The sequence below is a fragment of the Streptomyces sp. NPDC048172 genome, from assembly GCF_043202595.1.
Lineage (GTDB): Bacteria > Actinomycetota > Actinomycetes > Streptomycetales > Streptomycetaceae > Streptomyces.
In genome coordinates this window covers 319,515-418,895 of the sequence record NZ_JBIDAT010000008.1, presented here as the reverse complement: position 1 = coordinate 418,895, position 99,381 = coordinate 319,515, and the positions used below count along the sequence as shown (strand labels likewise).

Here is a 99,381-nt window from a genome sequence, read left to right as displayed (position 1 = left end):
AGGCGCGTAGCCCGCCGCAGGCGCGTAGCCCGCCGCAGGCGCGTAGCCCGCCGCAGGCGCGTAGCCCGCCGCAGGCGCGTAGCCCGCCGCAGGCGCGTAGCCCGCCGCAGGCGCGCCGGTGGCGCTTCGCGCCTGGGCGCGCCTGCTTACGGCCGTCGTCATGGCAGCTCCTTCAGGCCGAGGTCGGTGAGCATGTCGCGGGCTACTGCGAGTTCGGCGGCGAGGCCGTCGGCGAGGCGGGCGCGGGTGGTGGGGCGGAGGGTCGTGGGGAGGGCCTGCCAGGTGTAGGTCTCGACCTCCAGGTGGTGGGTCAACGGGGCCGGGCCGCCCACCAGGTGGGTGAGGGTGTCCTTCAGGACCGGGAGCGTGGCCGTGAGGGGCGGGGTCAGGGGGGCGTGGAGGGGGACGTGGAAGTGGGAGCGCCAGGGGCCGTTCCTCGGGAGGGCGCCGGGGGTGAGGGCTCGGTCCAGGTCGTCGACCGCCCGGAGCGTGCCGTCGGGGGTCAGTGCCCGCGTCTGGTGGAGGAAGCGCGGTTCGGCGAACTCCGCGAGCGCGGCCCGTACGTCCTCCCGGTCGGGGTCCTCGGCGTGCAGCGCCGCGGAGAGCTGGGACTTGACGACGGGGATGCCCGCGGCCGCGAGGGAGGCGACCGCCGTCGACGGGTCCTCGAAGGCCGTTGCCAGGTGGCAGGTGTCGAGGCAGACGCCGATGCGGTGGGGCGGGGGCGCGTCGTCGCCGGTGAGCGCCCGTACGGCGTCGGACGTCGTCTCGATCGTGCAGCCCGGCTCGGGTTCGAGGCCGACGCGCAGGGAGCGGCCCGTCAGCTCCTCCAGGGCGTCGAGGCGTTGGGCCAGGGTGTGGAGGCGGGTCAGGGCGCGGTGGCGGGCGTCCGCGTCGAAGCCGGTGCGCCAGGCGAGGGGGAGCGTGGAGACGCTGCCCTCGCGGACGTCCTCGGGGAGCATCGCCGCCAGCAGGCGGGCGAGGTCGGTGGTGTGGTCGAGGCGGGCGTCGTCGGTCCAGTCGGGCCGGTAGACGCGGTACTTGACGTGCTCGTCGCCGAAGCCCTGGTACGGGAAGCCGTTGAGCGTGACGACCTCCAGGCCCGCCCGTTCCAGCCCGGCGCGCAACCTGCGGACGGCGGCCGGGTCGTCGGTGAGGGTACGGGCGACGTCGCGGGCCAGCCACAGGCCGATGCCGAGCCGGTCGCGGTGGAGGCGGCGGCGTACGGGTTCGGCGTATTCGGTGAGCTGGGAGAGGACGCCCTCCAGCTGCTCGGCGGCGTGCACGTTGGTGCAGTACGCGAGGTGGACGGTCGAGCCGTCGGGGTGCCGGAAACGCATACGGTCCGCCTCCTCACTCGCCGCCGCGCAGGATGGAGTTGCCCTCGTGGGTGCCGTCGGTGGCGGCCACGTCGAGGGTGAGCCGTCCGCTCTGCCCGTAGAACGCGACGGGGTTGGCCCACAGGACCTGGTCGACCTCGTCGTCCGTGAACCCGGCGGCGAGCATCGCGTCCCCGACGTGCCGGGTCTTGAGCGGGTCGCTCTTCCCCCAGTCGGCGGCCGAGTTGACGAGGACGCGGTCGGTGCCGTGGACGCGCAGGATGCGGAGCATGCGGTCCGTGTCCATCTTCGTGTCGGGGTAGATGGAGAAGCCGAGCCAGCAGCCGCTGTCGGCGGCGGCGCCGAGCGTCGTCTCGTTGAGGTGGTCCAGGACGACGCGCTGCGGCGGCAGCCCGGACTCGCGCAGCACGTCGAGCGTGCGGGCGAGCCCGGCGGCCTTGTCGCGGTGCGGGGTGTGGACGAGCGCGGGCAGCTCGTGCTCGACGGCGAGCTGGAGCTGCGCGGCGAGGGCCGTGTCCTCCTCGGGCGTCATCGAGTCGTAGCCGACCTCGCCGACGGCGACGACGTTGTCCTTGAGGAGGTAGCGGGGCAGCGCGTCGAGGACGGGACGGCAGCGCGGGTCGTTCGCCTCCTTGGGGTTGAGGGCGAGGGTGCAGTGGTGGGCGATGCCGTGCTGCGCGGCGCGGAAGGGCTCCCAGCCGAGGAGGGAGTCGAAGTAGTCGTAGAAGGAGGCGGGCGAGGTGCGGGGCTGGCCGAGCCAGAAGGAGGGCTCGACGAGGGCGCGTACGCCTGCCTCGTACATCGCCGCGTAGTCGTCGGTGGTCCGGGACGTCATGTGGATGTGGGGATCGAAGATGCGCATGGCGGTCACGGCTCCTCGGGGCGGGAGGACTCGGGGGCGTCAGCGGGGGCGGCTTCGGGAGCGGTCTCGGCGGTCAGCTTCAGGGCGTGGTGCAGGTCCTCGGGGACGGTGCGGCCCGCCGCCGTACGCTCGCGGGCGTAGTCGGTGAGCATCCGGCCCAGCTCGGCGTCGCCGCGTGCCCGCCGCTCCAGTCCGGCGACGGCGCTCAGCGGCACGCCCGTGAAGAGGCACTTGAGGACCCCGTGCCGCCACTGGTGCGGATCGAGGTGCCCGGCGGCGTACGGGCCGAGCGCGGCGGCGATCAGCCGTGTGTCGTTGCTGCGCAGCGCGTCCTCGACGAGCGCGAGCGCGGCGCGGGCTTCGGGAGGCGGGTCGAGGTGCGGGAGGGCGAGCAGCACCGCGTGGCGCTCGGGCGCCGTGGCGTGCTCGTACAGCCGCGCGAGCGCGGGGCCGTCGGGCGAGGCGGCGTGCAGCAGCAGGACGCGGGCGGTCTCGGCGAGGGATCCGGGGTCCTCGCCGTGGGCGGGGACGCAGCGCCGCCCGGCGGCGGCGAAGTGCCGCTCCCAGGGCGGCACTGCCTGCCCGGCGTGGCGCGGGGTGTCGGCGGCGTCGGCGAGCGCCTGGCGCAGCCATTCCCGCGCGCCCGCTTCGAGCTGCATTTCCAGGCCGGTACGGAGCGAGGCGAGAGGGGTCAGCATGGGGTGCCGTCTCCCTTCTTCGGGGCGGCTCCCGTCGGTACGGCTCCTTCGGCGGCGCGGAGGAAGCCGATCGACGTACGGGCCCGCTCCGGGCCCGCGTGGGAGTCGCGGGGGAGTTCTACGGTGACGAGGCCGTCGTAGTCCGCGGCGCGCAGCGCGTCCAGTACGGGCGGGAAGTCGATCTCGCCCTCGCCGAAGGGGAGATGCTCGTGGACGCCGCGCCGCATGTCCTCGATCTGGACGTGGCGCAGCCAGGGCGCGGCGGCGCGTACGCAGGCGTCGGGGGGTTCGGGTTCCAGGCACTGGCAGTGGCCGATGTCGAGGGTGAGGCCGAGGAGCGGGTGGTCGCCGAGGGCGGCGCGCAGGCGGTGGAAGGCGGCGAGGTCGCCGAGGAGATGGCCGGGTTCCGGTTCGACGGCGAGGGGGACGCCCGCCGCCTCGCACGCGGTCAGTACGGCCCCGAGCGCGTCGGCGAGGCGGGGCCAGGCGTCGTGCGCGGCGGTGCCGGGCGGGAGGGTGCCGCTGAAGCAGTGCACGGCGTGGGCGCCGAGGTCGGCGGCCACGCGGACGGCCTTCAGCAGCAGCCCCGTCCGTACGGCGCGCGCGTCGGCGTCCGGGTCGAGGAGGGAGGGGCCGTGCTTGCGGCGCGGATCGAGGACGTACCGCCCGCCGGTCTCGACGGTGGCCGTCAGCCCGTACCGGTCCAGCGCGCGGGCGACCTCGGCGGTGCGGCGTCCGAGGGCGGGCGCGAGGGGGTCGAGGTGCATGTGGTCGAGGGTGAGCCCGACGCCGTCGTAGCCGAGGTCGGCGAGGAGGGGCAGGGCGTCGGTGAGCCGGAGGTCGGCGAGGCCGTTGGTGCCGTACGCGTACCGCAGGGCGCTCACGTCGGGCTCACCTTCCGGGAGAGGCGGCGGGCGAGGGGCAGCAGGCCCAGCAGCGCGGTGGCCGCCGGGCTCTTCCCCGACAGGGCCGACTGGAGCGGGATCATCGCGCGGATGCCGCCGCCGACCGCCTTCTGGAGCAGCGGCGGGGAGGGGTTGAGCGCGGCGTGGAAGAGGGGCCGGGCGGCGGTCACGGCGTACGCGGCGGCGGCGACGGGGCTCCGGCGTGCCGTCACCCCGGTGACCCCGGCGACGGCGGCCAGCCCGGCGAGCGGCGGCAGCGGACTGCCGCCCTGGACCTCTTCGCGGGAGACGCCGGTGACGGCGACGGTGTGGGCGCCCATGAGCGCGGCGGCCCCCAGCACGTTCCCGGCACGGCCACGGGCCCCGGACGCCGCCGCGCCCAGGCCGACGTTCAGGGCGCGGGCGGTGCCCATCGTGAGCGGGCCCCAGCGGGTGTTCTTCAGGTGGAGGTCGTACGCCCAGACCGCGCCCGCGAGCGCGGTGGCCGTCACCAGGGCGGGGCGCCCCGCGCGGGCGGCGAGGGCGAGGCCCGCGCCCGTCAGGAGCCCGGCGGCGCCGAGCGCGGCGGCGGGGGCGACACGGCCCGAGGGGAGCGGGCGGTCGGGGCGTTCGACGGCGTCGACGTCCCGGTCGGCCCAGTCGTTGAGAGCCATGCCCGCCTCGTAGAGGCAGAGCGAGGAGCCCGCGGCGAGCAGCGTGCCCCGCCGCACGGGCCGCCCGCCCGCGACCGTACCGGCGAGCGCGTCGCCGGGCACGGTCAGCACGGCGGAGACCCGCAGCAGCTGCGCCCATGCGCCGAGCGCGGCGGCAGGACCGGACGTACGGCTCGCGGCGGACGTGCAGCTCACGTCGGACGTGCCGCGCGGGCCGGACGTACCGCGCGCACCGGACGTGCCGTCAACCTCCGGAGCGCCGCTCGCACCGGACGAGTCGGACGAGCCGAACGTCCCGCGCGCGGCCGACGCGCTGCTCGCCTCTGGAGCGCCGCCCGCTCCGGACGTACCGCGCGCGGCCGACTCGGCCGATGCGCTGTCGGACGTCCCGCGCGCGGCCGACGCGCCCCGCGAGCCGCCCGTCCCGGACTCTCCGCCCGGGCCCGGCACACGGCCCGCACCGGAAGAGCCCGGCGTGCCGTTCGCGCTCCACGCGCCCGCGTCACTGGGCTCGCCGCCCCCGCCGGAGGCGGCCCCCTGGTGGCCGCTCACAGCCGTCCCGCCAGGGCGAGGAGGGCGTGCCACTGGTCGGGGAGGGCGCTGGGGCCGGTGTCGGGGTCCTTGAAGTAGAAGCCGAGGCCGTCGACGGGGCCGGTCAGCCCCACCTCGTGGGCGCGGGCCAGCAGGCGGGCGAGGTCGAGGACGAGGGGCGCGGCGAGGGCCGAGTCACAGCCCTGCCAGATCGTCTGGAGGACCATGCGGGAGCCGAGGAAGCCGTCGAAGGCGATGTGGTCCCAGGCGGTCTTCCAGTCGCCGAGGGCCGGTACGTCGTCGATGTGGACGTCTCCGGCGGGCAGTTCGCCGAGCGTGTCGGCGAGGACGCGTTCCTTGCCCGCGTTCTTCGCCGCCGCGGCGCCCGGGTCGGCGAGGGCGGCGCCGTCGCCGCCGCCGAGGAGGTTGGTGCCGGACCAGGCCCGTACGGCGAGGGCGCGCTCCGCGAACATCGGGGCGAGGACGGAGCGCAGCAGCGTCTGCCCGGTCTTGCCGTCGCGGCCCGCGTACGGGACGTCCGCGGTGCGCGCGGCCTCGGCGAGGCGGGGGTGGTGGAGCCCGGTGGACGGGGTGAAGTTGACGTACGGGCAGCCCGCGCGGAGGGCGGCCGCCGCGTAGAGGGAGCTGGGCGGGAGGGGGTCGTCGGGCGAGGCGGGCGCGGCTTCGGTGCTGGCGACGTTGACGACGACCGTACGGGCGAGCCCGTGCTCGCGGGTGAACGCCGTGAGGTCCGCGGCGAAGGCGGCTGTCAGCTCCTCCTCGGTGCGGGGGTCGTCGGGCCCCGGGCCTCCGGGGCGTATCGCGGCGTCGGCGGCGGCGAGTTCGGTGTGCAGCGCCGCGGGGAGGCCGTAGGGGAGGACGCCGCCCTCGGCGAGGGCCTCGGCGCGCTTGGGGAGGGGGCAGGAGGTGGTGTCGTGGCCGCCGAAGACGAGGCTGTCGAGGGGTGGGAGGGCGGTGTCGGCGAAGGGCGGCGTCTCGGTCACCATGCCGGTCGGGGGGTGGAGCCCCGCGGTGAGGGCGGCCGCGCCGGTGACGGCGGTGGTGGCGACCGATCCTCGGGCTCCTATCAGCCAGATCCCGGTTCGTGGCTTCACGGTTCCTCCCTGTCTCGTCGTGCTTGGCCCAGGCCAATCGGCCCTGCCCCGCCCTCTACCCACGTTCAGAGGGGGCGCGGCAGGGACGGAGTCGGCGTTCTCCGCCCCTGCCGCGCTGCCCGCGGGCCCGAACCCCCTCGGAACGGGCCGCGGGCGTTCCGGGGACGGGGGCGGTTACCGCTCCTTTCCTGGGGATCCGAGCGGCGCGACGCGGACGTTCCTGAAGGACACCTCGTCCTCGTCGCCGTGGTTCTGGAGGCCGATGTGGCCGTCCTTCAGGCTGCGCGCCGGATCGGTGTTGGTGTAGTCGTTGACGAGCGTGCCGTTGAGGTAGATGCGGAGGCGCTCCCCTTCGACGCGGAGCTCGTAGGTGTTCCACTCCCCCGGCGGGTTCAGCGCGGCGTCGCGCTTCTTCAGGTCGGCGGACTGGAATCCGTAGACGGACCCCGTCGTCTTGTCGGGGGTGTCGGTGGCGTCGATCTGGATCTCGTAGCCGTTGTTCACGGCCGACCAGGGATCGTCGCTGGCGGGGAAGCCGACGAAGACCCCGGAGTTGTCGTCGCCGCCCTCGCTCGCCATCCGCCAGTCAAGCTTGAGGGAGTACGAGTCGGTGAACTCCCGCCCCTCGTACCACAGGAGGCCCATGCCGCCCTTGGTGGTGAGGGTCCCGTTCCCGTCGTCCTCGAACGAGCCGGGTCCGGCCTGTTTCCAGCCGTCGAGGCCCGTCGTGGCGTCGTAGAGCGGGGTGTAGCCCTTCTCGGGGCGGCAGTCGGCCTGGGCCTGGCCCGTGGCGTAGCGGATGCCGCCGAGGAGGTGCCGCACGAAGGCGTCCTCGGTGAAGGACTCCTTGGTGTGGCCCGCGCCGGTGTAGAAGGCGCGGCCGCCCTCGTACTCCTGGCACCAGGCGAGCGGGTGGTCCCCGCCCATGTTCCCGCCCTCGTACGAGCCCTCGTCGAGGGAGGCCAGGACGCGGGCCCTGTCGCGGGGGTTGGTGCGGTAGTTGTACCACTCGTCGGTGCGCTCCCACGTCCGGCCGAGGTGGGAGGTGGCGGGGTGGGCGTGGTCCTCGGTCTTCAGGGTGGCGGGCTGGATCGCGGGGTGCGAGTCGAAGTAGGCGCCCGCGAGTCCGCCGTACCAGGGCCAGTCGTACTCGGTGTCGGCGGCGGCGTGCACGCCCACGTAGCCGCCGCCCTTCTCGATGTACCGCTCGAACGCCGACTGCTGCTTCCCGTCCAGGACGTCGCCCGTCGTGGACAGGAAGACCACGGCGTCGTAGGCGGCGAGCTTGTCCGGGGTGAACGTGGCGGCGTCCTCCGTCGCGTCCACGCCGAAGCCGTGCTCGGTGCCGAGGCGCTGGATCGCGGCGATGCCGTCGGGGATCGAGTCGTGCCGGAAGCCGGCCGTCTTGGAGAAGACGAGGACTTTCGGTTCGGCCCGGTCCCGGTGCCTGTCCGGGGTGCGGTCGTCGTCGCGCTGGGCTGCCTGGCTGCTGGGGAGCGCGAGCGCCCCCAGCAGCAGTGCCGTGGCGGCGACGGCCACGCCGCGCGTGTGTCTCGCCATCGGTCTCCCTCCCCTCATCCGGTGGTGACGCTGAAGCTGTCGACGTCGAAGAGCTTGCCGTCGCCTCCGGTGAAGACCAGGTGGAGCTTGGTCGTCCCGGCGGGCGCGTCCTTGATGTCGGTGCTCACCTCGGCCCAGTCGGACCCGGCCTTGACCTGCGCTGTGCCCAGCAGCGGGCCGTCGGGCTTGTCGGCGCGGACCTCGACGGCGCCGTCGGCTGCGGCCTTGACGCGCGCGGTGAGCTTGGTGACGTCGCCCGGCGCGTACGGGTCGAAGGCGATCCACTGGCCGTTCTGCGCCCCGGTGACGGCCTTGCCGCCCTCGGCGCCTGCCACGTCGCCCTTGGTGACGCCGTCGGCGGCCGTGGTGTAGTGCTCGGCCTGGCGGTGCTTGGGCTGGAGCTTGCTCTCGCCGTGGCTGGTCAGCGGGGGCTGGCCGTTCGCTCCGCCGTCGGTGTACTTCGCGTCGAAGACGCCGAAGATGTTGGCGTTCGGGTCGTGCTCGCCGTCGGCCTGGGTCTTGATGGTGCCCTTGCAGCCCTTAGCCGAGGTCATCGGGTGGCCGTGGCTGTCATGGCCGAGGATGTAGGTGACCTCGACCCGCGAGCAGTCGATCTCGGGGTCCTCGGGGTCGGTGACCTGGACCTCGAAGGGGATCTCGTCGCCGAACGCGAACGGCTGGCCGTCCTTCGGCAGCTTCAGCTCGACCTTGGGCGCGGTGTTGCCGACGGTCACATGAACGCTGGCGCTCCCGGAGCGGCCCGAGGGGTCGGTGGCGGTCATGGTCGCGGTGTAGGTGCCGTTGGCCTCGTAGGTGTGGGTGGGGCTGGCCTCGGTGGAGGTCTTGCCGTCGCCGAAGTCCCACTCCAGCTTGAGCTCGTCGCCGTCCTCGTCCTTGGCGGAGGAGGAGAAGGCGACCTTGAGCGGGGCCTGTCCGCTGGTCACGTCGGCCTTGGCCTCGGCGGTGGGCGTATGGCCCTCGGTGGCGTTCTCGATGCGGTAGACGGCCGAGTTCTCGTCCCCGGCGAAGTAGCCGGTGCCGTAGTCGAGGACGTAGAGGGCACCGTCGGGACCGAACTCCATGTCCATGACCTGGGTGCCGGACCACGGGAAGTCGTTGATCTTGGAGACGGTCCCGTCGCCGCCGTGCTCGATGCGCTTGATCCACTTGCGGCCGAACTCACCGGCGAAGAAGTCCCCGTCGTACTCCTTCGGGAACTTCACGACGGAGTCGAGCTTGTCGTCGTACCGGTAGACGGGGCCGCCCATCGGGGACTCGGAGCCGTCGCCGAACTCGGGCACGGACGCGCCGTCGTACGGGATCCAGGCGGGCTTGGCGGCGGGCAGCTCGGTCAGTCCGGTGTTGTGCGGCGAGGTGTTCTCCGGCTTGGCGCAGTCGAACTTCTCGCCGGACTCGCCGGAGGCGAAGTCGTAGTCGGTGTAGGCGTCGTTCTCGCCGGTGCAGTACGGCCAGCCGTAGTTGCCCGCCTCCGTGACGCGGTTGAACTCGACCTGTCCCGCCGGGCCCCGCTTGGGGTCGGCGGCACCGGCGTCGGGCCCGTAGTCACCGACGTAGACCGCGCCGCTCTTCTTGTCGACGGTCATCCGGAACGGGTTGCGGAAGCCCATGGCGTAGATCTCGGGCCGGGTCTTCTCGGTGCCGGGCTTGAAGAGGTTGCCCTGCGGCACGTCGTAGGAGCCGTCGTCCTTGACCTTGATGCGGAGGATCTTGCCGCGCAGGTCGTTGGAGTTGCCCGCCGAACGCCGGGCGTCGAAGGCGGGGTTGCGGTTCTCGCGCTCGTCGATGGGCGTGAAGCCGTCCGACTGGAACGGGTTGGAGTCGTCGCCCGTCGACAGCAGCAGGTTGCCCTTGGCGTCGAAGGCGATGTCGCCGCCGACGTGGCAGCAGGTGCCCCGGCTGGCGGGCACGTCGAGGATCTTCTTCTCGCTCTCCTTGTCGAGGGTGCCGTCCTCCTTCAGCACGAAGCGGGAGAGGCGGTTGACGCCGTCGAACTTCTTGAAGTCCTCCGCCGTGCCCTCGTCCGGCGCGTCGCCCTCGGGGGTCTCCAGCTTCGGCGCGTAGTAGAGGTAGATCTGCCGGTTCTCGGTGAAGCCCGGGTCGACGCCGACGCCCTGGAGGCCCTCCTCGTCGTGGTTGTAGACGGGCAGGGTGCCCGCGACCTTGGTGTCGCCCTTGGCGTCGGTGAGCCGCAGCGTGCCCTCGCGGGCCGTGTGCAGGACCGAGCGGTCGGGGAGCACGGCGAGCGTCATCGGCTCGCCGGTCTCCTCGACCCCCTTGGCGAGGGTGACCTGCTGGAACTCCGGCGCGGCCTTCTCCTTGGTGTCCTCCGCGCCGTCCTCCGCCTGCGAGGCCGGGACGCCGACGGCGAGGGTGCCGCCGACGAGCAGCGCCGTGGTGACGGCGACGAGTTGGGTGCGGAGCTTGCGAATCCTGCCGAATGTTCTGTGCACGCGTCTCCTCCTGTAACGGGAAGGTGCGGCGCGCGCCGTCGCGCCGGTGCCGGGGGCTCATGGAGGGGGGAAGCCCTTTGTCCGGTACGCATCAAGAACGGTAGTGCTGTTTGTCAGTAGTTGAAAGCCCTATGACAGTAAGGAAGTTGATAGAATGCTATGTGCTGACAACTCCCCACAAATAAGGGTCACTTGCCGGTCAGTTGCCGCCGAACGCCGCGTCGAACGACGCCTCCGGCGGCTCGTAGTCGTAGGCGCGCAGCCGCCGCAGCGCCTCCGGCGCGCCCTGGACGCGGTCCATCCCCGCGTCCTCCCACTCCACGGACACCGGGCCCTCGTACCCGATGGCGCGCAGCATGCGGAAGACGTCCTCCCACGCCACGTCGCCGTGCCCGGCCGAGACGAAGTCCCAGCCCCGGCGCGGGTCGCCCCAGGGAAGGTGGGACCCCAGCCGCCCGTTCCGCCCGTCGAGGCGCTTGCGGGCCTCCTTGCAGTCCACGTGGTAGATCCGGTCCCGGTAGTCGTAGAGGAAGCCCGCCGGGTCGAGGTCCTGCCACACGAAGTGGCTCGGGTCGAAGTTGAGGCCGAAGGCCGGGCGCCGCTCCACGGCCTCCAGGGCGCGCTGAGTGGTCCAGTAGTCGTACGCGATCTCGCTGGGGTGCACCTCGTGCGCGAACCGCACGCCCTCCGCGTCGAAGACGTCCAGGATCGGGTTCCAGCGCTCCGCGAAGTCCTCGTAGCCCCGCTCGACCATCGCGGGCGGCACGGGCGGGAACATCGCGACCAGGTGCCAGATGGACGAGCCCGTGAAGCCGACGACGGTACGGACGCCGAGCGCCGCCGCCGCGCGGGCCGTGTCCTTCATCTCGGCCGCCGCCCGCTGCCGTACGCCCTCCGGGTCGCCGTCGCCCCAGATCCGGGGCGCGACGATGGCCTGGTGGCGCTCGTCGATGGGGCTGTCGCAGACGGCCTGCCCGGTGAGGTGGTTGGAGACCGCCCAGCACTCCAGGCCGTACTTCTCCAGCAGCTCGCGGCGGCCCGCGACGTACCCCGGCTCGGCGAGCGCCCGGTCGACCTCGAAGTGATCGCCCCAGCAGGCGAGTTCGAGCCCGTCGTAGCCGAAGTCCTTCGCGAGGCGGCAGACCTCCTCCAGCGGAAGGTCGGCCCACTGGCCGGTGAAGAGGGTGAACTTGCGTGCCACGGTGACCTCCTAGACCGCGGTCGGGGATGCGGGTACGGGCGTGAAGACGCTGTTCTTCTCCGCGCTCTCCTCCACGGCCGCCAGCACGCGCTGGACCTGGAGCCCGTCCGCGAAGGACGGCGCGGGCTCGGTCCCGGCGGCGACGGCGCGTACGAGGTCGCGGGCCTGGTGGACGAACGTGTGCTCGTAGCCGAGGCCGTGGCCCGGCGGCCACCACGCCTCCAGGTACGGATGGTCCTGCTCGGTGACGAGGATCCGCCGGAACCCGGCCTCCGTCGCCTCGGTGGCGTGGTCGTGGAACTCCAGCTCGTTCAGCCGCTCCAGGTCGAAGGCGAGCGAGCCCGCCGTGCCGTTCAGCTCGACCCGCAGCGCGTTCTTGCGCCCGGCGGCGACCCGGCTGACCTCGAAGGACGCCAGCGCGCCCGACTCCAGCCGCCCGGTGAACAGCGCCGCGTCGTCCACGGTGACCGGCCCGAGCGCGCCGCCGTCCGGCAGCGGCCGCTCCCGTACGAACGTCTCGGTCTGCGCCGACACACCCGTCAGCGGCGCCCCCGCGAGGTGCTGCGCCAGGTCGACGGCGTGCGCGCCCAGGTCGCCGAGCGCGCCGGAGCCCGCGAGCTCCTTGCGCAGCCGCCAGGCGAGCGGGAAGGCCGGGTCGACCAGCCAGTCCTGGAGATAGGTGACCCGGACGTGCCGCAGCGTCCCGATGCGCCCCTCCCCCACCATGCGGCGGGCGAGCGCGAGCGCGGGCGTACGGCGGTAGTTGAAGCCGACCATGGCCACCTGGCCGCGCGCCCGAGCGACGCGGGCTGCCTCCGCCATGGCCTCGGCCTCGGCGACGGTGTTGGCGAGCGGCTTCTCGCACAGCACGTGCTTGCCCGCCTCCAGCGCCGCGACCGCGATCTCCGCGTGGCTGTCGCCGGGCGTGCAGATGTCCACGAGCTGGACGTCGGGCCGTGCGATCAGCGCCCGCCAGTCGGTCTCGGCCGCCGCCCAGCCCAGCTTGGCCGCCGCCGTGCGCACGGCCTCGGGGTCACGTCCGCAGACGGCGGCCATGGACGGGCTCAACGGCAGGTCGAAGACCCGGCCGACGGTGCGCCAGCCCTGGGAGTGTGCCTGTCCCATGAAGGCGTAGCCGACCATGCCCACGCCCAGTGGCGGCGCGACGGCGGGTGCGGGCGTGGTGGTGTCGTTCGACATGGAGCTCCTCCCTGTCAGGGGGTGTGCTTTACGGGTGGGACGCGTACGCGGCATGGGCCGTCCAGGTGCGCCCCGCAGGGGCGCGGGGAACTGCGCGACCAGCCACGACGTATCCGCGGACGGTCGGCGGCCGAGGCCCTACGGCGGCGCGCCCAGCGAAGCGATCAGGTGAAGCCGATGGGGAGATAGTCGTCCACGTTCTCCTTGGTCACGACCGCCGAATACAGCGTCAGGGAGGCGGGAATCTCGAACTCGGCCATCCCGCTGATGCCCTTGCCCTGCCCAAGGGCCCGCGCCAAGTCGATCGCGGAGGCGGCCATGGTCGGCGGGTAGAGCACGGTCGCCTTGATGACGCTGTCGCCGTCCTTGATCGCCTGCATGACGCGCTTGGAGCCCGCGCCGCCGACCATCAGGAACTCGTCGCGGTTCGCCTGCTTGATCGCGCGCTCCGCGCCCACGCCCTGGTCGTCGTCGTGGTTCCACAGCGCGTCGAACTTCTTCTGCGCGCGCAGCAGCTGCGACATCTTCGCCTGGCCGGACTCGACCGTGAACTCGGCGGCCTGGCGGGCGACCTTCTCGATGTTCGGGTAGCTCTTGAGGGCGTCGTCGAAGCCGTTGGTGCGCTCCCTGGTGAGCTCCAGGTTGTCGATCCCGGCCAGCTCGACGACCTTGGCGTTCTTCTTGTCCTTGAGCTGCTCGCCGATGTAGTGCCCGGCGTTCAGCCCCATGCCGTAGTTGTCGCCGCCGATCCAGCAGCGGTACGCCTTCTGCGAGGCGAAGATCCGGTCGAGGTTGACGACGGGGATCCCGGCGCGCATCGCCTTGAGCCCGACCTGCGTGAGCGCCTTCCCGTCGGCGGGCAGCACGACGAGCACGTCGACCTTCTTGTTGATCAGCGTCTCGATCTGGCCGACCTGGGTCGCGTTGTCGTTGGAGCCCTCGGTGGCCTCCAGCGTGACGTCCTTGTACTTCTTGGCCCGGGACTTGGCCTGCGTGGTGATGGCGTTGAGCCAGCCGTGGTCGGCCTGCGGCCCGGCGAAGCCGATGGTGACCTTCTTGCCGGGCTTGTCGTCGGCGACACCGGCCTGGTCGGCGGCGTTCGCCTCGTCCCCGTCGTTGTTCTCGTTGCTGGTGCAGCCCGCGGCGAAGAGCGCGGCGCCTGCGGCGGCCGTACCGAAGAGCATGCTTCTGCGGCTGGCTGGGCGTGGCTTCTCTGTCATGACGTGGTACGACCCTTCTGGACCAGGACTGCGGCGACGATGATCGCGCCCTTGGCGATCTGCTGGACGTCCGTCTGGAGGTTGTTGAGGGCGAACAGATTGGTGATCGTGGTGAAGACCAGGACCCCGAGGACGGAGCCGAGGATCGTGCCCCGGCCGCCGCTGAGGAGGGTGCCGCCGATGATCGCGGCGGCGATGGCGTCGAGCTCGTAGAGGTTGCCGTTGGTGTTCTGGCCCGAGCCGGTGAGGATGACCAGGAGGAACGCGGCGATGCCGCAGCAGAGCCCGGAGAGCAGATAGAGCAGCAGCCGCTGCCGCTTGACGGCGATGCCCGCCAGCCGCGACGCCTCCGGGTTGCCGCCGACGGCCACGGTGCGGCGGCCGAACGTCGTCCGGTTCAGCACCAGCCAGCCGATGACGCTCACGGCGGCGAAGACCAGCACGATCGGCGGGATCCCGAGCACGTACGCGTCGGAGACCCCGAGGTCCAGCACCGATTCGACGGTGACGACCTGCGTCTTGCCGTCGCTGATCTGCAGCGCGAGGCCGCGGGCCGAGGCGAGCATGGCGAGGGTCGCGATGAACGGCACCATGGGCCCGTACGCGATCAGCATCCCGTTGACCAGCCCGCAGCCGAGTCCGACGAGCAGGGTGCACAGGAGCATGCCCCACAGCCCGTACTCCTGCGTCGCCACGGTCGTCGCCCACACGGAGGCGAGCGCGACGATCGCCCCGACGGACAGGTCGATGCCGCCGCCGATGATGACGAACGTGACGCCGACGGTCACGACGCCGATGACGCTGGCCTGGGTGAGGATGAGGCGGAGGTTGTCGGTGTCGAGGAACTCGTCGGGCTTGGTGATCGCGCCGACGATCGCGAGCGCGATCAGCACGCCGATGAGGGAGAGATGCCGCACGTCGAGGGGCAACCGGCGCCTCGCCGGGACCTCTTTCGCCGGAGGCGCGGGCTTACTGGCCACGTTTGCAGGAGAGTTCACGTGAGGTCACCTCTGGCGTGGGTCAGGTGCGGGGCGGGCGTCCCGAAGCAGCCCCGAAGGGGCGCTTCAGGGGCGCGGGGAACTGCGCGAGCAACCACGACGCGCTCGCACCCGCGCGAGGACAGACAGGGGCACCCCCTGACGCGGAGGTCACGCATGACTCCCCTCCATCACAAGGTCGAGCACCCGGTGCTCGTCCAACTCACGGGCGGGCGCCGAATGGACGACGACGCCCTCCCTCAGCACGAGGACCCGGTCGGCAAGCCCCAGCACTTCAGGGACCTCGCTCGACACGAGCAGCACGCACACGCCCGAGTCCGCGAGCCGCCGGATCACGGCGTACAGCTCGGCCCGCGCACCCACGTCGACGCCCCGCGTGGGCTCGTCCAGCAGCAGCACCCGGCACTCGCGCAGCAGCCACCGCGCGAGGACGGCCTTCTGCTGATTGCCGCCGGAGAAGGTGCGGACGGGGCGCTCGGGGTCGTTCGGGGAGAGGGCCAGCTCGGTCGTACGTTCGCGCGCCGCGGCCCGTTCGCGGGCCCTGTCGAGCCAGCCGCCGCGCGAGAAGCGGGGCAGGGAGGAGACGGAGACGTTCCGCGTGACGGACTCCAGCATCAGCAGCGCCTGGGACTTGCGCTCCTCGGGCGCGAGCCCGACCCCGGCCCGTACGGCGGCGACGATGCTGCCGGGCTTCAGCGGCTTGCCGTCGACGAGGACCCGCCCCGCGGTCGGGCGGCGGGCACCGTAGAGCGTCTCCAGGATCTCGGAGCGCCCGGAGCCGACGAGCCCGGCGAGGCCCACGATCTCGCCGGGCCGCAGTTCGAGGTCGAGCGGCGCGAACTCCCCTTCTCTCGCGAGCCCTTCGGCACGCAGCACAGGCTCGGTGGGGGCCGCGTCGGCGACGGGCCGCTCGGGGAAGGCGTACTGCACGTCGCGCCCGGTCATCAGCGCCACGACCTCGTCGGTGGGCGTGCTGCGCGCGGGCAGGTCGCGCGCCGCGACCCGGCCGTCCTTGAGGACCGAGACGCGGTCGCCGATGCGCCGGATCTCCTCCAGGCGGTGCGAGATGTAGACGACGGCGACGCCGTCGGCGGTGAGGTTCTCGACGATGCGGAAGAGGTTGTCGACCTCGTCGGGGTCGAGCGCGGCGGACGGCTCGTCCATAATGATCATGCGCACGTCATGCGAGAGAGCGCGGGCCATCGACACGATCTGCGCACCGGCCGCGGAGAGCGAGCCGACGAGCGCGCCGGGGTCGATCTCGGGGTGCCCGAGCCGCGCGAGCAGCTCCGCCGTCCTCGTACGGGCCTCGCGGGGGCGGATGACGCCGCGCGTGGCGATCTCGTGGCCGAGGAAGACGTTCTCGGTGACGGAGACGTGCTCGACCAGGTCGAGTTCCTGGTAGATCGTGGCGATGCCGAGCCGCATCGCGGAGACCGGCGTCGGCAGGCGTACGGGCTCGCCCTGCCAGGTGATCTCGCCCTCGTCGGGCTGGTGGGCGCCGGAGAGCACCTTGATGAGGGTGGACTTCCCGGCCCCGTTCTGCCCCAGCAGGCAGTGGACCTCGCCCGCCTCCACGTCGAGGTCGACACCGTCGAGCGCGCGGACACCGGGGAACGACTTGGTGATTCCGGACATGGTGAGCAAGGGCATGCAGGACCTCCGTCCTGGCCGTACGTCATCGCTGTGCGGAGAAACGGTGCAGGGCGCACCGGAGGAGAGAGGAAGAGCGGCGAGCGGGTCGGAAGGACTGGCGGGGGGCGCGCTCGTGCTACGCGGGTGAGAAGAGGTGGTCGCTGGTGAGCCGGGCCGCGCCCGTCACGCCCGCGACCTGGCCCAACTCGCCCAGGACGATGGGAAGATTGCCGGTCGCCAGGGGCAGCGACTGGCGGTAGACCTGGGTGCGGATGCTGGCGAGCAGCGTGTGGCCGAGGCCGGTCACTCCGCCGCCGATCACCACCAGGCCCGGATTGAAGAAGCTGACGAGTCCCGCGATGACCTGGCCCACCCGGGCCCCGCCGTCGCGGATGAGGTCGAGCGAGGTGCCGTCGCCCGCCGAGGCGGCGGCGGCGATGTCGGCCGCGGTGAGGCGGCCACCCGCGGCGAGGCGCTGGGCCAGCTCGTCCGAACGGCCCTCCGTCGCGGCCAGTTCGGCGTCGCGGGCGAGCGCGGCGCCGCCGAAATACGCCTCCAGGCAGCCTCGGTTGCCGCAGGCGCACTGGCGGCCCTCGGGCTCGACCTGGATGTGCCCGACGTCGCCCGCGCTGCCGGTCGTGCCCCGGTGGACCTCGCCGCCGACGACGATGCCGCAGCCGATGCCCGTACCGATCTTGACGCAGAAGAAGTCCCGTACGGAACGGGCGACTCCGGCCTGCATCTCGCCCATGGCCATCAGGTTCACGTCGTTGTCCACCATCACGGGGCAGCCGAGCTCCTGGCTAAGCGCCTCCCGCACGGGGAAGCCGTCCCAGCCGGGCATGATCGGGGGCGCCACCGGGACCCCCTCGGGGAAGCGGACGGGGCCCGGCACGCCGATCCCCGCCCCGTCGAAGCCCTCCGCGACGCCGGTGTCGCGGAGCTTCGCCACCATCGCCAGCACCTGGTCGAAGACGGCGACGGGCCCTTCCCGTACGTCCATGGGCTGGTTGAGATGGCCCAGGATCTCCAGCTCGGGGTTGGTCACGGCGACGTCGATCGAGGTGGCGCCGATGTCGACGCCGAGGAAACGGAGTTGGGGCGCGAGCCGGATGTTGTGCGAGCGCCGCCCGCCGCGCGAGGCGGCGAGCCCGTCCGCGACCACGAGCCCCGTCTCCAGCAGCCGGTCGACCTCGACCGCGAGCTTCGAACGGGACAGGTCCACCCGGTCGCCCAGCTCGGCGCGGGAGCGCGGTCCGCCGTCGCGCAGCAGGCGGAGCAGGCGCGCCTGGTGCGCGTTCGCGGGCCGTGCCGTCATGCGCCTCACCGCTACCCCTCCAGCCGTTTCCAGCCTTCCCCGGATTTCACAGGGAACGTAGCAGCGGCCCCCGGGGTTGGGAAGAAGTTGTGCACGATCCCGTGCGACTTTTTCCCGACTGAGGACAAAGGGGGCCCCCGCGCTGCGGTGCGGCGGAACGGGACGGGGTACGGGGACGTGAGGGCGGGGCGCCACGACGTCGTCCCCGACTACGTGCGGCCCGTCTCCTCCTGGGCGTCGGCCAGGGTGGCGGAGGCGGTGGCCCAGGTGGCGTGGACGACCGGGAAGCGGCGGGCTCGGTAGGCGTCGCAGACCTGGCGGTCGTCGTCGACGACGACCGCGATCTCCCGCGTGCGCGCGGCGGCGGCCAGCAGCGCGGGCTTGAGGACGCGCGCCGGGCGCCGGTCGCGGTCCGGGCGCATCCACAGCGGCGCGGATGGCAGCCCGCGCGCCCGCAGCCACCGCTCGGTCGCCCGGCGGCAGCGCTCCGGGCGGCCCGTGACATAGCCCAGGTCGCACGTCTCGGCCCAGCGCAGGGCGAGCGCGAGGCCCTCGGCGAGCGGCGGGTCGGCGGACGCGGCGCGGAAGAAGCCGTTCCAGTCCGGCTTCGGCGGGTCCAGGAGACGCAGACGGTGCCGCACGTCGGCCAGCGTTCCGTCCAGGTCGAAGACGGCCAGTCGCCGTTCCTCCGGCTGCCGTTCCACCCTCGGCCTCCCGTGCCGCAGATCCGTCCGTGCCCGTCGTTCCAGCGTACGTGTCCGCCTCGTGCCCGTCCCGGGGTGATTCCGTCGCACGCCTGGTCAACCGCCGGGTGATCTTCGTAGGGTGCCTGGGCATGAGCCCTGGGATCCTTGAACGTTCACGCACCGTCGCTCCCCCGGGCTGGAGCCGATGGCTGGTGCCGCCCGCCGCGCTGTCGGTGCATCTGTCGATCGGGCAGGCGTACGCGTGGAGCGTGTTCAAACCGCCGCTCGAATCGACGCTCGGCCTGTCGGGCACCGCGAGCGCCCTCCCCTTCCAGCTCGGCATCGTGATGCTCGGCCTGTCGGCCGCCTTCGGCGGGACGCTCGTCGAACGCAAGGGCCCGCGCTGGGCGATGGCCGTCTCGCTGGTCTGCTTCTCCTCGGGCTTCCTGCTCGCCGCCCTCGGCGCGTTCACCGAGCAGTTCTGGCTGATCGTCCTCGGCTACGGCTTCGTCGGCGGCATCGGGCTCGGCATCGGCTACATCTCCCCCGTCTCGACGCTGATCAAGTGGTTCCCCGACCGCCCCGGCATGGCCACGGGCATCGCCATCATGGGCTTCGGCGGCGGCGCGCTGATCGCCTCGCCCTGGTCGGCTCGGATGCTGGAGGAGTTCGGCTCGGACAGCGGCGGGATCGCCTCCGCCTTCCTCGTGCACGGGCTGGTCTACGCCGTGTTCATGGCCCTCGGCGTGCTCCTCGTCCGGGTGCCGCCCGAGGGCTGGCGCCCCGCCGGGTGGGAGCCGCCCAAGGAGTCCCGGGCGCTGGTCACCACGGCGCAGGTGTCGGCCCGCAACGCCGTGCGGACGCCGCAGTTCTGGTGCCTGTGGGTCGTGCTGTGCATGAACGTCACGGCCGGGATCGGCATCCTGGAGAAGGCCGCGCCGATGATCACGGACTTCTTCGCGGACACCTCGACCCCGGTCAGCGCCTCAGCGGCGGCGGGCTTCGTGGCCCTGCTCTCCCTCGCGAACATGGCGGGCCGCCTGCTGTGGTCGTCCGCCTCGGACGTGATCGGGCGGAAGAACGTCTACCGCGTCTACCTCGGCGTCGGCGCGCTGATGTACCTGCTGATCTGGCAGGCGGGCGACGCCTCCAAGCCGCTCTTCGTCTGCTGCGCGCTGGTGATCCTCTCCTTCTACGGGGGCGGCTTCGCGACCGTACCCGCGTATCTGAAGGACCTGTTCGGCACGTACCAGGTCGGCGCCATCCACGGGCGGCTGCTCACGGCCTGGTCCACCGCGGGCGTGCTGGGCCCGCTGATCGTCAACTGGGTCGCGGACTCCCAGGAGGACGCGGGCCGTTCGGGCCCCGGGCTCTACGGCCTCTCGCTCGGCATCATGATCGGCCTGCTCGCCGTGGGCTTCGTCGCCAACGAGCTGGTCCGGCCCGTGCACCCGCGCCACCACGAGCCCCGGGCCGAGGAGGAGGTGACAACCGATGAACTCGACGAACGGCGCAGCGCCTGACTCCGGTGCCCCCCGCCGGATCCCGCTCACCGTCCTCGCCTGGCTCTGGGTCGGGCTGCCGCTCGCGTACGGTCTCTACGAGCTGATCAGCAAGGCGGCCAAGCTCTTCACGGGGTGAGCGCCTGGTCCGACATCGGCGAAAATGGCGGGGACGGCACCTTCGTACGCACCAGGAGACACACCATGGGACGGGTCACCGAGCGGCGCCGCGTCGTCCGTATCCGGGACGGGGTGATCTCCGAGCGCGCGGACACGCTGGTGGCCGAGGAGCCGCTGGAGATCCGGCTGAACGGGAAGGCGCTGGCCGTCACCATGCGCACACCCGGCGACGACTTCGCGCTGGCCGCCGGGTTCCTGCTCAGCGAGGGCGTCGTCCACGACCCGGAGCAGATCGCCTCGATCGTCTACTGCGCGGGCGCCACCGACGACGGCGCGAACACGTACAACGTCCTCGACGTACGTCTCGCGCCCGGCACCCCGGTCCCGGACGTGACCCTGGAGCGGAACGTCTACACGACGTCCTCCTGCGGCCTGTGCGGCAAGGCCAGCCTGGACGCCGTGCGTACGACCGCCCGCTGGGCACTCGGCGACGGGCCGGTCCTCGGCCCGGACACCCTCGCCGAGCTGCCCGGGCGGCTGCGCGCCGCGCAGCGGGTGTTCGACAAGACCGGCGGGCTGCACGCCGCCGGGCTCTTCACCCCGGAAGGCGAGCTGGTGGACGTGCGCGAGGACGTCGGGCGGCACAACGCGGTCGACAAGCTGCTGGGCCGCGCCCTCCAGCAGGGGCGGCTGCCGCTGCGCGACCATGTGCTGATGGTCTCCGGGCGGGCCTCGTTCGAGCTGGCCCAGAAGGCCGTGATGGCGGGGCTTCCGGCCCTCGCCGCGGTCTCAGCGCCCTCCTCCCTCGCCGTCGACCTGGCCCACGAGACCGGCCTCACCCTCGTCGGCTTCCTCCGCGGGACGAGCATGAACGTCTACGCCGGAGCCGAGCGGCTGGCCCTTCCCGCCGCTCTGTGAGACCGCGGGCGGCGCCCAGCGCCGCGCCAGGTACGCACAGACCATCAGCTGCATCTGGTGGAAGAGCATCAGCGGCAGCACGGCGACGCTCGCCTGCGCGCCGAAGAGCACGGAGGCCATGGGGAGCCCCGCCGCGAGGGACTTCTTGGAGCCCGCGAAGGTGATCGCGACGCGGTCGGCCCGGTCGAAGCCGAGCCTGCGCGAGCCGTACCACGTGGCGGAGAGCATCACCGCGAGCAGCACGGCCTCCACGCCCAGCAGCGCGAGCAGCCGGCCGGGGCTGACGGCGCTCCAGATGCCCTCCTCCATGCCCTGGCTGAACGCGGTGTAGACGACGAGGAGGACCGAGCTGCGGTCGACGTAGCTCAGGATCCTCTTGTGCCGGGCGAGGAATCCCCCTATCCAGCGGCGCACGAGCTGCCCGGCGACGAACGGGGCCAGGAGCTGGCTGCCTATCTCCGCGAGGCCGCCCGCCGAGAGGCCCGCCTGGCCCCCGATGAGCCAGGCGGCGAGCAGCGGCGTGGCGACCATGCCGAGAAGGCTGGAGTAGGTGCCCGCGCAGATCGCGGCGGGGACGTTGCCGCGCGCGATGGAGGTGAACGCGATCGAGGACTGGATGGTGGAGGGGACGAGGCAGAGGAAGAGCAGCCCGTCCTGGAGCTGCGGCGTCAGGACGTACGGGACGAGTCCGTACGAGGCGAGGCCGAGCAGCGGGAAGAGCGCGAAGGTGCACAGCACGACGGCGAGGTGGAGCCGCCAGTGGCGGAGCCCGTCGAGGGCCTCGCGGGTGGAGAGCCGGGCGCCGTAGAGGAAGAAGATCAGGCCGACCGCGATCTTGGTGGCCCAGGAGAAGCCGTCGGCCACGCCGCCCGAGGCGGGCAGCAGCACGGCGACGAGCACCGTGCCGAGCAGCAGCAGGATGTACGGGTCGACGAATCGGGCCAGGCGGCGCATGTGCTCCCTCGGTGCGTGCGGCAGCGCTCACCTACCGCGCTGCGGAATTGCTTTTCCGACCATTCCCCCTTCTCCCTCCTTCGCGCAAGGTCGCGCCACCCTCGCGGAGGTTCGGTGCAGATCTCACGACAACCCGGCAACCAAGGGATTGACCTGCGCGGACGCCCTCCCCATCGCGTCCCGTATCGGATACGGTCACACGCGCCGTGACTCGTGAGTAGCCACGGCATCGCATGCACGTCGAGGAGCAGGTCCTTTGCACGAGTTCACCGTCCCTGCAGTGGCGACGGAGCCCCAGGTCGGGGGGCTGGCTGACGCCGTGTTCACGCATGCCGAGGAGGATCCGGGCAGGGTCGCGCTGGCGCGCAAGGACGAGCGGGGCCGGTGGCGGGACGTGACGGCGGCGGCGTTCCGCGACGAGGTGCTCGCGCTGGCGAAGGGGCTGCTGGCGGAGGGTGTCCGGTTCGGCGACCGCGTGGCGATCATGTCCCGTACGCGCTACGAGTGGACGCTCTTCGACTTCGCGCTGTGGGCGATCGGCGCCCAGTCCGTGCCCGTCTACCCGACGTCGTCGGCCGAGCAGGTCTCCTGGATGCTCTCCGACGCGGAGGTGTCGGCGGCCGTGGTCGAGCACGAGGACCACGCGATGACCATAGGTTCCGTCATCGACCGGCTGCCCCACCTCAAGCAGCTCTGGCAGCTCGACGCGGGCGCCCTGGACGCGCTGCTCGCGGCGGGCGCCCACATCGAGGACGACGTCGTGCACCGCCACCGGTACGCCCTCACCCCCGACACCACGGCCACCGTCATCTACACCTCGGGCACCACGGGCCGCCCCAAAGGATGCGTGATCAGCCACGCCAACTTCATGGCCGAGGCCGACAACATCGTGGGGCGGTACGGGGACGTCTTCGGCCCCCGCCCCGGCGACCGGGGCTCGCTGCTGCTCTTCCTGCCCCTCGCGCACGTCTTCGGGCGGATGGTGGAGGTCGCGGCGGTGCGCGGCGGCGTCAAACTGGGCCACCAGCCCGACATGTCGGCCTCGGTGCTGCTGCCGGACCTGGCGGCGTTCCGGCCGACGTTCCTGCAAGGGGTGCCGCACCTCTTCGAGAAGATCTTCCACGCCGCGCGCCGCAAGGCCGAGCGCGACGGCAAGCTCGAACCGTTCGACAAGGCCGTCGAGATCGCCGTGAAGTACGCGGAGGCCATGGAGCAGAAGGCCTTCGGCACGGGCCCGGGCCCCAGCGCCTCGCTGCGCGTGCAGCACCAGCTCTACGACAAGGTCGTCTACAGCAAGGTGCGCGGCGCGATGGGCGGGCGCTGCCGCCACGCGATGTCCGGCGGCTCGGCGATGGAGCGCCGCCTCGGCCTCTTCTTCGACGGCGCCGGAATGCGGATCTTCGAGGGGTACGGGCTGACCGAGTCGACCGCCGCGGCCGTCGCCAACCCGCCCGAGCGCCCCCGCTTCGGCACCGTCGGCCAGCCCGTGCCCGGCACGACGGTGCGGGTCGCGGACGACGGCGAGGTCCTGCTGCACGGCGGCCAGATCTTCACCGGGTACCTGAACGAGGCGCAGGCCACCGAGGAGACCCTGCGCGACGGCTGGCTCGCCACCGGCGACCTCGGCGCCCTGGACGCGGACGGCTACCTGACGATCACCGGGCGCAAGAAGGAGATCCTGGTGACCTCCAGCGGCAAGAGCGTCTCCCCCGGGTCGCTGGAGGAGCGCGTCCGCGAGCACCCCCTCGTCGGCCAGTGCATCGTCCTCGGCAACGACCGCCCGTACGTCTCCGCGCTGGTCACCCTCGATCCGGAGGCCGTCCAGCACTGGCTGACGATGCGCGAGAAGCCCCGGATGAAACCGGCGGAGCTGCTGCACGACGCCGACCTGGAGACCGAGGTCCGGCGCGCCGTGGTCGCCGCGAACACCCAGGTCTCGCAGGCCGAGTCGATCCGTACGTTCCGCATCCTCGCCGCCCCCTTCACCGAGGAGCACGGCCTGCTGACGCCCTCGCTGAAGCTGAAGCGGAAGGCGATCGAGAAGGCGTACGCGGTCGAGATCGAGGCCCTGTACCGGTAGACGGCACCCAGCGTCGTGAAACGGAACGTACGGTCGGCACTGATCGTTCACCATGGGGGCGGCAGAGACCCGAGAGAACGACTGATTCGAACGTGAGGACCGATCGCGTGAGCAACGTTCCCACCATCACGCTCAACAACGGCGTCACGATGCCGCAGCTCGGCTTCGGCGTCTGGCAGGTGCCGGACGCCGAGGCGACGCCCGCCGTCGCCTCGGCCCTGGAGGCGGGGTACCGCAGCATCGACACGGCCGCCGTGTACGAGAACGAGAAGGGCACGGGCCGGGCCCTCGCGGACTCCGGCATCCCCCGCGACGAGCTGTTCGTCACGACGAAGCTGTGGAACGGGGACCAGGGGTACGACACGGCGCTGCGCGCCCTCGACGCCTCCCTCGACCGCCTCGGCCTCGACCACGTGGATCTCTACCTGATCCACTGGCCGATGCCGGAGGTCGACAAGTACGCCGACACCTGGCGGGCGTTCGAGAAGCTCTACGCCGACGGCCGGGCCCGCGCCATCGGCGTCTCCAACTTCCAGCCCACGCACCTCAAGCGCCTGATCGACCTGGGCGGCACCGTCCCCGCCGTCAACCAGATCGAACTGCACCCGCACCTCCAGCAGTCCATTCCGCGCGCCTTCCAGTCGGACCACCGCATCGCCACCGAGGCGTGGTCGCCGCTGGGCCAGGGCGGCGAGCTGCTGCGGGAGCCCGTGCTCGCCGAGATCGCCGCCCGGCACGGCAAGTCACCGGCCCAGGTGGTGCTGCGCTGGCACCTGCAGCTGGGCAACGTGGTCATCCCGAAGTCCGTCACCCCCGCCCGTATCCGCGAGAACATCGACGTCTTCGACTTCGAGCTGGGCCCCGACGACATGAAGGCCGTCGCCGCGCTCAACACCGACACCCGCCTGGGCGCCGACCCGGACACGATGAACTGGATGAGCTAGCGGGTGCCTAGGCCCTGTCGTCAAACTCCCGTCGTCGCCCGAAGGGCGGCCCCGCGGCGTCTGGTGCGTGCGATCGCAAGGCGCCGGGATGTCCTCGTAGTGGGCTACTCGGGCATTCCGGCAACGCCGCGAGCGTGCGTGCCAGACGTCGCGGGGCTGGGGGCACCTCCCTGCTCGAAGAGCTTGGGGGAGGGAGTTTGACGACAGGTCCTAGCTCGCCCCGTGGCCCGGTGCGATCTCCTCGATCCGCCGGGCCAGGTCGATGTCCTTCCCGGTGACCTTGCCGCCCACGCTGTGCGTGTTCACGGACACCGCCAGCGTGTTGTACCCGAGCGTCAGCTCGGCGTGGTGGTCCAGCTCGTCCTGGATCGTGGCGATGTGGACCACCATCGCGGCGGCGGGCAGATGCCCGCCGAAGGAGTAGGCCCGGGCGACGCTGTCGCCGTCCGTGGTCCAGCCCGGCAGCTCCGCCAGTGCCTTCTCGGTCTCCTGCGGGGTCAGCGGCTCGGGTGCCATGACGTGCTCCTCGCTTCCGTCCCGGTCGGTTCGGTTCCGCACATCCGAAAACACTTCCAGCCTGCCACGTTCCTTCGGTTACCGTCTGGTCCATGACGGCACCCCCGGACGACCGCCCCCTCGGTGCGCTGCTGCGCGGCTGGCGCGAGCGCGCCGGCTTCAGCCAGCTCGAACTGGCCCTGCGCGCCGACTCCTCCGCACGGCACATCAGCTTCATCGAGACCGGCCGCACCGCGCCCAGCCGCGAGATGGTGCTGCGGCTGGCCGACACCCTCGACGTCCCCGTGCGCGAGCGGAACGCGCTGCTGCTCGCGGCCGGATTCGCGCCCGCGTTCCCCGCCACTCCGCTGGACGACCCGGCGCTGGACATCCTGCGCGGGCACCTGGAGCGGATGGTCGCCGCGTACGACCCGTACCCGGCGCTCGTCGTGGACGGTGTCTACAACGTGCTCGCCGCCAACCGCGGCGTCGCCACGCTCTCCGAGGGCGTGGCCCCGCACCTGCTGGAGCCTCCGCTCAACGCGATGCGGCTCACCCTCCACCCCGAGGGCCTGGCGCCCCGGATCCGCAACCTGCCCGAGTGGCGCGGCCATCTGCTCGACCAGATGAGCCGCCAGCTCGCCCTGCACCGCTCGTCCGCACTGCGCGCGGTGTACGAGGAGGTCGAGGCGTATCCCCTGCCGCCGGGCAGCGAGGAGCGCGCGGAACGGGCGGGCGACGAGAGCCCGTTCGCGCTGCCGATGCTGGTCGAGCACGACGGGGGCGTGCTGTCGTTCCTCTCGACCATCACCACCTTCAACACCCCGGTCGACGTCACGGTCTCCGAACTGGCCGTGGAGACCCTGCTCCCCGCCGACCCGGCCACGGCCAAGGCGCTCCAGGAGGCGGTGGGCGTCTGACCTGCACTCATCCCAAAGCCCTAGGTAAAAAGGACTAGACAGGGGGTGTACCTAGCACCACCCCCTTGGCCGTACCAGCCCCACCCCCACAGGCGTGCTGCGCGGCTGTCAGCGGCCCCGGTGGTGCCGGAAGGCTCGTGCGCATGACGACAGCGATCGAGGCACCACCGTCCCGCACCGGGGCCCGTGCTCAAGGCAGCGACTTCTCCCGCCTCACTCAGCGGATCAACGAGGCCGGGCTGATGGCACGCAGGCCCGGCTACTACGCGATACGGCTCACCCTCGTCGGACTGGCCTTCGCGGGAGGCGTGGCGGCACTCCTCATCGTGGGCGAGAGCTGGTGGCAGCTCGCCGTCGCCGTGTACCTCGGGCTGATGTACGGGCAGATGGCGCTCGTCGCCCACGACCTCGCGCACAAGCAGGTGTTCCGCAGCCGCAAGGCGAGCGAGCTCGCCGGCCGCCTCGTCGGCAACATCGGCATCGGCATGTCGTACGGCTGGTGGATGAACAAGCACACCCGCCACCACGCCAACCCCAACCACGAGGAGCTCGACCCCGACGTGGCGCCCGACATCCTCGTCTGGTCCCAGGACCAGGCGCGGGAGGCGAAGGGGCTGCCGCGGTTCATCGGCCGCCACCAGGCCGCGATCTTCTTCCCGCTGCTGACGCTGGAGGGCTTCAACCTCCATGTGTCCAGCTTCCGGGCGCTGCGCGAGCCGCACATGAAGCGCAAGTGGCTGGAGGGCGGGCTGCTCACCGCGCACACCGTCGCCTACCTCGGCCTGCTCTTCCTCACGCTGCCCGTCGGCATGGCCTTCGCCGTGCTCTTCCTGCACCACGCCGTCTTCGGCGTCTACCTCGGTTCGATCTTCGCGCCCAACCACAAGGGTATGCCGACCCTCAAGGGCGACGACCGGCCCGACTTCCTCCGCCGCCAGGTGCTGACCTCGCGCAACGTCAAGGGCGGCTGGTTCACCGACATCGCGCTGGGCGGGCTCAACTACCAGATCGAGCACCACCTGTTCCCCAGCATGCCGAGCCCGCATCTGCGCCGCGCCCGGCCGATCGTGATGACGTACTGCGCGGAGATCGGCGTCTCCTACCACGAGACCGGGCTGATCGCCTCCTGGGGAGAGGCGCTGCGTCACCTGCGGGAGGTCGGCGTCCCTATCCGCGAGCCGGAGGCCACCGGCGGCCAGGACTCCGCCCCGACGCCCCCGGCGTCCTCCACCTCCTCGTCCTCCCCGGCCCCGGGTACGGACGTGAGCTGAGCGGCCCCGGGACGCGGCGCCGCGCACTCGTCGAGCCAGCGGCGCAGCACCCGGTGCACCTGCTCGGCGCCCACCAGCTCCGGGGGGTGCGCGCCCGGCTCGTCCGCCGGGGGCGACAGCTCCAGCGGGGACATCAGGAACGGGTGGCTCTGCTCGCCGCCCAGCCCGCCGTGCGAGCCGATCTGCTCCTCGAAGGCGTGGACGGCGCCCGTGTCCGGGTCGACCGCCGAATTGACCATGATGTCCGGCGCGTGCGGGAAGCGGGCCGTGCGCAGCACGGCCCGCACCGCACCCGGACCGAACGCCTTCAGCGGGTCGGTCCCGACGACCTCGCCGGTGACGAGCCGGTGCTCACCGCCGCCGCGACCGAGGACGACGGGGCCGTGCTCCTCGCTCTCGACCAGCACGAAGCCGACGCCGGGATGCTCGGCCAGCGTCCGCAGCAGCGCGGGGTGGCGTGCCTCGATCCGCTCGCGGCCCGTCCGGCCCTGCTCGTCCGGGAACGAGACCAGGCCCAGATTCCCCGAGGCCAGCACCACAGGCCCGGTGCCCCGGCGGGGCGCGTCCGTGTCGTCCTGGGCGCGCTCCTCGGGCTCGGGCCGGTGCAGCGCGGCGCGCGCCGCCGCGCGGGCCTCGGCACCGCTGACCGTGCGCCGCGCCCGGCGCGGGACGCGCAGCCCGCAGCCCGCGCGGACCAGGTCCTCCAGCGTCAGCCCGTAGGCCCCCGCGAACGTCTCGCCCGCGCTCTGCCCGTGGTCCGAGAGCAGCACCAGCCGGTACGGGCGCGGGGCCCGCTCGGCGACCTTGGCGATCAGCGCGACCGAACGGTCCAGCCTGCGCAGCACCTGGTGGGTGTCCCGGCCGCGCGGCCCTGAGTGGTGCGCCACCTCGTCATAGCCCACCAAATCCGCGTAGACCGCGGTGCGGCCGCTGAGGAGGTCGCCCAGCACCGCGGCGACGACCACGTCCCGCTCGACGACCGTCGCGAAGGCCCGGACGAACGGGTAGAGCCCGCCCCGCCCCACGCGCGGCCGCTCGCGCCGCGCCAGGGCCCGCGTCGACTGCCACATCTCGCGCACCACCTCGGCGACGAAGGACACGGCGGTACGCGTCGCGTTCGCGGGGTCCGAGAAATACGCGAAATAGCCCGCTCGGGAGCGGGTCTCCTTGCCGCGCCGCGCCGAAGTGGAGAGCACGAGCGCGACCTGCGCGGCGCCGCCCGTGAAGAGATTGCCCCTGCTGGCGCCGTCCAGCGCGAGCAGCCCCTTGTCCCCGGTGCGCTCGACGGCGCGGCGCTGGAGCTCGACGGCGCTGGTCGGCCGATTGCTGACCATGACCTCACCGGTCTCCTTCTCGTACCACCGGAAGGCGGGCACATCCTCCGTGCTGCCGTGCAGGATGCCGAGCTGGCTGGCGCCGGTCTGGCTGGACCAGTCGGTGCGCCAGGGGGTGAGCCGGTGGGTGCTGCCGCACATCGCGGCGACGGCGGGCATCAGCGGCGGCCCGCCGTCGCGCGGCTCCAGCGCCTCGCGCAGCACCCCGTGGCCGAGCCCGTCGAGCTGGAGGAAGACGACGCCGGGGGTGTCCGGCGGCTCGGCGCGCCCCTCGCGGCGCCGCCTGCGGCCCGCGATCCGGGCGAGCCTGCGGCGGTACGCACCGTCGTCGTGCACGGCCAGGAACCCGTTCGTCGCCGAGGACGCCGCCGACATCGCGGCGGCCACCACGACCGCCGTCGTCGGATCGGCACTGCCCCGGCCGTACGGGATCAGGGACATCGCGAGCCACAGCAGCGAGCCGTTCAGGAAGAAGACCAGCAGCCCCAGCACCAGCGCGGGCACCAGCAGCAGGGCACGCACCAGGACGGGCCAGACGAGCGCGCTGAGCAGGCCGAAGGCCGCGGCGCCCGCTGCGGCCGTGATGCCGATGACGGTCGCGCTGTCCCCGTCGGCCGACTGGAGCCGGAAGTCGGGCAGCGCCCCGGCGAGCAGCAGCATGGTCAGCGTGCTGACCGCCCATACCGCGCCGAGGCGCAGCAGGGCCGCACCGAGACCACGCCATCCCACCCGCATCCGTCGCCCACCTCCATCGCCCCGCACCCGCGGGACTTCGTCCACTTTTTCATAGTCCGCCACACCGCCGGACGACGCTGTGGATAACTCCGGGCGACCCCCGCCGGACCTGCGACGAGCCCTCCGTCGGGCCCTCGTCGGACCGCCGCCGGGCCCCCGTCGGACCGCGGCCTGACCCCCATCGGACCCCCATCGGCCCCCGCCGGGCCCGCACCCGCCGCCGCGCGCTTACGCTCGTACGTGCAAGGCGGCACACGCTGCACAGGCGTGCGCCCGGGAAGCGGCGGAGCGGAGGGAGCCCCGTGGCGGTCGAGGTCACCTGGTGGGGCCATGCCACCGCGACCGTGCGGGACTCGGGCGTCTCGTTCCTCACGGACCCGCTGCTGGTCCGGCGCCTCGCCCACCTGCGCAGACGGCGCGGCGCGCTGCCGCCCCCGTCGGCCGCGCAGGCCGACGCCGTGCTCGTCTCCCACCTCCACGCCGACCATCTGCACCTCGGCTCGCTCGCCCGGCTCACGCCCGGCACCCGCGTGGTGCTGCCGCGCGGCGCCCGGCGCGCCGTCCCCGGGCTGCGGCGGCTGGCGCCGCTGCTGGAGCTGACGGAGGTCGCGCCGGGCGACGAGGTCCGCGTGGGGCCCGTGACCGTACGGGCCGTGCCCGCCGCGCACGACGGGCGGCGGCTCCCCGTCGGCCCGCACGCCTCCCCCGCGCTGGGGTACGTGGTCGAGGGCGAGGCCCGTACGTACTTCGCGGGCGACACCGGCCTCTTCGACGGGATGGCCGAAGCGGTGGGCCCCGTGGACGTGGCGCTGCTGCCGGTCGGCGGCTGGGGCCCGTTCCTCGGCGAGCACCACCTCGACGCGGGCCGCGCCGCCGAGGCCCTGGCCCGCCTCCGGCCCCGCAGCGCGGTGCCGGTGCACTACGGAACGTACTGGCCGATCGGCATGGACGCCGTGCGCCCCCATGAGTTCCACGCCCCCGGCGCCGAGTTCGCCCGCCTCGCCGCCGCCCCGGCCCCGGAGGTCGCGGTGCACCTGCTGGGGCACGGGGAGAGCGTCCGGCTGGAGGAGGCCCGGTGACGAGCCTCTCCGAGATCGCGGACGTGGTGGCGCGGCAGGTCGTGACGCCGCCCGAGTCGACGCAGCAGGCGGTCGGCTACCCCTCGCTCTTCCTGCTGGTCGTCGTCGGCTCGCTGGTGCCCGTCGTGCCCACGGGCGCGATCGTCTCCGGCGCCGCCGTGGTCGCCCTGCACCAGAGCCTGCCGGCCTTCTCGCTGCTGACGGTCTTCGGGGTCGCGGCCTTCGCCGCGTTCCTCGGGGACATCGGGCTGTACTGGCTGGGCAGGCGCGGCGTCGGCTCGAAGAACGGCTCCCGCTGGCTCGCGGCCCTGCGCGAGCGCGCCGCGCCCGAACGGCTGGCACAGGCCGACCGCAAGCTCCGCGAGCACGGAGTGGCCGTGCTCGTCCTCTCCCGTCTGGTGCCCGCCGGGCGGATCCCGGTCATGCTGGCGTGCCTGCTGGCCCGTACGCCGCTGCGCGAGTTCGCCCGCGGCGACATCTTCGCGTGCCTGGCCTGGGCGGCGGCCTACCAGTTGATCGGCATCGCGGGCGGGGCCCTGTTCCCCGAGCCGTGGGAGGGCATCGCGGCGGCGGTCGCCCTGACCCTCGTGATCAGCGCGGCGCCCTCGCTCTGGCGCCGCGTACGCGCCAGGGGCCGCGAGCGGACGTCGCCCCAGGAGCCGTGACCGGCCTCAAAGGGGCGCACATCAAGGGGCACGGGGAACTTGCGCGCCCGGCGCCGGGCAGAGCCGGCCCCTTGCCGTGTTCTGCGGGCTGCCGCGCCGTCGTGGTCGGGCGCGCAGTTCCCCGCGCCCCTGCCGGGGCACGTCCGCTAGCTCATCACCCGTGAAGCCCCGATCGGCAGGTCCCACAGGTCCTCGCGGGGGCGGCCGGCCTCGGCCCACGCCGTACGGACGCGGCGCAGCGGCTCAAGAGGGGGCTCGCCCGAGAGCAGGAACGTGGACCAGTGCATGGGGGCCATCCGGCGGGCCCCCACGTCCTGGCAGGCCAGCACCGCTTCCTCGGGGTCGGTGTGGACGGGGCGGAGCATCCAGCGCGGATCGTAGGCCCCGATGGGGAGGAGCGCGAGGTCGATGCCGGGGCAGCGGCGGCCGATCTCGGAGAACCAGTGCCCGTAACCCGTGTCCCCCGCGAAATAGAGCCGCTGGCCGTGGCGGTCGGTGAGCACCCAGCCGCCCCACAGGGAGCGGCAGGTGTCGGTGAGGGTGCGCTTGGACCAGTGGTGCGCGGGGACGAAGTCGAAGCGGACCGTGCCGCCGCCGGGGGAGGGCAGCTCGGCGCCCTCCCACCAGTCCAGCTCGGTCACGGTCGTGAAGCCCCGGCGGCGGCACCACTCGCCGAGCCCGGCGGGGACGAAGAGATACGTGTCGCGCGGGAGGCGCCTGAGGGTGGGGGCGTCGAGGTGGTCGTAGTGGTTGTGGGAGATGACCACCGCGTCGATCTTCGGGAGGTCCTGCCAGGCGACGCCGACGGGCGTGACGCGCGCCGGGGTGCCGAGGATCTTCCGGGACCAGACGGGGTCGGTGAGGACCGTGAGGCCGCCGACGCGCACCACCCAGCTCGCGTGCCCCGCCCAGGTGACGGCGAGGGTGTCGGCGTCGGGCTCGGGGAGCGGGCCCGGCGCGAACGGCAGCTGGGGGATCTCCTCGCGCAGCGCCACCGCGCTCGGCCGCATCGCGCCCTCGCGGGCCATCCGCGCCATCGCGCGCACGCCGGGCAGCGGCGAGGTGAGCCGGTCGGCGAACGAGCGGGGCCACAGCCGCTTCGCGCCGAGCGGGTGCGCCTCGGAACGCTCGGCGGGGCGAGGGCGGGAGGGGGGCGAGGAGATCGTCAGCAGGGGCGAGGTGGTGCCGCCGTGGCGCTCTCCGCCCTCGCGGGGCGGCTCGGGGCGCTCGGGGCGCTCATGACGCTCGGGGCGCTGTCCGGTCCGTTCGGTCATCTACTGAGGGCTCCCATCCGTGAGGTCCGTGAGGTCCGCGAGCACCGACTGCACTCTCCCCAACGCCCCGGCCGTACCGGGTGATTCCTCCGTGACCCGACCATCTTGCGTGGTCGGACGGGACGTCGCCACGGCTGCGCGTACGTCCGTGCCGAGCACGTCCGTGGCGAGCACGTCCGTGGCGAGCCGGACGCGCAGGGCCCGCGGGTCGTCGCCGAAGCGGTGGCCCCCGTCCGCGTACGGCCCCAGGCGGCGCACCAGCTCGGCTTCGAGGCCCGCCGCGTCGGTGATGCCGCGCGCGGCGAGCAGGGCGCGGGCCTGCTCCAGGTCGGCGTAGAGATGCCGCCCGGCGTGCGGCGGGCGGCACAGGGCTCCGGCGGCGGTGACGGCCGCGCACAGCGCGGCCCCCCGCTCGCCGTGCAGCCGGGCGGCCTCGGCGCGTCTGCGGCGCTCCTCCTCGGGCTCGGAGAGCGCCTCGGCGGCCGCGGCGGCGACGGGGTCAGACAGCTCGGTGTGGAGCGCGGCGAGGACCTCGCGGACCTCTTCGCCGAGCGCCCGGCCCCGGCCCCGCGCGGGGAAGCGCGCGACGCCCGCGTGCAGGCCCGGTGAGAGGAGCGCGGCGCCGAGGCCGACGAGGACCACGACGGACTCGGCGTGCGGCGTGCCCTCCAGCATCTCGACGGGGCTGACGGTCACCGTGTCGTGCGGCGAGTGCGAGGTGTCGCGCCAGCTCTCGTCGCTGACGAGGACCAGACCCTCCCCGGCCGCCGCCTCGCACACCTCGTGCAGCAGCTCGGGCGGCGCGGCCGTGCCGGTGACGTCGTCGGCGACGGAGAGGACGAGCAGCCGGGGCTCCTCGCCCTCCGCGCGGGCCCGGCGCACGGTCTCCAGCAGCGCGAACGGGTCGGGCACGCCGCCGCACTCGGCGGGCACGGGAACGCCGCGGACGGGACGCCCGAGGAGCCGGGCCTGCGGCCCGTACCACGCGGAGCTCGGGCGGGGCAGCAGCACGCCGCCGCCGACGGCGGCCAGCACGGCGAGCAGCAGCAGCGGCGCTCCGGGCGCCGCGGCCACCTGGGAGGGGTCCGTGCGCATGCCGCGCCGGTTCCAGAACTCGCTGGCTTCCACGTCGATGGTGCCGATGGTTCCGGCCCGGTCCTGGTCGGTGCGCCGCATCCGTCCCTGCCTCCGCCGCTGCCTGTGTGTACGTCAGACAACCCCTGCAACTCGTACACCTTGGCAGAAGGGTGTGACACCGGGGAGCGCCGACACTCCCCCGCCACCCCTGCCGCGCCGGGGATGCCCTACGGCCCTACGGCCAGTTGTCGAGCTTGCGGAGCTTCTCGGGGAGGCCGCGGCCGCGGGTGCGCACGACGGCCTCGGCGACGTCGTGGAGCTTGCGGTTGCCGCGCTGGGACAGGGTGCGCAGCAGCCCGAACGCCTTGTCGTCGTCGCAGCCGGTCACCGCCATCACGATGCCGCAGGCCCGGTCGACCACGGGCCGGGAGCGCAGCGCGGTGTCGAGCTGCTCGACCTCCTCCAGCGCGGCCTGGTAGCGCACCTCGCGCACCAGGACGGACGCGGCCAGTGCGCCGAGGAGCGCGGTGCTGTCGCGGACCGCCTCGTCCAGCCGGTTCGGGCGGAAGGAGCAGACGGTGAGGGTGAGCGTGAGCCCGTCGCGCCGGTACGGGAGCGTGGTGCACGAACGCAGCCCGGAGTCGAGGGCCTTGGCCCGGTAGACGGGCCAGCGGTCGAGGGTGAGCAGGTCGTCACCGCCCGCTGGCCGGCCGGTCTCCAGCGCGGTGAGCAGGGGTCCGTCACCGCAGGCACGCTGCACGGCGACCAGCGCCGCCAGGTCGGGGTGGGTGGCCGCCACCTCGCCGGGCCCGTCAGGAAGTCCGGTGGCGTCGGGGCCCGCGGGCGCGGAGGCGGCGGTGTCGTCGGTGAGGGTGGCGATGGCCCCGCAGCAGTCGGGGCTGAACCGGGCCGCCTGCTCGACGACGGTGGCGAGGCTCCGGCCGAGTGATGCCTCCCCCGGGGGCCGTTCGTCCGGTTCGAGGTGCGTGTCCTCGGCGGCTCCGGGCGGACGGGGGGTGTGCCGGGAGTACCTCATGGCGCACGGCTGCCCCGTACGGGAGATCAAAAAACGGTCGTATCCGCACAGCCTGGCCTCGATTCCTGGCCAAAGCTACGAGACGGGGTCCGACGGGCCTCCGTCCGGATACGTTGAGCGCATGGCCGGGGTAGAGGAATACGGTTCCGAGCTCGCTGACTTCCGCAGACGCGTGGAAGAGCTGAAGTCGGCGCGCGCACTGCCGCAGTCGGAGCCGATGTCGGCGCTCGACGCCGCGCTCTTCGAACTCCAGCACGCGGCGGACGTCCTCTGGCCCCGGTACGTGCAGCTCCTGGCGGCGACGGGGCGGCACGGCGGCGAGCACCCGGACACCCGCGAGCAGCAGCTGCTGCGGGCGCTCTTCCAGCGGCTGCCGATGCCGGTCGTGCTGCTCGACCGGGACGGCGTGGTGCGCAGGCTGAACGTCGCGGCGTCCGAACTCTTCGCGATCCGCCCCGGCTACGCCTCGGGCCGGGCCCTGACGGGGGCGCTGGCCCACGGCGTACGGGCGGCGTTCCGCTCCCAGGTGGCGGCGGTGGCGCGGGGCGAGGGCGCGCGGAGCCTGCGCGTACGGCTGCTGCGCGCGCCGGATCCCGAGAGCCCGGCGAGCGCGGAGCTGCGCGCCACGCTCACGCCGCTGCGTCCGCCGCGCGAGCAGCGCGCCGCGGTGCTCGCGGTCTTCCAGCTGGCCGCCCAGAACCCGCCGTCGCCGGTCACCCGGCCGCCCGGCGACGCGGACGGAGAGGTGAGCGTCTACGGGGAGCCCGAGCACAGCGACGTGGCCGTCCGGCTCCCCGCGCTGTCGGAGATGACGCGCCACGCGGAACTGCTGGACCTGGTCGACGACATGGCCGCCGAGCTGCTCGTCGCCGCCTCGGCGCAGGAGGCCGCCGAGCGGGCGGCGGCGGTGCTCCAGGGGCGGTTCGCCGACTGGGTCGTCGTGGACACCCGCGCCGAAGCGGGCGCGCCGCTGCGCCGCGCGGCCGTACGGGTCTCCTGCGCGGCCGACCCCGCGGTGCGCGAGGCCGTCGCCGCGCAGGACCCCTCGCGGGTGCCGCTGGTGGTCGACGCCGTGGAGCGGGGCCGGGAGGCGCTCCAGGTGCGGCCCGAGGCGCCCGGCGCGCTCGGCCAGGACGCGAGCGGGGCCCCCGTCCTGGTGCGGACGGAGGCCAGCTCACTGATCTGCGTACCCCTGGAGCCGCCGGCGGGTCCGGCGCTCGGGGCGCTGACGCTGCTGCGCGCCGGGGGGCGGAGGCCGTTCGCCATGGTCGAGGCCGGTTCGGTGTCCCGGATGGCCCGGCATCTGGCCCTCGCGCTGCACCGGTGGTCGTGAGGCGGCGGCGTGCCGCCCGGCGGCTTCTCCCGTACGGTCAGTGCGCGCGGGCGGGGACGCGGGCCCGGGCGCGGCGCGGGCGCGGGATGTCCGGCCGTGGCGCGTCGCCCTCCACCTCGCGGTGGATCTGGCTGCACGTACGGCTGATGAGCCGGGAGACGTGCATCTGCGAGATGCCGAGCTGCTCGGCGATGCGGTTCTGCGTCATGTCGCAGAAGAAGCGCATGTACAGGATGCGCCGTTCACGCTCCGGCAGCATGCGGAGGCGGGGCTTCACCGCTTCGCGGTAGACGATCTGGTCGAAGCCGGGCTCGGGGCCGCCCAGGGTGTCCACGAGCGAGTAGCCGTCGTCGGCGCCCGGCAGTTCGGCGTCGAGGGACAGGGTGCTGTAGCTCTCCAGCGCCTCCATGCCGACGAGGACGTCCTCCTCGGTCATGCCGCTGTGCTCGGCGATCTGCTTCACGGAAGGGCTGCGCCCCTCCTCCGAGAGACTGAGCTCGCGCTGGCTGGCGCGTACGCGGTTACGCAGCTCCTGCACGCGGCGCGGGACGTGGAGGCCCCACATGTGGTCGCGGAAGTGGCGCTTCACCTCGCCGACGATGGTCGGCACGGCGAAGCTCTCGAACGCGCATCCGCGCGAGGGGTCGTAGCGGGCGACGGCCTTCACGAGGCCGAGCGCGGCGACCTGTTCGAGGTCCTCCAGCGCCTCGCCGCGGTTGCGGAAGTGCCGGGCGAGCCGCCCGGCCATCGGCATCCACGCCCGCACCACGCGCTGCCGCAGCTCTTCCTTCTCCTGGCCGTCCGGGAGTTCGGCGATGCGCCGGAACTCGCCTGTGGTGTCGGGGGCGTCGTCGTGGGGGTGCCTTGCACGCTTCGTACGAGGTCGTACGGTCATTTCCTGTGCTCTCCCCTACAGGTGACGGAGATCGGACATTCCAGTCACCGCGGGAGCAGACAAGCGGGGCGAGTGGATACGCACACGGCGCTCCCGCGGATGTGCCTGCATTCCGAAGCACGAGGTTCCGGGTGCCCGCCCATCCGGCCCGCAAACGTCCGCACACACGTACCAGTCCGCGTACCGGTCCGCGTGTCGATCCCGTTCGCGCGGGTACTAGGGGGCCCACCGAAGGTGCCGAGAGCGCAGGACGGCGCAGAGACGGAAGGCTGATCACGATGGCGACGTACGTGCGGGAAGTCATGACACCTGCCGCCACCACGGTGCGTCCGGACGCCTCGCTCGTCGAGGCCGCCCAGCTCATGCGGGCCCAGGACATCGGTGACGTGCTCGTGGCGAGGGACGGCCAGCTCCTGGGCGTCCTCACGGACCGGGACATCGCGCTGCGCGCGGTGGCCGACGGCGTCGACCCGCTGAGTGTGACCTGCCAGTCGGTGTGCACCCCGGACCCGGTGACCGTCGACGCCGAGGCGGAGATCGACGCGGCCGTCCGTTTGATGCGGAGGTACGCGGTGAGGAGGCTGCCCGTGGTCGCCGACGAGCGGCTGACGGGCATGGTGAGCATCGGTGACCTGGCGCGCGAGAGGGACCCGCACTCGGCCCTGGCCGAGATCAGCCGGGCCGCGCCGGACGCCTGGACCGAGGAAGGAGCGGTGAACTGGACCCCGTGAGCGACATGACGAGACCGGAGGGGCAGAAGGGCCCGCGCACCGTGCGCGGGCTGTACTCCGCCTGGGACCGCGCGGCCTTCCACCTGGTGGCCGGGCGCCACTGGCCGGGGGCCGAGGGCGTGCTGCCCCGGCTGAGCCGCAGCGCGAACCACGGACGGCTGTGGTTCGCGGTGGCGGCGGGACTCGGCGCGACCGGAGGGACGCGGGCCAAGCGGGCGGCGATGCGCGGCACCGCCTCGCTGGCGCTGGCCTCCCTCGCCGCCAACACCCTCGCCAAGCGCTCCGTGCGCCGCACCCGGCCGCTGCTGGACGCGGTGCCCCTGGTGCGCCGGCTGCACCGGCAGCCCGTCACCAGCTCGTTCCCCTCGGGGCACTCGGCGTCGGCCGCGGCCTTCGCGACCGGGGTGGCGCTGGAGTCCCGCGGCTGGGGCCTGGCGGTGGCGCCGATCGCCGTATCCGTCGCGTTCTCCCGCGTCTACACGGGCGTGCACTATCCGAGCGACGTGCTGGCGGGCATGGCGCTGGGCGTGGGCGCGGCGTTCGCCGTACGCGGCCTCGCCCCCTCGCACTCCCAGCTGCCCGCCCCCGCGCGCCCGGTCGCCGAGGCCCCCGCGCTGCCGGAGGGAACGGGGCTGACGATGGTCGCCAACTCCACGTCCGGGACCGACGGGACGGGCGTGACCGGTGTAACCGGCATGACCGGCATGAGCGGCATGGCCGGTGGGGCGGACGCCGAGCCCGGCGTGCTGACCGCGCTGCGCGGCGCGCTGCCCGGCGCCCGTACGGTGCTGTGCGACCCGGCGCGGGACGATCTCGCGGCGGAGCTGGACGCGGCAGCGCGCGAGGCCGCCGCGGCGGGCGGCGCGCTCGGCGTCTGCGGCGGCGACGGCACCGTGAACGCGGCGGCGCGAGCGGCCGTACGGCACGGCGTCCCGCTGGCCGTGCTGCCGGGCGGCACGCGCAACCACTTCGCGGCGGACCTGGGCATCGAGACGGCGGACGACGTGCGACGCGCGGTGACGGCGGGCCAGGCGGTCGCCGTGGACCTCGGCCGGTTCGCCGACCCGTCGGCCGCCGCTCCGGGGGCCGACGCTCCGGGGGCCGCGAGCGCGGCGGACAGCGGCGGCGTCTTCGTGAACACCTTCAGCCTGGGCTCGTACCCGGAGCTGGTGCGCGTCCGCGAGCGGTGGGCCGACCGGATCGGCTCGGGACCCGCGGTGCTGCTGGCGGCGTGGCACGTCCTGCGCAGGGCGCGGCCCGTCGAGGCAGGGCTGGCGGGACATCCGCGCGCGCTCTGGCTGCTGTTCGCGGGCAACTGCGGCTACCGGGGCGCCGGCCTCGCGCCCGTACGGCGGCACGATCTGGCCGACGGGCTGCTGGACGTACGCGTCGTACGGGGCGGGCACTGGGCCCGTACCCGGCTGCTGTGGTCGGCGCTCGGCGGCGTGCTGGGCCACCGGCACAAGCGGAACGCGGCGATGCTGCGGCGGCTGCTCATCACCGGCATCCCGGACGGATCGTCCCTCGCGTACGACGGCGAAGTGGCGCCCGCGCCCGAGCGGTTGCTGCTGACGAAGGAGCACGAGGCGCTGACGGTCTACCGGCCGCTGCCCGACTGAGCCACCCTCTCCCCTCCCCGTGGTGTCCGAATGCCGGAATGATGTTGCCCGCATGGCGAGACGTGCGGGAGGGTGCGTGGATGGCACACGCACCCGGGACGGCCGGAACCGCCGTCTACACCCACGGTCACCACGACTCCGTGCTGCGCTCCCACCGCTGGCGCACCGCCGCCAACTCGGCGGCGTACCTGACGCCCCATCTCCAGCCCACGTCCCGCCTGCTGGACGTCGGCTGCGGCCCCGGCACGATCACCGCCGACCTCGCCGACCTCGCGCACGAGGGCGCGGTGATCGGGCTCGACGCGGACGAGGGCGTGCTGGAGCTGGCGCGCGCCGAGGCGGAGAAGCGCGGGCTGTGGAACCTCACGTTCGAGACGGGCGACGTCTTCGAACTGGCTTACCCGGACGACACGTTCGACGTCGTCCACGCCCACCAGACGCTCCAGCACGTCGGCGACCCGGTGCGCGCGCTGCGCGAGATGCGGCGCGTCTGCGCGCCGGGCGGCCTCGTCGCCGTACGGGACGCGGACTACGGCGGCATGCTCTGGTACCCCGAGGTGCCCGGCATGGCGGAGTGGCTCGACCTCTACCGCCGCGTCGCGCAGGCCAACGGCGGCGCCCCCGACGCCGGACGCCGCCTCCACGCCTGGGCCCGGCAGGCGGGCTTCACCGACGTCACCGTCACCACCAGCACCTGGACCTACGCCACGCCGGAGGAACGGGAGTGGTGGAGCGGCCTGTGGGCCGAGCGCACCGTCGCCTCCACGTACGCGGACGTCGCGGTCGGCGGCGGGCACGCCACGGCGGAGGAGCTCGCCGGGATCGCGGAGACCTGGCGGGAGTGGGGAGCCGCCCAGGACGCCTGGTTCACCGTCGTCAACGGCGAGATCCTCTGCCGTGCCTGACGCACCCCGCCACCCCAACTAGGCTGGTCCGCATGGATATTCTGGGGACTTCGCTGCGCGTCTGTGTCGACGATCTGGACGCGGCGGTGCCGGTGTACGAGAAGCTGGCCAACGCGGAGGCGGTGCGCTTCCAGAACGGCCCCGTGGCCGTCGCCGCCGTCGGCCCCTTCTTCTTGATGAGCGGCCCCGAGGGTCACCTGGAGGTGCTGCGCAAGATCGCCGCGACGCTCGCCGTGAAGGACGTGGACGAGGCCCTGGTCGACCTCCACACCGTCGGCGCGGAGATCATCGCGGGCCCCAGCCCGACCCCCATCGGCCGCAACCTGGTGGCCCGGCACCCGGACGGCAGCGTCTTCGAATACGTGGACCGCCAGGGCCCCGCCGACTGATCGGGCAGGGGCGATCAGGGGCGCGGGGAACTGCGCGCCCGGCCGAGACGCGGGCGGCAGTCCGCAACGCACCGCAAGGGGCAGCCCCTACCCGGAAGGGAGAAGGGGCTGCCCCTAGGCACGGCAGGTCTACGACGAAGGCCGCATCCGGAAGTCGTACCGGGCAGGCAGAGGGTCGGCCGTCAGCGCGGCCCACGTGTCGTTGAGGGCCTCCTCCCCCTCCCGCAGATCGTCGACGTCGAACCCCTGGTCGAACACGGCACGAGCCGCCTTCGTCTCGCCCTGGGCGAGCAGCACCTGGGCACGCAGCAGCCGGAAGCGCCCCCGCAGCCGCGTCTCGGTGCCGAGCCCGTCGAGCACGGACTCGGCGTCGTCCGGCCGCCCGGCCGCCAGCAGCGCGCCCACGGCCTCGCGGGCGAGCGCGGCACGCGCGGCCGTGGCCTCGGGCGTACGGGCGCGGGCGTCGCGGACGGCGGTCAGGTAGCGCTCGGCGGCGCGCTCGACGTGGCCCTCGCGCAGATCCACGACGGCCAGGCACCGCAGCGCGGGCCACTCGCCGCTCGCGGCGGCGCGCTCCCAGCTCCGGACCGCCTGCGAGCGGTCGCCCGCGTGCCACTGGGCGACACCCAGGTGGTAGTCCAGTTCGTGCGCGCGGCGTGCGGACCGCGGCTGCGCCGACTCCAGCAGTTCACGCCACCCGGGCGAGACGAGGGTAGGACCCGGCACCGTCCCGTCGCCGTCGGGCAGCACGCCGGTGCGCAGCAGCTCCTCCCAGGGCCGCTGCTCGGGCCCGAGCGTGGCCGCGTCGAAGGGCGTTCCCGGCAGCACGTGCCCGCTCCTGGCCACCTCCAGCGCGCCCCACCCCGAACCGGCCGCCAGAGGCTCGCCCTTGGGCTCCTCGTCGGCGTGCGGGCGCCACGCGGCGTAGGCGGCGTCCACGGCGGCGCGCGGCAGCGCCTCCTCCAGCCGCTCCTCGGCGTGCCCGTACGCCGCCGCCCAGTCCGAGCCGTGGACGGTCGCCGGGTCGGCGGTCAGCGGCCCGTACGCCTCCAGCCACGCGAACTCGCCGCCCGCCTCCAGCGCGACGTGTTCGAGCTGGGTGGTGGCCAGGCCCGCCTGGATCTCGGCGTACCCGGGCGTGCCGTCCTCGGTGAGCCAGCGCTGCCAGCGGCGCCCGCCGGGGCCCGAGCCCCAGACGAACAGCTTCCGGCCGCGCAGCAGATCGGTCGAGGTCTGCGCCAGTCCCCGCCCCTCGGCGTCGAGCGAGGCTATCCACTTGCGGGAGTCCTCCGGCACCTCGTGGAAGAAGTCCGCGGGGAACTCGCCCCGCAGCGGGTACGTACGGTCGACGCCCTCCCATTCCGGCACCGGGATGCGGCGCAGTCTGCGCTCGTAGGCGAAGTACCAGGTGTGGTCGGCGGGGGCGAGGACCCGGGTGTGCTCGTCCTCGGGGACCGCGATGTTCGACCACCAGTAGACCGGGACGGTGCGGTCGTGGGGATTGCGGATCCGGACGCCGACGTAGAGGAAGTCGCTCTCGTCGGGCAGCCACAGGTCCACCTGGAACGGGGTGTCGCGCAGCCGCTCCCACTCCCACAGCCGCACCATCTGCCCGTCCCCGTCGGGCGCGGGCACCTGTGCCGCGTGCAGGGGTGCGCAGGAGAGCGTCGTGTGGCCGGTCGCACCGATGTTCCACTCGACGCCGCCCGAGTACCAGGCGCCGTTGAGCGCGAAGTCGGCGGGCTGGAAGACCGGGTTGACGTAGAGCAGTTCGCGCTCGGTGGGCTTGTGGTAGAGCGAGGCGATACGGCCACCGAGGCCCGGCAGCACGGTCGCGCGCAGCCGCTCGTTCTCGATCACGATCGTGTCGAGCGCGAGCGGCTCGCGCGAGCGCGAGAAGCCGTCACGCAGCCGGACGGGCAGGACCGAACGCAGCGGCCCGTACCCGACCTGCCGGGCCATCCCGGGCGGCAGCCCGGCCCGCTCCTCCTCGCCGAGGGTGTGCGCCTCGTCGAGCGGCAGCAGCGCGGGCAGCGGGTTCTCCGGGCCGAGGGGCGCGGCGGGAAGGGTCCGGGTGCTGCGTCGTACGGTCGTGGCCACGGCAACCTCGCTTCGGTCGTTCGCTCATGGGCGCCGCCTTGCCGGGACCCCCGATGACCATGGAACACGCTTCGGTCGCGCTTCGCCAGAGCCGATGTGGCCGTGCTGCCTCACGCCACCGGCGAGAGGTCCCCCAGCACTTCGGTCACGAGATCCGTCAGCAGCCTGGCGCCGTCGGCCTCCGGGTCGCGGTCCGGGTCGTAGATCGTCAGCTGGAAACCGACGCAGCGCGGCGAGTCGGCCAACGGGCGCAGCAGTGCGCGGAGTTCGTCGGGGAAGAGCCCGCCCGGCTCGGCGCTGTCGACGGCGGGCAGCACGGTCGGGTCGAGCACGTCGGCGTCCATGTGCAGCCAGAAGCCGTCCAGTTCCTGCGAGGCCAGCCGGGCGAGCGCCTCCTGCGCCACCGCCTCGGGGCCCTTCTCGCGGACGACGGCGACGGCGGCGTGCCCGATGCCGAGCGAGGTCAGCTCGTCGAACACGTTCTCCGGCTCGTTCTCCGGGTCGCGCAGCCCGAGGAGGAACACGTCCTCGTCGCGTACGTACGGACGCAGGCCCTCCAGGTCCGTGAGGTCGTCCTGGCCGCGGCCGGTCATCAGCGCCACGTCCTCGCCCCCGGCGGCGCCGACGTGCGGCGCGTTCCCGGTGTGGCGGAAGTCGTCGTGGCCGTCGAAGTACGCCAGCCCGTAGCGGCCGAGGCGGCGCAGCGCGAGCGCCGAGCCGAGCCCGATCGAGCAGTCGCCGCCGAGGACGACCGGGAAGTCGCCCACGCGCACATGCCGTTCGATCCGGTCGGCGAGACGCGGGGTGTACGCGGCGAGCTGCGCGGCGTTGAACACCCCGTCGCCGGGCTTCCACTCCCCCATGTCGTAACGCGGCGGCACGACGACCCCGCCGTCCAGCGCCCCGATCCGCCCCGGCAGGCCCTGCTCCCGCAGCGCCCCGGCGAGCTTGGCGCAACCGGGCACGGTGCCGGGCACGGGCGGTCTCAGCCCCAGGTTCGAGGGCGCTTCGATCAGTACGGTGCGACGACTCATGCGCGCATTATGTCTCGGGCCGGTGTTCGAGTGGCAGGAGTTTCAGCGCGGAACGCGCCGGTCCGCTCCCCCGCGGTGCTGCTTAGCATGGCCGGATGGACATCTCCGGCCTCCCCGCGGACGCGCGCCAGCGGCGCAGCTCCGAAATACGCGAGTTCCTGCGCTCACGGCGGGCCCGGCTGACGCCCGAGGACGTGGGCATGCCCCCGACCGGCGGGCGGCGCACGCCGGGGCTGCGGCGGGAGGAGGTGGCGGTGCTCGCCGGAGTGGGGGTGTCCTGGTACACCTGGCTGGAACAGGGCCGGGAGATCAACGTCTCGGCCGGGGTGCTGGACGCCATCGCGCGGGTGCTGCGCCTCGACCCCGCCGAGCGGGAACACCTGTACCTGCTCGCCGGTCTCAACCCGCCGCCCGAAAGCGTGTCCCCCGCCGGTCGGCGGGAGGTGCCGCCCGGACTGCAGCGGGTGATCGACGGCTGGCTCCCGCGCCCCGCCTACATCATCGACCGGCACTGGAACCTGGTCGCGGTCAACCGCGCCGCCCGCGAGGTGTTCGGCTACGGCGAGGACGATCACAACTGCCTCGTGAGCTTCTTCACCAACGCCCGCTACAGCGCCGCGATCTGCCAGTGGGAGGACGCCGCGCGGGCCATCGTCGGGCAGTTCCGCGCGGATGCCGCCCGTTACCCGGACGACCCGGAGTTCAGCCGCCTGGCCGCCGACATGTGCGCGGTGAGCCCGGCCTTCGCCGGTGTCTGGGCGGAACATCCCGTCGGCTCCGCGACCCAGGGCACCAAGGCCCTCGTGCACCCGGAGGCCGGTGAACTGACCTTCGAGTACACCTCGCTGCCGGTGCCGGACCTGCCGGGCCACCGCCTGCTGCTCCACACCCCCGAGACGCGGAGCGACACCGGCTCCCGGCTGACGGCGCTGCTGGACGTACGGGAGCCGGACACCGTCTGAGATCCAGCGAGGGTGGTGGTGGCAGACCCAGGTTCAGCCGGCTCTGCCTCATGCGGGGGCGCCGATCGAGGATCGCCGCATGAACCGACTCACGAACCACCCCACGGACCGACTCACGAACCACCCCACGGACCGGCCCACGAACCGACTCACGAACCGGCTCACGAACAAGACGGCCCTGATCACCGGCGGCACCAGCGGCATGGGACTCGCCACCGCGCGCCGTCTCCTGGACGAGGGCGCGTACGTCGTCATCACCGGGCGTGACCAGGCACGCCTGGACAGCGCCATGGCCCGGCTCGACGCCGCCGACCGGACCCTCGCGGTCCGTGCCGACGTGGCCTCCCTGACGGACCTCGACCACCTGACACGGCAGATCGAGACCTGGCGCGGCAGCGTGGACGTGGTCTTCGCCAACGCGGGCGTCGGGGTCTTCAAGCCCAGCTCCGAACTCACCGAGGCCGACTTCGACCACGTCGTCGACGTCAACTTCAAGGGCGTCTTCTTCACGATCCTCAAGGCCCTGCCGCTGATGCGGGACGGCGGCTCCGTCGTCGTCAACGCCTCGTGGACCCTGCACCGCGGCCTGCCCATCGCCTCGGTCTACTCCGCCAGCAAGGCGGCCGTGCACAATCTCGCCCGTACCCTCGGCGCCGACCTGGCGCCGCGCGGCATCAGGGTCAACTCGATCAGTCCGGGCTACATCGCCACGGAGATGTACCGGGAGGCGAACCCCGACCCCGGCGCCGAAGCGCGCAACGCCGCGGAGGTGCCCCTCGGCTCCCTCGGCCACCCCGACGACATCGCGGCGGCCGTGGCCTTCCTCGCCTCCGACGACGCCTCGTACATCACCGGGCAGGACCTCGTCGTCGACGGCGGTCTCGTCGGCTCCGTCCCCGGGGCGTGACCGGGATGTCTGAGACCACCACACACGCCGCCCGGGGGGCCGCCGCTCCGGGGGCCGTCGCCCCGAGGGCCGCCGCTCCGCGGACCCGGACCCCGACCCGGCGCTCCCACCCGGCCGTCACGCTGGTCGCGGTCCTCCTCACGCTGCTGATCCTCCCGACCTCCGTGACCGGCGCCGGGGTGGCGCTGCCGCACATCGGCCGCGATACGCACGCGCCGCTCGCCGCCCTGCAGTGGGTGGTGCACGGCTACAACCTCACCTTCGCCAGCTTCATGCTCGCCTGCGGTTCGCTGGCCGACCTGGTCGGCCGACGGCGCGTGTTCCTCGCGGGCGCGGCGCTGTTCACGGCCGCCTCGGTGGTGAGCGCGTCGGCGCACGGCATCTATCTGCTCGACGCGAGCCGCGCCGTGGCGGGCGTCGGCGCCGCCGCGCTGCTGACCAGCGGCAGCGCGATCCTGGCCGCGACCTTCGAAGGCGCCGCCCGCACCCGGGTGTTCGCGGCCGTCGGCATCATGACGGGCGCCGGGCTGGCCCTGGGCGCGATGGCGGCGGGGACGCTGGCGGACGCCTGGGGCTGGCGCTCGTTCTTCGGCGCGCACGCGCTGCTGATGGCACTGGTCATGCTGGCCACCCTGGGCATGCGGGAGTCCCGGGACGCGTCGGCGTCCGGCGTCGACTGGCCGGGCACCGCCACCTTCGTCTCCGGCCTCTTCCTGCTCATGCTCGGCGTGGTCGAGGGCCCGCAGCGGGGCTGGGCCAGTGCGGGCGTGCTCTCCCTGCTGGCCGGGTCCGTCGTGCTCATGGCGCTCTTCGTGCTGGTCGAGCGGCGGCAGCGGCATCCGATGCTCGACCTCGCGCTGCTGCGCAACGCCAGATTCATGGCACTGTGCCTGATCCCGGTCGTGGTCACCTTCGCGTTCGTGATCCTTCTGCCCCTGCTGCCGAACTACCTCCTGGTCGCGAACCGTACGAGCAGCCAGGCGGCGGGCACCACGATGCTGCTGATGACCCTGCCCATCCTTCCCACCCCGCTCCTGGCCGGGAAACTGATCAAGTGGGGCCTGTCCCTGCGTACCGTGCTCACCGCCAGCCTGGGCCTGCTGACGCTCGGCATCGCCTGGCTCGCCCTCGTCCTGCACCCCGGCGTCGGGGCCGCCGAGCTGGCCGGTCCGCTGATGACGCTCGGGGTCGGGCTGGGCCTCAATTTCGGCCTGGTCGACGGCGCCGTACTGACCGTCGTCGCGCCGGAGGCCACCGGCACGGCCGCCGGTTTCCTCAACACTCTGCGCCTGGGGAGCGAGGCCATCGCCATCGCGGCGGCGGGCTCCGCGCTGGTCAACCTCCTCCAGGGGCGGCTGAGCGACGGCTCGGGCCGCGTTCCCGGCTACGACGGCACCCCGGAGGCCCTGGCCAACAGCGTGAACTCCGGCGACCTCACCGGCCCCTCGTCCACCGTCCCCGCCGCCCTCCGGCCCCAGTTCCTCGACGCCGTCGCGCAGGGCTTCACCGAGTCGTGGCACCTCGTGCTGTGGGGCAGCGCGGCGATCTGCGCGCTCCTGTCCGCGGGAATCTGGCTCATGCTCGCCGAGCCCCGGCGGAGTCCCGCGTGAGCGGCCTGGGGGCGGCAGGAGGAGGGCCCTGCTGGTGGACGCTCCGGCCGGCGGATGGCTCCGGCCGGCGGATGGCTCCGGCCGGTGGATGGCTCCGGCCGGTGGATGGCTCCGGCTGGTGGACGCTCCGGTCAGTGGATGCTGCGGGCCCGCGCGGAGACGGCCCGTGTTTCGGCCGCGCCCGAAACACCTCGCGATCTTGCGCGTCCGCGACGGACGATGCCGCATCGCTCCACGAACCAGGACGAGGGGGTACGCATGCGCGCGAGGAAGCTGGCGGCGGCGGTCGCGGTGACCGTGATCGCGGGAGGCGGGGTCGGGCTCGCGACGGCGGGCACGGCGGCGGCGAGCGACGGGGACGGCACCATGGACACCTGTGCCACGGCGGTGCCGGGCGAAAACGGCAGCGGACCCGGCGAGGGCAGTTTCACGCCCGCCTACGACGACACGATCATCAACGCCCTGGGCGCTTCGTTCGACGGAGACGGCCAGGCGGACGACTTCGACGGAGACGGCCAGGCGGACGACTGAGCCGGGCCGGCAAGGCGTGGGCCCGTGCGGCGGGCGTACCGGTTCAGCGGCGGCGGATCATGAATTGGCCCGCGAGCCAGCCGATCACGCCCATGCCCAGGAGGGCCATCCAGAGCGGCATCGTGACCTCGGGGATCAGCAGCCGGATCTTGGTCTGGCGGGTGTTCTCGAAGATGAAGACGATCGCGAGGACCACGATCACGCCCAGCGTGATGCGGCCCGTGGTCATCAGGCGGCCGGAGCCGCCCCGGGAGCGTGTCCCGGAGGTCTTGGGGCTCATGGCTCCACCTTGGGGACCCCGGCGGCGCGGCGCCCGGCGGGCCGGTCCTACCGGGTGAGCGGCCCGGCCGGGGACCCGTCGGCGGCGAGGGCCGAGGCCGCCGCATAGCCGACCGGCACCTCGACGTCCGCGAGGCGCCAGCCGGGCGGGTCGGCGGGGGCGCCGAGCGTGCTCACGTACGTCAGCGCGGGGTCCTCGGCGAGGCCGGTGCCCGTGCCCTTGAGGTACGCCTCCTTGCGCGTCCAGCACCGCGCGAAGGCCGCCGGACGCGCGGCCTCGGGCAGCGCCTCCAGCTCCGCGCGCTCGCGCGGGTGCAGCGCGGAGGCGGTCTCGGCGACGGTCTTCGCACCGGGGTGCTCCTCGACGTCCACCCCGACCGGCTCCTCGGCCAGCGCGATCAGCACCAGGTCTCCCGCGTGCGACAGCGAGAAGTGCACCGGGTCCCCGGCGACGGACGGACGGCCGTGCGGGCCGTCGCAGACCGGACAGTCGGCCCGCGTGAGGGGGACCTCGCCGGGCGGGACGCCGAGGTGGGTGCCGAGCTCGCGGCGGAGCGCGGTGTGTGCCACGAGATACCGGTCCCGGTCGACGTCCCGGAGGAACGCCTCGGCGCGCTCGCACTCGTCCCGGTCGAGCGTCCCGTACGCGGAGGGCGTCCTCGCCTCCGCGACATGCGCGGACACCCGGAAGACGCGGAGGCTCGTGATCATAGGGAGAACTTACCTGAGAGTGTCCGAATCCCGGGCCCGAGCCCGAGCGGTCCGGGGTCGGGGCGCGAAAAGGTCCAAGTCCCGTTCTCCGTTTGTCCCTTCCCCTCCTCCCCGCCCGGGCGGCACCCTGCAGATCTCCGACCCGGGAGCGCCCATGCGCAGCAGCTCGCACTCCAGCCCCAGGAGCCGGGCGGCGGCACTGGCCACCGCCGCGGCCGCCGCGGCTGCCGTAACCGTCGCGCTCGTACCGCTGACCGCCGCCCCCGCCACGTCGTCGGCCTCGGCGGAGACCCGAACAGGCACCACGTACTACGTGGACTGCGCGGGCGGCGACGATTCCGCGTCCGGCACGGACCAGGACAGCGCGTGGCGCACGCTCGCGAAGGCCGGGGCGCGGACGTACGAGCCCGGCGACCGTGTGCTGTTCGCGCGCGGCACCCGTTGCGAGGGGACCTTCGCGCCCAAGGGCTCCGGCACCGCCGAGGCCCCGATCCGGGCCGGGGCGTACGGGGAGGGCGGCCGGGAGGACCGCCGGGAAGGCCGGAAGGGTGACCAGGGCGGCCAGGGCGAGCGGCGTACGGCCAAGCCGGAGATCGCGGGCGGCGGCGCCCGCGCCGCGGTGCTGCTGGAGAACGTCGAGGGCTGGGAGCTGCGCGGCCTCGCCGTGACGAACAAGGGCCCCGCCACCACCACCGAGCCCCGCGCCGGAATCCTCGTCCGCCTCACGGACCACGGGACGGGCCGTCATTACGTGGTCGAGGACACCGACGTGCACGACGTGAACGGCGCCGACGTCAAGGACGTCGAGGGCTCGGGCGGCATCCTCTTCGCGGCGGCGGGCGAGAAGCGCCCGACGGCATTCGACGACGTGACCGTACGCGGCAACTCCGTCGCGCACGTCGACCGTACGGGCATCGGCACGGCCTCCACCTGGGGCAAGCGCCCGGAGCACCCGAACGGTCCGGGCACCTCGTTCGCCCCGATCACCGGACTCGCGGTGCGGAACAACGACGTCCGGGACGTCGGCGGCGACGGCATCGTCACGCACAACGCGGTCGGCGCCCGCGTCGAGCACAACCGTGTGCACGGCTTCAACATGCGCTCGGCGGGCTACAACGCCGGGGTCTGGTCCTGGAACTCGGACAAGGTCGTGACCCAGTTCAACGAGGTCTCCGGCGGCCACGGCACCCGCGACTCCCAGGCGTTCGACATCGACGGCGGCAACAACGGCAACGTCTTCCAGTACAACTACAGCCACGACAACGAGGGCGGCTTCCTCCTCGTCTGCAACGGCGACGGCATGACCTCCGACCGCAACACCGTCCGCTACAACGTCAGCCTGAACGACCAGAACCGCTCCGCGCCCTACGGCGTCGTCTCCGTCGTCTGCGGGCCCTCCACCCGCACCCTGGTCCACAACAACACGATCGCCACCGGCGTCGAGGGCACGCCGCTGGTCAGCGGGAACGGGCCGGGCGGCGTGACGTTCCGCAACAACGTCCTCGCGGGCGCCGCGGGCGGCTCGTCCGTCTCCGCCGCGCCCAACACCTTCGACCACAACCTCTACTTCCGCGTGCCGTCCGTCCCCTCCGGCGACGGCGGCGCCGTGACCGGCGACCCGCTCTTCACGGGCGGAGCGGACGGCACGACGCCCGGCTCCCCGGCGGGCATCGCCCTGCGCGAGGGCTCCCCGGCACTCGGCGCGGGCGTCCCGGTGCAGGACAACGGCGGGCGTGACTACTTCGGCAACCCCGTGCCGGATACGCCGGACTTGGGTGCCTACCATGGCGGTCCCCGGTGACCCCCGGCTGATCCGCTGCCCCTGCCGATCTCCCGGTGGTCACCCCTCGCGTGGATCCGAGAGAGGCACGCCCGTGACGCCAGTGAGGCCCGAGACGCCCATGACGCCCATGACGCCCGAGACTCCCGAGACACCCGTCGCGCCCGAGACACATGTGACGCCCATGACGCCCCCGCCAGCGGCCCCGGCCCCGGCCCCGGTCCCGGTCCCGGTCCCGGTCCCGGAGGAACTCTTTCCGCGGACCCTGCCCGTGATGACGGAGATGCGCCGGACCGAGAGCGGCCGGGAGTGGCTGGCCGGGCTGCCCGCGCTGGTGGAGCGGATGCGTGAGCAGTGGGACCTGCGGCTCGGCGCCCCGTACCATGGCGGCAGTTCGTCCTGGGTGGCACCCGTCGAGCGCGCCGACGGCTCGCCCGCCGTGCTCAAGGTGACCTGGCCCCACCGCGAGGCCGTCCCGGAGGGGCCGACGCTGCGGCTGTGGAACGGGCGCGGCGCCGTCCGCGTCCTCGCCCACGACCCCGAGCACTACGCACTGCTCCTCGAACGCTGCGACCCCGGCACCGAGTTGGGCCGCTCCACCGCGATCCCGGCCGACGAGCGGCTGCTCCTCGGCTGCGAGGTCATGCGCGAACTGTGGCGCGCCGACCTCGACGAAGGACGTGCCCTCGGCCTGGAGAGCGTCGCCGAACTCACCTCCGAGTGGGCGGACCTGGCCGAGGAACAGGCCGCCCGCACCTGGCCGTCCGCCCTGGACGCGGGCCTCTTCCGGCTCGGCGCCGAACTCTTCCGCGACCTGCCGCGCGGCACCGGGCGCCAGGTCGTGGTCCACGGCGACTTCAACCCCGGCAACCTGATGGCCGCCGAACGCGCCCCCTGGCTGGCCATCGACCCGCACCCGCTCACCGGCGACCCGGCCTTCGAGCCATGGCCGTTGATAGAACAGGTCGATGACCCCTTCGCCAAGCCCGACCCGCACGCCGTGCTCGCGCACCGCACGGCGCTCGTGGCGGACGCGCTGGACGAGGACCTGGACCGCGTACGGGCCTGGTCGGTGGCACGTCACATCGAGTACGCCCTCTGGTCCGTCGACGAGGACGACACCCTCGACAACAGCGTCACCCTCCTCCGCCAGGCCCGCCTCCTGGCCGACGTAGCCGGACTCTGACCCGCCCGCACCAGCTCCTGCCCCTGCCCCTGCTCCCTCTCCTCCTACTCCCCCGTCTCTCTCGTCGCCAGCTCGACCACCACGTCCAGATGCCCGAGATGACGCGCGTACTCCTGGAGGAGATGGAAGAGGATCCAACTCAGCGCTGGCACCTCCTGCTTGTCACCGTCCGCTCCGAAGCGGCCGCCCGTACGGGCCGGGTCACCGAGCGCGGCGGCCCCGGTGATCTTCCGGGAGCGCTCGGCCTCCGCGAGGAACTCCTCGACCACCTCCTCCGCCGTCATCTCCTCCGGCACGTGCCAGCGGTCCCCGGGGCCCCGGTCGCCCCAGGGCTCGGGGATCTGCTCGGCCTCGAACCCCCAGCGCAGCCAGCGCCGCTCGACATGGGTGAGGTGCCGGACCAGCTCCAGCGGCGTCCACCCGGAGGGCAGCACGCTGGAGCGCGACTCGCTCTCCGGCAGCGCCTCCAGCTTCCGCAGCAGAGCACCCCGGCAGTAGTCGAGGTACCCCTCCAGCAGCGCGTGCGGCTCCGCCACGGACATCGGAGGCTCCCCGGAAGGGAGCGGAGGAACGGTCACTTGCTCAGCTCCAGGGCCGGAACGTCCGTCCGCGTGATGCCGAACGTCTGCGCGTACAGGGACAGCTCCGCCTCCACCGCCCTGATGATCGTCTCCGCGCGGCGGAAGCCATGGCCCTCGCCCTCGAACGCGATGTAGGCGTGCCGGACCCCGCGGCCCTCGGCCTGCTCCAGGAAGCGCTCGCACTGGATGGGCGGGCAGATCACATCGTCGAGCCCCTGGAGCAGCAGGAACGGCGTCGCCAGATTCGCCGCCCGGTGCAGCGGCGAACGCTCCCGATACCGCGCGGGGTAGTCTGCGAGCGGCCCGACCAGCGACTCCAGGTACTGCGACTCGAAGTCGTGCGTCTCGTCGGTCGCCCAGCCCTCCAGGTCGAGGATCGGATACGTGATCGTCCCGCACGCGTACAGCCCCGAGACCGTGGGCGAGGTCAGCGAGGCCGCACTCGTCCAGCCGCCCGCGCTGCCGCCCCGGATCGCGAGCCGGGCCGGGTCGGCCGTGCCCTCCTTGGCCAGGGTGCGGGCGACGGCGGCGCAGTCCTCGACGTCGACCACGCCCCACTGCTCGCGCAGCCGGTCGCGGTACTCCCGTCCGTAGCCGGTCGAGCCCCCGTAGTTGACCTCGGCGACGCCGATCCCTCGGGACGTGAAATAGGCGATCTCCAGATCGAGGACGAGGGGCGCGCGGCTCGTGGGCCCGCCGTGCGCCCACACCACGTACGGCGGCAGCTCGCCGTCCGGCGCCGTGTGGTGCGGGTGGTGCGGCGGATAGATGTGCGCGTGGATGTCCCGCCCGTCGGGGCCGACGAAGGTGCGGATCTGCGGCTCCGGGTAGTAGGCCGGATCCACCTGGTCGTGGTGCGGGGCCGCCACGACCAGGCTGTGGCCCGTCCGCGTGTCCAGCTCCACGATCTCGTACGAACTGCGGGGGCTGGCGGCGATGCCGGTGACCCGGGTACCGGTGACGGCGAGGGACGGCGCCCACTCGGTCCACGGGCCCGCCGTGTCCACCAGGTCGCCCGTCTCGGGGTCGAGGACGCCGAGCGTCATCGCGCCCCGGCCGTGCAGCGTGGCCACGAGCCCGTTGGGCAGGGGCGCGAACCAGCGCTGGCCGATCTTCCAGATCCCCGCCGCGAACTCCTCCTCGCGTGGGCAGAGCGCCTTCGACAGCGGACGCCCCTGGCCGCCCGCCGCGTCGAGGTCGAGCCGGTGCAGGTTCCACCAGCCGCTGGCGTCGGCGGCGATGAGCAGCGTGCCGTCGGCCGCCCACTCGGCCTGCGCCACCGACTGGCCCTCGCCGCCCGCGACGACCGTGACCTCGGTCAGGCTCCCGTCCCCCGCGATCCGCGCCGTCTTGACGCGGGTGCTGTCCCAGGGCATCGCGGGGTGGTTCCACGCGATCCAGGCGACGCGGCGGCCGTCGGGCGAGAGCCGCGGGCCGGTCACGAACCGGTCCGCGTCGTCCGTCAGCTCGCGCACCCGCGCCCGGTCCCCGGCCGCCGAGCCGTCGAGCGGCACGGCGACGAGCGCACGCCGCACATCCGTGGGCCCCTCACCGGTGAACTCCTCCATCACGCACCACACCTCGCCCCGCTCGGGCAGCACCACGGGATCGCACCAGCGCAGCCCGTGCTCGGTGACGCCGGAGAGCGGGGTGAGCGCCACGGGGCCACCGCCGGGCGCGCCGGGCCCACCGGAAACGTCGGCCCCGTCAGGCGCGTCGGGCGCGAACGCGTAGAGCCGCTGATCGGCGAAGTGGGTGAAGACCATCAGCGGGCCGCCCTCCTCGGGCGTCCGCGGGGCTCCGGCCCAGGGCTGGCCGCCGTACTCGATGACGCGGTTACGCACGTTCCACGGCGCGGGGAGCACGGAGACGGCGCCCTTACCGCCCCGGGCACCCGCACCGCCCTCGCTGCCTTCGCCGCCTTCGCCGCCCTGACCGTCCTGGACGTCCTGGGCGTTCCGGCCCTCGCAGCGGCTCTCGACGGGGAGCCGCACCAGGGCCCGCCTGCCGCCCTCCTCGGGACGGGGCTCGGTCCACCACAGCTCGTCGCCGACGGCGCCGAGGAATTCGGGCCGCCCGTCGTGCGCGGCCACGAGCGGGGCGTCGAGAGGGGAAGGCCAGGTGCCGTAGGGGGCCTGGGTGGTCATCTGGGGTCAGCCTCCTGATCCGAGCAGAGTGCGGTCGAGCACGTGAACTCCGAAGTGCAGGGCGTCGACGGGCACACGCTCGTCCACACCGTGGAACATCGCCTGATAGTCGAAGCCTTCGGGGAGCCGGAGCGGCGAGAATCCGTATCCCACGATGCCGAGGCGGGAGAACTGCTTGGCGTCGGTGCCGCCCGACATGCAGTACGGCACCACGTGCGCGCCGGGGTCGAAGTGCTCCAGCGCCTCCCGCATCGCCCCGAACAGCGGGGAGTCCACCGGCGCCTGGAGCGGGATCTCGCGGTGCTGGAACTCCCACTCCACGTCCGGCCCGGTGAGCCGGTCCAGCGTGGCGTGGAACTCCTCCTCGCCGCCGGGCAGCATCCGCCCGTCGACCCGCGCCTCGGCGGTGCCGGGGACGACATTCACCTTGTAACCCGCGTTGAGCATGGTGGGGTTGGCGCTGTTGCGCACGGTGGGCGCGACGAGCGAGGCGGCCGGGCCGAGCTTGGTGAGCAGCGCGTCCACCTCCTCGGCGGTGGCGCCCTCGCTCAGCGGCGGCAGCTCGTGCAGCTCGGCGAGCCGGTCGAGCGCGGCGCGCACGGTGGGGGTGAGCCGGAGCGGCCACTCGTGCTCGCCGATGCGGTGGACGGCGGCGGCGAGCCTGCTGACCGCGTTCTCCTTGTTGACCTTCGAGCCGTGGCCCGCGCGGCCGTGGGCGGTGAGCTTGAGCCAGGCGGTGCCGCGCTCGCCCGCCGCGACGGGATAGATCCGCAGGCCGCCTCCCGCGTGGAAGGTGAACGCCCCGGACTCGCTGATCCCCTCGGTGCAGCCCTCGAACAGCTCCGCGTGCCGGTCGGCGAGATAGTCCGAGCCGAACTCGGCGCTGTCCTCCTCGTCCGCCGTGAAGGCCAGCACGATGTCACGCGGAGGACGCACGCCCGCACGGGCCCAGGCGCGGGCGACGGTGAGCATCATCGCGTCCGCGTTCTTCATGTCGATGGCGCCGCGGCCCCACACCACGCCGTCCCGGACCTCGCCCGAGAAGGGATGGACGGTCCACTCGGACGGGTCGGCGGGGACGACGTCCAGATGGCCGTGGAGCAGCAGGGCGTCGGCGGAGGGGTCGGTGCCGGGGATCCGCGCGACGACGTTCGTCCGGCCCGGGGTCTTCTCCAGCAGCGTGGGCTCGATCCCGGCGTCGGCCAGTCTCTCCGCGACATACTCCGCGGCGAGGCGCTCGCCGCCCTCCCCATGGCCCCTGTTCGTGGTGTCGATACGGATCAGCTCCGAGGTGGCCGTGACGACCTCGTCCAGGGCCTGCTGGTCCACGTGTCCGGCAGGTCCGGTCCCGGGGCGCTCAGCCATACTGCTCCTCCACCGCCGACGAGACGACGGTCGTGACCGCCTTGAAGCAGCGGATCGCCTCGTACGCCGACGGGGACGTGTAGGCCACCCGGCGCTCGGCGGTCTTGCGGACACCGGGCACGACCGTGGCGGCGCCGACGAGGTGCTCGGCGTCGAACTCCATCTCGATCGTGTGCGGCTGGGGCTCGGCGGGCTCCCGGCGCCCGGCGAGGGCGACGGCGCGGGAGGCCGCCGCGTGGATGTCGGCGGCGGTGCGGGCGGGGGTGCGGCACACCGCCGCATACCGCGAGACGTAGTCCTTCACGGCCACGCCCTCGGCGTCCGGCGCGTATCCCTTCGCGTCCTCGATCGTGCGGTCGTCGCCCGTGACGAGGACGACCGGGACCCCGTACTCCGCGACCACCAGCGAATTGAGCAGGCCCTCGCTGGCGCGGACGCCGTCTGCCCAGACCCCCGTCAGCGAGTTCGCCAGATAGGTGTGGGCGAGGACGCCCTCGTCTCCGGCCGCCGCGTGATAGCCGATGAAGGCGATCCCGTCCACGTCTCCGTGCTGGACGCCCTCGATCATGCTGAGGGACTTGTGTCTGCCGGTGAGCATCTGGGCGCGCTCGTCCAGCTGCTCGATGAGGAGATTGCGCATCGACCAATGCGCCTCGTTCACCAGCACCTCGTCGGCACCCGCTTCGTAGAAGCCTGTGATCGCTGCGTTCACGTCCGAGGTGAACATCGGGCGGCACCGCTCCCACTGGGACGCCCCCGGCAAGACGTCGCCGGGCCAGGTGACTCCCGTGGCGCCCTCCATGTCGGCGCTGATGAGGATCTTCATGTCTGGAACGTTACGCGGTCGCTCAGGACAAGGACAGACCTGTGGATAACTGTTGAAGGTCTATACCACTAACGGCCGTTGGCCGCCGCGCTGACCAGCCCGTTCATCCCGCGCCGGGCGCGCCGGACCGTACCCGAGCCGGGTCCGGATTCAGCCCCGAGCCCCGGCCCGTGGCCGGCCCCCGGGCCGGGGCTCGGGCCGAGCTCGGCCCGAGCCCCGCTCAGTCCTCGTGGCCGAGTTGGAGGTCCCGCTCCGTCCGGCCGCCCCCGGCGATCTGCAGAACCGTGGCCACCGGCGGATATCCGGCCGCCACGACGGTGTACTCGCCGGAGGACAGATCGACGAACCGGAACGCGCCGTCCGCGCCCGTCGTCACCGTGTCCACGACGTTCCCCGCCGCGTCCAGCAGCGTCACCCGCGCCTCCTCGACCGGCCGCCCGCCACCGGCCCGGACGGTGCCCCGCAGCACGGCGCCGCCCGCCAGCTCGATGTCCTGCCGGGTCTCGCGCGACGCCTGCACGGAGACGGGGAGCGCCGCGGGCCGGTAGACGGGGGCGCTCGCGGCGAGCGTGTACTCCCCCGCGACCAGGTCGCCGATGACGTACGTCCCTTCACGCCCGCTGTGCGTCGTCGCGACGACCTCGCCGCGCACGTCCGTCAGCGTCACGGCCGCGTCCTTGACCGGCTGCCCGTCGGCCGTGAGCACGCTGCCCGCGAGCCGTCCGGCGCCGCCCAGCACCACGTCCAGCTCGACGGGGCGCTCACCGACGCTGACGCTGACCGCGCGCGGCTGGTGACCCCCGGCGGAGGCGATCATGACGTACGCGCCCTCGCCCGGCGTGCTCAGCGCGTACCGCCCGTCCTCGCCCGTCGCGCCGCGCCCGACCTGGCGGCCCGCCGTGTCGACGAGGGTCAGCGCGGCGTGCGGGACGCTGCTGCCGTCGTGGTGCCGGACGCTGCCGCAGACCGGGACACCGGCGCTCGTCGGGGCTCCGACGGTGCCGACGGTCGCGGTGACGGGCTCGGAGGCGCGCGCCTGGGGAACGGAAATGTGCTGGGTCACCAGGGAGTTCTCCTTCAGGAAGAGGGCGAGCAGAAGCCCCAGCAGGAGCATCGGCAGAAGCGAGAGGAAGGCGCGCGGCATGGCGTCGGCGTACGTGTCCGCGTACATGTCACGCAGCGCGTCCGGCAGCCCGTCGGTCCCGGGCGCGAGGGCGACGGCGAGCCGGTGGAGGAGCAGGACGGCGACGAGCGCGGCCCCGAGGGCGCCCGCGGTGCGGCGCACCCAGTCGCGCTGCGCGCCCGCGTACGGGCCCGTCGCGCCCAGCGCGCCCCCCGCGGCGCGGACGAGCACGGGCAGCGTGAAGCCGATGCCGAGCCCGAGGATGGCCGTCCAGACGCCGAACACGGCCTCGGACGTGTCGGCCTCGACCTGCGCGAGCAGCCACATGCCCTCGACGCCCATCGCACAGCCGATGACGGGGAACGTCCTGAAGTGGCCGGTACGGGCGATGAGTTCACCGGCCAGCAGCGCGGCCGCCAGCACGCCGCCGAGCAGCGGGGCCAGCAGCAGCCCCGCCCGCGTGGCACCCTCGTCGCCCGTCGCCGCGTCGACCAGCCACAGATAGTGGGGCAGCGCGTCCGCCGCGCCCACCGCCGCGACGGCCAGGACGGCGCAGAGGAGCAGGGCGCGCGGCCGGGGCAGGGCGGCGAGAGCGGAGCCGGGAGCGCGCGGGGAACGGGGGGAGCGCGTACGCGCTCCCGTGTCCACGGCGAAGGCGCCCAGCGCCAGCCCGAGCAGCCCCGCCGGAAGGGCCAGCCACAGGCACCAGCGCCATCCGTGGGCCTCCGTGAGCCACCCGCCGAGGCCGGGCCCTGCCGCCGCCGCGAGCCCGAGGACGACGAGCAGGAAGCCCAGTCGGCGTGTGCGCGTACGGGCGGGGCCCGTGCCGGAGGCGACCCAGCGGGCCTCGGCGAGCACGCCGCCCGCCGCGACACCCTGCACGATCCGGAAGGCGATCAGCTCCGGCACGGCGCCGCACCAGCCCGCGACCGCGGAACCGGCGGTGAACACGGCGAGCGCGAGCCCGAACGAGCCCGTGTGGCCGCAGCGGTCGCCCAGCCAGCCGAAGAGGAGCGGCCCGAAGGCCATGGCGACGAGGGGGAGGACCAGGATCCAGAACGTCCGGTCGGCGCCGCCGAGTTCACCGGTGAGCTGCGGCAAGGCGGCGGCGATCACGGTCTGTTCGAGCGCCGTGACCGCCACTGCAAGCGTCACCCCGAGCAGCGCGGTCATCCGCCGCCACACCCCGGGCCCCGGCCCGGCGGACCCCTCGGCCCCGCCGGAGACCTCGGCGTCCTCGACCGGCGCGAGCGCGGTCTGCCCCACCGCGGGCCGTACGGGCAACGCCTCGCCGCCCAGCGGAGGTTCGGCGTCGTCACCCTCCGCCGCCTCCGGCTCGCCCGGCTCGTCCGGTCCGCGCTGCGCCGGGAGCGGCAGCACGTAGTCGGGGATCTCCAGGGTCACCTCGACGGCGCCGGGATCCTCCTCGGCGCCCACGCTCACAGGTTCCTGATCGTCCCTGATCCTGAGGGTCGCCCCGCCCGTCCCGCTCATCACTCTCCCCTTGCCGCCGTTTCCGGGGGGAGTATTACTCCCATTGCACGACAAGCAGGAGCAACCGGGAACGGGCGTGGCGCGTGTGACGGGAGGGGCTCAACTGCCCGGCGCTCACCGCAGTTCAGCCGCTCACCAGGCGTTCAGCAGGACTTTCGCGACGGCGGCCGTGCGGTGACCGCACGACCGGCGTACGCCTGTGCCGCCGCGAAAACCACTCGAACCGGTGAGCAACTGCGCGTGGCGCGGGGCTACTTCTCGGTGTCGCCGTCGACGGGCTTCGCGCCTTCCTCCGAAGCCTCGCCCTTCTTCCCGGCGGCGGATTCGGCGGCCGCCCCGGCAGCCTTCCCCTCGCCCTCTTCGGACCCTTCGCCCTCCTCGGCGGACTTCTCGGCAGCCTCGGCGGCGGGCTTCTCGGCGCCCTCCGCGTCCGCCCCCTGCTCGCCCCCGTCCGTCTTCTCCTCGGCCTTACGGGCCCGCTCGGCCTTCTCCGTCTCGGCGGCGAGATTCGCCAGCAGTTCGTCGTAGATCCGTGCGAGCCCCTTCGGCGCGAAGGTCTTCTCAAAGAAGCCACCAATGCCGCCCGCGCCGTTCCAGACGGTGGTGACCGTGACCCGCGCGGCGCCGTCGCCGTTCCCCGGGGTGACGCGCCACGTGGTGACCATGGAGGAGTTGCGGTCCTTCTCGACCAGTTCTCCGTCCGTGGGCTCGGTGACGTCCAGCAGGCAGTCCCGGACGCGCTTGCTGGTCGCCTGGAGCTTCCAGTGGACGACGGTCCCCTCGCCGTCGCCGCCCTCCCGCACCTCGTACTCGCTGAAGTGCCCCGGCAGCAGCTTCTCGCGTACCTCGCCGTAGTCGGCGAGGGCATCGAACACGTCGTCCGGCCTGGCCGCGATCTCACGCTGGGTGGTCGCCTCGACCTGCGCCATTGCTCCTCCTGTCAGTGGATTACGGAACGGGGCGTTCAGCCAACCACCAACCCGCCACCCGCCAAAATCCGGCTTGACACAAGGGAAGGGAACATGTGTTCTATTCTAGGTTCGAGAGAGACGGACGACACGGGTGAGACACGGAGGAGGCCGCCATGCGCTGGGACGATCTGAGTGGCGAGGGACCCTCCGCGGCGCCCGCGCTGTTCGGTACGCACGCCGTCACCCGCACGTTCGACACGCCTGAGTTCCGCGGCGTGACCTTCCACGAGGTCCGCGCCCGTTCGATCGTGAACAAGGTGCCGGGCGCCTCACGCATGCCGTTCGAATTCACCGTGAACCCCTACCGGGGCTGCACCCACGCCTGCGTCTACTGCTTCGCGCGCAAGACGCACAGCTATCTGGACCTCGACACCGGGGAGGGCTTCGACTCCCAGATCGTCGTCAAGGTCAACGCGCCCGAGCTGCTGCGCAAGGAGCTGAGCGGCTCGCGCTGGCACGGCCAGCACATCGCGATGGGCACCAACGTCGATTGCTACCAACGAGCGGAGGGGCGCTACCGGTTGATGCCGGGAATCCTCACCGCCCTGCGCGACTACGCGAACCCCTTCTCCATCCTCACCAAGGGGACGCTGATCCTCCGCGATCTCGACCTGCTGCGCTCGGCCGCCGCCATCACCGACGTCGGCGTCTCGGTCTCCGTCGGCTTCACCGACGAGGAGCTGTGGCGCACGGTCGAGCCGGGCACGCCCGCGCCGGAACGCCGCCTCGACGTCGTACGCACCCTCGCCGAGCACGGCATCCCGTGCGGGGTACTGATGGCCCCCGTCATCCCCTTCCTCGGCGACTCCCCCGCGCAGCTCCGCACCACCGTGCGCGCCATCGCGGCAGCGGGCGCGCACTCCGTCACACCGCTCGCGCTCCACCTGCGCCCCGGCGCCCGCGAGTGGTACATGCGCTGGCTCGCCGAACACCACCCGCACCTCGTCCGCCACTACGAGGCTCTTTACGCGAACGGCCCGTACGCCCCCACCTGGTACCAGCGCCGCATCACGCGCCAAGTCCATGAGCTGGCCGCCGAGTACGGCCTCGGCCCGACGGCCCCGGGCGAACACCGCCGCGCCGAGATCCGCCCGGAGCCCGCCGGGGCAGCGGCCGAGGAGCGTTCCGAGGACCAGGACAACCCGCACTGCACGCAGCTCACGCTGCTGTAGGGACCTGTGCCGGCCGCACCGCCCGTGCCCGCCCGTGCCGCCCGCACCTCATCGCCGCGCTGAACGACAGCGTTTCGATACTCTTGCGTTTCGCTCGGCGCTGGGGGTACTGTCGTCGCGTACGACACCGTTTCGTTCGCCTCGTTCATCATCCGGGGCGGCCGCGGCAGACAGGAGTGCCCATGGCCGGACAGGCAGCAGCCTCCGCGGCTCCCGCCGCCGGACAGCGCCGCAGCAGACTCACCCCCGAGCGGGAGCAGGAGATCTACCACGCCGTGCTCGACTCGGTCCGCGAGGACGGGTACGACACGCTGACGATGGACGCCGTAGCCTCCCGCACCAAGTCCAGCAAGGCGACGCTCTACCGGCAGTGGGAGAGCAAGCCGCATCTGGTGGCCCGCGCGCTGCTGGCCGAGCAGCGGGTGACCCTCGCCGACATCGACACCGGGACGCTCGCCGGGGACCTCCACGAGATGCGGCGCCGCGTCAGCGGGGAGATCTACCGCGACACCGAGCTGCTGAGCGGCCTCGGTCACGCGATGCAGCGCGACACGGAGTTGGAGCGAGCGGTCCGCTCGGTACTCATCGAGCCCGAGGCCCAGTTCCTCGACTCGATGCTCCAGCGCGCCGTGGACCGGGGCGAGGTCGCCGAAGGCAATCCCGCCCTTGAGTTCGTCCCTCACCTGATGCTCGGCGTGATGGTGGGGCAGCGGATAATCGACGGCCGGGAAGCGGACCCCACTTTCCTGGAGCGTTACGTGGACGCCGTGGTCCTCCCCGCGGTCCTGACCACCTGACGGTCCCGCCGGGCCGACAGCGGCACCCCGGCACCGCACCCGCACCCGCACCCGCACCCGCACCCGCACCCGATAGTCGCCCGCTCTCTTGAGCCGATGGCATGGCATCGACGCCAATCGACGCCATCGGTGCGGCCCGTTGCGCCGTTTTTTCGGCTTATCAAGCTCTCTTCAGGCTCTTTCTATCCCTTTTTCCGATCCATCCCAGGGAGTCCCCCCGCCATGGCCACATTCCTCGCCCGAGTCGGCCGGTCGGCCTTTCGCCGACGCTGGCTCGTCATGCTGCTGTGGGTGGTGCTGCTCGGCGCCGCCGGAGCGGGCGCCGCCGGTGCCGGTACCGGCTCGTCCGCGATCACCATCCCGGGCACCGAGGCCCAGAAGGCCTTCGACCTCCTGGACGAGCGCGTGCCCGAGATGCACGCGGACGGCGCCACCGCGCGCGTCGTGCTCCGCGCCCCCGACGGCGAGAAGGTCACGGGTCCCGCGCAGAAGGAGCAGGTCGAGCGGGTCGTCGGTGACCTCAAGGCCAGCTCCGACGAGGTCGGAGCCGTCACCGACCCGTTCCGGACCAAGTCCGTCAGCAAGGACGGCACGACCGCGATCGCTCAGGTCTCCTACAAGGTCAAGTCCTTCGAGCTGGAGGACAAGGACCGGGACGCGCTCCGGCAGGCGGCCGAGGACGGCCGGAAGGGCGGGTTGACCGTAGAGATCGGCGGCGACGCACTCCAGCCCATACCGGAGACCGGCGCCACCGAGATCATCGGCGTCGGCATCGCGGCCGTGGTGCTGCTGATGACGTTCGGCTCGCTCGTGGCGGCCGGGCTGCCGCTGCTGACCGCGCTGATCGGCGTCGGCATCAGCGTCGCCGCCATCACCGCGCTGTCCGTGCCGCTGGACCTCAACAGCACCACGCCCACCCTGGCGATGATGCTCGGCCTCGCCGTCGGCATCGACTACGCGCTGTTCATCGTCTCCCGCTACCGGGCTGAACGGGCCGAGGGCCGCGCCCCGTTGGAGGCGGTCGGCCGGGCCAACGGCACGGCGGGATCTGCGGTGATCTTCGCTGGGCTGACGGTGCTGATCGCCCTCGCCGGGCTGTCGGTGGTCAACATCCCGATCCTCACCAAGATGGGCCTGGCCGCGGCGGGCGCTGTCGCCATCGCCGTACTGATCGCTGTCACACTCGTCCCCGCCCTGCTGGGCTTCGCCGGCGACCGGGCGCTCAGCCGCAAGGCACGCAAGGGGGCGCCGGAGGCCGGGACTCAAGAGGCCAGGAAGGCCAAGAAGACCGAGGAGACCGGAGAGACCGGAGAGAAGGCCACAGGCACGGGCGGCAAGCCCGCGCTGGGCACCCGCTGGGCGCGCTTCGTGCTGCGCCGCCCCGTCGCCGTCCTGCTGGCGGCGGTCGTCGGCCTCGGCATCGTCGCCGTCCCCGCCTCCAGCATGGAGCTGGGCCTCCCCGACGACGGTGCCCAGCCCACCGACACCACCCAGCGCAAGGCCTACGACATGATCGCCGAGTCCTTCGGCAAGGGCGCCAACGGCCCCCTGATGGTCACCGTCGACGCCCGTGGCAGCGACGACCCGAAGGCCGCGGCGGGACGGATCGCCGGGGACATCGAGGGCCTGGAGAACGTGGCGGCGGTGAACCCGCCGGTCTTCAACAAGGCGGGCGACACCGCCGTGCTCACCGTGCTCCCCAAGTCCGGCCCCGGCGACACGGCAACCGAGGACCTGGTGCACGAGATCCGGGACCGGTCGGACAGGGCCGAGGCCGACACCGGGGCCACGGCTCTGGTCACCGGTTCGACCGCGATGAACATCGACGTCTCGCAGAAGCTCAGCGACGCGATGATCCCGTATCTCGCCCTCGTCGTCGGGCTCGCGTTCGTCCTGCTGATCGTCGTCTTCCGCTCGCTCCTGGTGCCGCTCAAGGCCGCGCTCGGCTTCCTGCTTTCGGTCGTCGCCTCGCTCGGTGCCGTGGTCGCGGTCTTCCAATGGGGGTGGCTGGGCGGCCTGTTCGGGGTCGAGGAGACGGGCCCGGTGATGAGCATGATGCCGATCTTCCTGATCGGCGTGGTCTTCGGACTGGCCATGGACTACGAGGTATTCCTGGTGACCCGGATGCGGGAGGCGTACGTCCACGGGGAGTCGCCGGAGGAGTCCGTCGTCACCGGCTTCACCCATGGGGCACGGGTCGTGACGGCCGCGGCAGTGATCATGATCAGCGTGTTCGCCGGGTTCATAGGATCCAGCGAGGCCATGGTCAAGATGATCGGCTTCGGCCTCGCAGTCGCCGTCCTGTTCGACGCCTTCGTGGTCCGCATGGCGCTCGTGCCCGCAGTGCTGAAGCTGCTCGGCAAGTCCGCCTGGTGGCTCCCCCGCTGGCTGGACCGGGCCCTGCCACAGGTCGACATCGAGGGCGCGGCCCTCGCCGACGAGTCGGCGTCCAGTGCCGGACCCCGCGCCACGTCCGGCTCCGCATCCGGGGACGTGGGAGCGCAGGGCGGCTGGAAGGAGGACGAGAGCGAACTCGTGGGTGGCCGTGCGGGCGACCGTGGCTGACGGCCTCAGCGGCCCTCGCGGCTCCCGCTCCCCTCGCGCCTGAACTCCCGGACAGGGCCGTGCCGTGCCGTGCCGTGCGGAGCGCACCCGCCAGGCTGAATCCTTTTGCGCCGCCGACGCCTCTAGTTCGTGTACCGACGAATGAGTTCTTGTCCCGACGCACGTCGGGCCGGAAGCTGGAGGTTGTCGTGAGTGTGGGAATCGGTGTCGGAGTCGCCGTGGTCGTGGGCATGGTGCTGCTCTGCACCTGCGTGTTCGTCCTGAAGCGGAGGCGGGGCTCGCGTGGCTGACACGGGCTGGCCGGGTGAGCAGGTGATCGTCGCCGCGCAGGGCGGTGATGCGGAGGCGATCGCAGCTCTGGTGTCGGGCTCGCATCCGAACGTACGCCGCTTCGCGCGTTCTCTCTGCGCAACCCCGGAGGACGCCGAGGACGCGGCTCAGGAAGCCCTGATCATCCTGTACCGCAAGATCGGGCTGCTGCGGGCGTCCGGTGCGCTGGCGTCGTGGATGTTCCGCATCGTGCGCAACGAGTGCTTGCGCCGCGCACGGGCGCTGGCACGAGGCCGCCCACCGGCGGCACCGCTGGCACCGGACACCACCGCGGAGTCGGCAGCGGGGTCGGTCGTGGACTCCGCCGAGGACGAGGCGCTGCGGCGTATGGAGGCGAGCCGGACGGCGGAGGCCATCGCCGCGCTGCCGCCCGACCAGCGGCAGGTGCTGATCATGCGGGACGTGCAGGGGCAGAGCGGCCGGGCGGTCGCCGAGGCGCTGGGGCTCAGCACCGCGGCGATGAAGTCGCGCCTGCACCGCGCCCGCCGAACGGTGCAGTACACGCTCAGTACCGGAGGCCGATGATGACGGACTTCGCGAGTGCCTCCATGCCTCGGCATCTGCTGCGCGGGGCGGTGGGCTTCGGCGCGCTGATCGGCTCGGTCGCGCTCCTGCCGGCCGTCGGACCGCTCAGCCTGGCCCTGCTGCCCGTGGGAGTGCTGGCGCTCCGGGGGTGCCCGATGTGCTGGGCCGTCGGCCTGGCGCAGACCCTCTCCCGGGGCCGCCTCCAGCGCGCGTGCGGCGAGGACGGCCGGTGCGAGCTGACCGTCCCCGCGGGCCGCACCACCGGGCCGGGATAGGGGTTTTCTGATGGATCTCCGTGGAGGAAGGAGCGGCGTCCGGTGCGGCGAGAGTGCGTGCCGGGCGTCGCGACGCCGCGGAGAACCGTCAGAAGCCCTCTAGTCCTCCCTCGGAGGGGCGGCGTCGTTGCCGCGTCTGATCGTTCGGAGGGGACGGCCCGGGTTCCAGACGCGGAAGACGATCTCTTCGCCCTCGATCGACACCCGCGTGATCTCCTCGATCCGGGTCCTGAAGAGGTGGAACTCCTCCGGGATGTCGCCCTCCGGCGCGTGCGAGGCCCACTCCGCCAGCTCGTCGGGGGCCGTGACCTCGACCGCGTGTCCGGAGATCCGTGCGTCTCCCCCGTCCATGTCCGTGCCCCCGCCCGGGTTCGCGTGCAGCGAGAAGCGCGGGTCGCGGCGCAGGTCCAGCGCCTTCCGCGAGTTCGGCATCATCCCGAGCCACAGCTCGCCGCCCCGGAAGTCGGCCTCGATCCCCGTCAGCCGCGGCGCGCCGTCCGCGCGCAGTGTGCCGAGGACGTGGTGCCGGTACGCGCCGAAGCGCGCCTCGACGTTCTTCGCGAACTCCGGTTCCGCGGCCTGTACGCCCTGCCAGCTCATTCCGTTCTCCATACGCCCAGGCTTCCGCAGAATTCCGACAACCTCTGTCCGGTTTCCTGCGAAGCTCTCCCCCATGCGTGTAAGAGACATGACCGAGGCCGACATCGATAGCGTGTCCACGCTGCGCGTCCGTGGCTGGCAGTTCGCGTATGCGGGGCTGATCCCGCAGCCCGTGCTGGACGCCCTGAGCCCGGAGGAGGACGCCGCGCGCAGGCGCGAGCACCTCGCGGAGGACGGGAGCCCGCCCGTCCCGTCCCTGATCATCGAGGACGGCGGGGAGACCATCGGGTGGGCGTCCTGGGGCCCGTACCGTACGGACGAGTCGCCGTCTTCGAACGGGGACGCCGAGTTGTACGCCCTGTACGTACGCCCCGACCGCATCGGCACCGGCGCGGGCCGGGCCCTCATGACGGCCGTCCTCGACGCCGCCACCGCGTCCGGCGCGCCCCGCATCCTCCTCTGGGTCCTCCGCGACAACGCGAGAGCCCGCCGCTTCTACGAGGTGGCGGGCTTCACGACCGACGGCGAGGAGGCCGGATTCGAGATCGACGGCACGACGGTCCCCGAGGTCCGCTACGTCAGGACTCTTGCCCGGCACCCCTGAGCGCGGGCGCGGTCAGTGCCCGGTGGACGACGGCGCAGAGTTCGGCCATCTGGCGTTGCGAGACGTCGGCGGACTGGAAGGCCTGGGAGCCGTGGAAGGTGCCGGGCCACTGGCGGAGTTCGACGGACACGCCTGACTGGAGGAGGCGTTGGGCGTACTCGATGCCCTCGTCGCGGTTGGGGTCGAACTCGGCGGTCGCGAGGTAGGCCGGGGGCAGGCCGGACAGGTCGTCGGCCCGCGCGGGCGCCGCGTACGGGGTGGCGGGGCCGGAGCCCAGGTAGTGGGCCCACGACGCGGCCCGTACGGCGCGCGTGTTCCAGGGCGTGTCGGTGAAGTTCCGCGCCGACCACGTCTCCGAACGGTCGTCGAGGATGGCCTCGTTGAGGACCTGGAACGCGATCGGCGGTCCCTGCTCGTCCCGGGCGCGCAGGGTCACGGCGGCGGCCAGCGCGCCGCCCGCGCTGTGGCCGCCGACGGCGATCCGGGCCGGGTCGACGCCGAGTTCGGCGGCGTGCGCGGCGGTCCATTCCAGGACGGCGTACGAGTCGTCCAGGGCCGCCGGGAAGCGGTTCTCGGGGGCCAGCCGGTAGTCGACGGAGATCACGACGGCGTCGGTGCCGTTCACGAGCCGGGCCGCCGCGTGGCGCTCCGTGTCCAGGTCGCCGACGATCCAGCCGCCGCCGTGCAGCCAGATGAGGGCGCCGCCCGGGTGGTGGTGCGATGCGTGCGGGCGGTAGATCCGTATCGGGACGTCGACGTCGGCGGCGACGTCGGCGGACACCGTGCGGTCCTCGATCTCCATGCCCGCGGTGTCCGGCTCGGGCATCACGGCCGCGCGCTCCGCGTAGAACTTCCGGTAGGCCACCGGATCGCTCAGATCGGGCTCCGGCAGCAGAGGGATGAATGCTTCGAGTTCGGGATCCATGCCCGCCATCCTCGCGGCCCCGCAGCACGGGAGCATCCGCCAGATGTCGGGCATCTCGCCCCCGCCGCGCGCCGTTCGGCGCCCGGCCCGCGCCCGCCTGCGACGCTCTCCCCATGCGCGTACGGATCATGACCGAGGCCGACGTCGAGGCGGTGGCCGGACTGTACGCGCGGAGCTGGTGGTTCGCGTACGGCGGGATGGTGCCCGCCGCGTCCGCCGTGCCCGCTGTGTCCGCTGTGTCCGCTGTGTCCGCCGTGTCCGTCATTCCCGCCGTGCCCGCCGCCACTCCCGTGGAGCGCATGCCGACCGACCGGACCCGTCGGGTCGATCTCGTCGCCGAGGAGCCGGACGGCCGCGTCACCGGCTGGGTCTCCCTGGGGCCGTACGACGACAAGGGCGAGCCCGCACGCGCGACGCCCACCCCCGATGTGGACGGCGCGGTGCACACGCTCTACGTCGACCCGGACCGTATCGGCACCGGCACCGGCCGGGCGCTGATGGCCTCGGCCCTCACCAGCGCCTCGGCCCTCGGCTTCCACCGCGTACGGCTGTGGGTCGTACGGGACAACCACCGCGCCCGGCGCTTCTACGAGGCGGCGGGCTTCCACGCGGACGGGGCCCGCACACAGGTGCGGGTGGCCGGTGCTCCGCTCGCCGTCGTCCGCTGCACGTACACGTACCCCTCGCCTCCTCCGCCGTAGGAGAGGCTCGCGGATACGGCCGGACGTAGCGTTCCGCGTCCCGCCCGGCAACGGCAGGCTGTACCTCGCGAAGTCCACGAAGCCCCCGGGAGGCACCGGATGGACGAGCCCTACGCACTGGACGCCGCCGGAACCGACATCCACGCCGAAGGTGCCGCGCTGCGCGCCCGGGGCCGGGCGGCCTGGGTCAAGCTGCCGGGGGACGTCTGCCCCGTGCACGCGTGGGCCGTCACCGACCCGGTCCTCCTCAAGCGGCTGCTGGCCGATCCCCGCGTCTCCAAGGACGCCCGCCGGCACTGGCCGGATTTCATCGACGGGCGCGTCACCGGCGACTGGCCGATGATCATCTGGGTGGCGGTCCGCAACATGTTCACCGCCTACGGCGCCGACCACACCCGTCTCCGCAGGCTCATCGCACCCGCCTTCACCACGCGCCGCACCAAGGTGCTGCGTCCGCGGATCGAGGCCATCACGGAAGCGCTCCTCGACGACATGGCCCGGAGCGGGCCCGACGAGGTCGTGGACGTGCGCGACCGGTTCGCCTACCAGGTGCCCATCCGCGTCATCTCAGAACTCATGGGCGTCCCCGAGGCGTTCGCGCCCCGGTTCCGCACGTGCGTGGACGGGATCTTCGACACCACCCTCACCGCCCAGGAAGCGGAGGAGAACGGCAAGGCGGCGTACGCGCTCCTGGCCGAACTGGTCGAGCGGAGGCGGAGGGAGCCCGGCGACGATCTCACCAGCTTCCTGATCGCCGCGCGCGACGAGGAGGACGGGAGCGCGCTCGGCGAGCAGGAGCTGCTCGACACCCTGCTGCTGATGATCTCCGCGGGCCACGAGACCACCGTCAACCTTCTCGACCAGTCGCTCTACCACCTGCTCACCCGGCCCGAGCAGCTCGCGCACGTACGGGAGGGCCGGGCCACGTGGAGCGACGCGGCGGAGGAGACGCTGCGCGCCGAGCCCTCCGTCCCGTACCTGCCGCTGCGCTACCCCGTGGAGGATCTCGACCTCGGCGACGGCCTGGTCCTCCGGCGGAACGAGCCGATCCTCGCCGCCTACGCCGCCGCCGGGCGGCATCCGTCCTGGCACGGCGAGGACGCCGACGTCTACGACGTCACCAGGACGGACAAGTCGCACCTGGCCTTCGGGTACGGCACCCACCTCTGCCTGGGCATGTCGCTGGCGCGGCTGGAGGCCGAGATCGCGCTGCCCGCGTTCTTCGCGCGCTTCCCGCACGCCGAACTCGCCGCCGGCGACCCCGCCGAGGAGATCGAGAAGGTCAGCAGCTTCGTCTCGAACGGGCATACGCGCCTGCCCATGCGCCTCGGGCCTGCCGCCCGCTAGTCCGGCGCCTTGGGCGTCGCCTTACCCCGGTATACGCGCCCGTGCCGCCTTCGCCGACGGTGACAGCCGGTGGAGCTCCGCCGCCGCGTCCAGGACCGGGATCGCCCGGCGGTCGCCGAGCGCGCCCAGGCCCTGGACGCACGCCTCCGCGATGGGCCAGTAGTGCAGGGGCCCGATCAGCAGCCGCTGGAGGACGTTGATCAGCGTGGGGACGGACTCGGGGGCGCGCAGCGCGGTGAGGAGGCGCACGGGATAGAGCGCGTAGGCCGTGCGCAGCTCATTCGTGGCGAGTGCGGCCGCCGCCCTGGCCGTCCGGGGATCTCGGAGCCGTTCCAGCGCCTGTGCCGCCGTCGCGCAGCACACGGGATCCCTGTAGTTCAGCAGGAACACCAGCGTCTCGAAGGCTCTGCGGTCCCCCGCGCTGCCCAGCGCGAAGGCCGCGATCTCCCGCGCCCACAACGGGCGTTCGGTCTCCACGAGCACGGACGCGAGCTGGTCGCGCGCCTCCGGCCCACGCTGCCTGGCGAGCGTCACCAGACGTGCGTACTCGACGGGCTCGGCGTCGGGCCGCACCCGGTCGATCAGCGCTCGGAATGGGTCGCCCACTCCCGCTCCCCCTTACGTGCCACATGCCACAGCTCTGGAATTTGTCCTACCCCTGGCTTTCTGGTTACCCACTGGTTAAGGTGCTCATCAGAGCGGCACCCCCGCTCAGGCGGCCTGGTGACGCAGCCGCCGAGAGTGCAGTCGGTTCGGTTCGGCTCGTATCCCGCGCGTTCTGCGCGGTCAGCACGCCGGTGCCCCGGGACAGGGCACGGCCGTGAGTGCGGCGGCACACGCATGTGCACAGCACCCTCACCTCACCCTCGTCTGCCACGCCCCGGCAGGGGCCCGTGTCCCGAACTTCCTGGAGTCCCGTGATGGACCGTCCTGCCCTGCGCACCATCGCCGTTGTCGGTCTCGGCACCATGGGCACCGGCATCGCCGACATTCTCGCCCGCTCCGGTCGCGAGGTCATCGGCATTGACACGAACGACGCAGCCGCGCGGCACGCTGTTGCCGCCCTGGAGGCGTCCACGGCGCGCGCCGTGCGCCGGGAGCGCATGTCCGAGTCCGAACGCCGGGAGGTGCTCTCCCGCTTCCGCACGTACCCCGACATCGAGGCAGCCGCCGAGGCCGAACTGGTCATCGAGGTCGTGCCCGAGGACTACGACACCAAGTGCCAGGTCTTCGCCGCCCTCGACACCGTCGTCAAGCCCGGCACGATCCTCGCCACGGGCACCAACGCGCTCTCGGTGACCCGCCTCGCCGCCGACTCCGACCGCCCCGAACGGGTGCTGGGCCTGCACTTCTTCAACCCCGCGCCCGCGATGAAGCTCGTCGAGATCGTCTCGTCCGTGCTGACCTCGCCCGAGGCCGTGGCCACCGTGACGGAGCTGGCCCACGAGCTGGGCAAGGACCCGATCGCGGTGGGCGACCGGCCCGGATTCGTCGCGGACGGGCTGCTGTTCGGCTACCTGAACCAGGCCGCGGCGATGTACGAGGCCCGGTACGCGAGCCGCGAGGACATCGACGCGGCGATGAAGCTCGGCTGCGGGCTGCCCATGGGCCCCCTCGCGCTGCTCGACCTCATCGGCATCGACACGGCCCGTACGGTGCTCGACGCGATGTACGCCGAGTCCCACGACCGGCTGCACGCCCCCGCGCCCGTGCTGCGCCAGCTCAGCGACGCGGGGCTGACGGGCCGTAAGGCGGGCCGCGGCTTCTACACGTACGAGAGCCCGGGATCGGCCACCGTCGTCGCCGACGCCCTCACCCCCGACCCGGCCGGGAGCGGCGCGCACGGCCGTCCCGTCTCCTCCGTCGGGGTCGCGGGCTCCGGCACGATGGCGAGCGGCATCGCCGAGGTCTTCGCGAAGGCCGGGTACGACACGGTGCTGGTGGCGCGCGGCGCGGAGAAGGCGGAGGCGGCGAAGGCCCGTATCGCCTCCTCGTTCAGCCGCTCGGTCGACAAGGGGCGGATGACGGGCGAGCAGCGGGACGCGGCACTGGCCCGGATCACCCCCGCCGGGTCGCTCGACGCGCTCGCGGACGTCGATCTCGCGGTGGAGGCCGTCGCCGAGGACCTGGAGGTCAAGCGGCAGCTCTTCGCGGCGCTCGACAAGGTGTGCAAGGAGGGGGCCGTGCTCGCCACGACGACCTCCTCGCTGCCGGTCGTGGCCTGCGCCCGCGCGACCTCGCGCCCGCAGGACGTCGTCGGCATGCACTTCTTCAACCCAGCGCCCGCGATGAAGCTGGTCGAGGTCGTGCGCACCGTGCTGACCGCCGACGACGCGCACGCGACGGTCCGCGAGATCTGCGGGCAGATCCGCAAGCACCCCGTGGACTGCGGCGACCGCGCGGGCTTCATCGTCAACGCGCTCCTGTTCCCGTACCTGAACAACGCCGTGAAGATGGTCCAGGAGCACTACGCCACGCTCGACGACATCGACGCGGCGATGCGGCTCGGCGGGGGCTACCCGATGGGCCCGTTCGAGCTGCTGGACGTCGTCGGGCTGGACGTCTCGCTGGCGATCGAGCGGGTGCTGCACCGCGAGTTCCGGGACCCCGGCCTCGCGCCCGCGCCGCTGCTGGAGCACCTCGTCGCCGCGGGCTGCCTCGGGCGCAAGTCGGGACGGGGCTTCCGCGAGTACGCGCGCCGGTGAACCCACCGGTGAACCGACCCTCCGGGTGGGCGGGGCCTGCGGGCCCCGCCTGGGGCGGGCTGCTGGAACCCACGGGCAGCGGCCCGTCCCCCGAACCCGTCACAGCATGTAGCGTTCACCACATGCCAGAGCCCTCGAAGAACTCCCGTACGACCGCCTCTCGTACGAATGCCGCAGCCTCCCAGCGTCTCAAGATGCGGCGCGAGTTGGCGGCAGCGGCGACGGAGCTGTTCGCCACGAAGGGTTACGAGGCGACGACGGTGGATGAGATCGCGGCGGCGGCCGGTGTCGCCCGCCGCACCTTCTTCCGGCACTTCCGCTCCAAGGAAGAGGCGATCTTCCCGGACCACGACGAGACGCTGGTGCGCGCCCAGGCCGTACTGGAGGCCGCGCCGCCGCACGAGAACCCGCTCGACACGGTGTGCCGCGGCATCAAAGAGGTCATGAAGATGTACGCGTCCAGCCCGAAGGGCAGCGTGGAGCGGTACAAGCTGACGCGTGAGGTGCCCGCGCTGCGCGAGCGCGAGATCGCCTCGGTGGCGCGCTACGAGCGCCTGTTCACCCGCTATCTGCTGGGCCACTTCGACGAGGCGGCCCACCGCGACGGCGACGACGACCCGCTGCTCGCCGAGGTCGCCGCGTCGGCGGTCGTGACCGCGCACAACCATGTGCTGCGGCGCTGGCTGCGCGGGGGCGGGATCGGCGACGTCGAGGGCCAGCTGGACCACGCGTTCGCGATCGTACGGCGGACGTTCGGTACGGGCTTCGGCGCGAACCGGCCGTCGCGGCCGGCGCCTGCGGAGACGGAGCGTTCGGGCGAGGTCCTGGTGACGGTGACCCGTACGGACACGCCGCTCCCCGAGATCATGGCGACGATCGAGCGCGCCCTCGAAAGGACCTGACCGCCCCCTCTCCCTCAGCCCCTGTCCGACGTACCCACTCCGGTACGGCTGGACAGGGGCTGCCGCGTGCGGTGCCCGGCAGGCCGCCGCACTCGTCGTGGTCGCTCGCGCAGTTCCCCGCGCCCCTTCGGGGCGCATCCTCATCCTGACCTGCGATGATCGATCATCGCTCAGATGAGAAGTGATCCGGACAACTGAGAATTTTGGCACCGGGTGTCTTGTCGACTGGCACTGCGTGTCATACGGTGAAGTCAGTCCAGGGCGGTGTCCCCGCGGGCCAAACCCCGCGCTGCCCGGACGCCTGCGTCACAGGCACAGCAGAGGCACGCACAGCACGCACAGGCACACCCGCCAATTCCGCGCACACCCGCGCGGCAGCGCACCACAGCGCACCGCACTCGCCGAACCGACGGCACGGCCTCACACCCGACGTCCCTTCAAGGGTCCTTCCCTCACACCGCGCTTCGCCGGAGGCATTCCGTGAACGAGATCCTCGACGCGATCCTCGCGTCCGACACACCGCCCGAGGACTTCGCCGCCCTCCCCCTCCCCGAGAGCTACCGCGCCGTCACCGTCCACAAGGACGAGGCCGACATGTTCGCGGGGCTGGAGACCAGGGACAAGGACCCGCGCAAGTCGCTGCACCTCGACGACGTGCCGGTCCCCGAACTCGGCCCTGGCGAGGCCCTGGTGGCCGTCATGGCCTCCTCCGTGAACTACAACTCGGTGTGGACCTCGATCTTCGAGCCGCTCTCCACCTTCGCATTCCTGGAGCGGTACGGACGCCTCTCCCCGCTCACCAAGCGGCACGACCTGCCGTACCACGTCATCGGCTCCGACCTCGCGGGCGTCGTGCTCCGTACCGGCGCCGGGGTCAACTCCTGGAAGCCCGGCGACGAGGTCGTGGCGCACTGCCTCTCCGTCGAGCTGGAGTCCGCCGACGGGCACAACGACACGATGCTCGACCCCGAGCAGCGCATCTGGGGCTTCGAGACCAACTTCGGCGGCCTCGCCGAGATCGCGCTCGTCAAGTCCAACCAGCTCATGCCCAAGCCGGACCACCTGAGCTGGGAGGAGGCGGCGGCTCCCGGGCTGGTCAACTCCACCGCGTACCGCCAGCTCGTCTCGCGCAACGGCGCGGGCATGAAGCAGGGCGACAACGTGCTGATCTGGGGCGCGAGCGGCGGACTCGGCTCGTACGCCACGCAGTTCGCGCTCGCGGGCGGCGCCAACCCGATCTGCGTCGTCTCCAGCGAGGACAAGGCCGAGATCTGCCGGAAGATGGGCGCCACGGCGATCATCGACCGGAAGGCCGAGGACTACCGCTTCTGGAAGGACGAGCACCACCAGGACCCGCGTGAGTGGAAGCGCTTCGGCAAGCGCATCCGCGAGCTGACCGGCGGCGAGGACGTGGACATCGTCTTCGAGCACCCGGGCCGCGAGACCTTCGGCGCCTCCGTCTACGTCACACGCAAGGGCGGCACGATCGTCACCTGCGCCTCGACCTCCGGGTACGAGCACACGTACGACAACCGCTACCTGTGGATGTCGCTCAAGCGGATCGTCGGCTCGCACTTCGCCAACTACCGCGAGGCGTGGGAGGCCAACCGCCTGATCGCCAAGGGCAAGATCCACCCGACGCTCTCCAAGACGTACCACCTGGAGGAGACCGGCCAGGCCGCCTACGACGTGCACCGCAACCTCCACCAGGGCAAGGTCGGCGTGCTCGCGCTCTCCCCCGAGGAGGGGCTCGGCGTGCGCGACCAGGAGAAGCGGGACCAGCACCTGGAGGCCATCAACAGGTTCCGGAACGTCTGATGGCCGACAAGGACCGTCCGTGGCTGATGCGGACGTACGCCGGGCACTCCACGGCCGAGGCGTCCAACGCGCTCTACCGCCGCAACCTGGAGAAAGGGCAGACGGGGCTGTCCGTCGCCTTCGACCTGCCCACCCAGACCGGCTACGACCCCGACCACGTGCTCGCGCGCGGCGAGGTCGGCCGGGTGGGCGTGCCGGTCTCCCACCTGGGTGACATGCGACGGCTGTTCGAAGGCATCCCGCTGGACCGGATGAACACCTCGATGACCATCAACGCCACCGCCATGTGGCTCCTGGCCCTCTACCAGGTGGTCGCCGAGGAGCAGGGCGCGGACATCGCGGAGCTGCAGGGGACGACGCAGAACGACATCGTCAAGGAGTACCTGTCCCGGGGGACGCACGTCTTCCCGCCGGGGCCGAGCCTCCGGCTGACGACGGACATGATCGCGTACACCGTCGCGCACATCCCCAAGTGGAACCCGGTCAACATCTGCAGCTACCACCTCCAGGAGGCCGGTGCCACGCCGGTCCAGGAGATCTCGTACGCCATGTCCACCGCCATCGCGGTGCTGGACGCGGTGCGGGACAGCGGGCAGGTGCCGCCGGAGGAGTTCGGGAAGGTCGTCGCGCGCATCTCGTTCTTCGTGAACGCGGGCGTCCGCTTCGTCGAGGAGATGTGCAAGATGCGAGCGTTCACCCGCATCTGGGACACCGTGACGAGCGAGCGTTACGGCATCACCGACCCCAAGCAGCGCCGGTTCCGCTACGGCGTGCAGGTCAACTCGCTCGGCCTCACCGAGGCCCAGCCGGAGAACAACGTCCAGCGCATCGTGCTGGAGATGCTGGCGGTCACCCTCTCCAAGGACGCGCGGGCGCGCGCCGTGCAGCTCCCGGCGTGGAACGAGGCGCTGGGCCTCCCCCGTCCCTGGGACCAGCAGTGGTCGCTCCGTATCCAGCAGGTGCTCGCGCACGAGAGCGACCTGCTGGAGTACGACGACCTGTTCGCCGGCTCGCACGTCGTGGAGAAGAAGGTCGACGAGCTGGTCGGCGAGGTGATGGCCGAGATGGCGCGGATCGAGGAGATGGGCGGCGCGATGGCCGCCGTCGAGTCCGGCTACCTCAAGTCGCAGCTCGTCTCCTCGCACGCGGAACGCCGGGCCCGTATCGAGTCCGGCGAGGAGAAGATCATCGGCGTCAACTGCTTCGAGTCGACCGAGCCGAGCCCCCTCACCGCCGACCTCGACACCGCGATCATGACGGTCGACCCGGCGGGCGAGGCCGCGACCGTCGAGGCGATCGGCCGCTGGCGCGAGACGCGCGACGAGCCGTTCTGGCGCGAGGGCACCCGCGACCCCGCGCTGCACCCGAGCGCCGCGCAGGCCCTCCAGCAGCTCAAGGACGCCGCGGCGACCGACGAGAACCTGATGGAGGCCACGCTGGAGTGCGCCCGTACGGGCGTGACCACCGGCGAGTGGGCGGGCGCGCTGCGCGAGGTCTTCGGCGAGTTCCGCGCCCCTACGGGCGTGAGCAGCGCCCCCGTGGCCGTGACCGCCGAGGAGGGCTCCGCGCTCGCGGCCGTCCGCGCGAAGGTCGCCCGTACGGCGGAGGACCTCGGCGGCGGCAAGCTGCGGCTGCTCGTCGGCAAGCCCGGCCTGGACGGGCACAGCAACGGCGCCGAGCAGATCGCCGTCCGTGCCCGCGACGCGGGCTTCGAGGTCGTCTACCAGGGCATCAGGCTCACGCCCGAGGAGATCGTCGCGGCGGCCGTCGCCGAGGACGTGCACTGCGTGGGCCTCTCCATCCTCTCCGGCTCGCACGCCGAGCTCGTGCCCGACGTCCTGGCCCGGCTGCGTGCCGCCGGGGCCGAGGACATGCCCGTCATCGTGGGCGGCATCATCCCGTCCGCCGACGCGCGGGCTCTGCGCGAGGCCGGAGTCGCCGCCGTCTTCACCCCGAAGGACTTCGGCATCACGGAGATCATCGGCCGTATCGTCGACGAGATCCGCCGTTCCACCCAGCTCGACTCGTACACCCCTGTGGAGGTCCCCGCATGACCGAGGTGAATCGCCTTCGTCCGCGCCGTTCCTGCCTGGCCGTGCCCGGCAGCAACCCGCGGTTCCTGGAGAAGGCCCAGGGCCTCCCCGCCGACCAGGTCTTCCTGGACCTGGAGGACGCGTGCGCGCCGCTCGCGAAGCCCGACGCGCGGCACACCATCGTGAAGTTCCTCAACGAGGGCGACTGGACCGGCAAGACGCGCGTGGTGCGGGTCAACGACTGGACCACCGAGTGGACGTACCGCGACGTCGTCACCGTCGTCGAGGGCGCGGGCCCGAACCTGGACTGCATCATGCTGCCCAAGGTGCAGACGGCGGACCAGGTCGTGGCGCTGGACCTGCTGCTGACCCAGATCGAGAAGACGATGGGCTTCGAGGTCGGGAAGATCGGCATCGAGGCGCAGATCGAGAACGCGCGCGGCCTGGAGAACGTCAACGAGATCGCGGCGGCCTCCCCGCGCATCGAGACCATCATCTTCGGCCCGGCCGACTTCATGGCGTCCATCAACATGAAGTCCCTGGTCGTCGGCGAGCAGCCGCCGGGCTACCCGGCCGACGCGTACCACTACATCCTGATGAAGATCCTGATGGCGGCGCGCGCCAACGACCTCCAGGCGATCGACGGCCCCTACCTCCAGATCAAGAACGTGGACGGCTTCCGCGCGGTCGCGGGCCGCGCCGCCGCGCTCGGCTTCGACGGCAAGTGGGTGCTCCACCCGGGCCAGGTCGAGGCCGCGAACGAGGTCTTCTCGCCCTCGCAGGAGGACTACGACCACGCCGAGCTGATCCTCGACGCGTACGCGTACTACACCTCCGAGGCGGGCGGCAAGAAGGGCTCCGCGATGCTCGGCGACGAGATGATCGACGAGGCCAGCCGCAAGATGGCCCTGGTCGTCTCGGGCAAGGGCCGCGCGGCGGGCATGACCCGGACGACCTCCTTCACCCCTCCGGAGGCGTGATCATGCAGTTCGGCCGCACTTACGAAGAGTTCACCGTCGGGGACGTGTACAAGCACTGGCCCGGAAAGACGGTCACCGAGTACGACGACCACCTCTTCTGCCTGCTCACCATGAATCACCACCCGCTGCACATGGACGCGAACTACGCGGAGTCGACGACCGACTTCGGAAAGAACGTGGTGGTGGGGAACTACATCTACTCGCTGCTCCTCGGCATGTCCGTTCCCGACGTCTCCGGGAAGGCGATCGCGAATCTGGAGATCGAGTCGCTGAAGCACGTGGCGCCGACCTTCCACGGCGACACGCTCTACGGCGAGACGACGGTCCTGGACAAGGTTCCCTCGAAGTCGAAGAACGACCGCGGGATCGTGCACGTCGAGACCAAGGGCTACAAGCAGGACGGCACCCTCGTCTGCGTCTTCCGCCGGAAGGTGATGGTGCCGACCGAGGCGTACATCAAGGAGCGCGGCGGCGAGCAGCCCGGCCGTCCGGCACTCCGCGAGAAGGAGAAGTGAGATGGGACGTCTCGCGCAGACCGAGGGCCTGACGGAGATCCAGCGGGAAATCCTCTCCACGGTGCGGAGTTTCGTCGACAAGGAGATACTCCCGGTCGCCACGGAACTGGAGCACAGGGACGAGTACCCGACGGAGATCGTCGAGGGTCTCAAGGAGTTGGGTCTCTTCGGGCTGATGATTCCCGAGGAGTACGGCGGGCTGGGTGAGTCCCTGCTCACCTACGCGCTCTGCGTGGAGGAGATCGCCCGCGGCTGGATGAGCGTGTCGGGCATCATCAACACGCACTTCATCGTGGCGTACATGCTCAAGCAGCACGGCACGCAGGAGCAGCGGGACCACTTCCTGCCGCGGATGGCGACGGGCGAGGTCCGTGGCGCGTTCTCGATGTCGGAGCCGGGCCTGGGATCAGACGTTTCGGCCATCACGTCCAAGGGCGTGCGGGACGGCGAGGAGTTCGTGCTCGACGGCCAGAAGATGTGGCTGACGAACGGCGGTTCCTCCACACTCGTGGCGGTCCTGTGCCGTACGGACGAGGGGCACCCGGAGGGTACCGCTCCGCATAAGTCGATGACCACGTTCCTGGTCGAGAAAGAGCCAGGATTCGGCGAGGTCAGGCCGGGTCTCACGATCCCCGGCAAGATCGACAAAATGGGATACAAGGGCGTCGACACGACCGAACTCATCATGGACGGCCTCCGCGTCCCCGCCGACCGGGTGCTCGGCGGAGAGACCGGCCGCGGTTTCTACCAGATGATGGACGGCGTCGAGGTCGGCCGCGTGAATGTCGCGGCGCGTGGCTGCGGCGTCGCGCAGCGTGCGTTCGAGCTGGGTATTGATTACGCACAGCAACGGCATACCTTCGGAAAGCCGATCGCCAAGCACCAGGCCATTCAGTTCAAGCTCGCCGAGATGGCCACAAAGGTCGAGGCGGCGCACGCGCTGATGGTGGGCGCCGCCCGCAAGAAGGATTCCGGTCAACGCAACGACCTGGAAGCCGGAATGGCGAAATATCTCGCCTCCGAGTACTGCAAGGAGGTCGTGGAGGACGCCTTCCGCATCCACGGCGGGTACGGTTTCAGTAAGGAATACGAGATCGAGCGGCTCTACCGCGAGGCGCCGATGCTCTTGATCGGCGAAGGAACCGCCGAGATCCAGAAAATGATCGTGGGCCGGCGCCTGCTGGAGGAGTACCGCCCGCAGGGTTGACACCAGGGCCGAATGTCCTTTTCGGGGTGTTTTCTTGGGGATCAAGATCACACCCCGAACTGGGACTTCGGACACTGACTGGCCCTCTGGCTTGCCCAGTTGCCATCAGAAACCGATAGCATCCCGGGAAGGCCGCCGTCCCCCTGTCAACCTACGCGGCTCCCTCCGCTACGAAGGTCATTCATGCCCCACAGCCCATCCTCTGCACCCAGCGGCTCCACACCGGGCGGTCGAGTCCGGCTCGCCCGCGGAGCATCGCCGTGGCTGCTGCCGACGGTGGCCACCGCCGCCGTCAGCCTTGCCCGGGCCCGCCGGTCCGGGCGCGCCGCCGCGGTCGCCGTGCCCGCCACCGCGCTCGCGGCGGGCATGCTGTGGTTCTTCCGCGACCCGGAGCGCGAGATCACCCAGGGACGGGTGATCTCCCCCGCGGACGGCGTGGTGCAGAGCATCATGCCGTGGAAGGACGGCCGCACCCGCGTCGCGATCTTCATGAGCCCGTTGAACGTTCATGTCAACCGCGCCCCTCTGCTGGGCACGGTCGACTCCGTCGAGCACATCCCCGGCGGGTTCGTTCCGGCGTTCAACAAGGAGAGCGAGAACAACGAGCGCGTCGTCTGGCACTTCGACACGGAGCTGGGCGACATCGAGATGGTCCAGATCGCCGGCGCGGTGGCGCGGCGCATCGTTCCTTACGTTCCGCAGGGCACCAAGGTCGAGCAGGGCGAGCGCATCGGGCTGATCAGGTTCGGCTCCCGTGTGGACCTCTACCTCCCCGAGGGAATCGAACCCGCCGTGGAGGTCGGCCAGGCCACGACAGCGGGGGTGACTCGCCTTGACCGTGATTGATCCCGACACCCAGGCCGCCTGGGTCCCCGAGAGCGACGCCGACACGGGCGACCCGGACGACGCCACGGACGAGATGCCGCTGTCCACGCGGCTGTCGATAGCGGACACGCTGACGCTGGGCAACGCCACGTGCGGCTTCATGGCGGTCTACTTCACGACGACCGGCGTGCTGATCCCGCACCTCACCGGCAGCGAGGACGGCGGCATGGCGCGGCACAGCGCCGCGACCGCCGTCGTGCTGATGCTGCTGGCCTCCGTCTTCGACCTCTTCGACGGGCTCGTGGCGCGCAAGCTGCGCAGCTCCGCGATGGGGGCCGAGCTGGACAATCTCTCGGACCTGATCAGCTTCGGGCTGGCGCCCGCGTACTTCGTGGTCGTCTGGGGGATGGTCGCCAACGACGCGCACCAGCGGGTCGGCGTCGCCGCCGCGGTCATCGTGTTGCTGGCGGTGGTGCTGCGGCTTGCGAGATTCTCCTGCGTGACGTTGCGTGACGGCATCTTCCAGGGGATGCCCAGCCCCTTCGGGGCCCTGACGGTTGTCTCGATCGTGCTGCTGGAGCTGCCGTTCGTGCCGACCGTCATCGCGATCGTGGGCGTCGCGTGGCTGATGGCGAGCCGCGTGGAGTACCCGAAGCCGCGCGGACGGCTCGCGGTCGCCATGCTGGGCTGGATCGTGCTGAGCATGGGCCTGCTGGCGGCGTGGGCGTTCGACGCGCCCGGCGGTGAGCTGCTGCTCCAGACCGGGTGCGCGCTCCAGGTCGTGCTGGGCGCGGTCATCCCGCTCTTCGCCACCGCGCGCCGTGTCTATGCCTTCCGCGACAACCGCCGCGAGGCCCGGGCCGCCGCCCAGGGCTGATCCCCTTCTGAAAAGGGCCCACCGGATCTCCCCGGTGGGCCCTTTCCCGTTCCCGACCAAATCTGAGGCCACGCCCAGTGCCCTGACGGGGCAGGCCCCCGCTTCTCCCGCTGCGCTTGGGAGGTCGGCGCCGAGGCGCAGGGCTGGCAAGCGCAGCCCCCTATGCCGGGTGCCCCGAGTGCAAGAGCCGCGCCCGGGGTGCCCCGGGCTGTGCTTCGCGGGCCGCGGCTGCGCTGTGGCTGGGCGCGCAGTTCCCCGCGCCCCTGACGGGGCGCCTCTGCTGGCCGGAGCAGTGTCTCGCGCCCCAGACGGGGCCCGTTACGTGAGCCGGACGACCTCGTCCACGGCGGAGAGGGCCGCCGGGTGGTGGGTGGCCAGGAGCGTCGTGCGGCCCCGTGTGGCGTCCAGGACGTCCGCGAGGACGGCGTCCGCCGTGTCGGGGTCCAGGCCCTCCGTCGGCTCATCGAGGACGAGGACGGGCGGGTCCGCGAGGAGGGCGCGGGCGAGGAGGAGACGGCGGCGCTGGCCGCCGGAGAGGGCCGCGCCGTCCTCGCCCGGCACCGTCTCCCAGCCCTCGGGGAGCGACTCGATCCACTCCAGCAGCCGGGCTTGCCGCGCCGCCTCCCGCAGCTGCTCGTGCGTCGCGTCGGGGCGGGCGAGGAGGAGGTTGGCCCGGAGGTCGGCGTGGAAGACGTGGGCGTCCTGGGTCAGGCCGGTGACGGCCCGGCGTACGTCCGCGCCGTCGTACTCCCGCAGCTCACGGCCCCCGAGCCGCACGCTCCCCGCCTCGTACTCGACGAACCGCATGAGTACGGCCAGCAGCGTCGACTTCCCCGCGCCGCTCGGACCGGTCAGCGCGACGCGGCGGCCGGGCGGGAGGCGGAGGTCCAGGCCGTCGAGCGCGGGCGGCCGAGCGGGGTCGTGCCGTACGCGGAGGCCGCTGACCTCCAGCGCGAGAGCACTGCGGGACGGGGCCGGGGCCGGGGCCGGGTCACGGGGCTCGGTGACGGGCGCGGGCGTGTCGAGGACGGCGGCGAGGCGGCGGGCGCTCGCGCGTACGTCCGCGAGGCGGCGCGCGGCGCCGGGCAGCGCCGCCACGGGCTCGAAGGCGACGAGGGCGAGCACCGCCAGCACCGTGAGCGACGTGGCGGGCAGGTCGCCGGAGGCGTGCGCGCGCAGGCCCAGGGCGGTCACGCCGACGGTGGCGGCGCCCTGGAGCAGCAGTACGGCGGCCGTGGCGAGGCCCGTGGTGAGCGCCTCGCGGCGCTCCAGCGCGGCGAGGTGGTCGCCCGCGCGACACGCCCGGGCGCGCACCCGATTTTCGGCGCCGTACGCCGCGAGGTCCGCGGCGCCGCGCGTGAGGTCGACGGAGACCGCCGCCAGCTCGGCGCGGGCCTCCTTCGCGGCGCCCCCGTCGCCCCCGTCCCGACCGGAGCGGACGAGGACCGCGCAGGGCACCAGCAGCCCGGCGACGGCCAGCGCGGGCCCGAGCACGAGCCCGGCCTCCGGCAGCAGGAGGGCGGCGGCGCCTGTGGTGCCCGCCGCGACCGCGAACGCCGTCGTCGCGGGCATCAGCACCCGCAGCAGCAGGTCCTGCACGGCGTCGACGTCGTCCACGAGCCGCGTCAGGAGGTCCCCGCTCCGGAAGGCGGCGGCGCCGCCCGGGGCGAGCGGCACCAGCGCCTCGTAGACCCGCGTACGGACCCCGGCGACGGCGCGCAGGACCGCGTCGTGGCCGAGCAGCCGGTCCCCGTACCGCAGCAGTCCCCGCCCCAGCGCGAGGGCCCGTACGGCGACGATCGCGACGGCGACCGCCGGGAGCGCGGGCTGCTGGGCCGCCCGCGTGATGAGCCAGGCGGCCGTCCCCATCAGCGCGACGGCCGCGGCCTCGCCCCCGACGGAGGCCAGCAGGCCGGGGAGCAGCCGCCGCCGATACGGAACGAGCCACCGGAGGATCAGTACGAGGGGACTCACGGGCGGGCTCCTGAGTGCGTGACGGTCTCCACGAGCGCGCCGTCGCGGAGAGTGACCGTACGGTGCGCATGGGGGAGGAACGAGGGGCGGTGGGCCACGACGAGGCACGTACGGCCGCGCATCAGGCGGGCCGTCGCCTCGGTGACCTCGGCCTCGTGGCGGGGGTCGAGGTGCGCCGTGGGTTCGTCGAGGAGGAGCAGGGGCGCGTCGCGGAGGAAGGCACGGGCCAGGGCGAGCCGCTGGCGCTGGCCGGTGGAGAGGCCGGTGCCGTTCTCACCGAGCGGGGTGGCGTAGCCCTGCGGGAGACGGCCGATGAAACCGTCCGCGGCGGCCGCCCGCGCGGCCTCCCGTACCTCCGCGTCGGTGGCGTCCGGGCGGCCGAGACGGATGTTGTCGGCGACGGTCGCCGCGAAGAGATGCGGCCGCTGCGGCACCCACGCCACCTGGGAGCGCCAGGCGTCGAGATCGATCTCGGCGAGGTCGGTGCCACCGACGCGCACGGTCCCCGTCTCCGGCGACACGAACCCGAGCAGCAGCGCGAGCAGCGTCGACTTCCCCGCCCCACTGGGCCCGACCACGGCGACGTGCTCGCCGGGACGTACGTCGAGAGTGACGCGGTCCAGGGCAGGGACGGCACGCCCGGGGAACCGGACGGTGACGGCCTCCAGGGCGAGGGTGGCGGGGGCGGGGCGCCCCGGGGCAGGGGCCCCTTGGGCGCGAGATTCTGGGGCAGAGGCCCCCGGGCCGCGACTTCCCGGGGCGACGTCCCCCGGGGCGGAGCCCCCTGGACCGCGACTTTCCGGGGCGACGTCCCCCGGAGCGGGAGTACCCGAGACGGGACACCTCGGGCCGAGGGCCCCGGGGGCGGCAGTCCTCAGGCCGAGAGCCCCCAGGTCGGGAGTCCCCGGAATGCGAACCCCCGAGGTGACGGGCTCCGGGCCGGAGCCCTCCATGCCAGCAGTACCCGAGGCAGGGCTCCCCAGGGCGACGTGCCCCGGGGCGGGGCTCCCCGCGCCAAGAGTCCCCGTACCAGGAGCACCCGAGACGGGACACCCCGAGGTAAGGGACCCGGGAGCGGGAGCCCCCGGGCCGGAAGCCTCCATACCGGGAGTCCCCGAGGTGAGGGGCTCCAGGCCGGAGGGCCCCATGCCGCCGGCACGTGAGGGTGGTGGCTCGTCGAGGGTGGTGAAGGTGCGGTCCGCTGCCGCGAGGCCCTCCGCGGCGTCGTGGAATGCCGCGCCCGCGGCGCGGAGTGGGAGGTAGGCCTCGGGGGCGAGGAAGAGGACGAGCAGGGCCGTGCGCAGGGTCGCGTCGCCGTCGAGGAGGCGGAGGCCCATGGGGACCGCGACCAGGGCGACGGAGAGCGTGGCGGCCGTTTCCAGGACGAGGGCGGAGAGGAAGGCGACCCGGAGCGTGCGGACGGTCGCGTGGCGGTGGGCCTCGGCCATGTCGCGTACGACGTGGGCCTGGTGCCGTTCGCGGCCGAAGGCGCGCAGCGTGGGCAGCCCGGCGAGGGCGTCGAGGAAGTGGCCTCCGAGCCGCGCCAGCAGGCGCCACTGCCGGGCCGTACGGCGCGCGGTGTGCGCGCCGACCAGCGCGCCGAAGACGGGGATCAGCGGCAGCGTCACCACGATGATCAGCGCTGAGACCGGGTCGGCGACGGCGATGCGTACGACGACCACGAGCGGTACGGCCACGGCGGCGACACGCGCGGGCAGCGCGCCGGTGATGTACGGGTCCAGCGCGTCGAGGCCGCGGGTGAGGAGGGTGGCGGTCTCGCCGTGGCGTCGCGCTGCCGCGCCCGCGCGGTGCGTGAGGCGTGCCCGCAGCAGCCGTTTGGCCTCGGCCGCCGCGCGCCGGGCCAGCGCGGTGCGCGCCCAGGCCAGGAGCGCGCGCGACGCCATGACGGCGGAGAGGGCGGAGAGGGTGGGGAGTGCGTTGTCTGCCTCCCCCGGCCGCCCCGCGAAGCCGTTCGCGAGGACGGTGGCCAGCAGGTCGGCCTGGGCGACGATCATGGCCGCCGTCAGCAGGGCCAGCACCCCGGAACGGGCGAGGTGACGTCGGAGTACGGGCAGTTCGCGCAGCAGGCGGCGCTCGACGGGTCGCATCCGGTGCCGCCTCAGAAGTAGCGGGGGTGGCGGAGTCCGGTGCGGCCCCGGAAGACCCACCAGCTCCAGGTCTGGTAGGCGAGGATCACCGGGACGAGCACCACGCCGAAGGCGAGCAGCGTCCTGAGGGTGACCTCGTCCGCCGCGGCGTCGCCGACGGTGATCCCTCCCCCGCCGCGCGCGGCCAGCACGTACGGGTACTGTCCGGCGCCCAGCAGCGGCACCGGCAGCAGCGCCGCGCAGCTGCTCGCCGCGAACGCGCGCCCGTACGCGCCCCGCCCGGCCAGCGCCCACCGCGCTGCGGCCAGCGCGACGGCGAACAGGGCGAGGAGGACGGCGGCGGCGCCGGGGTGCGTGAGCGAGGCGCCCGCGCCCGCGAGGGTCAGCAGCGGGGGGACGGCCGTGGCCACGGCCGTGGCGCGCAGCAGCGTACGGGCCGTACGGCGGGCCCGGTCGGCGAGGGCGGGCCCGGGTCCGCCGCGCAGGGCCAGGAACGTGGCGCCGTGCGCGGCGAAGAGCAGCACGGCGGTGAGGCCGCAGGCCAGGACGTAGGGGTGGAGGACTTCGGCGGGGCCTACGTGGAAGGAGCCGTCGTCGCGGCGCGGGACCCCACGCGTCAGCAGCCCGAGGACGAGGCCCCAGCACAGCGCGGGCAGCGCACCGCCGAGGACGAGCAGTGCGTCCCAGAGCCGGGCCCCTCTCGCCCCGTGCGATCTGCCGCGCAGCTGTACGGCGGCTCCGCCGAGGACCAGGCCGAGCAGGATGGCCACGAACAGCGGGTAGAGGCCCGACAGCAGGTGGCCCTCCAGGTGCGGGAACGCGCCGAACATCACGCCCGCGAAGGCGACCAGCCAGACCTCGTTGCCGAGGAAGAACGGCCCCATCGCGGCCACCGTGTCACGTCCGCCCCGGGGCGCCGTGCCGTCGAGGCGGGGGCCGAGCATCTGGACGCCGTAGTCGTAGCCGCCGAGCACGAAGTACCCGGCGAGGAGCAGGCCGAGGAGGGCCAGCCAGACGGTTTCCAGGGTCGTCATGTCGTTCGCCTGCCTCTCAGAGAACGGCCGTGTCGAGGGGCCGTCCGCCGGCCTCGTCGTCGGGGAGCGGGAGCGGGAGCGGGTCGGTCGCGCCGAGCTGGACGGCGTCCGGGCCGCGGCGGACGAAGCGGGTGATCAGCGTCCAGTTCACCGCCGCGAGGGCGACGAAGACGGCGAGGAAGACCGTGCAGGAGACGGCGAACGCCGTCGTGCTCACGTGCGAGACCGCGTCGTCGACCGTGAGTTCGCCGTAGACGAGCCAGGGCTGGCGTCCGACCTCCCGCACGACCCAGCCGCCCACGGAGGCGAGGAAGGGGAACGGGATCATCGCCGTCATCAGCCAGGCGAGGGGGCGCCAGCGCACCAGCCGGTCCTTCCAGAGCAGGATGACGGCGAGGAAGGTGATCGTGGAGACGGTGTTGCCGATGAGCGTCATCGCGTCCATCGAGAAGCGCATCGTGCCCTGCCAGGGCACGTAGTCCCCCGGTCCGTGCTCCGCGACGAGCCGGGCCTGCGCCTCGGCGACGCCGCTGCCCTCCAGGACCGCCGCCTTCATGGGCTGGGTCCGCTCCAGGATGGGGATCTGGAGGTCTCCGACGACCACGACGAAGAAGGAGGCGATCATCGCCACCCACAGCCCCAGCCGCAGCGAGGTGCGGAACAGCGAGGTCTCCTCGGTGCCCCGGGCGAAGTGGTAGGCGCTGATCCCGGCGACGAAGACGCCGCCCGTCGTCAGCGCGCCGAGCGAGAGGTGGAAGAGGGCCATCAGGGCGCTGGAGTTGGTGAGCAGCGCCCCGAAGTCGGTCAGGTACGCGGTCCCTTCGCGGACCTCGTGGCCGACGGGGTGCTGCATGAAGCCGTTGGCGACGAGGATCCAGTACGCGGAGGCGTACGCGGTCAGGGCGACCAGCCAGATGAGCGTGACGTGGACACCGGCGCGGAGGCGGCTCCAGCCGAAGATCCACATGCCGAGGAACGTGGACTCGGCGAAGAAGGCGATGAGGGTCTCCAGCGCCAGCGGGGCGCCGAAGACGTTGCCCGCGAACGCGCTCAGCCCGCTCCAGCTCAGCCCGAACTGGAACTCCATGACGAGGCCTGTGACGATGCCGACCGCGTAGTTGATGACATAGAGCTGTCCCCAGAAGCGCGTCGCCCGTTCGAGGACGGCTTTCTTGGCGGGGTCACGGGTGAGGGCGGCCCGGGTGTGCAGGACCGCCACGAGCGGGACGAGCCCCATGGTGAGGATCACGAACAGCCAGTGGATGGCGGTGGTGCCCGCGAACTGAAGCCGGGCCAGATCCGTAGGGCCCATGGTCGGCCTTTCTTCGTGCTGCGATTCGTGCTGCGGGAGGTGGGAGGGGGCGCCGCCGCTCGCGTGTGCGGACCGTGGGCGGCCCGGTGCCGCCCCGGCCCGTGCGGCGGGCCCCGCAGCGACCGTAGAGAGAACCGGCTTATGCTTTCCAAGGCCAATTTCGCCATGAGTTCATTACTCGGCAGGCATAAGAGGAGGCGGGGGCGGGAAATGGATCTTCTGCAGCTGCGCTATTTCCGTACGGTCGCGCGCTACGAGCACATCAGCCGGGCCGCCGCCGAACTGCACGTCTCCCAGCCGTCGGTCAGCCGCACCATCGCGCGGCTGGAGGACGAGCTGGGCACGCCGCTCTTCGACCGCGAGGGCCGCAGGATCCAGCTCAACCCGTACGGGGCGGTCTTCCTGCGCCACGTCGAGCGCGCCCTGAGCGAGCTGGACGACGGGCGCATGGCGCTGCGCGAGGCGCGGGGCGGCGGCCTGGGCCGGGTCTCGGTCGCGAGCGAGACCCTGCTGACGATCGCCGGTCTCCTGGCGAGCTTCCGCGCCGTCTTCCCCCGCGCCGACGTGCGGCTCTTCCAGGCGGACGCGCAGGAGATGGAGCGCCGGCTGCGGGCGCGCGAGGTGGACTTCTGCGTCGCCTCGCAGGCGCTGCGGGGCGAGGACCTGGACTCCGTCGAACTGGCCCGCGAGGAGGTGCTGCTCGCCATGCCGCTCGGGCACCGGCTGGCGCGGCGCGAGAGCGTGACGATCGCCGAGATCGCGGACGAGTCCTTCGTCGTCACCCGCCCCGGGCACTGGCAACGGGAGCTGCTGGAGCGGCTGTTCGCCGCCGAGGAGCGCACCCTCACGGTGTCCTGCGAGGGCGACGAACCCGCCGCCACCCAGCACCTGATCAGCGCGGGCCTCGGCATCGGCCTGATCCCGGCCATGTCCCGGCTGGTCGGCGCACGGGACGGCATGCACCCGTCGGTCGCCTGGACGCACGTCGACGCGGCGGACTGCCACCGCGTGCTGAAGCTGGTCTGGCGGCAGGGCGCGCACCTGTCCGAAGCGGCCCTCCGCTTCCGCGAGTTCACCACCAGCCGTCCGTTCATGACGCACCGGTTCCCGGGCCTCGGCACCGAGCAGGAGTGACCAGGAGCGGCCAGGAGCGGCGAGGAGTGGCCAGGAGCGGCTCCGGGCCGGGGAGTTCTGTTACGCTCCCCGGCACTGCCAACCACTGGCCAAGGGAGTCGCGTGCCCGACGGCCGTGCCGCGAGGGCGTCCTGCCCTCCGCGCGGATCCGACTCAGGAGCACTGCGATGCCGAAGATCACCTATGTCCCGGCGGACGAGTCCGCCCGCACCACCCTCGACCTCCCCCTCGGCACCAGCGTGATGCGCGGCGCCGTCACGAACGACGTGGACGGCATCGTCGCCCGGTGCGGCGGCAACCTCCAGTGCGCCACGTGCCACGTGTACGTCGCCCCGGAGAGCACCGCCGAGCTGGAGCCGCCGCGCTCCGACGAGGACGAGATGCTCGACTTCACGGCCTGCCCGCGTGAGCCCGGCAGCAGGCTGAGCTGCCAGCTCCGGGTGACCGAGGCCCTCGACGGGCTCGTCGTCCGCCTCCCGGAACGGCAGATCTGATGGCCGCCGTTGTCGTCGTCGGCGCCGGGCAGGCCGGTCAGCAGGCCGCCACCGCCCTGCGCGCGCACGGCCACTCAGGGCGCGTCGTGCTCGTCGGCGAGGAGACCGCGTCCCCGGTGCCGTACGAACGGCCGCCGCTCTCCAAGGCGTTCCTCACGGGCAGCGTGCCCGAGAACGAGCTGTGGCCGCGCCCTCCCGCGCACTACGCGCGGCACGCGATCGAGCTGGTCCACGGCGCCGTGACGGACCTCGGCCGCGCGGAGCGCGCCGTCCACCTCGCGGACGGCCGTACGTACGCCTACGACCGCCTGATCCTGGCCACCGGCTCCACGCCCCGCGTCCCGCCCGTGCCCGGCGTGGAGCTGCGCGGCGTCCACGCCCTCCGCACCCTCGCCGACGCGCGGGCGATCCGCGCGGACCTGGCGGAAGCGGACCGCGTCGTCGTGATCGGCGCGGGCTACCTCGGGCTGGAGTGCGCGGCGGCCTTCCGCGCGACGGGACGCCGGGTGACGGTCGTCGAGGCCCTGGACCGGCCCCTGTCCCGCGTCGCGGGAGCCCGTACGGCGGCGCACGTCGCCCGGCTGCACCGGGAACGGGGGACGGAGCTGCTGTACGGGCGGCGCGTGCGGGGCCTCCACGGGCGCGGGGGCCGCGTGGCCTCCGTCGAACTGGACGACGGGGCGGCGCTCCCCGCCGATCTGGTGCTGGTCGCCGTCGGGGTGACCCCGCGTACCGGGCTGGCCCGTGAGGCCGGGCTCGCCGTCACGGACGGCGTGACCGTCGACGCCCGGCTGCGCACCGCCGACCCGGCGGTCTCGGCGATCGGCGACTGCGCGGCGTACCCCGATCCCCGTACGGGCGTTCCCGTACGCCTCGAATCGGTGCCCAACGCTCTCGCCCAGGCCGAGTACGTGGCCTCCGGCGTGGAGACCCCGTATGCCGGGCTCCCCTGGTTCTGGAGCGGGCAGTTCGACTCGACGGTGCAGATCGCCGGGCTCGGCGGGGGCCACGACACGGAAGTGCCGCTCGGCGAGGAGCCCTCGGGCGCCTTCTCCGTGCTCCTCTTCCGGGGCCCGGACCTCCTCGCCGTCGAGTCCGTCAACCGCCCCGGCGACCACATGGCGGCCCGCCGCCTCCTCGCCGCCGCCCCGCCTTCCCTCACGCCGGACGAGGCCATGGCCCCGGGCTTCACGCTGAAGGGGCACGCGAGGGAGAGGGCGACCGTGTAGGGGGTGCCCCGCCCTGTGCGTCGCGGTCCGCGGGTGCGTCGTGGTTGCTCGCGCAGTTCCCCGCGCCCCTTCGGGGCGCCCCGAAGCTCGCCCCGAAGGGGCGGTTTCAGGGGCGCGGGGAACTGCGCGACCAGCCACAGCGCAGCCGCAGTCCACGAAGCACGGACAGGGGCAGGACGTACCCGGCGTCAAGGTGCCGCACAGGTCAGAGGTGGTCCTCGGCGAGTTTCGCGGCGAGCTTTTCCAGAAGGGGCCCCGCCTCGGCGATGCAGCGGGAGACGTCCGGTTCGAGGTCCGTGAGGGCGTACGCCTGTGCGATGCCCGCGGCCTTCAGGTCCTTCTTGCCGATCGCCAGGCGCCCGCAGACCGCGACGACCGGCTTGCCCGCCTCGCGGGCCGCCGCCGCGACGCCCGCGGGGGCCTTGCCGTGCAGGGTCTGCTCGTCGAGCGAGCCCTCGCCCGTGACGACGAGGTCGGCGCGGGCGATGGCCTCGGCGACGGACAGCTCCTCCATGAGGACCTCGATGCCGGGCCGGAAGCGGGCCTTCAGGCCCACGAGCGCGGCGAAGCCGATGCCGCCCGCGGCCCCGGCTCCGGGGGAGTCGGCGCGTTCCGTCTCGCCCAGGATCTCGGCGAAGTGCCGCAGGCCGGTGTCGAGGACGTCGACGTCCTGTTCGCTCGCGCCCTTCTGCGGGCCGTAGACGGCGGCGGCGCCCTTCGGCCCGGTCAGCGGGTTGTCGACGTCGCTGGCGAGCACCACGTCGACGTCGGCGAGGCGCGCGTCGAGCCCGGAGAGGTCGGCGGTCGCCAGCTCGCGCAGGGGGCCGCCGCCGTGCGGCACGGGGTCGCCGTCCTCGTCGAGCAGCTGGGCACCGAGCGCGGCGAGCATGCCCGCGCCGCCGTCGGTCGTCGCGGAGCCGCCGACGCCGAAGATGATGCCGCGCGCGCCCGCCTCGACGGCGGCCAGCAGCAGCTCGCCGACGCCGTACGTGGTGGCGGTCAGGGGCGCGAAGACACCCGGTGGGAGGTGCTGGAGGCCCGCGGCCTCCGCCATCTCGACGACGGCCGTGCCGTCGCGGAGCGCGTACGCCGCGGTGACCGGGGCGCCGAGCGGCCCGGTGACCTCCGCCTCGCGGCGCTCGAAGCCGTTGGCGACGGCGGCGGCGACGGTGCCGTCACCGCCGTCGGCGACGGGGACCGCCTCGATCCCGGTGTCCGCGCGCACCGCGCGGATCCCGGCCGTGACGCGCTCGGCGACCTCGACGGCCGTCAGCGATCCCTTGAACTTGTCCGCGGCGATCAGCACGCGCGCCGTCGTAGTCATGTATCTGCCCCTGGGTTTCTCTTACGTTCGAACAGGCAGTCGCGCCGGTGAGAGACCCTATCCGGTACCCAGCCGTTCCTACAGGTCGCGTCAGGAGCGGCCGCGCAGCCGCTTCCACACGGCCCGTGCCGCGTGGTGGCCCGCCATGCCGTGCACACCGGGCCCCGGCGGGGTCGCGGAGGAGCAGAGGAAGACGGACGGATGGGCCGTGGCGTACGGGACGCGGGCCAGCTTGGGGCGGATGAGCAGCCGCAGTCCGGAGGCCGAGCCGCAGGCGATGTCGCCGCCGACGTAGTTCGCGTTGCGCGCGGCCAGCTGCGGGGGTCCGGCGGTGGCGCGGGCGAGGACGCGGTCGCGGAAGCCGGGCGCGAAGCGCTCCAGCTGGCGTTCGACGGCGTCGGTGAGGTCGCCCTCCCAGCCGTTCGGCACGTGCCCGTACGCCCAGAAGACCTGCTTGCCCTCGGGCGCGCGCGAGGGGTCGACGAGCGAGGGCTGCGCGGTGATCAGGAACGGCTTCTCCGGGGCGCGGCCCTCGACGGTCGCCTCCCGCAGCGCCCCGTTGATGTCCTGGAGGGTGGGCCCGACGTGCACGGTCCCGGCGCGGCGGGCCTCCTGCGAGGCCCAGGGCACGGGCCCGTCCATCGCGTAGTCGATCTTGAACAGGCTGGCGCCGTAACGGAAGCCGTCGTACGCGCTGCCGAGCCCGGCGATACGGGCGAGCGCGGTCGGCGAGGTGTCGAAGACGTACGCGCGGGCCGGCGGCAGCTCGTCGAGCCGCTTGACCTCGACGCCGGTGTGGACGGTGCCGCCGAGGGCGCGCAGGTACCCGGCGAGCGCGTCGGAGATGGCCTGCGAGCCCCCGCGCGGCACGGGCCAGCCGTTGGCGTGCGCGGCGAGCGCGAAGACCAGGCCCGGCGCGGTCATGAAGGGCTGGGCGATCGAGGCGATCACGTGCCCCGACAGGCCGCCGAAGAGGGCCCGCCCCTTCTCCTCCCGGAAGCGGAGCTTCCCCTGCCAGGTGACGGGGAGCAGCGCGTCCAGCCCGAAGCGGGTCAGCAGGAGGGGGTCGCGCGGGAAGCGCCCGTTGAGCACCGAGCCGTAGCCGAGGAAGTCGGCGGCCAGCGCGTCCCACTTGCCGAGGAACGGCGCGACGAAGCGCCGGTACGCGCCCGCGTCGCGCGGCCCCAGCGAGGCGGCCGTCTCGCCGACCGAGCGCGAGAGGACGGCGGCCGAGCCGTCGGGGAAGGGGTGCGCCAGGCACAGTTCGGGGTGCAGCCACTCCAGCCCGTACCGGTCGAGCGGCATGTCGCGGAAGGCGGGCGAGCCCGCGCCCGTGGGGTGCACGGCGGAGCAGGGGTCGTGCCGGAAACCGGGAAGCGTCAGCTCCTCCGTGCGGGCCCCGCCCCCGACCGTGTCCTTGGCCTCGAACAGCTCGACGGACATGCCCCTGCGGGCGAGTTCGACCGCCGCCGTCAGCCCGTTCGGCCCCGCTCCGACGACGACCGCGTCCCGGATCGCTGGCACTGCCGTCTCCCCTCGCCCGTGGGTCAACTTCGTCAACACTCGTCAACACTGACAACTCTGGTCAACTTCGGTCGCGCAGAAGCTCCACCATACGCCGCACGGTCTCCGCGTCACGCGCCGCCGTGAAGGGCAGCACGTTCCCGCCCGCGAGCCGGAACGGCTCCCCCGCGACCGTCGCCGAGGCGCCGCCCGCCTCGGCCACCAGCAGCAGCCCGGCGGCGTGGTCCCAGGCGGCCTCCCAGCTGTACGCGACGGCGTCCAGCGCGCCGCCCGCGACCGCCAGGTACTCCAGCCCGGCCGAACCGGTCGGACGGGGCCGCACCCCCTCCGTACGCAGGCCGCTCAGGGCCGCCTTCTGCGCCTCGTCGGTGTAGTCGGGGTGCGAGACGGCGACCTCCAGTGTCGCGCCCGGCGCGGGCGAACCGGCCGTCAGCGTCTCGCCGTTGAGCAGGGCGCCGCCCCTGCGGCGGGCCACGGCCATCCGCCCCAGCGCGGGCGCGTACGTCCACGAGGCGAGCGTCTCCCCGCCGCGCGCGAGGGCCACCATCGTGCAGAAGCCCTCCTCGCCGCGGACGAACTGCCGGGTGCCGTCGATGGGATCGATGATCCACACCGGGTCCTCGCCGCGGAGCGCCTCGTAGGAGGCGGGACGCGCGTGCACGCCCTCCTCCCCCACCACGACCGAGCCCGGCAGCAGCGCGGTCAGGGCCCGCCCGAGATGGGCCTCGGCGCGCTGGTCAGCGACGGTCACGAGGTCGTGCGGCCCGCTCTTGGTCACGATCTCGTCCTCGGCGAGGCGGCGCCAGCGGGGCGTGATCTCCTCGGCGGCGGCCTCTCGCACCGCGTGCTCCACCGCCGCTGTCAGCTCATCGTCGATCATGTGTTCATTATCGCCGCCTGCACTTCGCCCTTGGCGTCCGTTCCCGGGCCGGGCAGGGGCTGCCCCTGTCCGTGCGTCGCGGAGCGCGGGTACGTCGTGGCCGGTCGCGCAGTTCCCCGCGCCCCTTCGGGGCACTCAGCTGGGGGCGCCTGTCTCGGGGGGCTTGGCTCGGGGCGCCTGCCTCGGGGCGCCTGCCTCGGGGCGGCCTACCCTGGCCCCATGACTCTCGTCGCCCTGCTCACCGGCGCAGGTATCTCCACCGACTCGGGCATCCCCGACTACCGCGGCCCGCAAGGCCTGTGGCGGCGGGATCCGGAGGCCGAGAAGCTGGTGACGTACTCGTACTACATGGGGGACCCCGAGATCCGGCGCCGGTCCTGGCAGATGCGGCTCTCCTCCCCCACCTGGCGCGCGGAGCCGAACGCCGCGCACCGGGCCGTCGCGGAGCTGGAGCGCGCGGGCACGCCCGTACGCGTGATCACGCAGAACGTCGACGGGCTGCACCAGGCCGCGGGGCTCACGGCCCGCAAGGTGCTGGAGCTGCACGGGAGTTCGCGGACGTACGTCTGTACGGAGTGCGGGGCGCGCGGACCGATGGCGGACGCGCTGGCGCGTGTGGAGGCGGGCGATCCGGACCCGTCGTGCGAGGTGTGCGGCGGGATCCTGAAGTCGGCCACGGTGATGTTCGGCCAGGCGCTCGACCCGGACGTGCTGACCGAGGCGGTGGCCGTCGCCAAGGCGGCGGACGTCTTCCTCGCGGTCGGCACCAGCCTCCAGGTCCAGCCCGCCGCCTCCCTCGCGGGTACGGCGGCGGAGAACGGGGCGCGGCTGATCGTCGTCAACGCCGAGCCGACGCCGTACGACGCGCTCGCCGACGAGGTCGTACGGGAGCCGATCGCCGAGGCGCTGCCCGCGCTGCTGCGGGGGCTCGCGGGCTGTGGGCGCCGAGCCCCTTACCTCGCGCGTAATCGACCGCTCCCCCGGGGCCCGGCACGATCGGGGCGTCACGACGATCAGGCCGCCCCGAGCCGTTGGGAGCACACCATGAGCGCCACGAGCCCGTTCCGCGCGTACGCCGTCGCACAGCTGCACCACGAGGCGCCGCCCGGCGAGGACATCGCCGTCTACCTGGAGCGCATCCAGGACACGCTGGACCCGCACGGGGGCCGGTTCGTGGTGCACGACCACCGACCGGAGGTGGTGGAGGGCGACTTCGGCGGCTACGTCGTCGTCATCGGCTTCCCCGACATGGACGCCGCCCGCGCCTGGTACCGCTCGCCCGCGTACCAGGAGATCCTCGCGCTCCGTACCCGTACGGTCGGCGGCACCGCCGTGCTGGTGGCCGGTGTGCCGCCGGAGTACGACCCGGGGGCCGGGGCGGCGCGCGTCAGGGAGGCGGCGGCCGAGAGGTCCTGAGCCCGGCGCCGGACGCGGCGTCCATTTCCCGCCAGCGCCGCGTGGACGGTCCCCGGAGGATCGAAACCGTCCACGACGGAACGGAAAAGGGAGTGGGACGGTCATGAGCAAGGGATCGCTCGCGGGCAAGGTCGCGCTGGTCACCGGCGGCAGCCGGGGGATCGGCGCGGCGATCGCGCTGCGGCTCGCGGAGGAGGGCGCGGATGTGGCACTCACCTATGTCAGCGGCCCGGAGCGGGCCACGGACGTCGTCGCCCGCGTCAAGGAGACGGGCGCGCGGGCCCTCGCGATCCGCGCGGACGTCGGTGACGCCACGGCCGCGCAGGCCATGGTCGAGGAGACGGTCGCGGAGTTCGGGCGGCTCGACATCCTCGTGAACAACGCGGGCGTGGGCGCCTCGGGCCCCATCGAGGAGACGTCGGTGCAGGACATCGGCCATGTGCTGCGCGTCAACGTGCGCGGCCCGTACCTGGTCGCCAGGGCCGCCGTGCCGCACCTGCCCGAGGGCGGCAGGATCATCAACGTGGCGAGCTGCGTCTCCACGCACGTGCCGTTCCCCGGCATGACGCTCTACGCGACCAGCAAGGCCGCGGTCGACGGCCTGACCAAGGGCCTGGCGCGCGAGCTGGGCGGCCGGGGCATCACCGTCAACCAGGTCGCGCCGGGCCCGGTCGACACGGACCTGAACCCGGCCGACGCCGACGGCGCGGCGGCCCAGGCCGCGCTGACGGCGCTGGGCCGGTACGGCACGCCGGAGGAGATCGCGGACTCGGTCGCCCACCTCGCGGGCGACGGCGCCCGCTACATCTCCGGCGCCTCGCTCGCCGTGGACGGCGGCTTCGCGGCCTGATCGTCCCCTCGGGCCCGGGTTAGCCTTGATCGGGCCCATTCGTGAGAGAAAAGGTGGTCAGCGCCATGCACGGGGAGTACAAGGTGCCCGGCGGCAAGCTCGTGGTCGTCGACTGCGAGGTCGACGAGGCGGCGGGCGTGCTGCGGAACGTCCGGGTCGCGGGCGACTTCTTCCTCGAACCCGACGAGGCGCTCACCGCCATCGACCGCGCCCTCGAAGGGGCACCCTCCGACGCGGACGCCGCCGAGCTGGCGGCCCGCGTCGAGGCGATGCTCCCCGAGGGCACGGTCATGTTCGGCTTCTCCGCCGAGGCCGTCGCCGTCGCCGTCCGCCGCGCCCTGGCCAAGGCCACCGACTGGACCGACTACGACTGGCAGTTGATCCACGAGCGGCCCCAGTCCCCCGCCCTGCACATGGCTCTCGACCAGGTCATCACCGAAGAGGTCGCCGCGGGACGCCGGGCCCCGACCCTGCGGGTCTGGGAGTGGGACTCCTCCGCGGTCATCATCGGCAGCTTCCAGTCCCTGCGGAACGAGGTCGACCCCGAGGGCGCCGCTCGTCACGGGGTGACGGTGGTCAGGCGGATCTCCGGCGGCGGAGCCATGTTCGTAGAGGCCGAGAACACCATCACGTACTCCCTCTCGGTCCCGGCGTCCCTGGTCTCCGGGCTGTCGTTCGCCGAGTCGTACGCCTATCTCGACGACTGGGTCCTGAACGCCCTCGGCGACATGGGCATCAAGGCCTGGTACCAGCCGCTCAACGACATCGCCTCCAAGGACGGCAAGATCGCCGGTGCCGCGCAGAAGCGCCTCGCCGGCGGTGACGGCGCCGTGCTGCACCACGTGACCATGGCCTACGACATCGACGCCGACAAGATGCTCGACGTCCTGCGCGTCGGCAAGGAGAAGCTCTCCGACAAGGGCACCCGCAGCGCCAAGAAGCGCGTCGACCCGCTGCGCCGCCAGACCGGCCTCCCCCGCGCCGAGGTCATCGACCGCATGATCGCCTCCTTCCGCACCCGCTACGGCCTCGCCACCGGCGAGGTCACCCCGGAGGAGATGGCCCGCGCCGAGGAGCTCGCCCGCACGCGCTTCAGCAACGAGGAGTGGACGGCCCGCGTGCCGTAGTGCCGCTCCCCCGGCTCAGCCCCAGGTCTGGCCGGCCGGTTCCTTGAGGGTGCGGTTGATCCGGTTGAAGAAGTTGGTCAGCGCGATCTCCAGGTTGATCGCGCCGATCTGCTCCTCGGTGAAATGGGCGTTGGCCTCCTCCCAGATCTCGTCGGTGACACCCTCCGCACCGTCCTGCAGCCGGGTGGCGGCCTCGGCCAGCGCCAGTGCCGCGCGCTCCGCATCGGTGTAGAACGGCGCCTCGCGCCACGCCGCCACGTTGTGCAGACGCTCCTCGCTCTCGCCCGCCTTCTTCCCTCCGGTGACACTGGCGTAGACGCACGCCGAGCAGCCGTTGATCTGGCTCGCTCGCAGGTGGACCAGCGTCAGCAGCTTCGGATCGACGCCTCCGGCGGCGATCGCCTTGTGGAGGTGACTGATCGCAGTCCAGAGGTCGGAGTTGTTCGTGTTCTTGTTCTTGAGCCGGTTCTCCATGTGAGAGTGCTCTCCTCGATCGGGGTTACGTTCCGGGGCTCGTGCCCGTCACCCCTGTGACGGAGCAGCTTCGAGAGAGGTAACAACATGTCCGGCACCCCTCCCACGGATACGGTCGTCAGCGCCTTCGAAGCCCATCGCGACCGGCTCCGAGGCGTCGCCTACCGCGTGCTCGGATCACACGCCGACGCGGAGGACGTGGTCCAGGAGGCGTGGCTGCGTCTCTCCCGCCAGGACACCGGCGCCATCGACAACCTCGGCGGCTGGCTGACCACCGTGGTCGGCCGCATCAGCCTCGATGTCCTCCGGTCGGGCCGGGCCCGCCCGGAGGTCTCCTTGGACGACCAGCTGTCCGAAGTCGCCGTGACGCTGGACGACGCGCCCGCCCCGGAAGACCTCGTGGCCCTGGGGGACTCCGTGGGCCTCGCGCTCCTGACGGTGCTGGACTCGCTGCGTCCGGACGAACGGCTTGCGTTCGTACTGCACGACGTGTTCGCCGTGCCTCACGGGGAGATAGGCACG

84 protein-coding genes and 4 pseudogenes (1 of these 88 cut by a window edge) are annotated in these 99,381 nt (G+C 73.0%); 45 read left to right on the top strand and 43 right to left on the bottom strand.

The window, feature by feature from the left end; translation table 11 throughout:
• Positions 1-158: 158 nt before the first annotated feature.
• The 15 genes from eboE to ACGF3A_RS33635 form a co-directional block, all read right to left on the bottom strand.
• Positions 159-1,340 carry a metabolite traffic protein EboE gene (eboE, locus tag ACGF3A_RS33705; protein WP_393734227.1) on the bottom strand — a complete coding sequence of 394 codons (1,182 nt, stop codon included), beginning with the start codon at positions 1,338-1,340 and terminating at the stop codon, positions 159-161.
• Between the two features lie 13 nt (positions 1,341-1,353).
• Positions 1,354-2,202: a TatD family hydrolase gene (locus tag ACGF3A_RS33700; protein WP_393734226.1), complete on the bottom strand. Its 849-nt coding sequence runs from the start codon at positions 2,200-2,202 to the stop codon at positions 1,354-1,356.
• A gap of 5 nt (positions 2,203-2,207) precedes the next feature.
• Positions 2,208-2,900 carry an EboA domain-containing protein gene (locus ACGF3A_RS33695; protein ID WP_393734225.1) on the bottom strand — a complete coding sequence of 231 codons (693 nt, stop codon included), beginning with the start codon at positions 2,898-2,900 and terminating at the stop codon, positions 2,208-2,210.
• The gene (locus ACGF3A_RS33690; protein ID WP_393734224.1) at positions 2,894-3,784 is read right to left on the bottom strand and encodes a sugar phosphate isomerase/epimerase family protein; all 891 of its coding nucleotides are present in this window, start codon (positions 3,782-3,784) and stop codon (positions 2,894-2,896) included. Before ACGF3A_RS33690 ends, ACGF3A_RS33695 begins: the two co-directional genes overlap by 7 nt.
• Positions 3,781-4,653, bottom strand: coding sequence for an SCO3242 family prenyltransferase (locus tag ACGF3A_RS33685; protein WP_393734275.1), 873 nt, complete (start codon positions 4,651-4,653; stop codon positions 3,781-3,783). The genes ACGF3A_RS33690 and ACGF3A_RS33685 overlap by 4 nt, the downstream gene beginning before the upstream one ends.
• Before the next feature lie 353 nt (positions 4,654-5,006).
• Positions 5,007-6,104, bottom strand: coding sequence for an inositol-3-phosphate synthase (locus ACGF3A_RS33680; protein ID WP_393734223.1), 1,098 nt, complete (start codon positions 6,102-6,104; stop codon positions 5,007-5,009).
• A gap of 174 nt (positions 6,105-6,278) precedes the next feature.
• The gene (locus tag ACGF3A_RS33675; RefSeq protein ID WP_393734222.1) at positions 6,279-7,664 is read right to left on the bottom strand and encodes a ThuA domain-containing protein; all 1,386 of its coding nucleotides are present in this window, start codon (positions 7,662-7,664) and stop codon (positions 6,279-6,281) included.
• Positions 7,665-7,678: 14 nt separating this feature from the next.
• Positions 7,679-10,135: a PQQ-dependent sugar dehydrogenase gene (locus tag ACGF3A_RS33670; RefSeq protein ID WP_393734221.1), complete on the bottom strand. Its 2,457-nt coding sequence runs from the start codon at positions 10,133-10,135 to the stop codon at positions 7,679-7,681.
• Between the two features lie 199 nt (positions 10,136-10,334).
• Positions 10,335-11,336, bottom strand: a complete 1,002-nt coding sequence (locus ACGF3A_RS33665) for a sugar phosphate isomerase/epimerase family protein (protein ID WP_393734220.1) — start codon at positions 11,334-11,336, stop codon at positions 10,335-10,337.
• 9 nt (positions 11,337-11,345) lie between these two features.
• On the bottom strand, positions 11,346-12,536 hold the full coding sequence (locus tag ACGF3A_RS33660; RefSeq protein WP_393734219.1) for a Gfo/Idh/MocA family protein: 1,191 nt from the start codon (positions 12,534-12,536) through the stop codon (positions 11,346-11,348).
• A gap of 164 nt (positions 12,537-12,700) precedes the next feature.
• Positions 12,701-13,756: a substrate-binding domain-containing protein gene (locus ACGF3A_RS33655; protein ID WP_393734218.1), complete on the bottom strand. Its 1,056-nt coding sequence runs from the start codon at positions 13,754-13,756 to the stop codon at positions 12,701-12,703.
• The gene (locus ACGF3A_RS33650) at positions 13,753-14,754 is read right to left on the bottom strand and encodes an ABC transporter permease (RefSeq protein ID WP_393734217.1); all 1,002 of its coding nucleotides are present in this window, start codon (positions 14,752-14,754) and stop codon (positions 13,753-13,755) included. Before ACGF3A_RS33650 ends, ACGF3A_RS33655 begins: the two co-directional genes overlap by 4 nt.
• 150 nt (positions 14,755-14,904) lie before the next feature.
• Positions 14,905-16,407 (bottom strand): sugar ABC transporter ATP-binding protein, encoded by a 1,503-nt coding sequence (locus ACGF3A_RS33645; RefSeq protein ID WP_393734216.1) that lies wholly within the window; start codon positions 16,405-16,407, stop codon positions 14,905-14,907.
• Positions 16,408-16,525: 118 nt separating this feature from the next.
• Complete coding sequence (locus tag ACGF3A_RS33640; protein ID WP_393734215.1) at positions 16,526-17,707, bottom strand: ROK family protein; 1,182 nt, start codon at positions 17,705-17,707, stop codon at positions 16,526-16,528.
• 209 nt (positions 17,708-17,916) lie between these two features.
• On the bottom strand, positions 17,917-18,411 hold the full coding sequence (locus ACGF3A_RS33635; RefSeq protein ID WP_393734214.1) for a hypothetical protein: 495 nt from the start codon (positions 18,409-18,411) through the stop codon (positions 17,917-17,919).
• Positions 18,412-18,542: 131 nt separating this feature from the next.
• On the opposite strand from ACGF3A_RS33635, the gene ACGF3A_RS33630 reads away from it, so the two are divergent.
• The 3 genes and pseudogenes from ACGF3A_RS33630 to fdhD all read left to right on the top strand — a co-directional run.
• The gene (locus ACGF3A_RS33630; protein WP_393734213.1) at positions 18,543-19,916 is read left to right on the top strand and encodes an OFA family MFS transporter; all 1,374 of its coding nucleotides are present in this window, start codon (positions 18,543-18,545) and stop codon (positions 19,914-19,916) included.
• Positions 19,888-20,034: a hypothetical protein gene (locus ACGF3A_RS33625; RefSeq protein WP_393734212.1), complete on the top strand. Its 147-nt coding sequence runs from the start codon at positions 19,888-19,890 to the stop codon at positions 20,032-20,034. Before ACGF3A_RS33630 ends, ACGF3A_RS33625 begins: the two co-directional genes overlap by 29 nt.
• Positions 20,035-20,099: 65 nt before the next feature.
• A pseudogene (gene fdhD / locus ACGF3A_RS33620) lies at positions 20,100-20,855 on the top strand (formate dehydrogenase accessory sulfurtransferase FdhD); the annotation flags it as partial.
• Here fdhD and ACGF3A_RS33615 read toward each other — a convergent pair.
• Positions 20,805-21,887 carry a bile acid:sodium symporter family protein gene (locus tag ACGF3A_RS33615; RefSeq protein WP_393734211.1) on the bottom strand — a complete coding sequence of 361 codons (1,083 nt, stop codon included), beginning with the start codon at positions 21,885-21,887 and terminating at the stop codon, positions 20,805-20,807. The pseudogene fdhD and the gene ACGF3A_RS33615 overlap by 51 nt on opposite strands.
• A gap of 256 nt (positions 21,888-22,143) precedes the next feature.
• On the opposite strand from ACGF3A_RS33615, the gene ACGF3A_RS33610 reads away from it, so the two are divergent.
• Complete coding sequence (locus ACGF3A_RS33610) at positions 22,144-23,967, top strand: AMP-dependent synthetase/ligase (RefSeq protein WP_393734210.1); 1,824 nt, start codon at positions 22,144-22,146, stop codon at positions 23,965-23,967.
• 107 nt (positions 23,968-24,074) lie between these two features.
• Positions 24,075-24,911 (top strand): aldo/keto reductase, encoded by an 837-nt coding sequence (locus ACGF3A_RS33605; RefSeq protein WP_393734209.1) that lies wholly within the window; start codon positions 24,075-24,077, stop codon positions 24,909-24,911.
• 210 nt (positions 24,912-25,121) lie between these two features.
• Here ACGF3A_RS33605 and ACGF3A_RS33600 read toward each other — a convergent pair whose 3' ends face one another.
• Positions 25,122-25,427 carry a 4a-hydroxytetrahydrobiopterin dehydratase gene (locus ACGF3A_RS33600; RefSeq protein ID WP_393734208.1) on the bottom strand — a complete coding sequence of 102 codons (306 nt, stop codon included), beginning with the start codon at positions 25,425-25,427 and terminating at the stop codon, positions 25,122-25,124.
• A gap of 92 nt (positions 25,428-25,519) precedes the next feature.
• Between ACGF3A_RS33600 and ACGF3A_RS33595 the strand changes: the two genes are divergently transcribed.
• On the top strand, positions 25,520-26,326 hold the full coding sequence (locus tag ACGF3A_RS33595) for a helix-turn-helix domain-containing protein (protein ID WP_393734207.1): 807 nt from the start codon (positions 25,520-25,522) through the stop codon (positions 26,324-26,326).
• A gap of 143 nt (positions 26,327-26,469) precedes the next feature.
• Complete coding sequence (locus ACGF3A_RS33590; RefSeq protein WP_393734206.1) at positions 26,470-27,597, top strand: fatty acid desaturase family protein; 1,128 nt, start codon at positions 26,470-26,472, stop codon at positions 27,595-27,597.
• Here ACGF3A_RS33590 and ACGF3A_RS33585 read toward each other — a convergent pair.
• A pseudogene (locus ACGF3A_RS33585) lies at positions 27,561-29,666 on the bottom strand (phage holin family protein); the annotation flags it as partial. The gene ACGF3A_RS33590 and the pseudogene ACGF3A_RS33585 sit on opposite strands and share 37 nt — an antisense overlap.
• Before the next feature lie 302 nt (positions 29,667-29,968).
• Here ACGF3A_RS33585 and ACGF3A_RS33580 point away from each other — a divergent pair.
• Complete coding sequence (locus ACGF3A_RS33580; RefSeq protein WP_393734205.1) at positions 29,969-30,745, top strand: MBL fold metallo-hydrolase; 777 nt, start codon at positions 29,969-29,971, stop codon at positions 30,743-30,745.
• Positions 30,742-31,410: a DedA family protein gene (locus ACGF3A_RS33575; RefSeq protein ID WP_393734204.1), complete on the top strand. Its 669-nt coding sequence runs from the start codon at positions 30,742-30,744 to the stop codon at positions 31,408-31,410. Before ACGF3A_RS33580 ends, ACGF3A_RS33575 begins: the two co-directional genes overlap by 4 nt.
• A gap of 146 nt (positions 31,411-31,556) precedes the next feature.
• Here ACGF3A_RS33575 and ACGF3A_RS33570 read toward each other — a convergent pair whose 3' ends face one another.
• From ACGF3A_RS33570 to ACGF3A_RS33560, 3 genes are all read right to left on the bottom strand, one after another.
• Positions 31,557-32,684, bottom strand: coding sequence for an MBL fold metallo-hydrolase (locus ACGF3A_RS33570; RefSeq protein ID WP_393734203.1), 1,128 nt, complete (start codon positions 32,682-32,684; stop codon positions 31,557-31,559).
• Positions 32,685-33,860 carry an aminotransferase class I/II-fold pyridoxal phosphate-dependent enzyme gene (locus tag ACGF3A_RS33565; RefSeq protein WP_393734202.1) on the bottom strand — a complete coding sequence of 392 codons (1,176 nt, stop codon included), beginning with the start codon at positions 33,858-33,860 and terminating at the stop codon, positions 32,685-32,687. It lies immediately after the preceding gene.
• A gap of 136 nt (positions 33,861-33,996) precedes the next feature.
• Complete coding sequence (locus ACGF3A_RS33560; RefSeq protein WP_393734201.1) at positions 33,997-34,797, bottom strand: ANTAR domain-containing protein; 801 nt, start codon at positions 34,795-34,797, stop codon at positions 33,997-33,999.
• Positions 34,798-34,918: 121 nt separating this feature from the next.
• On the opposite strand from ACGF3A_RS33560, the gene ACGF3A_RS33555 reads away from it, so the two are divergent.
• The gene (locus tag ACGF3A_RS33555; RefSeq protein ID WP_393734200.1) at positions 34,919-36,130 is read left to right on the top strand and encodes a PAS domain-containing protein; all 1,212 of its coding nucleotides are present in this window, start codon (positions 34,919-34,921) and stop codon (positions 36,128-36,130) included.
• Positions 36,131-36,167: 37 nt separating this feature from the next.
• Here ACGF3A_RS33555 and ACGF3A_RS33550 read toward each other — a convergent pair whose 3' ends face one another.
• Positions 36,168-37,025: a SigB/SigF/SigG family RNA polymerase sigma factor gene (locus tag ACGF3A_RS33550; protein ID WP_393734199.1), complete on the bottom strand. Its 858-nt coding sequence runs from the start codon at positions 37,023-37,025 to the stop codon at positions 36,168-36,170.
• Positions 37,026-37,303: 278 nt separating this feature from the next.
• Here ACGF3A_RS33550 and ACGF3A_RS33545 point away from each other — a divergent pair, with 278 nt between their 5' ends.
• From ACGF3A_RS33545 to ACGF3A_RS33530, 4 genes are all read left to right on the top strand, one after another.
• Positions 37,304-37,756: a CBS domain-containing protein gene (locus ACGF3A_RS33545; RefSeq protein WP_393734198.1), complete on the top strand. Its 453-nt coding sequence runs from the start codon at positions 37,304-37,306 to the stop codon at positions 37,754-37,756.
• 5 nt (positions 37,757-37,761) lie between these two features.
• Positions 37,762-39,375 (top strand): bifunctional phosphatase PAP2/diacylglycerol kinase family protein, encoded by a 1,614-nt coding sequence (locus ACGF3A_RS33540; RefSeq protein WP_393734274.1) that lies wholly within the window; start codon positions 37,762-37,764, stop codon positions 39,373-39,375.
• Positions 39,376-39,455: 80 nt separating this feature from the next.
• Positions 39,456-40,280: a methyltransferase domain-containing protein gene (locus ACGF3A_RS33535; RefSeq protein WP_393734197.1), complete on the top strand. Its 825-nt coding sequence runs from the start codon at positions 39,456-39,458 to the stop codon at positions 40,278-40,280.
• 32 nt (positions 40,281-40,312) lie between these two features.
• Positions 40,313-40,669 (top strand): VOC family protein, encoded by a 357-nt coding sequence (locus tag ACGF3A_RS33530; RefSeq protein ID WP_393734196.1) that lies wholly within the window; start codon positions 40,313-40,315, stop codon positions 40,667-40,669.
• A gap of 129 nt (positions 40,670-40,798) precedes the next feature.
• Here the strand turns inward: ACGF3A_RS33530 and ACGF3A_RS33525 are convergent, their stop codons facing one another.
• Together ACGF3A_RS33525 and ACGF3A_RS33520 are read right to left on the bottom strand one after the other, a co-directional pair.
• A complete protein-coding gene (locus tag ACGF3A_RS33525) occupies positions 40,799-42,769 on the bottom strand; it encodes a DUF5107 domain-containing protein (protein ID WP_393734195.1) in 1,971 nt (656 codons plus the stop codon).
• 110 nt (positions 42,770-42,879) lie between these two features.
• Positions 42,880-43,803, bottom strand: a complete 924-nt coding sequence (locus ACGF3A_RS33520) for an arginase family protein (protein WP_393734194.1) — start codon at positions 43,801-43,803, stop codon at positions 42,880-42,882.
• Positions 43,804-43,898: 95 nt separating this feature from the next.
• Between ACGF3A_RS33520 and ACGF3A_RS33515 the strand changes: the two genes are divergently transcribed.
• The 4 genes from ACGF3A_RS33515 to ACGF3A_RS33500 all read left to right on the top strand — a co-directional run bounded on the left by ACGF3A_RS33515 (position 43,899) and on the right by ACGF3A_RS33500 (position 47,813).
• Positions 43,899-44,765, top strand: coding sequence for a helix-turn-helix transcriptional regulator (locus ACGF3A_RS33515; RefSeq protein ID WP_393734193.1), 867 nt, complete (start codon positions 43,899-43,901; stop codon positions 44,763-44,765).
• A gap of 79 nt (positions 44,766-44,844) precedes the next feature.
• Positions 44,845-45,672, top strand: coding sequence for an SDR family NAD(P)-dependent oxidoreductase (locus tag ACGF3A_RS33510; RefSeq protein WP_393734192.1), 828 nt, complete (start codon positions 44,845-44,847; stop codon positions 45,670-45,672).
• A 5-nt stretch (positions 45,673-45,677) separates the two neighbouring features.
• Entirely contained in the window at positions 45,678-47,282 is a 1,605-nt protein-coding gene (locus tag ACGF3A_RS33505; protein WP_393734191.1) for an MFS transporter, read from the top strand.
• Positions 47,283-47,540: 258 nt separating this feature from the next.
• The gene (locus ACGF3A_RS33500) at positions 47,541-47,813 is read left to right on the top strand and encodes a hypothetical protein (RefSeq protein ID WP_393734190.1); all 273 of its coding nucleotides are present in this window, start codon (positions 47,541-47,543) and stop codon (positions 47,811-47,813) included.
• Between the two features lie 43 nt (positions 47,814-47,856).
• On the opposite strand, the gene ACGF3A_RS33495 is transcribed toward ACGF3A_RS33500, so the two are convergent.
• On the bottom strand, positions 47,857-48,093 hold the full coding sequence (locus tag ACGF3A_RS33495; protein ID WP_393734189.1) for a DUF1049 domain-containing protein: 237 nt from the start codon (positions 48,091-48,093) through the stop codon (positions 47,857-47,859).
• Positions 48,094-48,140: 47 nt separating this feature from the next.
• Complete coding sequence (locus ACGF3A_RS33490; protein WP_393734188.1) at positions 48,141-48,803, bottom strand: 4'-phosphopantetheinyl transferase family protein; 663 nt, start codon at positions 48,801-48,803, stop codon at positions 48,141-48,143.
• A 154-nt stretch (positions 48,804-48,957) separates the two neighbouring features.
• Here ACGF3A_RS33490 and ACGF3A_RS33485 point away from each other — a divergent pair, with 154 nt between their 5' ends.
• Together ACGF3A_RS33485 and ACGF3A_RS33480 are read left to right on the top strand one after the other, a co-directional pair.
• A complete protein-coding gene (locus tag ACGF3A_RS33485; RefSeq protein ID WP_393734187.1) occupies positions 48,958-50,604 on the top strand; it encodes a right-handed parallel beta-helix repeat-containing protein in 1,647 nt (548 codons plus the stop codon).
• A 253-nt stretch (positions 50,605-50,857) separates the two neighbouring features.
• Positions 50,858-51,769: an aminoglycoside phosphotransferase family protein gene (locus tag ACGF3A_RS33480; protein WP_393734186.1), complete on the top strand. Its 912-nt coding sequence runs from the start codon at positions 50,858-50,860 to the stop codon at positions 51,767-51,769.
• Positions 51,770-51,813: 44 nt separating this feature from the next.
• On the opposite strand, the gene ACGF3A_RS33475 is transcribed toward ACGF3A_RS33480, so the two are convergent.
• The 6 genes and pseudogenes from ACGF3A_RS33475 to ACGF3A_RS33450 form a co-directional block, all read right to left on the bottom strand.
• Positions 51,814-52,311 (bottom strand): DinB family protein, encoded by a 498-nt coding sequence (locus tag ACGF3A_RS33475; protein WP_393734185.1) that lies wholly within the window; start codon positions 52,309-52,311, stop codon positions 51,814-51,816.
• A gap of 32 nt (positions 52,312-52,343) precedes the next feature.
• Positions 52,344-54,497, bottom strand: coding sequence for an LpqB family beta-propeller domain-containing protein (locus tag ACGF3A_RS33470; protein ID WP_393734184.1), 2,154 nt, complete (start codon positions 54,495-54,497; stop codon positions 52,344-52,346).
• Positions 54,498-54,503: 6 nt separating this feature from the next.
• Positions 54,504-55,862 (bottom strand): M20/M25/M40 family metallo-hydrolase, encoded by a 1,359-nt coding sequence (locus ACGF3A_RS33465; protein WP_393734183.1) that lies wholly within the window; start codon positions 55,860-55,862, stop codon positions 54,504-54,506.
• The gene (locus ACGF3A_RS33460) at positions 55,855-56,688 is read right to left on the bottom strand and encodes a M55 family metallopeptidase (RefSeq protein WP_393734182.1); all 834 of its coding nucleotides are present in this window, start codon (positions 56,686-56,688) and stop codon (positions 55,855-55,857) included. The genes ACGF3A_RS33465 and ACGF3A_RS33460 overlap by 8 nt, the downstream gene beginning before the upstream one ends.
• Before the next feature lie 220 nt (positions 56,689-56,908).
• Positions 56,909-59,248 carry an MFS transporter gene (locus tag ACGF3A_RS33455; RefSeq protein WP_393734181.1) on the bottom strand — a complete coding sequence of 780 codons (2,340 nt, stop codon included), beginning with the start codon at positions 59,246-59,248 and terminating at the stop codon, positions 56,909-56,911.
• Positions 59,249-59,790: 542 nt separating this feature from the next.
• A pseudogene (locus ACGF3A_RS33450) lies at positions 59,791-60,234 on the bottom strand (SRPBCC family protein); the annotation flags it as partial.
• 155 nt (positions 60,235-60,389) lie between these two features.
• Between ACGF3A_RS33450 and ACGF3A_RS33445 the strand changes: the two are divergent.
• The 5 genes from ACGF3A_RS33445 to ACGF3A_RS33425 all read left to right on the top strand — a co-directional run bounded on the left by ACGF3A_RS33445 (position 60,390) and on the right by ACGF3A_RS33425 (position 65,940).
• Complete coding sequence (locus ACGF3A_RS33445; protein WP_393734180.1) at positions 60,390-61,448, top strand: Rv2578c family radical SAM protein; 1,059 nt, start codon at positions 60,390-60,392, stop codon at positions 61,446-61,448.
• A gap of 182 nt (positions 61,449-61,630) precedes the next feature.
• Positions 61,631-62,245, top strand: a complete 615-nt coding sequence (locus tag ACGF3A_RS33440) for a TetR/AcrR family transcriptional regulator (protein ID WP_393734179.1) — start codon at positions 61,631-61,633, stop codon at positions 62,243-62,245.
• Positions 62,246-62,467: 222 nt separating this feature from the next.
• Complete coding sequence (locus ACGF3A_RS33435) at positions 62,468-64,810, top strand: MMPL family transporter (protein ID WP_393734178.1); 2,343 nt, start codon at positions 62,468-62,470, stop codon at positions 64,808-64,810.
• 282 nt (positions 64,811-65,092) lie between these two features.
• Positions 65,093-65,665, top strand: a complete 573-nt coding sequence (locus ACGF3A_RS33430) for an RNA polymerase sigma factor (protein ID WP_393734177.1) — start codon at positions 65,093-65,095, stop codon at positions 65,663-65,665.
• Complete coding sequence (locus tag ACGF3A_RS33425) at positions 65,662-65,940, top strand: hypothetical protein (RefSeq protein WP_393734176.1); 279 nt, start codon at positions 65,662-65,664, stop codon at positions 65,938-65,940. Before ACGF3A_RS33430 ends, ACGF3A_RS33425 begins: the two co-directional genes overlap by 4 nt.
• A 99-nt stretch (positions 65,941-66,039) precedes the next feature.
• Here the strand turns inward: ACGF3A_RS33425 and ACGF3A_RS33420 are convergent, their stop codons facing one another.
• Complete coding sequence (locus tag ACGF3A_RS33420; protein ID WP_393734175.1) at positions 66,040-66,552, bottom strand: pyridoxamine 5'-phosphate oxidase family protein; 513 nt, start codon at positions 66,550-66,552, stop codon at positions 66,040-66,042.
• Positions 66,553-66,613: 61 nt separating this feature from the next.
• On the opposite strand from ACGF3A_RS33420, the gene ACGF3A_RS33415 reads away from it, so the two are divergent.
• Positions 66,614-67,144, top strand: coding sequence for a GNAT family N-acetyltransferase (locus ACGF3A_RS33415; protein WP_393734174.1), 531 nt, complete (start codon positions 66,614-66,616; stop codon positions 67,142-67,144).
• On the opposite strand, the gene ACGF3A_RS33410 is transcribed toward ACGF3A_RS33415, so the two are convergent.
• Positions 67,119-68,069, bottom strand: coding sequence for an alpha/beta hydrolase (locus ACGF3A_RS33410; RefSeq protein ID WP_393734173.1), 951 nt, complete (start codon positions 68,067-68,069; stop codon positions 67,119-67,121). The genes ACGF3A_RS33415 and ACGF3A_RS33410 overlap by 26 nt on opposite strands.
• 113 nt (positions 68,070-68,182) lie before the next feature.
• Here ACGF3A_RS33410 and ACGF3A_RS33405 point away from each other — a divergent pair, with 113 nt between their 5' ends.
• Together ACGF3A_RS33405 and ACGF3A_RS33400 are read left to right on the top strand one after the other, a co-directional pair.
• Positions 68,183-68,770 carry a GNAT family N-acetyltransferase gene (locus tag ACGF3A_RS33405; protein WP_393734172.1) on the top strand — a complete coding sequence of 196 codons (588 nt, stop codon included), beginning with the start codon at positions 68,183-68,185 and terminating at the stop codon, positions 68,768-68,770.
• Between the two features lie 99 nt (positions 68,771-68,869).
• Positions 68,870-70,117 (top strand): cytochrome P450, encoded by a 1,248-nt coding sequence (locus ACGF3A_RS33400; RefSeq protein ID WP_393734171.1) that lies wholly within the window; start codon positions 68,870-68,872, stop codon positions 70,115-70,117.
• Positions 70,118-70,138: 21 nt separating this feature from the next.
• On the opposite strand, the gene ACGF3A_RS33395 is transcribed toward ACGF3A_RS33400, so the two are convergent.
• Positions 70,139-70,723, bottom strand: a complete 585-nt coding sequence (locus tag ACGF3A_RS33395; protein ID WP_393734170.1) for a HEAT repeat domain-containing protein — start codon at positions 70,721-70,723, stop codon at positions 70,139-70,141.
• A gap of 314 nt (positions 70,724-71,037) precedes the next feature.
• Between ACGF3A_RS33395 and ACGF3A_RS33390 the strand changes: the two genes are divergently transcribed.
• The 9 genes from ACGF3A_RS33390 to pssA all read left to right on the top strand — a co-directional run bounded on the left by ACGF3A_RS33390 (position 71,038) and on the right by pssA (position 81,979).
• Positions 71,038-72,822 carry a 3-hydroxyacyl-CoA dehydrogenase family protein gene (locus ACGF3A_RS33390; RefSeq protein ID WP_393734169.1) on the top strand — a complete coding sequence of 595 codons (1,785 nt, stop codon included), beginning with the start codon at positions 71,038-71,040 and terminating at the stop codon, positions 72,820-72,822.
• Positions 72,823-72,944: 122 nt separating this feature from the next.
• The gene (locus ACGF3A_RS33385) at positions 72,945-73,724 is read left to right on the top strand and encodes a TetR family transcriptional regulator (RefSeq protein WP_393734168.1); all 780 of its coding nucleotides are present in this window, start codon (positions 72,945-72,947) and stop codon (positions 73,722-73,724) included.
• Between the two features lie 480 nt (positions 73,725-74,204).
• Positions 74,205-75,542 (top strand): crotonyl-CoA carboxylase/reductase, encoded by a 1,338-nt coding sequence (ccrA, locus tag ACGF3A_RS33380; RefSeq protein ID WP_393734167.1) that lies wholly within the window; start codon positions 74,205-74,207, stop codon positions 75,540-75,542.
• Entirely contained in the window at positions 75,542-77,596 is a 2,055-nt protein-coding gene (locus tag ACGF3A_RS33375; protein WP_393734166.1) for a protein meaA, read from the top strand. Before ccrA ends, ACGF3A_RS33375 begins: the two co-directional genes overlap by 1 nt.
• Entirely contained in the window at positions 77,593-78,555 is a 963-nt protein-coding gene (locus tag ACGF3A_RS33370) for an HpcH/HpaI aldolase/citrate lyase family protein (RefSeq protein WP_393734165.1), read from the top strand. Before ACGF3A_RS33375 ends, ACGF3A_RS33370 begins: the two co-directional genes overlap by 4 nt.
• A gap of 2 nt (positions 78,556-78,557) precedes the next feature.
• Positions 78,558-79,070: a MaoC family dehydratase gene (locus tag ACGF3A_RS33365; RefSeq protein ID WP_393734164.1), complete on the top strand. Its 513-nt coding sequence runs from the start codon at positions 78,558-78,560 to the stop codon at positions 79,068-79,070.
• A 1-nt stretch (position 79,071) separates the two neighbouring features.
• A complete protein-coding gene (locus ACGF3A_RS33360; RefSeq protein WP_393734163.1) occupies positions 79,072-80,277 on the top strand; it encodes an acyl-CoA dehydrogenase family protein in 1,206 nt (401 codons plus the stop codon).
• Between the two features lie 183 nt (positions 80,278-80,460).
• A complete protein-coding gene (locus ACGF3A_RS33355; RefSeq protein WP_393734162.1) occupies positions 80,461-81,123 on the top strand; it encodes a phosphatidylserine decarboxylase in 663 nt (220 codons plus the stop codon).
• Complete coding sequence (pssA, locus tag ACGF3A_RS33350; RefSeq protein ID WP_393734161.1) at positions 81,110-81,979, top strand: CDP-diacylglycerol--serine O-phosphatidyltransferase; 870 nt, start codon at positions 81,110-81,112, stop codon at positions 81,977-81,979. Before ACGF3A_RS33355 ends, pssA begins: the two co-directional genes overlap by 14 nt.
• A 318-nt stretch (positions 81,980-82,297) precedes the next feature.
• Here pssA and cydC read toward each other — a convergent pair whose 3' ends face one another.
• Genes cydC through ACGF3A_RS33330 form a run of 4 tightly spaced genes read right to left on the bottom strand, consistent with a single transcriptional unit; the run spans position 82,298 to position 88,407 of the window.
• Entirely contained in the window at positions 82,298-83,953 is a 1,656-nt protein-coding gene (cydC, locus tag ACGF3A_RS33345; protein WP_393734160.1) for a thiol reductant ABC exporter subunit CydC, read from the bottom strand.
• A complete protein-coding gene (locus tag ACGF3A_RS33340; protein WP_393734159.1) occupies positions 83,950-86,061 on the bottom strand; it encodes an ATP-binding cassette domain-containing protein in 2,112 nt (703 codons plus the stop codon). Before ACGF3A_RS33340 ends, cydC begins: the two co-directional genes overlap by 4 nt.
• Positions 86,062-86,072: 11 nt before the next feature.
• Positions 86,073-87,095: a cytochrome d ubiquinol oxidase subunit II gene (cydB, locus tag ACGF3A_RS33335; protein ID WP_393734158.1), complete on the bottom strand. Its 1,023-nt coding sequence runs from the start codon at positions 87,093-87,095 to the stop codon at positions 86,073-86,075.
• 16 nt (positions 87,096-87,111) lie between these two features.
• Entirely contained in the window at positions 87,112-88,407 is a 1,296-nt protein-coding gene (locus ACGF3A_RS33330; RefSeq protein ID WP_393734157.1) for a cytochrome ubiquinol oxidase subunit I, read from the bottom strand.
• 210 nt (positions 88,408-88,617) lie between these two features.
• Here ACGF3A_RS33330 and ACGF3A_RS33325 point away from each other — a divergent pair, with 210 nt between their 5' ends.
• The 3 genes from ACGF3A_RS33325 (at position 88,618) to ACGF3A_RS33315 (ending at position 91,264) form a co-directional block, all read left to right on the top strand.
• On the top strand, positions 88,618-89,541 hold the full coding sequence (locus ACGF3A_RS33325; RefSeq protein ID WP_393734156.1) for a LysR family transcriptional regulator: 924 nt from the start codon (positions 88,618-88,620) through the stop codon (positions 89,539-89,541).
• 167 nt (positions 89,542-89,708) lie between these two features.
• Positions 89,709-90,035, top strand: coding sequence for a 2Fe-2S iron-sulfur cluster-binding protein (locus tag ACGF3A_RS33320; protein ID WP_393734155.1), 327 nt, complete (start codon positions 89,709-89,711; stop codon positions 90,033-90,035).
• Positions 90,035-91,264 carry an NAD(P)/FAD-dependent oxidoreductase gene (locus tag ACGF3A_RS33315; protein ID WP_393734154.1) on the top strand — a complete coding sequence of 410 codons (1,230 nt, stop codon included), beginning with the start codon at positions 90,035-90,037 and terminating at the stop codon, positions 91,262-91,264. Before ACGF3A_RS33320 ends, ACGF3A_RS33315 begins: the two co-directional genes overlap by 1 nt.
• A gap of 205 nt (positions 91,265-91,469) precedes the next feature.
• Here ACGF3A_RS33315 and ACGF3A_RS33310 read toward each other — a convergent pair whose 3' ends face one another.
• From ACGF3A_RS33310 to ACGF3A_RS33300, 3 genes are all read right to left on the bottom strand, one after another.
• Positions 91,470-92,588, bottom strand: coding sequence for a glycerate kinase (locus ACGF3A_RS33310; protein ID WP_393734153.1), 1,119 nt, complete (start codon positions 92,586-92,588; stop codon positions 91,470-91,472).
• Positions 92,589-92,678: 90 nt separating this feature from the next.
• On the bottom strand, positions 92,679-94,112 hold the full coding sequence (locus ACGF3A_RS33305; RefSeq protein WP_393734152.1) for a phytoene desaturase family protein: 1,434 nt from the start codon (positions 94,110-94,112) through the stop codon (positions 92,679-92,681).
• 61 nt (positions 94,113-94,173) lie between these two features.
• Entirely contained in the window at positions 94,174-94,992 is an 819-nt protein-coding gene (locus tag ACGF3A_RS33300) for an inositol monophosphatase family protein (protein ID WP_393734151.1), read from the bottom strand.
• A 219-nt stretch (positions 94,993-95,211) separates the two neighbouring features.
• On the opposite strand from ACGF3A_RS33300, the pseudogene ACGF3A_RS33295 reads away from it, so the two are divergent.
• From ACGF3A_RS33295 to ACGF3A_RS33280, 4 genes and pseudogenes are all read left to right on the top strand, one after another.
• Positions 95,212-95,928 (top strand): annotated as a pseudogene (locus tag ACGF3A_RS33295) (NAD-dependent deacetylase); the annotation flags it as partial.
• A 108-nt stretch (positions 95,929-96,036) separates the two neighbouring features.
• Positions 96,037-96,408 (top strand): DUF1330 domain-containing protein, encoded by a 372-nt coding sequence (locus tag ACGF3A_RS33290; RefSeq protein ID WP_393734273.1) that lies wholly within the window; start codon positions 96,037-96,039, stop codon positions 96,406-96,408.
• A 103-nt stretch (positions 96,409-96,511) separates the two neighbouring features.
• Positions 96,512-97,258, top strand: a complete 747-nt coding sequence (locus tag ACGF3A_RS33285; RefSeq protein WP_393734150.1) for an SDR family NAD(P)-dependent oxidoreductase — start codon at positions 96,512-96,514, stop codon at positions 97,256-97,258.
• Between the two features lie 65 nt (positions 97,259-97,323).
• The gene (locus ACGF3A_RS33280) at positions 97,324-98,385 is read left to right on the top strand and encodes a biotin/lipoate A/B protein ligase family protein (protein ID WP_393734149.1); all 1,062 of its coding nucleotides are present in this window, start codon (positions 97,324-97,326) and stop codon (positions 98,383-98,385) included.
• A 15-nt stretch (positions 98,386-98,400) separates the two neighbouring features.
• Here ACGF3A_RS33280 and ACGF3A_RS33275 read toward each other — a convergent pair whose 3' ends face one another.
• Positions 98,401-98,859: a carboxymuconolactone decarboxylase family protein gene (locus ACGF3A_RS33275; RefSeq protein ID WP_393734148.1), complete on the bottom strand. Its 459-nt coding sequence runs from the start codon at positions 98,857-98,859 to the stop codon at positions 98,401-98,403.
• An 87-nt stretch (positions 98,860-98,946) separates the two neighbouring features.
• Between ACGF3A_RS33275 and ACGF3A_RS33270 the strand changes: the two genes are divergently transcribed.
• A protein-coding gene (locus ACGF3A_RS33270; RefSeq protein WP_393734147.1) for a sigma-70 family RNA polymerase sigma factor crosses the window boundary here: on the top strand, positions 98,947-99,381 show its 5' portion. The gene runs 492 nt beyond the window's last position; only the first 435 of its 927 coding nucleotides appear in the window; the start codon lies at positions 98,947-98,949; the stop codon falls past the right edge of the window.

Excerpts from the sequence above, each read along its gene's own strand:
- ACGF3A_RS33565 (WP_393734202.1), bottom strand. The coding sequence starts at position 33,860 with ATGCGGCGCACCGACCAGGACCGGGCCGGAACCATCGGCACCATCGAC.
- ACGF3A_RS33495 (WP_393734189.1), bottom strand. The coding sequence starts at position 48,093 with ATGAGCCCCAAGACCTCCGGGACACGCTCCCGGGGCGGCTCCGGCCGC.
- ACGF3A_RS33340 (WP_393734159.1), bottom strand. The coding sequence starts at position 86,061 with ATGCGACCCGTCGAGCGCCGCCTGCTGCGCGAACTGCCCGTACTCCGA.
- ACGF3A_RS33310 (WP_393734153.1), bottom strand. The coding sequence starts at position 92,588 with ATGACTACGACGGCGCGCGTGCTGATCGCCGCGGACAAGTTCAAGGGA.
- ACGF3A_RS33405 (WP_393734172.1), top strand. The coding sequence starts at position 68,183 with ATGCGCGTACGGATCATGACCGAGGCCGACGTCGAGGCGGTGGCCGGA.
- ACGF3A_RS33500 (WP_393734190.1), top strand. The coding sequence starts at position 47,541 with ATGCGCGCGAGGAAGCTGGCGGCGGCGGTCGCGGTGACCGTGATCGCG.
- ACGF3A_RS33480 (WP_393734186.1), top strand. The coding sequence starts at position 50,858 with ATGACGGAGATGCGCCGGACCGAGAGCGGCCGGGAGTGGCTGGCCGGG.
- ACGF3A_RS33660 (WP_393734219.1), bottom strand. The coding sequence starts at position 12,536 with ATGTCGAACGACACCACCACGCCCGCACCCGCCGTCGCGCCGCCACTG.
- ACGF3A_RS33490 (WP_393734188.1), bottom strand. The coding sequence starts at position 48,803 with ATGATCACGAGCCTCCGCGTCTTCCGGGTGTCCGCGCATGTCGCGGAG.
- ACGF3A_RS33410 (WP_393734173.1), bottom strand. The coding sequence starts at position 68,069 with ATGGATCCCGAACTCGAAGCATTCATCCCTCTGCTGCCGGAGCCCGAT.
- ACGF3A_RS33275 (WP_393734148.1), bottom strand. The coding sequence starts at position 98,859 with ATGGAGAACCGGCTCAAGAACAAGAACACGAACAACTCCGACCTCTGG.
- ACGF3A_RS33655 (WP_393734218.1), bottom strand. The coding sequence starts at position 13,756 with ATGACAGAGAAGCCACGCCCAGCCAGCCGCAGAAGCATGCTCTTCGGT.
- ACGF3A_RS33285 (WP_393734150.1), top strand. The coding sequence starts at position 96,512 with ATGAGCAAGGGATCGCTCGCGGGCAAGGTCGCGCTGGTCACCGGCGGC.
- ACGF3A_RS33540 (WP_393734274.1), top strand. The coding sequence starts at position 37,762 with ATGACGAGACCGGAGGGGCAGAAGGGCCCGCGCACCGTGCGCGGGCTG.
- ACGF3A_RS33700 (WP_393734226.1), bottom strand. The coding sequence starts at position 2,202 with ATGCGCATCTTCGATCCCCACATCCACATGACGTCCCGGACCACCGAC.
- ACGF3A_RS33590 (WP_393734206.1), top strand. The coding sequence starts at position 26,470 with ATGACGACAGCGATCGAGGCACCACCGTCCCGCACCGGGGCCCGTGCT.
- ACGF3A_RS33675 (WP_393734222.1), bottom strand. The coding sequence starts at position 7,664 with ATGGCGAGACACACGCGCGGCGTGGCCGTCGCCGCCACGGCACTGCTG.
- ACGF3A_RS33515 (WP_393734193.1), top strand. The coding sequence starts at position 43,899 with ATGGACATCTCCGGCCTCCCCGCGGACGCGCGCCAGCGGCGCAGCTCC.
- ACGF3A_RS33545 (WP_393734198.1), top strand. The coding sequence starts at position 37,304 with ATGGCGACGTACGTGCGGGAAGTCATGACACCTGCCGCCACCACGGTG.
- ACGF3A_RS33300 (WP_393734151.1), bottom strand. The coding sequence starts at position 94,992 with ATGATCGACGATGAGCTGACAGCGGCGGTGGAGCACGCGGTGCGAGAG.
- ACGF3A_RS33375 (WP_393734166.1), top strand. The coding sequence starts at position 75,542 with ATGGCCGACAAGGACCGTCCGTGGCTGATGCGGACGTACGCCGGGCAC.
- ACGF3A_RS33530 (WP_393734196.1), top strand. The coding sequence starts at position 40,313 with ATGGATATTCTGGGGACTTCGCTGCGCGTCTGTGTCGACGATCTGGAC.
- ACGF3A_RS33640 (WP_393734215.1), bottom strand. The coding sequence starts at position 17,707 with ATGACGGCACGGCCCGCGAACGCGCACCAGGCGCGCCTGCTCCGCCTG.
- ACGF3A_RS33320 (WP_393734155.1), top strand. The coding sequence starts at position 89,709 with ATGCCGAAGATCACCTATGTCCCGGCGGACGAGTCCGCCCGCACCACC.
- ACGF3A_RS33355 (WP_393734162.1), top strand. The coding sequence starts at position 80,461 with ATGCCCCACAGCCCATCCTCTGCACCCAGCGGCTCCACACCGGGCGGT.
- ACGF3A_RS33510 (WP_393734192.1), top strand. The coding sequence starts at position 44,845 with ATGAACCGACTCACGAACCACCCCACGGACCGACTCACGAACCACCCC.
- ACGF3A_RS33280 (WP_393734149.1), top strand. The coding sequence starts at position 97,324 with ATGCACGGGGAGTACAAGGTGCCCGGCGGCAAGCTCGTGGTCGTCGAC.
- ACGF3A_RS33365 (WP_393734164.1), top strand. The coding sequence starts at position 78,558 with ATGCAGTTCGGCCGCACTTACGAAGAGTTCACCGTCGGGGACGTGTAC.
- ACGF3A_RS33315 (WP_393734154.1), top strand. The coding sequence starts at position 90,035 with ATGGCCGCCGTTGTCGTCGTCGGCGCCGGGCAGGCCGGTCAGCAGGCC.
- ACGF3A_RS33400 (WP_393734171.1), top strand. The coding sequence starts at position 68,870 with ATGGACGAGCCCTACGCACTGGACGCCGCCGGAACCGACATCCACGCC.
- ACGF3A_RS33425 (WP_393734176.1), top strand. The coding sequence starts at position 65,662 with ATGATGACGGACTTCGCGAGTGCCTCCATGCCTCGGCATCTGCTGCGC.
- ACGF3A_RS33440 (WP_393734179.1), top strand. The coding sequence starts at position 61,631 with ATGGCCGGACAGGCAGCAGCCTCCGCGGCTCCCGCCGCCGGACAGCGC.
- ACGF3A_RS33520 (WP_393734194.1), bottom strand. The coding sequence starts at position 43,803 with ATGAGTCGTCGCACCGTACTGATCGAAGCGCCCTCGAACCTGGGGCTG.
- ACGF3A_RS33485 (WP_393734187.1), top strand. The coding sequence starts at position 48,958 with ATGCGCAGCAGCTCGCACTCCAGCCCCAGGAGCCGGGCGGCGGCACTG.
- ACGF3A_RS33695 (WP_393734225.1), bottom strand. The coding sequence starts at position 2,900 with ATGCTGACCCCTCTCGCCTCGCTCCGTACCGGCCTGGAAATGCAGCTC.
- ACGF3A_RS33460 (WP_393734182.1), bottom strand. The coding sequence starts at position 56,688 with ATGAAGATCCTCATCAGCGCCGACATGGAGGGCGCCACGGGAGTCACC.
- ACGF3A_RS33360 (WP_393734163.1), top strand. The coding sequence starts at position 79,072 with ATGGGACGTCTCGCGCAGACCGAGGGCCTGACGGAGATCCAGCGGGAA.
- ACGF3A_RS33445 (WP_393734180.1), top strand. The coding sequence starts at position 60,390 with ATGCGCTGGGACGATCTGAGTGGCGAGGGACCCTCCGCGGCGCCCGCG.
- ACGF3A_RS33645 (WP_393734216.1), bottom strand. The coding sequence starts at position 16,407 with ATGCCCTTGCTCACCATGTCCGGAATCACCAAGTCGTTCCCCGGTGTC.
- ACGF3A_RS33595 (WP_393734207.1), top strand. The coding sequence starts at position 25,520 with ATGACGGCACCCCCGGACGACCGCCCCCTCGGTGCGCTGCTGCGCGGC.
- ACGF3A_RS33570 (WP_393734203.1), bottom strand. The coding sequence starts at position 32,684 with ATGACCGAACGGACCGGACAGCGCCCCGAGCGTCATGAGCGCCCCGAG.
- ACGF3A_RS33550 (WP_393734199.1), bottom strand. The coding sequence starts at position 37,025 with ATGACCGTACGACCTCGTACGAAGCGTGCAAGGCACCCCCACGACGAC.
- ACGF3A_RS33330 (WP_393734157.1), bottom strand. The coding sequence starts at position 88,407 with ATGGGCCCTACGGATCTGGCCCGGCTTCAGTTCGCGGGCACCACCGCC.
- ACGF3A_RS33325 (WP_393734156.1), top strand. The coding sequence starts at position 88,618 with ATGGATCTTCTGCAGCTGCGCTATTTCCGTACGGTCGCGCGCTACGAG.
- ACGF3A_RS33475 (WP_393734185.1), bottom strand. The coding sequence starts at position 52,311 with ATGTCCGTGGCGGAGCCGCACGCGCTGCTGGAGGGGTACCTCGACTAC.
- ACGF3A_RS33555 (WP_393734200.1), top strand. The coding sequence starts at position 34,919 with ATGGCCGGGGTAGAGGAATACGGTTCCGAGCTCGCTGACTTCCGCAGA.
- ACGF3A_RS33600 (WP_393734208.1), bottom strand. The coding sequence starts at position 25,427 with ATGGCACCCGAGCCGCTGACCCCGCAGGAGACCGAGAAGGCACTGGCG.
- ACGF3A_RS33465 (WP_393734183.1), bottom strand. The coding sequence starts at position 55,862 with ATGGCTGAGCGCCCCGGGACCGGACCTGCCGGACACGTGGACCAGCAG.
- ACGF3A_RS33420 (WP_393734175.1), bottom strand. The coding sequence starts at position 66,552 with ATGGAGAACGGAATGAGCTGGCAGGGCGTACAGGCCGCGGAACCGGAG.
- ACGF3A_RS33435 (WP_393734178.1), top strand. The coding sequence starts at position 62,468 with ATGGCCACATTCCTCGCCCGAGTCGGCCGGTCGGCCTTTCGCCGACGC.
- ACGF3A_RS33390 (WP_393734169.1), top strand. The coding sequence starts at position 71,038 with ATGGACCGTCCTGCCCTGCGCACCATCGCCGTTGTCGGTCTCGGCACC.
- ACGF3A_RS33470 (WP_393734184.1), bottom strand. The coding sequence starts at position 54,497 with ATGACCACCCAGGCCCCCTACGGCACCTGGCCTTCCCCTCTCGACGCC.
- ACGF3A_RS33560 (WP_393734201.1), bottom strand. The coding sequence starts at position 34,797 with ATGAGGTACTCCCGGCACACCCCCCGTCCGCCCGGAGCCGCCGAGGAC.
- ACGF3A_RS33385 (WP_393734168.1), top strand. The coding sequence starts at position 72,945 with ATGCCAGAGCCCTCGAAGAACTCCCGTACGACCGCCTCTCGTACGAAT.
- ACGF3A_RS33290 (WP_393734273.1), top strand. The coding sequence starts at position 96,037 with ATGAGCGCCACGAGCCCGTTCCGCGCGTACGCCGTCGCACAGCTGCAC.
- ACGF3A_RS33535 (WP_393734197.1), top strand. The coding sequence starts at position 39,456 with ATGGCACACGCACCCGGGACGGCCGGAACCGCCGTCTACACCCACGGT.
- ACGF3A_RS33630 (WP_393734213.1), top strand. The coding sequence starts at position 18,543 with ATGAGCCCTGGGATCCTTGAACGTTCACGCACCGTCGCTCCCCCGGGC.
- ACGF3A_RS33615 (WP_393734211.1), bottom strand. The coding sequence starts at position 21,887 with ATGCGCCGCCTGGCCCGATTCGTCGACCCGTACATCCTGCTGCTGCTC.
- ACGF3A_RS33370 (WP_393734165.1), top strand. The coding sequence starts at position 77,593 with ATGACCGAGGTGAATCGCCTTCGTCCGCGCCGTTCCTGCCTGGCCGTG.
- ACGF3A_RS33415 (WP_393734174.1), top strand. The coding sequence starts at position 66,614 with ATGCGTGTAAGAGACATGACCGAGGCCGACATCGATAGCGTGTCCACG.
- ACGF3A_RS33505 (WP_393734191.1), top strand. The coding sequence starts at position 45,678 with ATGTCTGAGACCACCACACACGCCGCCCGGGGGGCCGCCGCTCCGGGG.
- cydB (WP_393734158.1), bottom strand. The coding sequence starts at position 87,095 with ATGACGACCCTGGAAACCGTCTGGCTGGCCCTCCTCGGCCTGCTCCTC.
- ACGF3A_RS33625 (WP_393734212.1), top strand. The coding sequence starts at position 19,888 with ATGAACTCGACGAACGGCGCAGCGCCTGACTCCGGTGCCCCCCGCCGG.
- eboE (WP_393734227.1), bottom strand. The coding sequence starts at position 1,340 with ATGCGTTTCCGGCACCCCGACGGCTCGACCGTCCACCTCGCGTACTGC.